This window comes from Paenibacillus pabuli NBRC 13638 (assembly GCF_001514495.1).
GTDB lineage: Bacteria > Bacillota > Bacilli > Paenibacillales > Paenibacillaceae > Paenibacillus > Paenibacillus pabuli.
Map to the genome: position 1 here is coordinate 1 of NZ_BCNM01000024.1, position 115,343 is coordinate 115,343.

Consider the following 115,343-nt stretch of genomic DNA (forward strand, 5'->3'; position numbering starts at 1 on the left):
CAAGTTTCTTTCGAAGCTTATTTCATTCACTTGCCGCACCGTGTTTCTCGTGTTTTCTTGGCCGGATTTAGAATATACCATGTACAGATTTCGAATGCAAGCTTTATTTTCAATAAAGTATAATGTTATTTGTTTCTATACTCTCTTTAATATATAGGTCCCCTATCTAGCTAAACACCTATACAAAATTCTGGTTTACTACATTACGTGCGAATTACCTCCCTCCGCCTTTACTTGTGCTTCTCTACTTTACATTAAGTTAATAAAAAGACCTCTCCATATTGGAAAGGTCCTATTCTTATATATGAACTGAAGATTAACCCATGACTTCCTGGATATGCAGCTGCCTTTGCTGCATCAGATTAATGATTGTTCCCTCTACTGATACCATCGGCCGTGTAGGATGATCCCGATCAGAGAATACGATCTCACCGATTTGATTATTACTGAGCTTCACTCGAATACCATTATGGATCTGTGTGGAACGTTGAATGAATACATTCACGATGGCAGGATCCAATTTGCCAAAAGCCTCACTTTGAATTTGTTCCAACACCAGGTATGGTGACTGTGCCTTGCGATAAATCTTCTCCAGAGTCATCGCATGGAAGATATCTGCAATCGCAACAATCTTGGCATAAATATGTATCTGCGTGCCGCTGAGCTGTAACGGGTATCCCGACCCGTCCACTTTTTCATGATGCTGCAATGCTGCGAGTCTAGCTCCTTCATTGATAGCCTTCGCCTGTTTCAGTACCTGATAGCCATATTTCGTATGCTGACGGATCTCCTCCTGTTCTGAAGCAGTTAACGTTGAGGGTTTATGGAGGATCTGTGGATCCACTTTGTTATTACCGATGTCATGAAACAATCCTGCAAATGCGACCTGCATCCAGTCCTTGGACGGCAAATCCATCCACTGAGCCAACTGATAGGACGTAATCGCACTTAATACGGCATGGTGATACACATAATCATGTTCTTGCATGACTCGTGGACTGAAGGTGAGTACATTATACTGTTTGATATGAGTAAACAACACTTCTAGCTGCGTGCGAATCTCATATACAGGCAATTCAGCTGCCAGAGATGACAGGAACGCGTTTTTAGTTAATGCCACCATCTTTTCATACTCTTCGTACAGGGACGGTAATACCGGTGCTGAGACTGTGCTGCTCCCATTACCTGCCCGCTCTCCGTTCTTCTCATTACCTGCTGCCTGACTTGAGGACGTGGGCAAAGCCTTACCAGTACTGCTTGCCCCTGTTCTCTCTTGCTCAATGTCCACTTGATGAATCATAAAGGCTCGGAGCACTTCCACATCCTTGGGCAAAATGACTTTACCCTTCTGAAACAGAACATTTCCACGAAGCGTTTGCACGTCATTCCCCAGTTTAAGCCCTGGTTTGACTTCAGACAGGGTGATTAATCCCATGTTTATTCCCCTCACTCATCGTTCTTCTATAATGATATCAAGACCATAGTCCCGGTTTTCCACGTTATTTCCCATTATATTACTCAAAAATCAGGCTGTACATCCTAGATTTCAAGGAGAATGGTCCTGGAGCTGTGAAAGTAACAAAGGGCCCCCATATGGGAGCCCTCCAACTTTATTGCAATCATGAAATGATTTTTGTTATAAAAGATAGATCCTATGCATCGGAACCTGAATCATCGCTATCCACTTCAGTATCGGAAACCGCGCCCTCATCCAGAGGTGACCCTGGACCTTCAACGGCTTCTGCACCCTCAAGCAATTCTTCATCGTCTGGTTCTTCCTCATTCTTGTCAATTCGGCTGACTGTAGCTACGGCATCTTCATCACGGATATGAATCAGCTTCACACCTTGCGTGTATCGACCCATAGTGGATATGCCTTCCATACTCATCCGAATTAACGTGCCGCTGGAAGTAATGATCATCAGATCTTCTTCTGTCTTAACCATTTTCAGGCTGACTACCGCACCGTTCTTATCTGTGACGTTAATGGTTTTGATCCCTTTACCGCCACGAGTCTGCATCCGATAATCGCTGACAGGGGTACGTTTACCGTAACCTTTGGCCGTAACAATCAGAACATCCAGTTCTTGATCTACAACGTCCATACCGATTACGACGTCCTGCTCATCCAGCGTGATCCCTTTAACCCCGGTTGCACTCCGTCCCATGGAACGAACATTTCCTTCCGAGAATCGGATGGACATGCCGTGGGCTGTACCCATAATGATCTCTTGCTGTCCGTCTGTCAGCTTAACATCAATAAGAGCATCATCATCACGCAGGGAAATCCCGATCAGACCGCCTTTGCGAATATTCGTGTAATCCTCAAGCGGTGTCTTTTTCACAACCCCTTGACGGGTAGCAAAGAACAGATACTTATCGCTTTCGAATTCCTGAACCGGAATCACGGCATTGACCGATTCACCCTGCTCGATCTGAATCAGGTTGATAATCGGTGTTCCCCGTGCTGTCCGTCCAAGCTCTGGAATCTCATAAGCTTTGAGACGATAGACCTTACCCTTGTCGGTAAAGAACATGAGGTAATTGTGAGAGTTGGTCACAAACAGATGCTCAACAAAGTCGGTATCTTTGGTGTCCATTCCAACAACCCCACGTCCGCCACGCTTCTGACTACGGTATGTGGATACCGGCAGACGTTTCACATAGCCTGTATGGGTAATGGTGATAATAACTTCTTCACGCGGAATCAGATCCTCGTCCAGAATGCTCTCTTCACCTACAGTGATTTCGGTACGACGATCATCGCTGAAGCGATCACGGATTTCTTGCAGCTCCGTGCTGATAATTTCGAGCACCAGGTGCTCATTGGCCAAAATTTCACGATATTCCTTAATTTTGACCATCAGTTCGTTATACTCATTTTCGATGCGCTCGCGTTCCAGACCTGTCAGACGTTGCAGACGCATATCGAGAATAGCTTGAGCCTGATCATGACTGAGGGAGAAACGCTCAATCAAACCTTCTCTGGCTGCATCTGTATTGCTGGATGAACGAATCAACGCAATGATTTCGTCGATATGATCCAGCGCGATACGCAAGCCTTCCAGAATATGTGCGCGTGCTTCGGCTTTTTTCAGTTCGAACTGCGTACGTCTGCGAATAACCTCAATCTGGTGCTGCAAGTAGTGATACAACACTTCACGCAGATTCAGAATCTTAGGTTCTTTATTTACAATCGCGAGCATGTTAATCCCAAAGGTGGACTGCATCGCTGTATGCTTGTACAGATTATTCAGTACTACACCCGGATTCACGTCTCTGCGAAGCTCAATCACAATCCGCATACCGTTACGGTCAGACTCATCACGGAGATCCGTAATGCCATCAATCTTTTTATCACGTACCAGCTCGGCAATTTTCTCAACGAGTCTTGCCTTGTTCACCTGGTAAGGAAGTTCCGTAACGATAATCCGTGCCTTGTTATTGTTTTCTTCGATGTTGGTTTTGGCCCGCATCGTTACTGAACCACGTCCGGTTTGATACGCCTGGCGAATTCCGGAGCGTCCCAAAATATAACCCGATGTTGGGAAGTCTGGTCCATGAATGTAATCCATCAATTCCATGGACGTGATATCCGGATTTTGGATCATAGCCTGTACGCCGTCAATAACCTCTCCCAGGTTATGAGGAGGAATGTTGGTCGCCATACCTACCGCGATTCCACCCACGCCATTAACAAGCAAGTTAGGAAAACGAGCAGGAAGAACGATAGGTTCACTTTCCTCACCATCATAGTTCGGCTGGAAGTCAATCGTATCCTTGTTGATATCTCTAAGCATTTCCATGGCAATCTTGGACAACCGTGCTTCCGTGTAACGCATGGCAGCTGCCATATCGCCATCCACCGATCCAAAGTTACCATGTCCATCTACGTGCATGTAGCGCAGGGAGAAGTCCTGTGCCATCCGTACCATCGTTTCGTATACAGCAGAGTCACCGTGCGGGTGATACTTACCAATAACTTCGCCGACGATTCTGGCTGATTTTTTATGTGGTTTATCGGGTGTCATGCCGAGCTCTGACATTGCGTACAGAATACGCCGGTGAACCGGCTTCAATCCGTCACGCACATCAGGTAAGGCACGGCTCACAATAATGCTCATCGCATAATCCATAAACGATTCACGCATCTCGACGCCAATATCCCGATCTTTAATCTGCGAGTTCATTTCTTCCGCCATGCTGGACCTCCTTCTTGTCCTTCAACAAACATTCCATTCGGTCATTCAAAATCGATTATATGTGAAGAGCCTAACAAGGCTAAAACCGCACAAGGACGCTACTCTTTATTATATTACTTTCACAAAAGGTAAACAATTAAACGTCCGCTGGGCAATAGCCTTTCTTTCGGGAACATCAGGGAGTCTGGGGGTTCGCCCTGCCTTCCTCCCCATTTACACATACAATGCTAGAAAAGCGGCAGATGTACGCGTGTATTCAGGCATAAAGCCGTTCCCGTACTACGATCAAACTACAAATGTGCAACAAAACCGCACAAAACGCCATATTTCTCTATTATACCACTGAAATCATCTCTTGTCCTTTGATTTCTCCGCTCTATCACTCTTAGAAAGCCCCACATAACAGGAAAGGACTGATGGCTCTTGGGCATCCAGCGTGTCTCCAGCAAATGGACCAAGACAGCTGTGTTACAACGCAGCCGTAGTGTGAATGGATATATACCGGTAACAAGACAATATAGCCGCCAAACCCTGGAACGGATGACTGAATTATTCGAGTCAAATTACATCAAGCCGGATCGGGGAACCTATGGCAATGGTGTCATGCGGGTTAAAACCACCCGTATACAACCACTGCCGATGAATTCCGAGGATTCCAATACGGAAGAAACAACATCCGAAAACGCTGACGAACGACTCTCTCCCTCCACAGCTGAAGTTGATGCCGAAGTTCCTGCTGCCGACCCCATAACAACGTATGAGCTTCGATATGGGACAGAGGAGAAATACTTCCATTCCCTTGATGAACTGGATTTGGCACTTCATGAGCATATCCAGAAGCGGGATTATATCATTCAGCAAGGTATTCCCCTGATGAAACATGACGAATTGCCTTTTGACCTCCGGGTATTGACCCAGAAAAATCTACAGCACAACTGGGAAACGACAGGGATCCTGGGGAGAGTTGCCGCGCCGGGCAAAATCATTACAAACATTCATGGCGGCGGACGACTGGCCACCTTTAACGAGTTGGTACGCCCCCATTTTGACCAGAATCAATTCCAGCAATTGCGCAGTGAGCTATATCGCTTAGGTATTCATACAGCGGTACAGTTACAGAAGTCATTTCCAAGACTCAAAGAGATTGGGATCGATATCGCTCTGGATGAAGGCGGAAGGCCATGGATTCTTGAAGTCAACACATTGCCGGGCATATATGCTTTTGGCTTACTCCCTGATAAAGAAACGTACCGGAAGATCAAACGTTATGCGAGAGCTTACGGCAGATTACCATCCAAAAAAGCGAAAACGTCGCGCGCGTCCCATAAAGCCCAAGCCCCTTCTGCCAAAACTCGTGTACGCCGATAGAAGAGACCCAACTGTTCACCTTTAGATTCTCAATTTCATGACCCCGTAATATAAAAAGGCGCCCTCGCAGGCGCCCCTTCCGATATCGTTAGATGTCGAGGTTTTTCACATATTTTGCATTTTCCTGTATAAAGTCACGACGAGGTTCAACATTATCTCCCATCAGGGTGTCGAACATGGCGTCGGCCAACATCGCATCGCTGATCGATACCTGCAACATGGTCCGGCTCTCGGGGTCCATCGTTGTTTCCCACAGCTGTCCGGCATTCATCTCACCGAGACCTTTGTAACGCTGGATATTGAACTTCGCATTTTCGCCGAGAGTTGCAATAATTTCATCGCGTTCCTTCTCGGAGCCAGCATAACGAATCACTTTATTACGCTCAATCTTGAACAATGGCGGTTGGGCAATGTATACATAACCCGCCTCAATGATTTTACGCATGTAGCGATAAAGGAATGTGAGAAGCAATGTCCGAATGTGAGCGCCATCGACGTCGGCATCCGTCATCAGAATAATTTTGTGATAACGCGCTTTGGCAATATCAAAGTCGTCACCAATTCCCGTACCCATTGCGGTAATGATCGCTCTGATCTCCGCATTACCCAAAATCCGGTCAAGACGTGCTTTTTCTACGTTCAGGATCTTACCACGCAGTGGCAAAATCGCTTGGAAATGACGATCTCGTCCTTGCTTCGCTGATCCACCGGCGGAGTCACCTTCGACGATGTACAATTCGCTGATTGAAGCATCCTTGGATGAACAGTCGGCCAATTTACCTGGCAAAGAGCTGACTTCGAGTGCCCCTTTGCGACGCGTCAATTCACGTGCTTTACGAGCTGCTTCACGTGCACGGGCAGCTTGCAGTCCTTTCTCCAGAATGCGACGGGATACGGAAGGATTCTCTTCCAGGAATTCCTGCAGCTTCTCAGCAAACAGGGATTCGACAATTCCGCGCACTTCGCTGTTACCCAGCTTCGTCTTCGTCTGTCCCTCAAATTGCGGTTCAGGGATCTTGACTGAGATGATCGCTGTCAGACCTTCACGTACATCATCCCCGGACAGGTTGCCTGTGCTGTCTTTAATTACGCCCGCTTTGCGCGCATAATCATTGATAATCCGGGTAAGGGCACTTTTGAATCCGGATTCGTGCGTTCCACCCTCATGTGTGTTGATGTTGTTCGCAAAAGAGTAAATATTCTCGGTGTAGCTGTCATTGTATTGCAATGCAACTTCAACCTGAATGTTGTCTCTTGATCCTTCTACATAAATCGGGTTTTCGTGCAGCACTTCACGCTTCTGGTTCAGGAAGGAGACATACTCGATAATACCGCCCTCATACAGGAAAGAGTTGGTTACACCTGTACGTTCATCGGTTAAAGTCATGCCAATTCCCTTATTCAGAAACGCTAGCTCACGAATACGAGTCAGCAAAGTTTCATAGTCATACACTCTTGTTTCCGTGAAAATCTCCGGATCCGGATGGAACGTAACCGTTGTTCCCGTTTCCTCCGTTGTACCGATCGTTTTCAGATCATACTGCGGAGCACCGCGACGGTATTCCTGTTGATACACCTGACCGTCAACCTTAACTGTAACAACAACTTTCTCTGATAGAGCATTGACGACCGATACACCCACACCATGTAGGCCACCGGACACTTTGTACCCGCCACCACCAAATTTACCACCCGCATGCAGAACAGTCATAACGACCTCAAGCGCAGGACGTTTCATTTTGGCATGTTCGCCGACAGGAATCCCCCGCCCATTATCGACTACAGTAACGCTGTTATCTTCATGAATAGTAACTTCGATATGATCACAATAACCTGCAAGCGCTTCGTCAATACTGTTGTCCACTACTTCCCAAACGAGATGATGCAGACCCTTGGCACTGGTGGAACCAATATACATCCCCGGTCGTTTACGTACGGCTTCCAGCCCTTCAAGTACCTGAATTTCATCTGCACCATATGACGGTTGATTCATAGACATGCTTTCACCTACTTCTATAGATTCAATATCGTAAATATGCGTTAACTAAGAATGCATGCTGAAATGGCATCTTCCCTTGATTTCGACATGCAATCTAAATAAAGACAAGCAGCAAAAGGCACAATAACTCGTACCGCAGATGCTAGAGATCAGGAAAAATGTGCGCCCGCTTCTTGAGTGTTGCTGAGGAAATAGGCGAGTAATACACAATGTTTTTGGTCACGACAATGGACTTGGCTTCCTCTTCGCCGATATGTTCCACGGTTTTTTCCTGCTCTGCATACGTGACATACTGCTTGGAGATTTTTGAGGATTTTTCAATCGATATATCAAAAATAGCGACCAATTCGGAAGAACGGATGATCTTCTCACCGCCCAGATGAATGTACATAAGCCCTCACTCCTTAGCGTTCAACCTGACCGGCATGAACGTGATAAATACTGGCATCTTTGAGTTTGTCAACGTTCAGACTCTCGATGCCGGTAGCTGTAATAAAGGTTTGCACCTTGCTCTGGAATGTTTCGATCAGCTGCGTCTGACGAAAAGGATCTAGTTCAGACAGTACATCGTCCAGCAGCAGAACCGGATATTCTCCGATTTCTTCATGAATCAGTTCAATTTCCGCAAGTTTAAGGGACAACGCCGTTGTGCGCTGCTGCCCCTGCGAGCCATACGTTTGTACTTCCCGATCGTTAATGAAAAAGGACAGGTCATCCCGATGCGGCCCACTAAGCGTTGTGCCTCGGCGAATCTCCTGCTCTTTCATTTGTGATAATTTTATCATAAATTGGTCCATTAAGACAGCTTCATCTTCCTCAGCGGCCTCGCTGAAGGAAGGAAGGTAGGCCAGGCGCAGGACTTCTCCGCCTCCGGTGATGCCCTGATGTATCGTTTCGGCCCACTTTTGCAGTTTCTTTATGAATTGTTTCCTTTTTTTGACGATTTTAACACCGTGCTCCACCAGTTGTTCGTTCCAGACCTCAAGCATCGTCTGGGCTGAAGCGCCTTGTCCCCATAATTGCTTGAGCAGATTGTTACGCTGGACGAGCACCTTTTGATATTGCTGCAGGTGATACAGGTAGCCTGGAGCCACCTGTCCGATCTCCATGTCAAGAAACCGGCGGCGGACCCCCGGTGTGCCTTTGACAATTTCGAGATCCTCCGGTGCAAACATCACCACATTAAGTGCTCCGACAAAATCACTCAGCTTGCGCTGTTCCAGTCCGTTGATCTTTGCTTTTTTCCCTTGTTGCGACAAAGATAACTCCAGCTTAACCGAACCGTACTTTTTGTCGACCTCTGCTGCAAGCCTGGCACGCTCTTCTCCAAAACGGATTAATTCCTTGTCGCGGGAAGTACGGTGGCTTTTGGTGAGTGCGAGCACAAAAATGGCTTCTGCAAGATTGGTTTTACCTTGGGCATTTTGCCCGATCAACAGGTTCACAGGACCGAAAGAATCCAGTCTCAGATGTTCATAATTGCGGAATTGTTGCAGATCAATGCTGTTGACAAACACGCGGTACCCTCCCTTTTATCCCGTCCGTCAGGAGGCAGCAGGATCCAACTGGTTTTCTTATTGTGCGACAACTTCGAACGAACCTTCTCCGTCCACCTCAACGATATCCCCAGGGTATAACTTGCGTCCCCGACGTTCCTCAGGCTCTTTATTCACACGTACCAGTCCATCCTGAAGCAGTGCTTTGGCCATACCTCCGGTTGGGATGCAATCGGCCAATTTTAGAAATTGGTCAAGCTTAATATATTCCGTACGAATCGGTACTTGATTCACTATGATCTTCCTTTCGTTAGTTGGTTGTCCGGTAAGGCAATATAACGTACAGGCTGTGACTGTCATCCAGTGGTTTCAGGATAATCGGGCTCATGATGCCAGTAAAAGCGATCATCAGCTGCTCACTTTCCACCACTTTCAGCACATCCAGCATATATTTGGAGTTGAACGAGATTTTCAGTGGTTCACCGTTAAAGTCGGCAGGCTCGATTTCTTCTCTTACTTTACCCAGCTCGGAAGAGCTTGATGAAATTTCGATCGACCCGGAATCCATCGTTTGCATCCGCACAATGTTTGTTTTTTCTTCACGCGACAGCAAATAAGCCCGATCAATGGACTCGCTTAATTTTTTTGTATCCAAAACGAGTTCTGTTTTGTACGAAGTTGGAATAATTCTAGAAGTATCCGGATAAGTTCCGTCCAAAATACGCGAATAAAAGAGAACACGGTCGATTTTGAACAAAACCTGATTGTCAGCAACAACGATATCCACAAGAGTATTTTGATCAGGCACAATTTTGCTAAGTTCGTTCAGCGTTTTACCCGAGATCACCACATTGTTGAAACGAATACCCTCTGCATTATCCAGCATTGCTGAACGAGTAGCAAGACGGTGACGGTCAGTTGCCACAAATTTTAGTTCGTTATCGCCCAAACTCCAAAGGACGCCTGTCAGAATCGGGGTTGTTTCATGTGTGGAAATGGAGAATACGGTTTGTTTGATCATATTTTTCAGCAAATCTCCTGGAATGGAAACCGTTTGGTTTTCTTCGATGCTTGGCAATACAGGGAATTCTTCCGGATCTAGGCCAACGAGCTGAATCTCAGTCGCACCAGCAGAGATAAAGGTGTTGAAGTTCTCTTTAACCTCCATGTGCACTTCCTGTGATGGCAGCTTCTTGATAATCTCGACAAAAAACTTGGCTGGAAGCACAACACTACCTGGTTGTTCCACCTGAACAACACTTTTATCGCCATCTTCAAGTGGAATAAAGGATTGGATGGAAATATCAGTGTCGCTTGCTGTCAACGTTACACCTTGATGATTCACGTCGAATTTGATGCCACTCAAAATTGGAATTGTTGTACGGCTTGAGATGGCTTTGGATACTTGCTGGATGGAATCGTTCAAGTAGTTTTTCATTATGCTGATTTTCATGGTTTCACTCCTAGCTGATTTTTTGGGTGTTTGGGTGTTGAAATGTATTTTTCAAAAGGCCGGAGGCCGAGCTTCGAAATGGCTAATTTGGAGATGATATCTTTTAGATCTTTATAGTAATAATAGTAATAGGGGCACTGAATATGTGGATAAGTGGGTATAAACCCGTAAACCCAAGCCTATCCACATGTGTACACGTTGTGCATAGGCTTGGGACTTGTTCAGGTTGGATTCTTAATTTTTTCGGTTAAGTTGTTGATAACTTTATAGAGATCCTGATCGTTTTTAATCGCCTGGGAGATCTTTTCATGCGCATGTATGACCGTGGTGTGATCTCGGCCTCCAAACGCTTCCCCAATCTTGGGCAGAGAAAAGTCTGTTAGTTCACGCGAGAGATACATGGCAATCTGTCTTGGAAAGGCAACGGCCTTGGTCCGTTTCCGTGCTTTGAAATCTTCAAGCTTAAGGCTGTAATACTCGCCGACCTTTTGTTGGATGTCGTGAATAGTGATCATTTTAGGACGGCTGGAAGGAATAATATCCTTCAATGCTTCAGCTGCCAGATGTGTGGTCACATCTTGATTCGTCAGCGAAGAATAAGCAACGACCCGAATGAGGGCCCCTTCCAGTTCGCGAATATTGGTGTCAATCTGATTTGCGATATACATCATCGCTTCATTCGGAATATCCAGGTTTTCCGCACGTGCTTTTTTACGCAAAATCGCAATCCGTGTCTCCAGATCCGGAGGCTGAATATCCGTAATTAATCCCCATTCAAAACGGGAACGAAGCCGTTCTTCCAGTGTCGGAATTTCCTTCGGCGGTCTGTCGCTGGAGATGATAATCTGTTTCCGTTCCTCATGCAGCGCATTAAACGTATGGAAAAATTCCTCTTGTGTCGATTCTTTTCCAGCTAAGAACTGAATATCATCTATGAGCAGGATATCGACACTACGATATTTGTTGCGGAAACTTTCCCCGCGGTTATCACGGATGGAGTTAATGAACTCATTCGTAAATTTCTCAGACGACAAATAAACGACTTTGCTGCCCGGATCATGCTCCAGTACATAATGTCCGATCGCATGCATCAAGTGAGTTTTGCCGAGACCTACACCCCCATATAGAAACAGAGGATTGTATGCTTTGGCGGGCGCTTCAGCGACCGCCAGCGACGCGGCGTGGGCAAAACGGTTGCCCGGACCAATGACAAATGTATCGAACGTATATTTTGGATTAAGCATGCTGAGTACCGCTTCTTCCTGTACAACCGTAGGCGTTGGTGCCGGCAGTTGAGGGTCCGGTTCAACAGGCTTATTCTCTTCGATGACAAATTTCACATCGACCTGTTTGCCAAGCAGTTCATATACCGTTGATCCAACCAGTTTCGTGTAACGACTCTCCAGCCATTCGACGGCAAACGTGGTAGGGGCGGAAATGACGATCGAACGATCATTCAGCTTGGTCGCTTTGGTTGCTTTGAACCAAGTATCAAAGCTGGGTTTGCTGAGTTTGTTTTGTATGATTGATAAAATTTGCTGCCATAAATCAGAAGTATGGCTGTCCACAGACTGTCACTCCTTTTACATGTTCCAAGTGTGGCTTAAGCCATGATGCAGTGTCGAAATACGAGATATATTGTTGAATTTATCCCCAAACCCCCGCAGGTCGAAAACAAAAAAAGAATGAACAACGGAAAATTGTTCACAACTTTATCCACAGGCTGTTGATAATATTATGGGTCAGATCACATATTCACATCCAAAAGTAATACAATCATAGCAAAAGAAGCCCGGCATTTCAATGTATCGCGTGATTTTATCCACAAATTCAATAACTTGTGTATAATTTTTAATCACAACACAATATATTGTTTATAAATTGTTTAACTTTCGACAAGATGACCCAAAAACCCAAATTATTTTATACACAGGTTATCCGTCAGATTATGCTGAATTGTGTGTAAAAGTATTCTTTGTTTGTGAATAACCTCTCTGTGGATAACCGTGATATGGAAATGCCTGTTTCGGGGATTTACAGGAGAGTGAATCTTCATGCCCGTTTTCCTTGTTCAAAGAGAAGTATTGAGGATACGATAAAATCTAAGGCATAAGAGATTAAGGAGAGTAAACTGAACGTAGAATTTATTCCTAAAAGAGGTAGTATGGATATGAGCTCAAAACGTGGAGATGGATATGTCCCCTTTGCAGGAGTTTAGCGTATACCAAAAAGAGGTTGTTCCTTAAGACCGAAATGGGGGTCTAAGGGAACAACCTCTTTTTGGTGGTTATAGAGGAAGGAATTACTTCATATGGACAGACCATTTACGCTGAAATTCCGCGATGTCTGCATATTCTTCTTCCAATTTTCGCGAGATACGAATAAAGATGGGGAGCAATTCCTGATAGATCGATGCATGTTCTCTAACAGGGGTATGCTTATGTGTTGTACCCACCATAGAGGAAACGGCATGAAGCGACTGAATTCGCCCTGTAGCATAGAGACCAAGCACAACAGCACCCAGGCAGGAACTTTCGAAGCTTTCAGGCACAACGACTTCCTGGTTGAAAATATCCGACATCATCTGACGCCAGAGGGGGGAACGTGCGAAGCCGCCGGTAGCCTGGATGGAGGTAGGCTGCCCAATCTGTTCCTCCATGGCGAGCAGTACGGTGTACAGGTTGAAAATCACCCCTTCCAGTACAGCACGGATCATATGCTCTTTCTGATGGTGGAGGGTCAAACCGAAGAAGGAACCACGAGCATCCGGATTCCACAGAGGGGCGCGTTCGCCCGAAAGGTATGGATGGAAAAGAAGTCCCTCTGAGCCCGGACTGACCCGTTCCGCAATCTTGGTGAGCACGTCGTAGGAATTAATGCCAAGCCGCTTAGCTGTCTCCACTTCAGATGCGGCGAATTCGTCCCGCACCCAGCGGAACAACATTCCGCCATTATTCACAGGCCCGCCGATGACCCAAAGATTTTCGGTGAGAGCATAACAGAACGTTCGGCCTTTTGGATCTGTAATGGGACGGTCTACAACAGTACGTATGGCTCCACTGGTACCGATGGTCGCTGCAACAACACCGGGTTCTATTGCATTTACCCCAAGATTGGACAATACCCCATCACTCGCTCCGATAACGAAGGGAGTAGAGGGGGAGAGAGCCATTTTATCAGCCCAGGTCGTATCCATTCCCTCTATAGTATGTGTGGTCGGAACAAGCTTCGACAGATGGTCTGGAGTAATGCCTGCAAGTTCAAGGGCTTCGGCATCCCAATCCAGTTGTTCCAGATTGAGCAGACCTGTGCAGGAGGCGATGGAATGATCCACCACATACTGACCGAACAAACGGAAGAACAGATATTCTTTAATAGAGATGAATTTGGCTGTGCGCTGAAAAAGCTCCGGCTCATCGTGGCGCAGCCACATTAATTTGGTCAGTGGAGACATGGGATGGATAGGGGTACCTGTTCGCAAATAAATGCGATGTCCAAGCCCATTCTCTTGCAGTTTCTCCGACCAGGCGGCACTCCGGTTGTCAGCCCAAGTGATGCAGCGGGTAAGGGGGCTGCCATCCTGGCTCATAGCGATGACACTATGCATGGCCGAGCTGCAAGAAACGAACATGATTTGTTCCGCGGGTACGCCGCTCTGATCCATGACGCCGCGTACAGAACGAATAGCAGCTTGCACAATTTGTTCCGGATCCTGTTCGGCAACATCGGGAGCCGGAGTGTATAAGGGATACTCCTGAGTTGAAGTACTTACGACTTCACCCTGTTCCGTAAATAGTACGGACTTTGTACTGGTTGTCCCAATATCCATACCAATCATATAGTTGTTCATTCTATATTAACCTTCTTTCCAGTGGACCTTTCAGAATTTTTCCTTCTATATATCAAGTGAAGTTAAACGACTGTACTTAGCAGCAAAATAAAGATCAGTCCAACGACAGACAATAGTGTTTCCATAACGGTCCACGTTTTCAATGTTTGAGAGACGCTCATATTAAAGAATTCCTTGATCATCCAGAAGCCTGCGTCATTCACATGGGACAGCACAAGCGAGCCTGCACCGGTAGCCAGTACAACCAACTCGATATTGGCACCTGGGGTGAGCGCGAGAACTGGAGCCACAATACCCGCTGCTGTTGTCATCGCGACCGTTGCTGAACCCGTAGCAACCCGTATCAGTGCAGCGACAAGCCAGGCAAATAGAATGACGTTAATATTCGCATGTGTGGCCACTTCAGCAATGGCATTCCCTACACCACTATTGATGAGCACCTGCTTGAACGCACCACCTCCGCCAATAATGAGGATGATCGTTGCCGTAGGCGCCAGACATTCACTGGTAAAACGGGAGATGTCATGTTTGTTGAAGCCGCGTGAGAATCCGAGTGAAAAGAGGGCAAACACAACAGAGATCAGCAAGGCTATAATTTCATGTCCGATGAATTCACAGAAAACCGTAAATCCGCTTGTAGCATCTGGGTCCACAATATTGGCGATGGAACCAATGAGCATCAGAATGACTGGCAGCAAGATTGTAAACAGGGTTATTCCGAACCCGGGTAAGCTGTTACTTTTTTTCGTAGCAAATTGTTCAGCCAGCTCCGCTGGCGGCTCGGTATGTATTCGTTTACCGATAAATTTACCGAACAGGGGACCCGCGATAATGGCTGTTGGGATACCTACAATAAGGGAGTACAGGATCGTTTTACCCAAATCGGCGCTGAACGCTTCGATGGCAATCATGGGAGCCGGATGAGGTGGAACCAGACCATGTACTGTAGAGAGACCTGCCAAAATTGGAATACCGATCTGTAGCAGTGACATATTGGTTTTACGCGCAACGGTGAAAATGATCGGAATTAGCAGAATGACGCCGACTTCGAAGAAAACGGGAATACCGACGATAAATCCAACGATCATCATCGCCCAGTGCACACGTTTCACACCAAAACGATCCACAAGCGTAGTAGCAATTCGTTCAGCACCGCCGGATTCGGCCATCATCTTACCGAGCATGGTACCCAGTCCGATAACGATGGCGATCGTTCCGAGTGTACCGCCAAGTCCTCCCGTAATGGAAGTAATGACATCCGCAGGTTTCATGCCTGCAAGTAAACCAAGCATTAATGCTGATAGCAAAAGAGTAATGAAGGGATTCCATTTGTACTTGGAAATTAGTACGATCAGAAATACAATCGCAATCAATGTCCAGATCAGCAATGTTGCATTATGGGTTAATCCAAAAAGAGTGCTCATGAGGTATGCTCCTTTTATGTGATATATAACGCTTACAAGTGAGATAAACATCGGACAGTGAAACGGTGACTTTATGAATCATTTACATGGGGTGAGTGTGGATCACCCTTAATATGCCCAAAAAATGAAACAAAATCGCATTTTGTATACTTGTCGACAAGTTAAGACGCAATCATTCACAATGGATATGATTGCGCAGCCCTAACACTATGGATGAACAACCTAAAGGTGAATGGAAATTCATCATAGCGATGTTAAGAATCAAAGCTTTCATTCAATGTCTTGCCTGAATCCTGGAAATAGGTGCGAACTCCAGTCTGAATCCGTGCTTTGTCACCCGATTCAAGCGCCTCAATCAGCAAACGGTGTTTGTTAATTACAGCGCTTACCTTCTGCTCACCCTGAACAAATACCCTGCGGGTCGTCAGCAGCATGACGGTCATAACGACATAACGAATGCTTCTCCATAGATGTAAAATACGGGCATGCTGGGCAGCTTCGATAATACTCTCGTGAAAAGTCAGATCCTGATAAGCGAATTCGACCGCATCCTGATGACGACCGGCGAGTTCCATCTTGTCCAATACGTTGTGTAGCTGTGTAAGCAATGGTGCTGGAACATTACTTGCGAGTCGCTGCTGTACAAAACTCTCAATTAGAAAACGGACGTCATACAATTCCTCGACATCCTTAATTTTCAATCCCAGAACGACCACGCCCATGCGCTCCAGCCGGATAAGCCCTTCATTCGATAAAGTTCTTAATGCTTCACGTACAGGTGATCGACTGCTGTCAAAATCAGCGGCAATTCGATTTTCTGACAAAATCTCTCCAGGGCGAAGGGTTCCGCTGATGATCCGCAGCCTTAATTCGCAGGCAATCGCTTCCCCGCGGGAAGCTCCCTGAAGCCAGGAAGAAGGAAATAGCATATTGGCTAACGCTCCTATTGTAAGTAATCAGTTCAATACTGATCATATCACAACTATTTTATGGGGTAAGCATTTTGCCCCAATCCGGAGAACAATGGAGACGCCAGAATGCAATCTTCATGTTTAATGTCGTACAATATTGCATTAAAAATGGACTTTTCAAGGAGCTGCAGGGTGAGTTATCTTCCCTTAAGTATACTTGTATACAAGATGTGATTTTTATCCTACACCTTTCTAGAAAACTTGTAAACCATAAGAGTAAAGCGGATACATCAAATTTTAAATTCATGAGACTGTAGCTATATTGCCATCAATATCGAATAAAATTCTTTATCCACATGTGAATAACTTTATATAAGAGTCAAATACGTAAAAAGAGGGTTTTAGAGGGTGTGGATAAATAAAAACTAGGCATTATGATGGTTTAATCAGGCGTTGGGGATAACTTTAGAGAGTCCTAAATAGCGACTCTGGAAGGTTATAAACAAAGACAGGCATGGAGAACTTTCATGGGAGGTTCGAACAGATATCAAAAGGAGGAAGGAGTCGAGAGGCTCAGAGTTGACTTTTCCAGGTGTTCATGGTTAAATATATAAAGGTGTTTTCTGTGAAGATGAAAATGATTCATCACATAAGTATTTCCTTGTAAGGAGGTGCAATACATTGAGACCTACATTCAAACCGAACGTTAGCAAACGTAAAAAAGTTCATGGTTTCCGGAAAAGAATGAGCACGAGCAACGGACGTAAAGTTCTGGCTGCACGTCGCCTTAAAGGCCGTAAAGTCCTGAGTGCTTAATGCATGTGAAGACCACCGAGGTGGTCTTTTTTTTCTTAAATAGGTCATTTCAGACTGGATGCTCGTATAGGTCAGGTCTGAATTGGCTGCGCAAAAGCATCAGTACCCATCTATGCTCAACGAATAAGATGTCTGTTTTTTCGAAAACGTTCCTTATATAAGGATGAATGTCTGCTCGGTCCAAGCAGCCGATCAGCAATCATCCCGGATGAATGTCTGCCCGGTTCAAGCAGCCGATCAGCAATCATCCTGAATGAAGTTGCCGCCAAGACGGTTTATCGTTATTCAAGAAAGCCTATACTAAATCAGTAATGAGGCCTCCGTCAATAATGATGGTGGAGAACAGCAAGGAGAAGCGCCGTGTATAAAAGACTGCGTTTACGAAACCGGGCGGACTTTAGTCGCGTATACCGGTATGGAAAATCGTTTGCCAATCATCAATTTGTGGTGTATGGCTGTCGTCGTAAAGATACAGAACAATTCCGAGTCGGTGTATCCTGTAGCAAGAAAATCGGGAATGCTGTCGTACGCAACCGGATGAGACGCATGATAAAGGAAATTGTACGCCATCATGAGAAAGAGATTGTCACGCAGATGGATCTGATCTTTATCGTCAGAAAAGGTGCATTGGACATGTCCTATAAGGAGATGGAAAAAAGCCTGCTGCATGCGATGCGCAAGGGCTCTCTTTTGAAGTCGGGCAAGCGGTAAGCTTCGGTTTATTTGTCCTCCTAATTATGGTATGATTTACGGTGGAATGGAATGGTTAAGAGAGGGGTTATGAAGTGTCGCGATTGAAGACATCAAAGGGGAAGTGGATTCTCCTCATTGCAGTCATTGCAATGGTCACTGTACTCGCCGGATGTACTCCACAAGGAGCCGGGGTTACTACGGAAGATCTGAAGAATAGTGATTCTTTTTGGCAAGCCAATGTTATCTATTGGTTCTCACTGGCGCTCGATACATTCGCCAACTGGTTTAACGGTGAATATGGACTAGCCGTCCTTGTGATGGTGCTGATTGTACGGACGTTAATCTTGCCGCTGACCATGAAGCAGGTACGCAGCTCCAAGGCGATGCAAGCTATTCAGCCGCAGTTGAAAGAAATTCAAGCCAAGTATAAAGATACACCTGAGAAAGTTCAGCAAGAAACAATGAAGTTGTTTCAGGAGAACAAAGTTAATCCGATGGCGGGTTGTCTACCACTTCTGATTCAGATGCCGATTTACATCGCACTTTATAACTCCATTTACGGAAACTCGAGTCTGAGAACACATGATTTCTTGTGGCTTCAACTCGGAGCGCCGGATCACCTGTTTATTTTGCCCGTGCTGGCTGCCATCACGACATTCGTTCAAACTTGGATGATGATGCGTATGAACCCTGCACAGCAGGTTGGACCGATGCAGTTTATGCTTTGGGTTTACCCTATTTTGATCTTCGTGATGTCTTATCAGTTCCCGGCTGCATTGCCGCTGTACTGGTTCTACAGTAATATCTACACGATTGTGCAAAACTATTTCCTTTACCGGAATAATGATAAAGTCGTGGCCGAGGTCAACGTGAAGCAGAACAGCTCTTCCAAAAATGGAAATGGAGCTAAACGCAAAAACGGTGGCAAGGCAACTGTCTCTGGAAAAGGGTCGAAAGGGGCCAAAAAATCGAAATGACCAAAGTCATTGCGTCAGGAAAAACCGTTGAAGATGCTGTAAACCAAGGATTGGCTGAGCTTGGCGTAAGCCGGGACAAGGTCGAGATACAAGTGTTAGAGCAGCCGTCAAAAGGATTCCTGGGTTTGTTCGGGGTTAAGGCCGCCAAAGTTGAAGTGAAACTTCTACCTGTGCCTGAACCTGTTTCACAGCCGATCAAACCGGCCGCACATATACCTCAGGTTGAATTACCAATTGAGGGTGTGGCAGCTAAAAATCCCTATGAGGAAGCGGCTGCTTTCTTAAAAGAAGTGGCAGCAGGTATGGGACTGGATGTTGAGGTGCATATCAAAAAACAGCGTGACGGACATATCTTCAATATTGCCGGTGAAGACTTGGGCATGATTATTGGTAGACGTGGACAGACGCTGGATGCACTTCAATATTTAACGAACATTGTGGCGAACCGATATTCGGAAAGCTTCGTTCGAATCGTACTGGATGCAGAAAATTTCCGCCAACGTCGACGCAAGACGCTGGAGGATCTGGCTGAACGGTTGGCTGGACAAGCTATTCGCTCCGGTAAAGAAGTTGTATTGGAGCCTATGCCTCCGCTAGAGCGAAAAGTCATTCATGCTAAGCTGCAAAATAACCCGCAGATTAAGACCTACAGTAAGGGCGAGGAGCCTAATCGCCGCGTGGTCATTACGACGAAATAACATGAATTGAAGACGCAATGGCTTCCTGCCCGGTGCAGAAGCCATTGCTTTTTTCGTACAGAAGCATTTTTCCGAATATTTAAATAGTGACTTTAGAGGCGTTTGCCTTGACCCATTTGAAATCAATATGGCGTCCTGAGGGGTGCAATTTTAAAATAGAGCAAGGAGAGAGATAACATGATCAGTGATACGATCACAGCGATATCAACAGCTGTCGGAGAGGCGGGAATCGCAGTAATCCGGGTCAGTGGCCCGGATGCGGTGTCGGAGACGGAGAAGATTTTTCGCAGTAAAACCCCACTAACACAGGCAGCATCCCATACGGTTCATTATGGTCATATTATAGATCCGGGGACTGGTGAGAAGATTGAGGAAGTCTTGGTTACGGTGATGCGGGCACCGCGTTCATTCACTACAGAGGATGTCGTGGAGATTAGTGCACATGGCGGTGTGGTGTCAGTTAAACGTGTCATGGATCTGCTGTTGCAGCTGGATATTCGTCTCGCTGAGCCTGGAGAGTTCACGAAGCGTGCCTTTCTCAATGGACGGATTGATCTGTCCCAGGCGGAAGGGGTCATGGATCTCATTCGTTCCAAATCCGATCGTGCATTCTCGGTTGCACTCAAGCAAGTAGAAGGCAAATTGTCATCCAAATTGCGTGATCTCAGATACACATTGGTCGAGACACTTGCTCATATTGAAGTAAATATCGACTATCCGGAGCATGATGTGGAATCATTGACTTCCGATTTTATTAAAGAAAAGTCCAGTCAGGTCATGACTGAAATCGATAAATTGCTGGTCACGGCAGAGCAAGGAAAGATACTGCGGGAAGGGATTACAACAGCGATCGTTGGACGGCCCAACGTAGGCAAATCCTCTTTGCTCAATACGTTGGCGCAGGATAACCGTGCGATTGTAACAGACATTCCAGGTACAACCCGTGATGTTATTGAAGAATTTGTCACCATTAACAATATACCGCTCAAGCTGCTCGATACAGCAGGTATTCGGGAAACGATGGATGTTGTGGAGAAGATCGGGGTGGAACGCTCGCGTTCTGCTGTGAATGAGGCGGATCTGATATTGATGGTCATCAATGCGGCGGAGCCGCTGCATGAGGGTGAAATTGAATTATTGGAACAAATACGCGGTAGACAATCCATTATTATAATGAATAAAATGGACTTAGTGCCGCAGGCAGACCGTGATGTTCTGCTTCGTTATATTCCGGAAGAGCGGCTCGTTCCAATGTCGGTAAAGGATGATCTGGGCGTGGATCGTTTGGAAGAGGCGATCTCAACGCTGTTCTTCAGCGGCAAGCTGGAGTCGGCCGATCTGACGTATGTCAGCAATGTGCGTCATATCGCTCTGCTCAAAAAAGCGAAACAGTCGCTCATAGATGCCTATGAAGCCGCCGAACAGCTGATCCCCATTGATATGATTCAGATTGATGTCCGTCTGGCATGGGAGCAGTTGGGTGAAATCGTGGGTGATACGGCACATGATGCGTTGATCGATCAGATTTTCTCTCAATTCTGTCTCGGAAAATAACACCGGATAAACATACCGACTCTGAAAAGTAGTATGATAATAAAGTCCATCTGTGGATGGTCAAAGAATCCGCGAAAATGTCTGAAGTGAATAAGACTTGATGGCTTAATATATATCGGAATGCAATCCGGTTGTACATGGAGCGTGTTCAGCTTTTTAAATAATATTAGTTCGCGTGCGTGTATTAAGACGTGCCGCGGCAAAAGGGAGGTAAGTAGAATGGCTTTTGATGGCGGCAGTTATGATGTAATCGTCGTTGGTGCAGGACATGCTGGTGTGGAATCAGCACTGGCTGCAGCCCGTATGGGTTCTAAAACTCTGATGATTACGATCAATCTGGATATGGTGGCCTTCATGCCTTGTAACCCATCTATCGGGGGACCGGCAAAAGGACATGTGGTACGTGAGATTGATGCACTTGGTGGAGAGATGGGACGGAACATTGATAAAACCTTTATTCAGATGCGAATGCTCAACACGGGTAAAGGACCAGCTGTTCATGCACTTCGGGCTCAAGCGGATAAGTTCTCTTACCAGCACACAATGAAAGAAACGATGGAAAATGAGCGTAATCTGACCATGCGTCAAGGGATGGTTGACCGCCTGATCGTTGAGGACGGACAATGCGTGGGTGTGGTTACCCAGACGGGTACGGAGTACCGAGCCAAAGCCATAGTTTTGACAACAGGTACGTACCTGCGCGGTAAAGTTATTATGGGCGAATTGATGTACGAGAGTGGGCCAAATAATCAACAGCCTTCGCTTAAACTGTCGGAGCATCTGCGGGAACTTGGCTTCGAGCTGGTACGATTCAAAACAGGTACGCCTCCACGTGTGCATAAGGATACGATTGATTTTAGCAAAACCGAAATTCAGCCAGGGGATGAAGAGCCGAAGTTCTTTTCTTATGAAACGGAATATTCTAATAATGAGCAGCTGCCTTGCTGGTTGACCTACACATCTGTGGAAACACACCAGATTATTAACGATAATCTTCACCGTGCGCCTATGTTCTCGGGGGTTATTGAAGGTACCGGACCGCGTTATTGCCCATCGATCGAGGATAAAATTGTACGTTTCAGCGATAAGCCGAAGCATCAGATTTTCCTGGAGCCAGAAGGCAAAAACACATCGGAGTACTATGTACAGGGACTGTCAACCAGTCTGCCTGAGGATGTTCAATTGGCTGTTCTGCGTTCAATTCCCGGTATGGAAAAAGTAGAAATGATGCGTAACGGATACGCTATTGAATATGATGCGATGGTACCTACTCAGCTGTGGCCCTCACTGGAAACGAAACGTCTGCCAGGTCTGTTTACAGCAGGGCAGATTAACGGTACTTCCGGATACGAGGAAGCAGCAGGACAAGGCGTGATGGCCGGGATCAACGCAGCCCGTAAAGTACAGGGGAAAGATCCGATTGTACTTGATCGCTCCCAAGGTTACATTGGTGTACTGATTGATGATCTCGTAACCAAAGGTACGAATGAACCTTACCGTCTGCTGACTTCCCGTGCAGAATACCGTTTGTTGCTTCGTCATGATAACGCAGATATGCGTTTGACAGAAATTGGTCATGATATTGGATTGATTACTGAAGAACGTTATGCCAAATTCCTGGATAAAAAGGCAAAAGTTGAGCAGGAAGTGGCGCGACTGAAAGCGGCGAAAGTTCGTCCTGTCGAAGTGAATTCGAAGCTGGAAGAGATCGGCTCTACACCAATTCAGGATGGCAGTACACTTCTTACATTGATGCGTCGTCCGGAAATCGGATATGACTGGATTGAACAGATCTCACCTTCTGAAGTGGAACTGAGTCCAGATATGAAAGAGCAAGTGGAAATCCAAATTAAATATGCGGGTTATATTGAGAAACAATTGATCCACGTGGAACGTTTGCTGAAAATGGAGAAAAAGAAAATTCCGGATACGATTATATATGACGAAATTCATGGCCTTGCTATGGAAGCAAAGCAGAAGCTCGCTAAGATTCGTCCAATTTCGATAGGTCAGGCGTCACGAATTGCTGGGGTCACACCTGCGGATATCTCCATTCTGCTGGTTTACTTGGAGCATTATAACCGTGTAACCGCAGCAAGGGGACAATAATGGACGATATTCAACAGCAGCTACAACGGCGTCTGAAGAAACATGGACTGGAGCTGGATGAACACCAGCTGGAGCAATTTGAATTGTATTTTCAGGAGTTGGTAGCCTGGAATGAAAAGATGAATCTGACCGGGATTACCGAACGTGAACAAGTATATACAAAACATTTCTATGATTCGGTATCGTTGGCTTTTTATACAGATATATCAAAGGTAATTAAGCTTGCAGACATCGGTTCGGGGGCAGGATTCCCTGGACTTCCGCTTAAAATATGTTTTCCGCATATCAAGCTGACCATCGTTGATTCACTGAATAAGCGTATTGGTTTTCTGCAGCATGTTGTGGATACACTCGGTTTAACGGATGTAGAACTGATTCATGGGCGTGCAGAGGAACTTGGGCGCAAGGAAGGTTACCGTGACAGCTACGATCTGGTTACAGCGCGTGCCGTAGCCAAGCTGGCGGTGCTTAACGAGTTCTGTCTGCCATTTGTTCGTAAAGGTGGACTGTTCGCTGCAATGAAGGGCGGAGACCCACGCGAAGAAATGAAGGAGGCCGAGTTCAGCTTCAACCAATTGAAAGGACGGGTAAAGGCAGTCCATCCGTTCCAGCTGCCTGTTGAAGAATCGGAACGCCATATCATTCTGATTCAGAAGTTTGACAGAACACCATTTAAATACCCGCGGAAACCGGGGACACCCTTAAAAACACCTTTAATATAGTCTTGTAGGTTGAATGGTTAACTGGTCAGAGTATGGTGTGCAACATTGTAAGTCGTTTTAAAAGGTAAGCTTATATTTGATCGTTTTATTAATGAAGAATATAGAATAACAGTTAAGAGGATGTTTCACGTGAAACATCCTCTTTTTGTTTTTTAATTTATCATCGTTGTAAAGATAGCCTCTACACCTTCATTACATAGAACTGAGAAAAGAAAGTCCAGAATACATTTTTAAAGAGAAAAAACGATCCATGTGATAGATTATTTCTTGGTACAGCTATACTCCGGTTGAATGGATTGCTGCACCTGGAGAACGAGAGATCAATTAAATAGGGGAAACAGCAAAGCATAAGGTTGTTCTACAACCAATGATGGAGTGGAAATCGGAATTTAAATTGTATCCAACAAGTACAAAAGGTTGCTACTATGAGCAAGTGCTATGTGTAGAGGTGATTCTTATCTTACGGTGTGTGAGCAGTTATATGGCTAATGTTTATGTAGAAAAAGCAGGAAAATTAGAAGAGTTTAAAGAATAGGTAAACATAGGATTATAGAAGAAAAGATGATAGAATAGAAGTATCCGGTTCTGGATTACAGAGATCATAGATTATATGTATAGATAGATTTGAAGTATTATTGTATAGGTTACAGAAGGCGTCTTGGAAGGCACAACTTATTCGAACAACGACAGCATATGAAAGGGTCGCTTATTGAATAAGAAGCACCTGCAACTGTGCGGGAGCTATTACGAAACTAGGTGGTAATATACGGAATGAAAGAACAATTTTCGAAGTTGTTTGGTTTGGCAGAGCGCAATAACGGAGATGAAATTAAACAAATTCCGGTCAATGAAATTGTGAGCAGCCCATATCAACCCCGTACTATTTTTGATGATGATAAAATTGATGAGTTGTTGCAGACGATCAAGACACATGGAGTTATACAACCGATTGTCGTCCGCGTACGAAATGGATCATATGAGATTATCGCTGGGGAACGTCGCTGGCGTGCAGTTCGAAAACTTGGTTTGGATCACATTCCGGCCATTGTACGGGAATTCAACGACTCTCAGGCAGCATCCATCGCATTGATTGAAAATTTGCAGCGTGAGGGACTGACTTCGATTGAAGAAGCTGTCGCTTATCAGAAACTGATTGATTTGCACCAACTTACACAGGAAAGTCTTGCGCAGCGATTGGGTAAAAGTCAGTCAACCATCGCGAACAAAATTCGGTTGTTGCAGCTTCCAGATGGCATTAAGACTGCATTAATGGAACGTAAAATTTCGGAGCGGCATGCCAGAGCTTTACTTTCGCTTGATACGGAAGAGCTGCAAATGAAATTGCTCGGCGAGATTATTGATAAAGAGTTGAATGTTAAACAGACGGAAGCAAGAGTTGCCTTTTACAAGGAAGCTTCGAAGATCAAAAAGTCCAAACGTATCTCCTTCACGAAGGACGTTAGACTTGCACTTAATACGATTCGTCAATCCATTGATATGGTATCGGGCTCCGGTCTAGACATCAAAACCAAGGAAGCGGACCATGAGGACCATTACGAGATCGTTATCCATATCCCAAAACGCAAATAGCTGAAGCTTAAGGCGGCAATGGGCCGCTTTTTCTGTCTATAAAGTGGAGGATGTCTGAACAGCATAGAAGTAGCACCATGAAGAAGTTGATGTTTGAGTGGATGATAGCCACCTGCTTTTGTTAACTGTAGTTCACAACCTACAAGAAAAGACTCCTATTTTATTTGAGGTGAAGTAATTGTCTAAGATTATGGCCGTAGCAAATCAAAAGGGCGGTGTGGGGAAAACGACGACATCTGTTAACTTGGGTGCAGGACTGGCTTCGCTCGGGAAAAGGGTATTGCTTGTCGATATTGACCCCCAGGGGAATACAACCAGTGGAGTCGGGATCAACAAAGCAGATGTGGCCAATTGCATATATGATGTCATCATTAATGAAGTTCCACCTCAGGAAGCGATTGTGGAAACTCAAATTGAAGGCCTTCATATTATACCTGCAACGATTCAGCTTGCCGGAGCCGAGATTGAACTGGTATCCACGATATCACGGGAAGTTCGTCTGAAAAAATCACTCGCCATGGTGAAAAAAAATTATGATTACATACTAATCGATTGTCCACCCTCCCTTGGTATGTTAACGATCAACTCGTTGACAGCTTCCGATTCGGTGATCATTCCGATTCAGTGTGAGTATTATGCACTTGAAGGATTGAGTCAATTGCTCAATACCGTTCGTCTGGTGCAGAAACATCTGAATACCTCCCTGCAGATTGAAGGGGTATTATTGACAATGTTTGATGCGCGTACAAATCTGGGCATCCAGGTGATTGAAGAAGTGAAAAAGTATTTCCAACAGAAGGTGTATCAGACCATTATTCCGCGTAATGTGCGGCTTAGCGAAGCCCCTTCTCATGGTCAGTCTATCATTACGTATGATCCTCGATCCCGAGGGGCTGAAGTGTATTTAGAGCTCGCAAAGGAAGTGATTTCTTATGAGTAAGCGGCTTGGAAAAGGTCTTGATGCCCTCATTCCTTCGCTTTCAATTAATGACGATGATAAAGTCGTAGAAATCCCGATTAGTCAGCTGCGGGCAAATCCTTACCAACCTCGTAAAGTATTTGATGAAGATGCGATACATGAACTAGCTGAGTCAATCCGTCAACATGGTGTTATACAGCCGATTATTGTACGTCCTGTTCTGAGAGGTTATGAGATCATTGCTGGTGAACGGCGTTTCAGAGCTTCCCAATATTGCGGCAATGCAACTGTGCCTGCCGTAGTTCGTAATTTCAGTGATCAGCAGGTTATGGAGATTGCTTTGATCGAGAACTTGCAGCGGGAAAATCTGAATGCGATGGAGGTTGCAGTTGCTTATCAGGGGCTCATGGACCAGTTTGGATTAACCCAAGAAGAGCTCTCTGTAAAAGTGGGCAAATCCCGTTCCCATATCGCTAATTTCCTCCGATTATTATCATTGCCTGAAGAAGTGAAGGATCATGTTTCACGTGGAACATTGTCGATGGGACATGCCCGTGCTATTGTCGGAGTTAAAGATGAAGTCCTTGTTAAACAACTAGCAAAACAAACCATTGATCAGCAGTGGAGTGTTCGTGAACTCGAAGAGGCTGTTCAACAGTTGGATCGTTCCAAATCAGGTGAGGCCAAGGCCAAATCCAAGGTAAAGAAAAAGGATCCATTTATTGATACAGTAGAAGAGTCGTTGCGTGAACGATTTAAAACAACGGTGAAAATTAAGCATAACAAAGATAAAGGGAAAATCGAGCTCAATTACTACAGCAAACAAGATCTGGAGCGACTGTTGGAACTGTTGCAATAGTAGTCAGGATTCCATGATCCATTTACAACATGCGGGGCTTTTTCATGTGATGACATATCGCCTCTGTACCATGGAGAAACGATATGTCATTATTTGTTTTATAAGACCTACCCAGGAAGAACAATCAATTAGGGACAGGGGTGGTTGTGAGGTGGAGGGAGTTATCTATCTGGATCATGCGGCGACATCATGGCCTAAACCACCTGCTGTCGGGGAAGCCATGATAAAGGCTCTGGAGATTGCAGGGGCCAACCCGGGCAGAGGCAGTCATCGAATGGCTGTACAGGCGAGTCGGGTGCTATTTGGTGCTAGAAAGTCGCTATCCACTCTTTTTGGTATTAGTAATGCTAACGACATTGCATTGGGAGCTAATACAACCGAAGCTTTGAATCTGGCTATTCAAGGTTGGTTAAGAGAAGGCGATCATGTTATTGCTACCATGGCTGAACATAATTCAGTAAGGCGACCACTGGAGTACATGCGCAGACTTCGAAATGTGGAGGTTGATTATGTACCTGTTAATGCTGCGGGTGCAATCGATCTGACCCGGTTCGCAAGTATGTTTCGCCCCAATACAAGATTGGTTGTCTGCACGCATAGCTCGAACCTGCTGGGGAGTATTATGCCCATTGGGGAGATTGCACTGTTGTGTCAGAAACATCATGTGCCTTTGCTTGTAGATGCTGCTCAAAGTGCTGGAATTATGCCTGTGAATGTAAGGCATCTCGGTATTGATATGCTGGCCTTTCCAGGTCATAAGGGACTATTGGGGCCACAAGGAACAGGTGGTCTGTATATTGCTCCTGAGCTGGATGTGCAGCCGTTGCTTCATGGAGGAACAGGCAGTCAATCTGAAGCGATTGAGCAGCCGCTGGTTCGTCCTGACCGCTATGAGGCGGGTACGCCGAATACGGTAGGTGTAGCCGGGCTAACAGCTGGAGTCCAGCATGTGCTTGAGCTGAACCCTGAATTGATTTATAAACAGGAGTGGGACTTGACTCAGCATATGATGAATGGTTTATCATCGGTACAGGGAATTCGAATGCTTGGTCCTGAAATTGGACAGCCGCGTACCGGCTTGTTATCCTTTACTGTTGAGGGATATGATTCGGCGCAGCTAGCGTTTCAATTAGATCGGAATTATGGCATTGCTGTGCGCTCCGGTTTCCACTGCACACCTCTTGCCCATGAATCGGCAGGGACAACAGCGAGTGGGGCAGTCAGGGCGAGTGTGGGCTATAATACATCAAAAGAAGATGTAGATGCCTTAATCGAAGCGGTTATTGAATTAACTGCATCAAAAATCATATGAAGCAATCCTAATGAAATATGAATTTCCAATGCTTAAAGAGCATGGTGCAAGAGCGCAAAATGATGATTAATTACAAGGGTTATCTGGTGAATGATAGGTAGGCATGAGAGATCATTTGAACGTGTGATGGCTTAACTGGATGTAATGATCAATGAAGTGGAAGAGGCTTGATGCTACAGACGTTAATCTGAACAAACCAACAGAGGGGTAGTTGCACTACATGGCTGAATTAAATGAGCTGATTCTGGAACAGCTGATATGGATTATTGGCGGCATGGCTTTACTTATGGTGATCTTGCTCATCGTAAGTATCGCTCAGGGCGCAAAGTTACGAAAGTTGAAACGGAAATATGAAGCCATGATGGCTGGCAGCGGAGTGGAAGATCTGGAGTCACTGTTGATCAATCTGAAAATTCAGATGGACAGCATTGAGGACGAACATAAGCTGCAAACAGATCAGTTACAGGCTGTCATGCAGAAGGTGACCCGCATTCAGGGTAAAGTGGGCGTGAAAAGGTACAACGCTTATGGAGAGCTTGGCAGTGACCTGAGTTTCTCGATGGCCATGGTGAACGATAGCCAAGATGGTATGGTGCTAACTGGTATTTATAATCGTGACGGCTCCTATGTATATGCCAAACCTCTAAAGGGGGGAGAGTCCACGTATACACTATCCCCAGAGGAGAAGGAAGCCATTACTCTGGCACAGCAAGCAGAGTAGAGCGTGTGTGCCATTCACGAATGGCCGAGTATAGACTGCTTGATATAATCTCGGACATACGCATAACAAGACTGAGACGTGTATTCTGCAGAACAAAGTATTCCATAAAGCCGCCGACGTTAACGATACCTGTAAGATGGATATCGCCGACCGGCGGTAATTCTTTATTTACACCTGCACCCGGTTTGAGCGGTCCATTCACGACCTGGATGCATCCGACACTCGATGATTGTCCCAGGCAGGCATCAATGCCAATCACATAAGGATTGTGATGGGTGGCTTGTATTTTGTGAAGGGTGTCCTGCAGGTTCATCGCATGTACCGGTTCATCCAGGGTACCGTAGAGATGGAATAGAGGGCTGTCCCACTTGGCAAGCGACGAACCAACGAGCGGGCCGAGGCAGTCTCCGGTAGATCGGTCTGTACCAATGCAGACAACAACTACATTTTGCAGCGAATGGGCTTTATAGAGATGAAACATTAAACGATGAATGATGGCTGAGTGAATACCTGGATCGGTATGTGGAATTTTCAGACTGGTCATGTCTTGAGATGAAAAGGAATGCGAGATGGGATTCATAGGATCTATCCTTTCCCTTGGAATGGTAGTAACAGTATATGGAAGGATAGAACGTTTTATACTTCGTGAGGACAAGCTTTTTCAAAGGGATTGAAAGGAGCAGGACATGGACGAGTGGATAGATGATTGGATGCTGATTGCTTTTGATTCTACCCAGCAGGCACTGCGGGCAGAAATGCTGTTGGAGTTCGCCGAGATAGAGATTGATTTATTCCCTACCCCGAAAGAGATCACAGCGGGCTGTGCTCTATGTATTCAATTTCCGAAAGAAGATCTGGAGAGAGTAAAGCAGATCATTCGTAATGAGTTTGTGGAGATCCGCGGCCTCTATTTCAAAACCGCTGACAGCTATGATAACATACCCATGTAGAGGAGGTTTGATCTATGTTGCCATTTAAGTTGGCTTCAGGGGATGAGGAGACTCCGCAAAAGGTCTTAGAAAGTGCTATAAGCTGGACAGATAAATTATGGAACAAAGTCGCTGATGCAGATATGTGGTTTAATATTCTGTTCAGTTCGATCCGCATTATTATTATTTTCATTATTACGCGTATTGTGATCAAAATTGTATCACGTATTATAGATCGCACGATGGCACGTAAGCAGGAAGGCAAGATTCGGGTCAATCCACGCCGATTTATAACGGTGGGAGAGTTGATGAAAAATGCGACCTCCATAACATGTAATTTCATTATGATCCTGTTACTGTTATCTGAGATCAATGTGAAAGTCGGACCATTGCTGGCGAGTGCAGGAGTACTTGGACTGGCTATTGGTTTTGGTGCGCAGGGATTGGTGAAGGATGTTATTACCGGTTTCTTCATTATATTGGAGGATCAATTTGCAGTAGGCGATGTCATTCAGACAGGCACCTATAAAGGGACGGTTGAAGTCATTGGCCTGAGAACGACCAAGTTGGTTAGTTGGCAGGGTGAGGTGCACATCATTCCTAATGGTACGATAGCAAGTGTAACGAACTTCTCCATGTCGAATTCCCTTGCGGTTGTGGACATTCCCATGAAGGGTGAACAGACCCTGGACGAGTCTGTGCACTTGGTGAAACGGGCGTTGGCTGGAATTGAGGATCGGGATCTGAATATCGTTAAAGTACCAGACGTGCTTGGAATTCAGTCGATGTCTACCTCGGAATATGTGGTTCGCATTGTTGCTGAGTGCCTGCCGAACTCCAGAGCCTCTGTAGAGCGTCAAATTCAGAGTGATGTGAAGAAAGCAATGGAGTATCGTGAAATGAGCAATCAGGCAGCATTAGAGCAAGCAGCAGCTCAGGAGAAGGATGAGGGGGATGGCATAGGTGGAGCGTAAAATTTTTCAGCTTGGGGACATTGTGCAAATGAAAAAGCAGCATCCATGTGGCAGCAATGAGATGGAAATCATCCGGATGGGCATGGATATCCGCATCAAGTGTGTAGGGTGTAAACATAGCGTTCTAATTCCTAGAGCGAAATTCGAAAAAAACATGAAAAAGGTACTTCGCTCGTCAGAGGATTTGGCTGAATCCTAATGCAATAACGGTGTAAATTTTCACTTGTTGTATTGCCTATAACACCGTTTACATGTAGGTAGGGCTTGGGTATTGCGTTCTGTAAATGATCATGCTATAATCATTATTGCTGCGGAAAGGTACCCAAGAGGCCCAAGGGGGCTGACTCGAAATCAGTTAGGCGTGTCACAGCGTGCGTGGGTTCGAATCCCACCCTTTCCGCCACTAATCAATCAGTTTAGTGAAACTATAAATGAATCAACGTGAGTTGAGATCTATATATGAAAGAAGACCTTCCAGTTGGGAGGTCTTTTTATTTGTGATTCATTGTCTAATAAACAGTCGAATTGAAAAAAACAAAGAGCCCCTAAGGGCTCTTCATTCGGCGGTGCATTCGGTTTGTTAGGAAACAATCGGTCGTAACGATCAAGAAACCTGGCGTACGTACTGCTATTGCAATACTCGTGCTTCAGACAAGGCCTTTCACACAACCATCTTGCTTCTTAAATTACGTGATGAATCTCCAACAGTGAATGTTCGGCTTCGTTGTCCAACGGAACCACACCTCTCTCGTGCACCGCCTGATTGTATTATGTGCATTAGTACGTTTTATATACAGCATTTTGAAAAAATTCTTTGCGATTAGTGAACGCGGGCCTTGGTCAGCTTTTTCCACTTGCGATTTTGGTTGCTCGTTTCAGGGAAGCTTTCACCCTTTTGCAGGGTTATCCGTTTCGGATTGTTAATCTCTGTATGAAAGCTTTTCTCGCCAACCTCAGTGTATTCCCCATCGTTTGGAGCTTTGTCTCCTGGTTCAAACTCAGTTTTTTCGCCCATGATAAAACCTCCTTGGCATAATGGATTTCAATGCTGCTTCTGTAGTGTGCTCCATTGGAGTTATGATCATGTGTAATAAGAAGAGGGAACGTTTGCTTGCATTGAGACTGCATTTTTGTTATATTAATATAGTTCGAGTTTGTGCTCGTTCCTTGCTCTCAACCTGGATTGAGGGCCAGAGTCCATAAGGAGGTGAAAATTATGCGCAAATATGAAGTGATGTACATTATTCGTCCTGATGTTGAGCAAGAAGTTGTTCAAGCTACAGTCGATAAATTCCAAGGCATCATCTCCAACGGCGGTGGTGAAGTTACAGCTCACGACGTTATGGGTAAACGCCGTCTTGCGTATGAGATCAAGAAATTCCGTGATGGTGTTTATGTTCTGGTACACTTCACTGCTGAACCAGCAGTTGTTACTGAACTTGAGCGTCTCATGAAGATTTCTGACGAAGTTATTCGTTATCTCATTACAAACGACGTTAAGTCTGCTTAAGACAACTCGTGATCAACGCACCAATACGCTCTGAAGGAGGGGATTACATTGTTGAACCGTGTCATTCTGATCGGCCGGTTAACCCGGGATCCTGAGTTGCGTTATACTCCAGCTGGAGTAGCAGTTACGCAATTTACTTTGGCAGTGGACAGACCGTTTACAAGCCAAGGGGGAGAACGGGAAGCGGATTTCATTCCGGTCGTAACCTGGAGACAGCTTGCTGAGACTTGTGCAAACTATTTGCGCAAAGGACGCCTAGCTGCAGTCGAAGGACGCATTCAAGTACGGAATTACGAGAATAACGAAGGAAAACGTGTATACGTGACCGAAGTCATTGCCGATAACGTCCGTTTCTTGGAGTCAGCTAACCGTGATAATAACGGTGGCGGCGGTGGGCAACCGATGCGTGAAGAGCCTTCTTATGGAGGCGGCGGGCGCGCGAACAATAACAATAATTCGCGTAGCAACAACAATCAGGATCCTTTTTCCGATGACGGAAAACCGATTGATATATCGGATGATGATTTGCCATTTTAACGTGAACCGACACTCTTAGAGTGATTGGCTTAACGATAGGAAAGGACTGAAAAGCATGAGCTTCAAGCAAAGAGAAGGCGGAGACAACGATAAAAGACCGGCTCGCCGTGGCGGCCGTAACAAACGTCGTAAAGTGTGCTTCTTCACAGCTAACAAAATTACTCACATCGATTATAAAGATACGGACTTGCTTCGTAAATTTATCAGCGAACGTGGTAAAATTTTGCCGCGCCGTGTAACAGGTACTAGCGCTAAATATCAACGCATGCTGACGATTGCCATCAAACGCTCCCGTCAAATCGCATTGCTGCCATACACAACTGAGTAGTCTTACTCAGCATGGATACAAAGCAGTCGGCTTATAGCCGGCTGCTTTTTTGCATATATAGATTACATAAAATAAAGGCAACTCCTTAATGGCAGGACGTGAAGCTTGCATGAATGAAGCAATTACCGCTCAAATGATTTATAATAGAATCTACTGTATTGTTGAGTAGTTGGTAGGGTGCGTTCAACGATTATAGATTCCATCATCAGGAGAGAGCATGAATACAACCAAACGTAAAGTAAAAAAGCAACGAAGGAGTAGTCTGCGATTCTGGATTGTAGCTACGTTGCTACTTTCCATTATATATATCTGGCTGCAGCAAAAAGGAGACACCTATGATATATGGCCAGGAAATAACATGCAAGATGTGATGCCAATCACAGGACTTCACCCGGTAGTAGCAGAAAGTGAAAAATTGTTGGTTCGGAAGGCGGCAAGGCAGGGAATAGAGATCGTAGTTACACACGGTTACCGCAGTATAGAGGAACAAGATGCGTTGTATAATCAAGGGCGTTCGAGTGCGGGCAGTATTGTAACCAACGCGCAAGGAGGAGACTCTTATCACAATTACGGACTAGCAATTGATTTTGCATTGCGCACTCCTGAGGGTGATGTGGTCTGGGACATGGATCGGGATGATAACGGGAATGGGCAGGCCGATTGGATGGAAGTTGTTGAGCTTGCGAAAGAATTGGGGTTTACATGGGGCGGGGATTGGGCCAACTTTCCGGATTATCCTCATCTGCAAATGGACTTCGGACTTAGTATAAATGAATTAAAGCGTGGTAAGAGACCTCCAGAATCCCACTGAACATAGGTATTATATATACATCTAATTGTATAAATATTAGAAAAGCCTTGCATTTTGCAGGGCTTTTTTCTTTCTTTTGTAAAATAAATGATAAAAGATTACAATTTGTTCTTTACATAAACGAATAAATAAAACTATACTATAATAACTAGATTTTTCATTACGATACGGTAGCTTATATAAAGCTTAGCTATGTTTGTATAATTTAGTTAGTAAACAAGTTTGCTTCCAGATTGGAATCCACCTCCATAAATCCCTCACACCTAACATTATAATTGTTTATATAACAAATATTAACATTTAGTTTACATGTTATGTAATGTCAATGTAATATATTTAGAAAGTTCAATCTTCTACTGAAATTTATCTGACCCTTAAAAGTACACTTAGGTCCCTAAAATCCCTTGATATTTACCTTTTAAGTATAACTAATATCCATAACTGTATTATTAAAAACATTTATACCAAAAATCTCAAAATAAGCATTGACGTCACCTAAATTTACACGTATGATTACATTAATTATTTGGCTTAATAATCCCGCTAGGAATTATCAACATTAATTGACCATCGGTCTAAATACCAGCACGGAAACCTGATTCTCCTAATGAATTGGTATTTTGTATAAACTTTCGTTCATTATCTTCAAGAACATGGAAATATACAGTGGATGCATTCTTCTACACTTGAATACAGTCTGCAGAAATTATGGGGTTAGGGTGATTGATTTGAATACAGAGCTACTGGAAGTCAGAAATCTAACTACATCATTCAGAATTGAAGATGACTATTATGCGGCAGTTGATCACGTTAACCTTTCGGTTAAGAAAAATGAAGTGTTGGCTATTGTGGGAGAATCAGGATCAGGTAAAAGCGCCTTTGCATTTTCAATTATGGGGTTACATAACAAAGCCAGAATTGACGGTGAGATTCTGTACAAAGGGCAGAATATAGCGAATATTTCGCCTAACAAGTTAAACAAACTCCGCGGTAATGAAATGGGGATGATCTTTCAAGACCCTCTTTCCGCATTAAACCCTCTGATGTTGATCGGTGAGCAGATCGAAGAGACTCTGACATTGCATCAACCCAAGCTATCTTCGAAAGAGAAGAAAGACAAAGTTATTGATTTGCTTAACCAAGTAGGGATTCCGCGTCCCGAACATATATACAAGCAGTATCCTCACGAACTATCGGGTGGTATGAGACAGAGAGTTGTTATCGCGATTGCGATTGCCAATAAACCTGAATTGCTGATTGCTGATGAACCAACGACAGCCCTTGACGTTACGATCCAACTGCAAATTCTGGAGCTTATCCGGGAATTGAAGAATGAGATTAACGCAGGAATTATCCTGATCACGCATGATTTGGGAGTGGTTGCCGAGATGGCTGATCGCGTGGCAGTCATGTATGCAGGTGAAATTGTTGAAATTGCAGATATTTATACTCTAATGACGGATGCCAAACATCCATACACACGTTCTCTACTAAACTCGATTCCTACCATCTCTGAAGAAAAATCGAAGCTTCATGTGATTCAAGGCATTGTTCCTTCACTGAAAAATCTTCCTCGCCAAGGGTGCCGTTTCAAGGCTCGAATTCCATGGATAAGTGATTCGGCTCATGAAGAAAACCCACAGATGCATGAAATTGCGCCAGGTCACTTTGTACGGTGTACCTGTTACCAGCACTTTCATTTCCCTGACCAAGCTGAGGAGGAATAACATAATGGCACTACTCGAGGTAGAAGGACTCAAAATACACTTTCCGATTCGCGGCGGGTTGATCACGCGTGAAATTGGCAACATCAAGGCGGTCGACGATGTGAGCTTCTCCATTGAGCAAGGACAGACCTATGGTCTTGTAGGTGAGTCTGGCTCAGGCAAGACCACGACAGGCAGAGCCATTATCGGTCTGAACCATGTGACGGCCGGGAGAATTCTTTTTAATGGAAGAGATCTGGCTACCGAGAGGCGGAAAGATCGACAGCTGCAACGCGATGTGCAGATGATCTTCCAAGATCCGTACTCTTCTCTTAATCCCAAGAAACGGGTCATCGACATAATTGCTGAACCACTCCGCAATTATGAGCGACTGACGGCTGCGGAAGAGAAACGCCAGGTCAGGGAGCTTCTGGAGAAGGTCGGCCTGAGCCCGGAGTCGATCTATAAGTACCCTCATGAGTTTTCCGGAGGACAGCGACAGCGGATTGGGATTGCTCGTGCGATAGCACTGAAGCCAAAGCTGATCATTGCAGATGAGCCAGTATCCGCACTCGATGTATCTGTACAAGCTCAGGTGCTTAACTTCATGCAGGAAATTCAAAAAGAGTTGAATCTGACCTATCTGTTCATCAGTCACGATCTTGGCATTATTCGTCATATGTGTGATCAGATCGGAATTATGTATAAAGGTCGATATGTGGAGCAGGGCACAACCGATGATATCTTTGAGAATCCACAACATATCTATACCAAGCGTTTAATTGCAGCCATTCCGGATATGGACCCAACCAAGCGTGAGGAAATGATAGCCTTCCGTCAGCAGATTAAGTCCGAGTATGAACAATCATACCGGAATTTCTTTGATGAGGAAGGGCTTGCTTACTCGCTCCAATCCATTTCCGATACTCACCGAGTAGCTCTACCTCAGAAAGGTTGAAGGCCATATGTGGAAAACGATAGTACGCAGAATTATCATTATGATCCCTCAGATCTTTTTGCTTAGCCTGTTGGTCTTTCTGATGGCCAAAGCGATGCCTGGGGATGCACTTACGGGACTGCTTGATCCAAGCATTGACCCAAAAGCGCTGGATGAACAGCGGGAGCGACTCGGGTTAAACAATCCATGGTATGTACAATACTGGGATTGGATCAAAAATGCCGCTGTCGGTGATTTCGGGCAATCCTTCCGTTTCAAGATGCCTGTATCTGATCTGATTGGTCAACGTGTTGCCAATACGTTCTGGCTTGCACTGGCGACACTTGTATTTACTTATCTGATCGCCATTCCACTTGGCATTATCAGCGGACGTTATAACGATACTTGGTCCGATCGCTTAATCACAGGTTACACCTACTTGGGCTTTGCAGCTCCATTGTTTATCTTCGCACTGGTGATGTTGTGGATTTTTGGATTCAATTTTGGCTGGTTCCCAACTGGGGGAAGCGTGGAACCTGGACTTACGCCAGGTACATTCGACTATGTAGCAAGCAAATTTTATCATCTGTTATTACCAGCATTATCGATGGCATTGATTACAACGGTATCTACCGTCCAATATTTGCGTAGTGAAATTATCGATATCAAGCACAAGGAATTCGTTCTTACTGCGAGAGCCAAGGGAGCCTCAGAATCCCGAATCTACAACAGGCATATTTTAAGAAACTCCCTGCTGCCGATCGCCGCATTTTTCGGTTATGAGATTACGGGACTTATTGGCGGTACCATCTTCATTGAAAGCATATTCAGTTATCCGGGTATGGGTCAGTTATTCCTGAATTCGATATCCCTTCGGGATTTCAGTGTGGTGACTGCACTCGTCCTTCTATATGGCATAGCTACAATCCTGGGATCGCTGCTGTCTGACATTATTCTGGGAATTGTTGATCCGCGTATACGGATCAAGTAAGAACTTGAAGATTTCGGGGTGAAAATAAGATGAGCAAGGCCAAAGATGTCGTTATAACTTCACAGAAGGTTGATAAAAGCCCCTCCAGCTTGAGTATCTTGTGGAGGGAGCTTGTCAGAGATAAGGTGGCACTAATCTCGCTCATATTTTTGGGACTGGTCATATTGCTGGTCTACGGTACTTCTTTGATCCTGGATCAAGCAGAAATTGTTAAGGTAGATTTGTTTGCCTTATATGAACCGCCTTCCGCACAATATTGGCTGGGGACAGACTACGGTGGTCGCGATGTATTCGGACAACTGATCATCGGTACACGTAACTCTCTGTCCATCGGTATTATAGTTACACTATTGACTGGTATTATAGGAATCCTGGTTGGCTTGTTATCTGGATACTTCGGTGGAATGATCGATAACCTGTTTATGCGGGTTGTTGACTTCTTCAGTATCCTGCCGATGCTGATGATTGTTATCGCGTTTGTTACTGCAGTACCCAAATATAATATTGTATCTTTCTCGTTAATTATGACCGGATTTCTTTGGATGGGGATTGCGAGGCTGATTCGCTCCAAAGCGTTACAAGAGGGTGAACTGGAATATGTCAAAGCTTCAAAAACATTAGGTTCTTCCCATCTGAAGATCATGCTCTCACAGGTTCTTCCTAATCTTAGCTCCATTATCATCGTAACGATGACGTTAAACCTCGCTGCCAACATTGGCCTCGAATCCGGGTTGTCTTTCCTGGGATTTGGTTTTCCCGAAAGCACACCTAGTCTTGGAACACTCGTAAGCTATGCTCGTAATCCGCAAACATTGGAATCCAGATGGTGGATATGGCTACCCGCATCAGTACTTATTCTGGTATTGATGTTGAGTATAAATAATGTCGGACAGGCCCTGAAGCGTGCGACTGATGCAAGACAAAGAAGAGGTTAAGAAAAGGGAGGAAAGGTTCATGAAAAAGGGATTTTTTTCAAGGGGACTATTTTTCACGATGATGTTGGTCTTCGTACTGGCGCTTGCGGCGTGCTCGGAGAAAGAGGCAGCAACACCAACGCCTTCTACGAACAAAGGGGAGACAAAAACTGAGGAAAAACCTGCTAATGAAGAGGGAGTGTACTCCATCGACGACTTCAAAAATGTAAAAACGAATGAAGGCACTGCAATTGAGGGTGGGTCCATCACATATGGACTGGTATCTGATACTGCGTTTGAAGGAACATTGAATTTTAACTTCTATTCCGGTAATCCGGATGCAATGGTTCTGCAATGGTTTGACGAAGGTTTGCTGACTTGGGATAAAGACTATGTGTATACCAACGATGGTGCAGCAACGTATGAAACATCGGAAGATGGCAAAACGTTTACACTGACTATTCGTGATAATGTCAACTGGCATGATGGCAAGCCGGTAACGGCTGAAGATCTGCAGTTTGCTTATGAAGTTATTGGTAACAAGGCTTACGATGGTCCTCGTTATGATTCCAACTTCACAAGTGTAGTGGGTATGGATGAATATCATGCTGGCAAAGCAAAAACGATCTCTGGAATCAAGGTGCTTAGTGATAAGAAAATTAGCATCACGTACAAGGAGTCTACACCTTCCCTGCTGACAGGTGGCGTATGGACGTATCCGCTGGCTAAGCATATCTTTGGTGATATGGATGTAGCGAAAATGTCTTCTTCCAAAGAAGTACGTGAGAAACCAATCGGTTTTGGTCCATTTAAAGTGGAAACGATCACTCCAGGTGAGTCTGTAACCTTCGTTAAAAACGAAGACTACTGGCGTGGAGCTCCAAAATTGGACAAAGTGACTGTGAAAGTAATCAACCCGACAACGGTTGTTCAAGAACTGAAATCGGGTGGCGTTGACCTTGTGGATGCGTTCCCGACAGATCAATATAAAGATAATGCCAATATGTCCAACGTGGAGTTCCTGGGTGCAATCGATCGTGCTTACACGTACATCGGTTTCAAACTGGGTACATGGGATGAAGCAAATGGAAAAGTAGCAACAAACCCGGATGCAAAAATGGCTGACAAAAACTTGCGTAAAGCGATGTGGATGGCTGTAGATAATGACCAGGTGGGTAAACGTTTCTACAACGGTCTGCGTTGGAATGCAACAACACTGATTCCGCCTTCTCACCCAGAATTCCATGATTCCAACAATCCGGGTGTGACTTACGACCCTGAAGCAGCCAAGAAATTGCTGGATGAAGCAGGTTACAAACTGGATGGTGAATTCCGTACGAAACCGGACGGTTCCCCACTGGAAATCAACTTCGTATCCATGACAGGTGGCGATACAGCTGAACCACTGGCACGTTACTATGTTCAATCATGGGCAGCGATTGGTCTGAAAGTTAACCTTGAAATGGTTGAGTTCAACAATTTCTATGACCGTGTAGGTAACACAGGTAAAGATGATCCGAACATTGATGTGTATCAAGCTGCTTGGGGCGTTGGTATTGACGTAGACCCAGCAGGCCTTTACGGCCGAGATGCACTGTATAACTTCTCCAGATTCTCTAGCGAAGAAAACGACAAATTGCTCGCACAAGGTGTATCTGCTGAAGCGTTTGACGTAGATAAACGTAAGGAAATCTACAACCAATGGCAGCAGTACATGGTTGATGAAGTTCCTGTATTCCCGACATTGTACCGTGCTGTTGTAGCACCGGTGAACAAACGTGTAATGAACTACGCGATTGGTGACGGAACAGGTCTATATCTGAATGACATTCAAGTTAATGCAGATAAACCTGTTGTAGCTGAGTAATAAAAAGCACTTGATAGATCTTTAAGTGCCTTGGTTTCAGAAAAAGGTTACTCTCGATGATGTAGCAACAATAAGGATTGGGGTCCTTTAAGAAGTCGGTTGCTAGTTCTAATGGGAGAAAAGATGCTTCTAGGTATAATAGAAATTATTCATTAATAACATGGATTTCGTACACTCTGGCATGGGGGTATGGAGTCCATGTTTTTTTGGTAACAAAAAAATAAAAAAATTTTAACTTTTTTTATAAAAATTGCAGACAAAATGCCTCTTCGCTTCGTCTATATCAGTAAGAGGTGATTTTCCGATGAAAAGATGGTGGATACGGGCAGGAATGCTGCTGGCTCTACTGGTCATTATATATTTGGGTGTTAAACCGGACATGCTGGTGGGCAAACCGGGAATAAAAGCTGAATCGGCTGTTTTAATGGATATGAACTCTGAACAGATTCTAATCAACTTTAATGGTTCTGAACCCATTGTACCTGCAGGGATCAGCAAATTAATGACAGAACTGCTTGTGATGGAAGCTGTAATCAACGGAGAGGTGCGTTGGGACGATCCTGTTAATATCAGCTTGTATGCGAGCTCGGTAGGTGGCACTCACTTGGCTTTGAGACAAGGAGAACAGTTCACTGTACAGGAATTATTTCAGATTGTGGCCGTTTATTCGGCGAATGATGCTGCGGTTGCGCTGGCTGAACATATCAGTGGGACAGAGCAGACTTTTGCACAAAAGATGAATGCGAAGGCTGTAGAACTAGGATTGTCTGATAAGACGGTATTTACGAACTCAACAGGTTTAAGTGAAAAACTGCTTGGCCCCAATCGTCCAAAGGAAATACAAGGGCAGACCGTTATGACTGCTTTAGATGCATGTAAGCTTGCACGCTATCTGCTCAATAATCACCCCGAAATCTTAAGAGTGTCCAGCCAGATGCAGGTGTCGATGCACCAAAAGGGAATGTATATGAGCAACACCAACTGGATGTTGTCCTCCATTGGTGGCCCATATGCCTATGATGGAAATGATGGATTGAAGACCGGATATGATGAGGACTCCGGCTATCACTTCGTCGGAACAGCTGAGCGAAATGGCAAGCGGCTGATCTCCGTTGTCATGGGTTCGGATAGTCGTGAGGGACGTTTCACAGAGACACGCAAGCTGTTCAATTATGGATTTTCCGGTTCGAAGTAGTCCCTATTTTGAACATTACTTAACGGGTTACGTAAACAGTGGTCTCTAATGGATATTCGAAGCGTTCTACGCTGTTAACCTGAGGTTGATCATGGTAAAATGATTTACGTATAATTCCAAATTATTCAATGATTCACTTAAAGGGGGAAATGATTTGAACGCAATGAGTAAAAAGGTATATGCTCTTACGCTTAGCATGGCGATGTCCATCGCTCTGATTCAACCAGCAGTCCAGGCAGCAGAAGCGGTAAAGCCTACGGCAGCAGTCGCTGAATCCATTGCTTCGAAAGCTACACAGACACTCCAGCAACTGGGATACATAGACGGCATAACAGATGGCATGCAAGATTCACAAACACCAATTACTCGCGCCGAAGCGGCAATCATTCTGCAGCGTGTACTTAAACTGGATGCCCCAGCGTCTCTTACAGGCTTCGCAGATGTTCTGGCCAAAGATGAAGCTGCCCCCGCCATTTACGCGCTGAAGCAAAGTGGACTTATTCAAGGACAGGCCAATGGATATGCACCGGATGCTCCACTTACACGTGCACAGATGGCATCGTTGTTCACCCGCGCATTTGAACTAAAGGATAACGGAATTCAGGTTGTATACAGTGACAAGGAAAAGATTCCGGCTGTGCATGCAGAGGATGCAGTGCGTCTTAAGCAGCATTTTATCATTGAAGGCAGTGCATTTAACGCCAAAAATTCTGTATCCCATGGAGAATTCGCTGATTCGCTATACTTGGCGCTTGGACTTGATGTGAAGTCAGAAGGGGTTACGCCTCTGGAGGATTTCTTCAAACAGCCTGCTCAAGCAGGATTCCAGATGTCCGCGGATGGTAAACATCTGGCTTACATGGAGCCTTGGAACAACCGGATGAATATTGTGGTGAAAGAGAATGGCCAGAACAAGTCAGTTCGTATCACAAGTGAGACAGAGCGCAGTATAGCTACTTTTGTATGGGCAACAAATGATAAACTGTTATATGTTAAAGACGAAGCAGGAGATGAGAACTACCATATTTATGTAACGGATATTGACGGCAAGAACAGCAAGGACCTGACTCCATATCCGAATACTAGAGCGATCCTGATAGACTCCCTGGAGAATATTCCGGATGAAATCTTAGTGGGCATGAATAAACGTGATCCTCGGATCTTTGACGTGTACCGGATTAACATCAAGACAGGTGAGGCGGTGCTTGCTGCAGAGAACCCGGGCAATATCACGGGCTGGCTTACAGACCATGAGGGTAAAATCCGTGTAGCCATATCCAGTGATGGTAATGTTTCTTCTTTGATGTATCGAGAATCAGAAGATAAACCATTCGTAAACTTGATGACCACTGAGCTAGGGGAAACATTTGCGCCAGTGATGTTCACGTATGACAATAAAAACATCTATGCTGTATCCAATCTGGATCGGGATAAAACAGCTATTGTGGAATACAGCCCAGGCAGCAAGAAAGTAACGAAAACGATCTATGAAAATAAAGATGTGGATGTCTCCAATTTTGTACCGTCCAAAGAAAAAGGCACAATCCTCGCAGCGATCTATGAGACGGACAAGATAAACTATGAATACTTCGACAATGATTTCAAAAAATTGATGCAGGATATTCAGGTAAAGGTTCCGGGTAAAGAAGTGAGTATTTCAAACATAAGTGATGAAGGCCAGGTCCTGTTCGTTGCGTATAGCGATAAATCGATGGGTACCTATTACTTCTACGATTCCAAGACGGGTAAGCTGGATAAATTAGCTGATGCGGCTCCTTGGATCGATGAGAGCAAAATGTCGGATGTAAAACCTATTACGTACAAGTCGCGTGACGGCTTAACGCTTCATGGTTATCTGACATTGCCAAACGGTGCTGAAGCTTCCCAATTGCCGCTGGTTGTTGTTCCGCATGGGGGTCCATGGGCTCGCGATTCGTGGGGCTTTAACCCGGAAATCCAATTTCTTGCAAGTCGTGGCTATGCCGTATTACAGGTAAATTTCCGTGGGTCGACCGGATACGGAAAGGCATTCCTGGATGCCGGGAATAAAGAGTGGGGGAAAGCCATGCAAGACGATCTCACAGACGGCGTAAACTGGCTGGTTAAAGAGGGAACAGTTGATCCGAAGCGTGTAGCCATCTATGGTGGGTCATACGGCGGATATGCCGCTCTCGCAGGATTAGCTTTTACACCGGATGTCTATGCTGCAGGCATTAGCTATGTTGGGCCATCTAACCTGTTCACGCTGCTCGATTCACTACCGCCATATTGGGAGTCCGAGCGCAACATGTTCTATGAACGCATGGGTGATCCAGAGAAAGACAAGGAGCTGCTGACAGCTGTCTCACCACTGTTCCATATCGATCAGATGAAAGCTCCATTGTTCGTAGTCCAGGGGGCCAATGATCCGCGTGTCAAACAGGCGGAGTCCGATCAGATTGTGGAGGCTCTGCGCAAACGTGGCGTGGATGTGCCATATATGTTAAAGGCCAATGAAGGACATGGTTTCGCCAATGTGGAGAATCAGCTTGATCTGTACCGTGCAATTGAGAAATTTCTGAATCGGCATCTGATGGAGCAATAGCAGTAGAATCAGAAATGAAAGCCGCCCCGCAGGCTCCAGTGAATCTGTGGGACGGTTTTATTTTATGGAAAAGGGATTAAACAGATGGAGGTAACATATTAATGAATTGACATATGGAATGGATTTGCACTAAAATGACCAGTGAGTCATAATTATTCCATACGGTTTAATATATATGTAACATTTCAGCTCTACGCTGCTAACTGCAATCTGAACGGGGAGGAAACATGTGATGCAAAAACAAATGAAGTGGCCGCTTATCCTATTTGCCGTTGGGGTCTTTATGGCTGCACTGGATAACGGGATTATTACTTCGTCCCTGACGACGTTGAACGCATCGTTTGGGGTGTCACCTACGTGGGGAGCATGGACAATTACGCTCTACACGCTCGGACTGGCAGTGAGTGTACCGATTGCAGGTAAGCTCTCCGACCGCTATGGTCGCAAGAAGCTGTTTCTGATTGAAGTTGCTTTGTTCGGGATTGGATCTTTGCTTGTTGCCCTAAGCACATCGTTTACCTTCTTCCTGATCGCTCGTGTCATTCAAGCATTGGGCGGTGGTGGCATTTTCATTATTGCCAGTTCATATGTACTCAGTAAATTCCCCCCAGAACGGCAGGGCACTGCTCTCGGTCTGCTCGGTGGCATGAACGGTGTAGCTGCGATTCTGGGACCGAACATCGGTGCCTTTATTCTCGACATTACAGGGAATTGGCATTGGTTGTTCCTGATCAATGTGCCCATTGCCATTCTGCTGTTTATTGCAGGTATCCGCTATATTCATGAAGAGCAGGAACTGAGTCGTGCAGCAGTGGACTGGAGTGGCATTACGGTACTGACGCTCGGCGTGCTCAGTCTGATGTATAGCTTCAGCAATCTGGATGGCGTAAATATGCTGCAAAGTCTCGGCTCACCGATGTTCTATGGCTTCTTCCTGGCAGGTGTGGTTATTCTGGTTCTCTTTTACTTTCTTGAAAAAAGACTGGAAGGATCACAACGTGAGCCTGTCGTATCCACACAGCTTCTGGGCATCGCGTCCTTCCGTTGGACGCTGTTAATTGCCTTCTTCTCGGGAGCCATTCTAGCCTCCGTAATCTTCATTCCAGGCTTTGTTGAACAATACCTTGGGGTATCCAACACAGCTTCCGGCTACTGGTTTACACCGCTTGCCCTGGCTTCCGGGATTGGAGCGGGGGGTGGCGGTTATCTTGTCGATCGCAAAGGGCCGATCTGGACATTATCGGTGGCCGGACTGCTATCCGCTATAGGTTTCCTCTTATTCCCGCTATGGGTAGAGCATATTTGGCAGTTTGTAATCGCGAGTGTACTCGTAGGGGTCGGCTTTGGCATGATGCTGGGAGCACCAGTGAATGTGCTGGTTACCGAGCAGGCGGGTGAGAACCATAAAGGCATCGCCGTAGCAACAAGCTCCTTATTTCGCCAGATGGCCATGGCAATTGCACCGACGATTTTCGCTGGATTTCTGGCTCGCTCTTTCTCCAATTTGGGAACCAACATTCAGCATGGTTTGGCGGATCAGGGCATTAAAGTACCGCCTGAGATGCTTCAGCAATATGCCTCCGGCGGCAGTGCGGCATCAGGCAGCGATCTCACCAGTCTAACCGAGGGGCTGTCCCAAATTCCTGATCCGGGGATTCGGGATGTGCTGCTGCAAGCCGTTCACCAAACGACAGGTCAGGGTTACAGTGGACTGTTCTGGTCCGCAGTCATTTTCAGTGTACTCACGCTGGTAGCTGCGCTTATTACAGGACGGCTGCGTCACCAGGAGAAGAGGAGTCTTGTGGAGACCGCCTCACCGAGATAAAATGAATAAATAGTTCATATGAATAGAACAGTGCCCTTTTTTGGCTCCCAAAAGGATACACTGTTCTATTCAATTTAACCGTATTGTAACTTTTCATCATCCAGCAATGATTACAATAGAACGAGCGTGAGCGGTATCCTCTTTCAGATAGAGAAAACTTCAGAGAACACCGTGTCATAAGTCATTCCTAAAGTTTAATATGATATATAGAGGAATGAATAGTAATTCATTTTGACAGTGAAGAAGGAATCGATGGATGACAAGCAGAACTAAAGATAAGAAGAAGAAACGAAGAAAAGGTCTATATATAACACTCGTATCACTCGTAGTTTTGTTAATCGGGGGCTATTTGTTTCGTCAGCAGTTGGCTGTAGCGGCCTTCGATCTGTTTCTCGCAAGTTCGGTAGAAGATCAGTTGTCCCGTTCCTATGTACCTCAGGAGGGCAATAACACGCCTGACCCCGCTGTATATCGTAAAGAACCGTTCTCAGTGTTGTTACTGGGCTCGGACAAACGGGCCTACGAGAAAACGCGTGGTCGCTCAGATACGGTCATCTATGCTGTTGTTCGCCCGAAAGAATCCCGTGTTCTTCTGGTATCCATTCCTCGTGACACCTATGTGCAGATTGTTGGACGAGATGCCAATAAGGATGGTGAGGATGATTATGACAAGCTCGCGCATGCCTACGCCTTTGGTGGGGAGAATATGTCTATCAATACGGTGGAGAAGTTTCTCGATGCGGATGTAGGTTACTATGCAACGATTAACTTTGACGGGATCAAAAAAGTGGTTGATGCGCTTGGCGGGGTGAAGCTGCCCATTGATGAGGACATTGTGAACAAGAACCCGGATCATGTGCAGTTCACGATTGAAGGCGGTAAGCCAATCTACGACGGACAGGAAGCGCTGTATTATGTAAGATACCGTGAGGATAACGATTTTAATCGGACCAAGCGGCAGCAGATTTTCCTGAACGCGATGGCGAATAAAATGCTTAACCTTAACGCCATCGGTAAAATTCCGGAGTTGATTCAGATTATGGGAGATAGCTTCCAGACGGATATGCAGCCTTCCTTTATTATTGATCTGGCCAAACAGGTACTGACTCAGGAGAAACCGCAAATCTCAAGCTTTACCATTCTGGGCGAAGGGATGCGGAAAGATGGAATTTATTACGGCAAGGCAGATGAGAAAGACGTCCAATATGCCAAAGAGCTGATTAATAACTGGATGGATCAATCGACCCCAGCCGGTGAAGTGATGATTCCCGACCGGCAGCTGATCGAGTAACCAATTCCATACAGACGTTATGTTTCAGACAACAATCAGCAGTGCGTTTATTGGCGGGCTGCTGTTTTTTTTACTTTGTAGAAGAAATCATGTCCTTTTGGAACATCTTGCGTTCTGATTCGTACTATGTAAGTTGAGCGAGAAAAGTTGAACGATGAAATTCACAAGGAGGATACGTAAGGGTATGAACATCGCATTTTTTTTGCTGCCCAAACAGGAAGTTACATGTGTAACGTCGGATTCTACTCTGCGGCAGACGTTGGAACGGATGGAATATCATCGGTTTACGGCGGTGCCCATTTTGAATAAGGAAGGCAAATATATCGGCACAGTAACCGAAGGAGACCTGCTGTGGTATATGAAGAACGCCGAGGGAAAGATTACATTTGAAAACGCTTCAAAATTTCTCCTCAAAGACGTTCCTCTTCGACTCGATATCAAGCCGGTATCCATTGACGCTAATATGGAGGATCTGATTAATCTGGCCAAAGTGCAGAACTTTGTGCCGGTCGTTGATGATATGGAGCGTTTCATTGGCATTGTAAGACGGAGTCAGATTATTGAATATTGCGAAGGTATTGTGTCCAGGGAATCCATAAAGGCTAAGTAAGTTGTACAAATTTCATATTTGTTGCCGTATTGCGGATAATCAAAGCCGTCCGGTATCATGTTAAACGTAAGATGAACTCAACAATAGCGAACTTAGATGAATTTTTTACTAATGAAGATATGAATTGTTGTACGGGGTCCCCGCAAAGTACCTAGATGAGTTTCGGAGGATGTCTCCGCCTTTTTGGGGTAATTTTGTGGCCCCCCTTTTTATGCTATAATGGAGAATAAAGCTTTTTCGGGGGAGAGTGACTTTCGCCAATATGCCTAAAGAACTGGATGTAGCCAAACGCGCTAAAGTGATTGAATGGCTGAAAACCGAAGTGCTTGATCAGGTATCCCGATTATTCAAAGCGTTGTGGGAAGGCAGTACAACCCGGATCGGGGACAGTCTCGCCAGCTTGATGATGAGTAGTTACATATTGGGCCGCAGGCTCGGTATTCCTTTCAAGGATTTGGATGCACTGCTTGTTGAGAAATTGAAAAAGCATAAACAAGAAGGTCACCAGCTGGAAGACTGGTACCAGGATATTTCCGCGCTAGAAGATCACATGCGTAAGAGGTGAATTTGTTGAAATTTAGCTTTAAATCAGCTGTCTGGAGCGTTATTTATCTGCTCTTGCTACTTTCGCTGTTAACTCCTTTATCGGTTTTGGCCATATTTTTCATGATGATTCCGGGAGTTATTTTGTTTGCATCTTTATCGGTGAAATCATTTATATGGCATCTCGTCCCTGTGGCGATTATTTTGACTGTGTTGAGTCCGATTTATCTGTTGCTACTGCTTTTGTTCACCCTGCCGGCTATCATTATGGGCAATGCGTACAAGAAAAAGAAATCGGCCCTGTTCGCTTTAATGGCGGGAAGTGGAGCCATGTTGGCTGAATATCTGCTGCTCCTGTTGATTGGAAGTGTGATCTTCCAATTTGATTTGTCGAGTTATATTGATGATGTGGTCAGGTTGACCATTGAACCTCTGACGAATACATCCAACCAGATGGTGAATGGGTTTGTATGGACACCTGAAATGACTCAGGATGTCGCACGGCAGACGCAGCTTATGATTCCATTCGCCTTGGTGGTCACGTCCCTGGTCATGGCTCTAATTACACATCTGATTGCCCGTCCAATTCTGAATGTCATGGGCATTAGTGTACCTAAATTTCCACCTGCCCGTGAATGGCGTATGCCGCGTGCTCTGATCTGGTATTATTTCCTGGCATTATTGTTCGAAGTCATATCCAGACAGAGTGACGGAACGTACTGGACCATGATTGCCATGAATCTGTCGCCTCTGATTAACCTGGGTTTCATGATCCAAGCCATCGGATTCTTTTTCTTTCTCTCGCATGCAAAGAAATGGAATCCGGTTGTACCGTATTTGCTGGCGGCAGCCGTATTCTTTATCGGACCGCTGCGGATTATCGGGATTATCGATCTGGCGTTCCCGCTTCGCGAGGCAATATCGAAACCAAAACGTTAGGGTGATGAGTCATGCCTAAATTTCTCAAGAAACGCTGGCACGGCTACTATACCGTATGGGCGTTCATACTGCTGCTACTGCTTGTTATGTTCGTGACCATCTATAATTGGGAGCTTGGTTTGATTAGTCTGATACTCGCTTCGGCGCTGGGAATCGTCATGATTAAGGCGGAGCTCGCGTTCCGCCGTGAGCTTAACGACTATATTAATGGCCTGTCCATCCGGATTAAACGGATGGAGGGAGAAGCGGTCAGCATGCTCCCATTCGGTATTGTGCTGTATAGCGAAGATCGTACGGTAGAGTGGCACAATCGCTTCGTCGCGGATATGTTCCAAGAGAAGACGATGGTTGGCAATCCGCTGCAAAATTTGTTTCCCAAACTTCCTCAACCGAAAGAGAAGAAGGATGGGTCCAAGGAACCGACCAAGGAACTTCATGATGAATTCCAGTTGGACGACCGGTATTATGGGGTTATTCATAACCCTCAGGAGCGGTATGTATATGTATACGAGATTACGGAGTTAGCCATTCTCCGTGATAGATATGAGAATGAACGTATTGCTCTGGGCATTCTGGTGCTGGACAACCTGGACGAAGCAGCTCAGGGCATGGATGATCAGCAGCGAACGGCGCTGATCGCTCGTGTAACGAGTGAGATTACGTCTTGGGCAAAGCGATATGGAGTATATCTGCGTCGTCTATCCTCCGACCGTTATCTCATGATGTTAAACCATAAGTCTTTGCAGGAGCTGGAGCAAAGTCGGTTCATCATTCTGGATGAAGTCCGGGAGATGACGGCTGATCTTAAGGTTCCGATGACATTAAGTGTTGGACTGGCGTTCGGTTCGGATAGCATCAGTGAAATGGGTGAACTTGCCCAGTCCAGTCTGGATATGGCACTGGGCCGCGGTGGCGATCAGGCTGCCGTGAAGTCGGGCCAGCGGTTATCCTTTTACGGTGGAAAGTCCAATGCGGTGGAGAAACGGACACGGGTGAGAGCCCGGGTTATTGCCCATGCGTTGCGTGATTTGATGCAAGAGAGCGATCGGGTCATTATCATGGGGCACAAGATGCCCGATATGGATGCGATTGGTGCTTCGATCGGGGTATGGAAGGCAGCAAGCTTGTATAACGTGGAGGCACGAATTGTGCTCGATGGACCTAACCCGTCCATTGAACGTCTGATGGAACAGGTGAGCAAGGATGAGAAGTTGTCCAAAGCCTTTGTATCACCGGAACAGGCGACCCAGATGATGACAGAGCATACGCTGCTCGTCGTTGTTGATACACACAAAGCATCCATGACAATGGAGCCAAAACTGGTTCAATCTGCTACACGTGTAGTGGTTGTGGATCACCATCGTCGAGGTGAGGAATTCATCAATGACGCCGTGCTGATCTATCTGGAGCCATATGCTTCCTCGGCAGCGGAACTGGTGACGGAGCTTCTTCAGTATATTCATGACAAGGTGCAATTTACTCCGCTGGAAGCAACGGCGCTATTAGCCGGAATAACAGTGGATACAAAGCATTTTGCACTCCATACAGGTTCGAGAACGTTTGAAGCAGCAGGTTTCCTGCGTCGTAGTGGTGCAGACACCATTATGATCCAGCGGCTGATGAAAGAGGATCTGTCAGAATATATTGCTAAGGCAGAAATCATAAAGCGTGCTAAAATGGTATATGGGAACATTGCGCTGGCGGTCACGGACCCTGGCAGCAAGATTCCACAGATGATGATCGCCCAAGTGGCGGACACATTGCTCAATATGACCGACGTGGTCGCTTCATTTGTCATTAGTGAGCGTCCAGATGGGCTGATTGGCATCAGTGCGAGATCGCTGGGGCGCATGAATGTTCAGGTTGTGATGGAACGACTGGGCGGTGGCGGACATTTGACGAATGCTGCCGTGCAGCTTGAAGGAACGCTTGGAGAGGCGGAAAAACGGCTGACGAACGTACTGGCTGAAATCGAAAAGGAAGAGGGTTTGTTCGAATGAAAGTCATTTTTATAAAAGATATGAAGGGTCAAGGCAAAAAAGGACAAGTGAAGGAAGTGTCTGAAGGTTACGCACAGAACTTCCTCTTGCCACGGGGAATCGCACGTCCGGCAACAGACGGAAACATGAAAACACTGGACAATCAGAAGGCTGCAGAAGATAGACGCAAACAAGAAGAGAAAACCGAAGCAGAAGTGCTTGCGAAGAAACTTGAAGCAGAAGTTACCGAACTGAAAGCAAAATCCGGCGAAGGCGGCCGTTTGTTCGGGGCAATTACGAGCAAACAAATTGCAGAGGCTTTGAGCAAAAAAGGACTGAAAGTGGATAAACGCAAAATTGAACTGGACGAGCCTATTCGCACACTCGGCGTAACGCAAGTCACCGTCAAGGTTCACCCTGAAGTGAAGGCTACCTTGAAGGTACAGGTAACGGAGGAGTAAGATGGGCGGCGAAATGCTATTCGACCGGATTCCCCCACAGAACCTGGAAGCCGAACAGGCTGTGCTGGGTGCAATCCTGTTGCAGGGCGAAGCCCTGATTACAGCGATGGAACGGGTGCAAACCGAGGATTTCTATGATAAACCCCATCAATTAATTTTCGAAGCGATGATCCAGCTTGGCGAGGGAAATCAACCGATTGACCTCGTGACACTGACTTCGCTGCTGAAGGATAAAGGCGAGCTCGAGGACATCGGCGGCGTCAGTTATCTGGCGAAGCTGGCTCATGGTGTTCCGACTGCGGCGAACGTGGATTATTACGCCCAGATTATTGAAGAGAAATCCATGCTGCGTCGCCTGATTCGTACGGCTACCCAGATCGTGAGTGAAGGATACACGGGCGGTGAGGATGTCGCGGCTATGCTTGGAGAGGCAGAGCGGCGTATTCTGGAGATTTCCAACCGACGCTCCAGTAGTGGTTTTATCGCCATTCAGGATGTCCTGATGGAAGTATTCGACCGTGTGGAGACACTGCATCAGAACAGAGGCACCACAACGGGTATTCCATCCGGGTTCATCGATCTGGACAAGATGACCGCTGGATTCCAGCGGAGTGACTTGATCATTGTAGCGGCACGTCCGTCTGTAGGGAAAACGGCCTTCGCGCTGAATATCGCTCAGAACGTAGCTATTCGGGCGCAGGAGACGGTTGCAATATTCAGTCTGGAGATGTCGGCTGCACAGCTCGTACAGCGTATGATCTGTGCAGAGGCCAATCTGGATGCGGGTGTCATGCGTATGGGTGACTTCAAAGGTGATGAAGATTGGCAGAAGCTGACGATGGGCATTGCAGCCTTGAACGAAGCCAATATCTACATCGATGATACGCCGGGGATTACCGTGGCTGACATTCGTGCCAAATGCCGTCGTCTCAAGAAAGAGAAAGGCCTGGGCATGATTCTGATCGACTACCTCCAACTCATTAGTGGACGCGGTAAAGCCGGAGAGAACCGTCAACAAGAGGTCTCCGAGATCTCACGTACACTGAAGCAGATTGGCCGGGAACTTGAAGTTCCGGTTATTGCCTTGTCTCAGCTCAGCCGGGGTGTAGAGCAGCGTCAGGATAAACGTCCGATGATGAGTGACTTGCGGGAATCGGGTTCGATCGAGCAAGATGCCGACATTGTAGCGTTCCTGTACCGGGATGACTACTATAACCAGGAGACCGAGAAGAAGAACATTATCGAGATTATTATCGCCAAACAGCGTAATGGTCCTGTAGGCACGGTGGAACTGGTCTTTCTGAAAAACTTTAATAAATTCGTTAACTATGAGCGGGCACATAATGATGCCTTTGCCATGTAAGGGACAGGCACAGACTGCTTCGATCAGGAAGTGAAATCGTCTGTCCCGGCATGAACCACTAGATCATATGGACTCATAAATACGTTGTGAATACGACATATTGCGTCGAATAAGAAGGCGTATCGTGAAACCGGGGTTAGCTGTCAAGCAAGTTTTGACTGGCTTCGCCGGTTTTTTGCGTTGTAATATGGGGTTAATTCCGAACATTATAGTTTGAGTATATCTAATTGTTCGCCATTTGATTTGACTTTGAAAAAAGGGACTGTTACACTAGTACTGCTGCGTTAAAGCAGCGAAAACCTTCCCTTGGATGTAAACCGAGGGGGATTTTCACTGTCCGTTAGCACGCTTCTCCGCTGGTAATTTCACTTCAAATTCCTGCCGAGATAGAGGACGGACAGACCAATACAAAGGTGCGCAAGGCACCCACGGAGGTATGTACGATGTCAACGGTAGTTGTAGTGGGAACGCAATGGGGAGACGAAGGTAAAGGCAAGATTACGGATTATTTGGCGGAATCCGCAGACGTGGTTGCTCGTTATCAAGGCGGTAACAATGCCGGACACACGATTCTGATCGACAACAAAAAATACAAACTGACGATGATTCCATCGGGTATCTTCTACACCGATAAGGCATGTGTAATTGGTAACGGTATGGTTATCAACCCGAAGGCACTCATCGAAGAAATTAACTATATTCATGACAATGATTTTACGACCAAGAACCTGTCCATCAGTGAACGCGCACACATTATCCTGCCATATCACATGGTACTGGACGCATTGGAAGAAGAGAGCAAAGGCCCGAACAAAATCGGTACAACAGGCAAGGGAATTGGCCCATGTTACATGGACAAATCAGCCCGTATCGGCATTCGTATGGTTGATCTGCTGGATGCAGAAGAGTTCGAACTGAAGCTGCGTCATTTGGTCAAAGAAAAGAACCGGGTCATCGAGCAGGTATATGGCGGCGAGCCTGTAGATGTAGAAGAAATTCTGAAAGATTACCTGGGATATGCAGAAATTCTGCGTCCTTATGTGCGTGATACATCCGTTGTGCTCAACGAATATATCGATGAGGACAAAAAAGTATTGTTCGAAGGCGCACAAGGCGTAATGTTGGATCTTGATCAAGGAACTTATCCATTTGTTACTTCATCCAATCCGTCTGCAGGCGGCGTATGTATCGGTTCTGGCGTTGGCCCAGCTCGTATTCAGCAGGTTATCGGTGTGGCTAAAGCCTATACAACACGTGTAGGAGATGGTCCTTTCCCGACAGAGCTGCATGATGCAGTTGGTGACCAAATTCGTGAGACCGGACATGAGTACGGTACTGTGACTGGACGTCCGCGTCGTGTTGGCTGGTTCGACAGTGTCGTTGTTCGCCATGCTCGTCGTGTCAGCGGTATTACGGGTCTGTCCTTGAACTCCCTGGATGTAATGACAGGTCTGGAAACGGTGAAAATCTGCACAGGATACAAATTCCGCGGCGAGGTTATCACTCACTATCCGGCAAGCCTGAAAATGCTGGCAGAATGTGAGGCAGTATACGAAGAGCTTCCGGGTTGGAGTGAAGATATTACTTCGGCGAAGAAGCTGGAAGACCTGCCTGTGAACACTCAGAACTATGTGAAACGTGTTTCCGAACTGACAGGTATTCCGATTGCAATCTTCTCTGTAGGTCGTAACCGTGAGCAAACGAATCAGGTTCTTCCAATCTACGAATAAACAGTTAGATTAACCTGGCAAAACTAAGTTAAACGTTCTTCCAAATGATATGCCATACAGGCATCATAGAGCCCCAGTTATCGCTTAAATAGCGATGGCTGGGGTTTTTCGCACATCTTCCTGATATATTCCCTGAATTTCCGTCAATACTGATTAACAGTAGACTCATAGACCCTGCATATCGAATGGGGATAGGGGGTCGGAAAACGGAGGGAAAACGGGTATGAAGTTGCTTCAATGGTTCATTAAAGTATTGCTTACCGTGCTGCTGGTCAGTTCATTGACTCTGCTGACGACCGGATTAATTGTTCAGTCATACGTCAAATCGCTGCTGGCGAGTTTCAATATACAGTGGGAGGGCCAACCTCTTGGATTAACAGCCATGTTCCAGGGTGCTATGGGAGGCAAGTCTGGCGAAGAGAAGAAGCCTGGCACAGGTACGTCAGATCAGCCGGCCGGAGCGGAGGAGGAACACGTGCCAGAAGATGCGATATCTGTCATGGGCAATGAGGAAGAACGTGGAGAAACAGGTGCCAATACAGGCAGTGGCTCAGGACAGACTAAGGGCTCAGACGAGAGCCAAGGAGCAGGTACAGGAACAGACTCCTCGGCTACGGGATCGAACTCAGGGGGGAACTCTACCACGGAAACAGGCGTAGACGCTGGGACACATACGGGTACTGATTCTGGGACGGCAACTGGCGATGGTACGGCATCGGGCAACGGAACAGGTACAAATGCCAATGGCACAGCTTCGTCGGGTAACGATGAAATTGTGGTATCTCCGGATGAGATTACTGGGAAGAAGGACCAGCTGCCACTGGAGGAAAAAGAAAAGATTTTCAGCCTGTTGATGAACAAGCTGCCCCAGAAAGAGATGCAGCAGATCTCAGGCGCCATGGAAGGCGGTCTGACCGAACAGGAACTGCGCGATATTGAACAGGTGATCTCCAAATATCTCACTAGTGAGGAATACGACAACCTGATGGAGGTCCTTCAAGCGGAGTGAACCGAGTGACTGCCTGTCTTGAATGGATTTGATTTGATATTAGAGTTGTACGATACGGATGCATGGAAATCATGTCGAGCAATCTAGCAAGGATGCCACTCAGAGTTGACTTGGAAGATAATAGCATAGAAGCATTCCAATAACTTGAAATCCTTCACCAGATATGATCTGGTGGGGATTTTTGAATTTGTATTTTTATGAAAATGAAATCACATTTTAGTGGGTCTTAGAACCTAGTACTAAAAACGAATCAAAAGTACATAGTATACCTGAAGTAGAGGCATAATGGGTAAGAATCCGGACCTGTCATCTTATGGATAATACAGGAAGGGCAAGCGTGACGCGGCTTTGCGCTGTGACGAGTAGAGTTGAAATGAGTGTAAAACCTGTGTTAAAGTATACGGGTGTGATTAAAGGTTAAAATTTTGACACTTTTACACGCATAGCTAAAGTCCTGATTTGCGGACGTACGAATACAAATATCGACAAGCATAGGACAGGCACAATGGGTGTTGTCTTAACAGAAATGCGAACTAAGAAGTGCTGAAAAGGAGAGAATCATGAAAGGTTTCAGAGGCATACGCCAACCGGGCAAGAACCGGGAACACGAACAATCCGGGGAACACCGGACGGCCGAAGACAAAAACAACATGAGCATGTCCAACTTCAGTAGTAACCAAAAGCGCGTTCTGGCTTCGCGCAAATGGATCATTACAGCAGCATGCGGTTTATTCATCGCTGCATCGATCGGATTCGCAGGCAAACAATACGTTGCTGCAAACACCGTCCCGTATTATAAAGTGATGGTCAAAGGAAATGAGATTGGCACCATCACGGATGAAGCGCAATTACAGAAATTATTTGCAGACAAAACCGAAGAATTCCAAAATAAATATCCAGAAGCGGAAATGGTGCTGAACACAGACGGCATCACGACCGAAACGATCAAAGCATACAAGCCCGTTGTGAACAGTGATGAGACACTGGATAAGCTCGGAGACATGCTTACCGCGTATGCCAAGGGTGTAGAGCTCAAGGTAGACGGTGAAGTGATTGGCATTGTGAAGGATCAGGCCACAGCGGACGCGATTCTGGAACAAGTGCAGAACAAATACATATCGGCATCGGCTGTGCGCAGTTCGCTCAAGACGAAGTCGGTATCGGCAAACTCTTCGAAGAAAGCCGATGGGCCGAGTACTACGCTGAAATCCGTGGGCATCAAGGAAGATGTGGCGACAGATGTAGTGAAGGCTGATCCAAACAAAATATGGGATGTGTCCGAGGCGGTTAAAGCTTTAACCGTTGGTAAAGACGCGCCTGTAACTTATGTCGTGCGTGAAGGAGATACGATCTCTTCCATTGCTGCGAAATACGAAATTACGCAAAGCGAGATTCGCAAACATAACCCGGGCATCAAAGAAACGTCGCTGCAAATTGGGGACGAGCTTACACTGACGGTGCCAAAACCAGCCGTTACTGTTAAATCGGTAGAGCAGGTCGTAGAACAGATTGAGATCAAGCCACAAGTGGAAGTACGCAAGAGCGCTGATCTCAAAGCAGGCACAACCAAAGTGGTGCGTCCAGGTCAAAGCGGGCTGAAAAGCATGCAATATCGGATAACGAAAGAAAATGGCGAAGTCATTCAGGAAGAGTGGCTGGGTCAGGAAGTCATTAAGGCAGCCGTTACGGAAGTGGTTCTGAGCGGAACCAAAGTGGTTGGTGAAGGTACAGGCGAGTTCGCTTGGCCGGTATCCAATGCTACGATGAGTAGCAGCTTTGGACAACGCTGGGGTCGCCAGCACAAAGGTGTTGATCTTGTCGGTAACCGGGATGTGAAAGCGTCTGATGAGGGCGTGATTACTTTTGCAGGACAAAAAAGTGGTTATGGCAATGTTATTATTATTAATCATCGTAATGGATACGAAACACTTTATGGGCACTTGAGCAGCATTGGTGTTAAGGTTGGACAAGTTGTCGAAAAAGGTGAGAGCATTGGTGTAATGGGCAATACAGGCCGTTCAACCGGAACACATCTGCATTTCGAAATTATCAAGAACGGAACAGTGGAAAACCCGTTGACATACTTGAACTAGTTATATATTGCAATTCAGGGCAAGGTTGGCACATGATGCTGGCCTTGTTTTTTGCTGCTGTAAAATTTTTTCAGTTTGGGGTGCACATTGACCCTGATCGGGATGTGACGGTGCTTCAGGTATGTTAAACTATAGACTATAGGCAACAAGCCATATGATATGCACTATAGTCTATGAAATCGTGAGAAACACCTTTTTATATAAGATGAATAAGAGAGATAGACCGCTCAGGCGGATCAAGCAGGATACAGGGGTGAAGACAGCCGATGCAGGGGAAGATTTTGGTGGTGGACGATGAACAGCCCATTGCGGACATTCTGAAGTTTAATTTGGAAAAAGAGGGATACGAGGTCATCTGTGCTTTCGATGGCATACGTGCGGTTGAACTGGCATTATCGGAGAAGCCGGATCTGATGCTGCTGGATCTGATGCTGCCAGGTAAGGATGGTATGGATGTGTGCCGCGAGGTGCGTGCCCATCTGGAGATGCCTATCATTATGCTGACTGCAAAAGATGGCGAAATCGACAAGGTACTCGGTCTGGAGCTGGGGGCGGATGATTACGTGACCAAGCCTTTCAGTACGCGCGAGCTGCTCGCCCGGGTGAAAGCGCAGATGCGCAGACGGCAGAAGCCTGCCATCACGGCTGAAGCGCCGGAAGACGAGGAGAAGCAGGTCATGCGTTTATTTGATCTGGCGTTTGATATGGACATGTATACAGCTTACAAAGGCGGCGAACCGCTGGATCTGACCCACCGTGAGTACGAACTTCTCTATTATATGGCCAAACATTCCGGCAAGGTAATGACACGTGAACATCTGCTTCAGGCTGTATGGGGATATGAATATTTCGGGGATGTGCGTACCGTGGATGTTACGATTCGTCGTCTGCGTGAGAAGATTGAGGAGAACCCGAGCAAACCGGAAACGATTCTGACTCGCCGCGGGCTGGGTTATCTCGTGCGCAGTCCCAAAAGCGTGGGGATATAATGGGGCGTTTCTCGCGATTTTCGTTCTTTCGAACGATTCAGGCGAAACTGATTATTATCTATGTACTGCTGATTCTGATTGCGATGCAATTGATCGGCGTTTATTTTGTCAGTGCGATGAAGAACTCCCTGACCAGCAACTTTACGGAGGATTTACAGGCACGTGCTGAGATGCTCTCTGTGCTTGTGGGGGAGACGATGGCTGGCGGAGAAGCTGAGGCTGGCGAGGACAAAACGGAAAACCTGCGTGTATTGGTCAACAATCTGTTCAACATTAACGGCGCCGAGATTCAGGTACTGGATGCCAGTGGCAAAGTACTGACCACTTCGCTAAGTTCCCATTCGGACTATGTTGGGCGCAAAAACACCCAGACCGTTGTCAGCCGTGCACTGCAAGGCATTCGGGACAATGAGGAATATATCGTGGACGAGGATAATGTTCGCAAAAAGGTCGTTGCCAAGCCGGTGCTGTCCGGCGGCAAGATTATCGGCGCGGTCTACATCGCCGCTTCAATGAATGAGTTATATGCCACAATGGAGGGCATTAACAAGATTTTTATCTCCGGCATTTTGATTGCGTTGGTATTAACCGCAGTGCTTGGTGTCATTCTGTCGCATACGATTACGCAGCCGATCAAGGAAGTCACCCGAAGGGCGACGGCGGTCGCGGAAGGCAATTTTGATCAGCAGACGCCTGTGTTCGGAACAGATGAGATTGGGCAGCTCAGTCGGGCATTTAACTATATGACGAGCAGGCTGCGGGATGCACTCTCCCAGAACGAAGAGGAGAAGGAGAAGCTGACCTCCATTCTGACCAATATGAGTGACGGCGTGGTGGCAACGGACGAGTATGGCAAAGTTATTCTGGTGAACCGCCGTGCCAGCAGCATTCTGGGCATGCGTCCGGCGGACATTGAGGGACGACACTTTGCCGTATTGCTCGGCATTGATCCGGAAGATGCGGAAGCCCTTGCGAGTGGCTTCACGGGTTCAACGCTGCTCCAGATTGCGCCAGCAGGACAGGAAGATCCCGTTGTTATCCGTATGACGTTTACACCAGTTCATCGTCGCGAGCTGGGCATTACGGGTACGATCGCTGTGCTTCAAGACGTTACGGAACAGGAAGAACTGGAAGCATCGCGCCGTGAATTTGTGGCGAATGTATCCCATGAGCTGCGTACACCTCTGACCACGATCAAGAGCTACGCGGAAGCGCTGGATGATGGAGCTCTGGAAGATCCGCAGCTCGCTGGGCGATTTGTTGGGGTAATTCAGAATGAGACGGAGCGCATGATTCGATTGGTTACGGATTTGCTGCATCTGTCCAGGCTGGATTCCAAGGAAGCGATGCTGCGCAAACAGCCAACCGACATTATGGAGATGCTGGAGGAAGTATCAGATCGCTTCTCGTTCCAAATGCATCAGAAGGATATTCAGCCGATATTGTCCATTGAAAATGGCATTCCGGCAGTTCCGCTGGATCGGGACCAGATTGATCAGGTGCTTGATAATGTTGTGTCCAATGCGTTGAAGTATACACTGGAGGGCGGCAAGATTACGATTGCAGCCAGACGAAGTGATGCACACACGCTTGCCATTTCGGTGACGGATACAGGGATGGGGATTCCACAGCGGGATCTGGATCGTATTTTTGAACGTTTTTATCGAGTGGACAAGGCTCGTTCCCGAAGTATGGGCGGCACAGGGCTTGGGCTGTCCATTGCCCGGGAAATTGTGAAGGCCCATGATGGCAGTATCTCACTGGAGTCCGAGGTGGACGTGGGAACAACGGTGACATTCACACTGCCGATGCGCGAGGAAGGAGGGGAGCACCTTGAAAGAGCGGATTAAATCCCTGGTGCTTGCTTCCCTTGTCGTGGCCAGTTTGGTGCAGAGCTACTTCCTGATCTATCGTTTGCCCGGTGGGGGCGATTCGATCGTGACCTCAGAGACGAACTATGTAAAGACCGAGAATATGGGCCAGGAACGCAATATTGAAGAGTTAATCTTCCCTGATCAGATGGTTATTCATCTGGGAGAGGATAAACATACGGTGTTTTATCCAGGCAATACATTCTATCAGTTGATCTATTCACGGTTGCAGGGGCGTACGTTTGATGATTTCCAGCGTCGGAGCGTGCAATCGGTCAACTGGAATCAGATTCGCAAGGAGAATCCTGGCTTTGAGCTGTCTTTCAAGGAAGGTATTCCTGTAGCTTTGTTACAGCGTGTAATGAGGCTGGGGACAGACTCTCTCTTCCAGGGAGAGACGATTAACCGGATCTCGATCTATACGGCCAAAAATGAAACCAAGGCTCACGCACTGTTCTTCAGCGCCAAAGGCGATGTGGTCTACGAGGCAACGCAGGCGGATTTGACGGTACAGGACGTGCAGCAGCACGTTGACTTCGGCAGCAGCTGGACGCCTTATACCCTGATGGACGGTGGATATTATATCCCGGCAGAATCGCTGGAAACGATTGAAGCAGACATGCCAACAGGTCAGTTCACCGTCGAGCAGATGCAGCGCAGCCTGTTCTTCGATCCGAGTATGACCCGGAACATTCGGGAAAAGGATGGATCGGAGATCTATACGGACAGCAAACGCAGTCTGCAAGTCAAACAGGAACAGCGCTGGATTAGCTATACCGATCCGGCGGCACCGCCTGCGGGACAGATTGATGCAGCGAAGGATGCGCTGTCGGCGGTTGATTTTGTCAATCAGCATGGTGGCTGGAAAGGTCGTTCCCGCATGATGCTGGATACTACCGACACGAAGACGAAGCTTCAGTTCCAGCAATATTACAGCAGCTTCCCGATTATGGACTCGATGCAGTTTCGGTTCGGTACGATCAGCATGGAGATGCAGCAGGAGACGGTGTCCAGCTATGAACGTTCGCTCGAATATCTGAACGAAGGCGCCGAGACCAAGAAATCGGTTAAACTGCCCGGTGGAGACAAGCTTAAGGCGCTCATCCAGAAGGTAGCGGGCAGCAACCGTAAAGTCATAGACGTGTATCCGGCGTACCGTCCATCCAGCATCGAGGACGGGTTGAAGCTGATTCCCGTATGGGTTATCCGTTTCGGAAACGGGGAGGAAACCACCGTTTCTTGATGGGTTATAGTCATTAAACATAAGGTGGGCTGCACTATCCACTCCGCGGTCAGAACAACTTTCCGATCGCTGTTGTGGGCTGTTTGCAAGGGAGGTTCGCCGGGTCGGAAAGCTAACGAATCTGACAAGCCTTAAATGCCGGATTAGCCTCAAACTCGAAATCTAACGAACATCAGCGACGTTATTCCATCGAAAATGAGTGAAAACGGATGGGAAACCTATAAATAATTGAAATAACTTCTCTCAGATTCGTTAGATTACAAACTTGCGGGAAATGGAGCAAATAAGGCGTGTACAGTTCGTTAGCCGGAAATAACGATATAAGCGTGTCATCTTCATGTTGACGTTCCAAGAGAATGTTACGTAAATACGATGTGTTTCCCAACGCATGGTGCAACGCGGTATGTCAACAGTGATCAGCCACATGTACGTACCTGTGATATTGTTGGTGAAGCGTAATTTTTTGAACAGTCTACAGTGTCAAATGATTAACGCTAACGTTGACATTGGGCAGTATTTTCTGTGAGTTGTTGAGAGTATTTTAGTCAGTTAACTTCTAGGGAGGTGGATGTTTTGGATTGGGGACGGGCGAAAAATGTGTTGATCTATGCCTTCCTGCTGCTCAATCTGGTGCTGGGTTACCAGATCTGGATGGATGCGCGGGAGACGGCCGGAGCCAATCTGGACTTCACTTCCTTGGCGGATAATACACAGCAGGCGATGGAGGAAAAGGGCATTCAGGTATTGGCTCCTATTCCGAATGAGACACCGAAGCTGCCGAAGCTGTCTTATGAGTTTATTGAAGATAACAAGACAGGTATTGAGGTCGACTTGGAAAAGCCTGTGGACAGCAAGCTAATCTTCTCGCAAAGCGAGCTGGAGGATGCGCTGGAGAGCGAGATTCCCCAGATCGGTACGTATCGATTGGATCAGCTGATGGCTGAGGATGGGGCATTCGTGCTTCATCCGTTGGTAGATGGCAAATGGCCGCTCTTCAATGTTAGTCTGGAGCTGTTCTATAGCGACCAGAAAATGACGGGTTACCGTCAGACTCCGGTGAGGATTACGACAGCGGAGGAAAGCGATCAGCAGGTGCTTCCGGCGTCGAAGGCGCTGGGTACGCTGATCGAGAACTTTTTGCCAGATGATGCGATTGTCAAAGATATTCAGCTGGGCTATTACGGCCAGTTGTTCAATTCAGATATGCAGGTGGCGATGCCGGCATGGCGGTTCGTGCTGGAAAGTGGCGAAGTGTTATATGTGCAGGGCATCAGCGGGGATGTATTCAGTCCCAAGACAGACAAACCAGGGGAGTAATGCGTTATGGGGATTTATTTTACCGTGTTATCCAGCGGTTCGACAGGGAATGCCACAGTTATACAGCATGGGGGCACGTCCCTCATGATTGATGCGGGTCTCAGTGCGAAGCGGCTCGAGGCATTGTTCCTGGAACGGGAGATTTCGGGAACAGAGCTGGACGGGATTCTGGTTACACATGAACATTCCGATCACATTAAAGGACTAGGCGCGATGTCTCGGAAATATAATTTACCAATCTATGCAAATACGAATACATGGGCAGCACTGGAGAAGTCGGTTGGGGCGATTCCAGAGGAAAACCGGCGGGTGTTTGAGACGGGTGAAAAGCATGATTTTGGCTCCCTGCGCGTGGAATCCTTCGGGATCTCCCATGATGCAGCGGAACCGGTAGGGTACACGTTCGATGATGGCAGTGAGAAGTTGTCCGTCGCGACCGATCTCGGGTATATGAGCGACAAGGTTCGCGATGCGATCTCGGATTCGGATGTACTCGTCCTGGAGGCGAATCATGATGTCGAATTGCTGCGCATGGGGCGGTATCCATGGAACACCAAGCGCCGCATTCTTAGCGACATTGGGCATTTGTCGAACGAAGCGGCGGGAGCAGCGCTCAGTGAACTGATGAACGGACGCATCAAGCGCACGTATCTGGCACATTTGAGCCGGGATCATAATATGATGGACTTGGCGAAAATGACCGTGCGTGATGCGATGGAGAGCCGTGGTTGCTTTTATCGGGATCATGAGTTCAAGCTCTGTGATACGTATTATGACCGGCCTACGCCATGGGATAGGGTGGGTGAGCCATAAAGCTGTCGAGTTCGGCAGCTTTGCGTTCCACTTCCTCGCGGGTCAGAATGCCTTTGTCGACGAGCAGTTCAATCATGGTGCTTAGGGCAAGTGTATTGCGGTAATGTTCCTCTTTGAGATCGGCCAGCTTGGCCGCCATATGAACTTCATCCATGGCCGTGAGTGTACGCGTGCGATCCATAATGGTATTCCTCCTTCTATGAAGCTTCGAATTGTCTTTTACTATTATTGTAGTCAGGCTTGGTGGAAAACATTCCTCTTTTTGCCGCTATAATTACACGTAAGGGACGTGTATGCTGAACCAGAGGCAGATTTTTGCTGGAGAAGATGAAAAAGTTTCGTAGGAATTGCGAAAAGGGCGCTTAACGAACCGGATTTTGTGGTGATAGATACTATGGACCTTTATTGTTAAGCGCGTTATAGCGGAAATTTCCGTTAATCTTCGTATTTATGCAACTTTTTAAGATTTGGCGTGTTTAGTATATAAGGAGCATTATAATAGAGGCTGGTTTGCGTACGCAAAATGACAGGTCGTAGAATGCGAGAGCATTTCTGATAGAGTTACAGGCAGGATTGGATGTCCGTTCTGCTGTACATAGACGCTTCATTCCGAGTTAGCGGGGATGCAGCGATATGCAAAACATTTTTTTTATACAGGAACGCATGGAAGAATGAGTTTGTATTTACGGTACACGCGTAACGGAGGACACAGAACGAAGCTGGAGAAGCGAAGCGTTCGCTTGAAAGCTTTCTGAAAGAAAGCTGCTTTGGAAGGATACGCTATCACAGGATTTCACCCTTTGGAAAGGGATCGAGGAAATTCGGGGATAACAGCGATCGGAAGCTCGGCTGTGGCCGGAGTGGGGTAACGTAAGGATATAGTCGTTGGCCATGCGACAACGATCAGGCGGCAGTCAGGGTCTTGATGCGTGACAACGAAGGGGAGAGGATCACGATGGGATTGTTTGGAGACGATTTTTATTCAACCAAAGTATCAAGACGCGCCGAACCTGAACAGAAAGGTAAACTTCAGATCATTCGCCCTGGAGGCAGGGGACGTGACCGTTGGAGAAATCCGCGCAGGTCTCGCACGGGCTTTAGCTCCACAGTTAAGGTAGCGGTAATCAGTTCGGTGATCAGTTCCATCGTGACCGTGACGCTGTTCAGCTTTATTACACAGCCTACTGCGTTACCTCTGGCAAATGCTACGGGGAACGGTGGCGGTGGCATGCAGACAGCTCAGTCCGCTGATCCATATGACCGGATTATTCAGGCCGCGGCAGAGGTCCGCCCTTCTGTGGTAAGCATCGTGAATCATAAGACGGGCAGCAGCCTGTCACTGGAGGATTCCGCGCTGGGATCAGGGGTTATTTTCAAGAAGGAAGATGGCAAGGCCTATATTATGACCAATCATCACGTCGTGGAAGGTGCGAGCGATCTGGAGATTGTGACGGTGGACGGAGAAACGCACAAGGCGAAACTGGTCGGTAAAGACCGCGTAAGCGACATTGCGGTATTGTCGGCAGAGGACAAAGGTTTGGGTGCAGCTGCGGAGCTTGGGGATTCCAGCAAGCTTCAGCGAGGCCAGACGGTCCTGGCAATCGGAAACCCTCTTGGACTGGGTGGTACGCTGACATCGGGCATTGTCAGTTACACGGATCGGATCCTGCCGGTATCCATTAACCAGGACGGCGTGTACGATTGGGAACAAAACGTTATCCAGACGGATGCAGCGATTAATGAGGGCAATAGTGGCGGTGCACTGGTCGATCTGAACGGCAAAGTGGTCGGTATCAACACGATGAAGATCTCCGATACAGGTGTGGAAGGCCTCGGCTTTGCAATTCCGATGAACGAAGTGATGAAAACCGTGGATTCCCTGCTGCTGAATGGCAAAGTATCTCGTCCATATCTGGGCGTGTATACTGTCGATCTGAGCAATCCATATGCTCCACTGGATGACGAGCAGCGCAAGGATCTGAAGCTGCCATCCCACGTGGACAGTGGTGTGGTCGTGCTGGAGGCATCCGGCCCGGCATCCGATGCGGGGATGAAGCTGAATGATGTCATTACCGAATTTGATGGGCAAAAAATTACCTCTACACTTGATCTGCGGAAATATCTGTACGATAAGAAGAAGATTGGCGATACACTCGAAGTAACCTTTTATCGGGATGGCAACGCTGAGAAGGTGTCGGTGAAGCTGACGGATAAACCGGAGTAAAGGGAATGGCCTTTATATCGTTTAGCATTGCCATAGAGTAATAAAGGAGAGTCGATCAACTCGTTGATCAGCTCTTTTTTATTGCATGAAAGTTGAATTGCTTTTAAATCTTAGTCATGAGGATACTAGTAGAATTTTGTCGTCTTTCATGATCAGTTAGGACCAGAGCCAAAGGCCCTGTCATGGAGGGTCCCGGTTGTGGTAAACTGTTGGGAATGTGTTGTGGTGTGCGGTTGTGCGAGTAACATCAGTTTGTCGATCTATTTTTTCAATCCGGATTGGAAGGGGTTATTACAATGGTACGGTTGATGAAAATCTTGCTGGGGGGAACAGGTCTGGTATCGGCGCTGTTTCTATTGTCTGCATGTACTTCCGAAGTGTCCTCATCGGGGTCTGCCGATGTTAGTGGTTTACAGGAGCAGATTACAAGCCTGGAGAAAAAGCTTGCGGACCAGAGTGAGAAGACTAGTGAGCAGAACAAGAAGATCGCGGATCTGGAGAAAAAGGTGAACGAACTGAACAGCATTGTGATTGCGGTAGATGGAGCTGATGGGAAAGCTCCTGCTGCCACGGGAAACAACGGGTCGGCTGGGAAAGGTGACGGAATCCTGATTACATTTGCCCAATACGAGAAGCTTGAAGTTGGCATGTCAGTGGAAGATGTCATCGAAATCCTTGGCGGAGAAGGGGAAGCGCTGAGTGAAGCGGAGAACATGGTGGTTTACAACTATAAAGGTACAGCCGGCAATGGTGCCAATGCCGTTATTGCTTTTCAAGGTGGCAAGCTGCTGACGAAGGCTCAGTCAGGGCTCGAATAACTGATATGCCTATGATGAACCCGGCTTCCCCGCCTTGTTTCATAGGTAAGAGAAAGATTGCAACGGTATCAAGCAACGGATGAATAGGAATTTTCATTAATGCGAAAATAGATTTAAAGAAGCATGATCTTTAGGCGCCGGAAGGTGTCAAAAAGGCGTGCTTTTTTGTGTTTATTTTTGCCGCATGCAGAGATTTGGTGGGAGTTGGACGCGATAAATGAGGGATGGGGGTATCTTTTCAGCGGCAGGTGTGATAGAACTGAGAAGTGGCTATCCTGTATAGGAAAAGCGGTTGTGAATCGGGAACATAGCTGGTTACAGAAAGGATGCTTAACGGATGTACGTTGTATGCAAAGAACACGTGGACATTGCCATCGACATGTTTGTTGATGAGTATGAGGACGCTCCAGATATCGTTGATCTGAAGGAGACGGAATTTGCCGACTGGGACCCGCCTGCGAAATGCGCCGAGTGCGAACAAAAGGCCGAGTTTCTAGTCGTCTAGCGTACTGTGTAGGCATCCGCAGCGGGTGTGTCTGTCATGGGTGTACTCGCTCGCCTGCCATCCGGTATGAACATCACAGGCAAGAAGCAAAGAGAGCGTGCCGGAGCGCTCTTTTTGTGTTTTTTGGCGGTTGCCTAGGAGTTGAGAAGAGAGGCTTTAAAGAACCTGAGACTTCTTATGGGGGGAAATGCTGTCTCGTTGAGATCTAACGAATCGCAGGCACGTTATATTCATGAATTGACCTCGAAAGAGATGTGGGAACTTCATTTTGCTTGTAATAGGGTGTCTTAGATTCTTTAAATTTTAATGAAGCTGCAATGGAGCCGGATAAGGTGTATGGAGTTCGTTAGCTTGTGGGAATGAGACAGGATGGCGACGTAAATGTATAGTAAGTAAGGGGACAACTGTAGAAGGTGTTAATTTTAACTGTTGGAACAAACGATGTGCTGAGGCATCGTACGTATAAATTATTTCGCTGGACGATTAGGAGGAATGGATCTTCATGTTGATTCAGATTATTGGCGTGGGCAAACTGAAGGAAAAATATTTGACGCTGGGCATTCAAGAATATGCCAAGCGTCTCGCCCCGTACATCAAGTTTCAGATGATCGAGGTCGCAGACGAAAAGGCGCCCGATACCCTGAGCGAAGCTGAGGTTCGGGCGGTGAAGGAGCGCGAGGGCGAACGCATCCTCGCGCATGTGAAGAGCGAGGCGCATGTTGTCGCGCTCGCGTTGGACGGCCAGCTTTGGAGTTCTGAGGAGCTGGCTATGGAGATCGACAAGCTAGGCACGTATGGGACGAGCCATGTCGTGTTTGTCATCGGAGGAAGCCATGGGCTCTCCGATGAGGTGTTGCGCCGCGCGAAGCAGCGCTTGAGCTTTGGGCGCATGACCCTACCGCACCAGTTGATGCGGCTGGTGCTGGTGGAGCAGATTTATCGTGCGGTGAAGATCAATCGGGGTGAACCGTACCATAAGTAGGGCAAAGTTCAGGTGTATTTACATTTTCCATTTTAAATGCTATCATGCAAACATGACGTTAACGTCATGTTATATCTTGAAAGGAGTGATACATCATGAACCGCATGCGCATTGGAGATTTGACAGAACGAGCAGGGGTAACCCAGCGCACGGTTCGCTATTACGAGAGCATCGGATTGCTTCCTTCAGGCGAGCGCGAAGGCAATGGTCATCATTACTACACGGAAGAAACGGTAGCTCGTCTGCGTAAGATTGATCAGTTGAAGAAGCTTGGCCTAAGTTTGGAGGAAATTCGGGACGTAATTGAGCTTTACTTTACGGATACGAGCGGGGTGCTGCCGAAGCGGAAAGTCCTAGGCATACTGCGCCAACATCTGGACGACACGGATCAAAGGCTTGAAGCGCTCGGGCAGTTCCGCAGCGATTTGCAGTCACATATAGAACGTTTCGAGCGATGGCTCGAGGCCAATGATAGCGATTAATTTTTTTTACTCTAAACATGACGTTAACGTCATGTTTAGCATTCTAAGGAGGTTAAATTCATGAGAGAAAACATTGGATTTATCGGACTCGGACTGCTCGGTGTTCCAGTCGCTTCCAATCTGCTCCAAGCAGGATATGCATTGACCGTATACAACCGCACCCCAGAAAAAGCGGAGCCGCTCGTGGCCCAAGGTGCGCTGCAGGCGGTCCGTCCAGCTGACACCGTGACAACCGGTGGTATCGTCGTCACCTTGGTTTGGGACGATGAAGCATTGGAAGACGTCGTCAAAAGCGAAGATTTCCTAGAACGCCTGGGCATAGGCGGTATTCATGTATCAATGAGTACGGTGTCGCCGGATACGGGCAGGAAGCTGGCGGATCTGCACGCGCGGCATGGCTCCGTCTATGTTGAGGCGCCTATCTTTGGACGGCCGGAGGCAGCCGCTGCCAGGCAATTGTGGATTCCAATAGCGGGTCCCAAGGAAGCAAAGGAGCGGGTCCGGCCGATGCTGGATGCGATGGGAGCTAAGGGGATTTTTGACTTTGGCGAGGAAGCCGGTTCGGCTGTAATCATCAAACTGATCGGTAACTTCCTTATTGTCTCCGCCGCCCGCTCACTGGAAGAAGCACTAGGAATAGCTGAGCGCAGCGGTGTTGATCCTACTGCGGCGGTTAATATGCTTACGAGCACACTGTTTACCGCCCCAATCTATCAAAGCTACGGCAAAATGATTGCCGAAAAGTCAGCATCCGTATCCGAAAGCAAAATTCCGCAGAAGGACGTCGGTCTCTTTCTGGCAGCGGCGCAAAGCGCACAATTCCCGGCTCCGCTTGCCAGCCTGCTGCTTGATATGCTAGAGAACGGAGATCGGAGCAGACCCTAAGGCTGCGGTCGATGTTATTCGTACTCTTGTATAACCGGTATAGCACTGCTATAATGGACGTATGAACACATATGACAAAATATTGGCAGCTGCTCTTAAGGTACTCGAAGAGGAGGGTGGAGCCAAATTTTCGACGCGAGCTGTAACTGCGATCGCGCAGGTTACGGCTCCTACACTCTACCACCATTTTGGAAATGCCGATGGACTTCTAAGTGCAGCTATAGTGGAAGCATTCAAACAGTTATTTGAAAGCAAGATTGCCGCAGTGGAGTCCACCATTCCAGAGATGGCTCTTCGTCAAGGATGGGATGACTATGTCCGCTTCGCGGCAGCCCGTCCTCGGATTTATGCGGCGATGATGGGGCGGTTACTCGAGGGCGCCCATATTGAGGCGGCAGATCATTCGTACCAAGCACTAGTGCAAAATATTCAGGGAGTCGCCGCTGAAGGCAAACTGGCTGTGTCAGCCCAGACTGCGGCAGATCTGGTCTGGGCTTCCGCCAATACGGCCTCTTGGCTCTATGTGACGGCCCAGATTCGTAAGGTACCCCCACCCCAACCCGACGTTGTTGATCTCATTCGGGAAAGCGTAATGCAGATCATTTTGATCCAAAGGCCGGACGCCGATTCAAAATGAGGGATTCAATGACAGAGCCTGGAGACTCCAGGCAAAGCCCCAATTTAAAAGACGCATAAGAAAGATCGCCTATCCTCCTGGACCTCCAGAGGATGGCGATCTTTTTATGTTTGGAGAATGCGAGCATTAGTTCTCTTGGATTTGTGTTGTGTGATAAGGGAAATGTGGTAAGCCGAGAGTATCACGCAGCACCCGCTAAAACGATGTTTCAGACCACAGGGCAACATTTTAGAAAATATATAGCACCGCTATATACAACTTTGTATAGCGGTGCTATAATACCGGTATAGCGGTGCTATATCGTGATCCATGTCTTATCAAAACCAGGAGGGATACTATGTCATTGAAAACTCAAGAACTGGTCGTCGTTACAGGTACGTCCAGCGGTATCGGCAGGGCTACCGCGGAGCATCTCGCCGCTGAAGGATTTCATGTTTTGGCGGGGGTTCGTCGTCAGGAAGACGCCGACAAAATCAGACGCAAAAATATCGAGCCGGTGATCGTCGATGTTACCAATATCGACACACTAAAGGCGCTGGCCGAACGAGTGGAGCAAGATCCGCTTGGTCGCCCTTTGCGCGCCGTGGTCAACAATGCCGGCATTGCCGTTAATGCACCTCTTGAGATGGTTCCGCTCGATGAATTTCGCCGCCAGATCGAAGTCAGCGTGATCGGACAGGTCGCGGTTATTCAGGCGCTTACCCCGGCCTTGCTGAACAGCGGCGGGCGCGTGCTCAATATCGGATCCGTTGGCGGAAAAATCTCAATGCCCGGTTTCGGAATTTATTCGGCTGCAAAGTATGCTATGGAAGCGATCAATGACAGTCTCCGCAGGGAGATGTCCTCGTTTGGGCTCAAGGTAATCATGATCACTCCGGGTGGCGTCAGCACTGGCCTGTCGGAGCACGGGATTACGACAGCGGAGCGGCTGGCCAAGTTGATGACGCCGGACCAGCACCGACGCCATGATCGTCTTTTTGACGCCGTGAAGGCTCAGGCTGAAACGTGGGCAACGGACGGTATCCGCCCTGAGAAAGTGGCAGCAGTAATTTCACGCGCAATCCACGAAAGAAAGCCACGCACCCGCTATACGGTCGGTCGCGATTCGGCACTGCTGACCCGACTGGTCCGTATTCTCCCAGACAAAGTCCTCGACCGGATGCTCCGCAGCCAGATGAAGCTGCAGTAACGGGCAGTTTCACGAATCCTCTTGGACAGAAAGCTAAAATGGGGGAATGAAATATGCCACAAAACAAGTTTGAACATGCCATTATTGTAGGTGGATCTTTAGGTGGTCTAATGATGGGGCTTGCGTTATCTCGTTCTGGTTATACAGTTACCATTCTTGAACGTGCAGATTCATCATTAAGAAATGGTGCTTTTATTCGTTTGCAAACAAAGCCTTATAGTAATAGTGAAATTGAACGAGAATTAAGACACTTGGCATCCAATGGTAACAACAATGTTGAAGCCTGGTCAGCCATTCAAGAACGTTTGCGCAATGCAGTCGCTAAAGAACCTGGTATTACCCTTCAGCACCATACACGAATTGTTAGTGTTGGGCAAAATGAATCATCTGCTTGGGCTACCAGTGAAGAGGAGCAGACCTTTAAAGGTGACTTTTTGATTGGCGCAGATGGATATCGCAGTATTGTCCGCCGCTATTTAAACCCTGACAAACCATTTGCAGATTATGCTGGCTATCTGGTTTGGGTAGGGAAGGTGGACGAAGAACTGCTGCCAAAGAAAGACTGGAAAAAACGGCAACTTTCGAGTGCTTATTTCAACAATAGTGCTGCCGGTACATTGACAACTGCGGTGATGCCAGGTATAGAAGGAGGAACCAATCCTGGCCAGAGATGGATTGGTTTTTGCTGGTTTGATCATTCGCATAATCATTTGCTGTCTGAATTAGGTGTATTAAAGGGCGGGATTGCCCAGCATTCCTTATACGGTGAAGCTATTCCGGATTCGCTACTAGAAGAACTATCACAAACCAGCCAAGCAAATTGGAATAAAGAAGATGATGCAATTTTGCAAATCGCGATTAAGGACCGCAGTTTAATCGGGGCACCTGTTAATGAATACATCCCTAATATATTGTCAAAAGGAAGAATAGCTATGATCGGCGATGCAGCTCATACCATGTCACCAATGACTGGCGCAGGCTTTAATGACTCACTTGATGATACGGTTGCCATTATGGACTCCATTAAACAGTATCCGAATTCGATAACAAAAGCTTTGGGTGAATACCAAACACGGCGTTTAGATGTGGTTCGTCAAGATGTTCTTGCGGGCCAAAACTTTAATCGTTCTTTTGGACGATTATAACAGCATTAAACTAAGCCATTGATACACTGGAATTTCAAGCATAAACGGGGAATTCCCCCATTTGAGAAAGCGGTAAAGCAAAAAATACGAAGTATTTATAAATTAGGAGGAATTAGTATGAACGATACAAAGAACCCTTACGTTACTGTACTCTGGGAGGCGAGAGCTAAGGCAGGGAGAGAAGCCGAGATGAAGGCATTCATGACTGCTGCTGTCACCCCGTCGCGCAACGACCTGGGCAACATTGACTACGAGGCTCACGAGGTAGAAGGCCAGCCTGGCACATTCATCATCTACGAGCGCTGGGAAAACCGGGATGCCCTCAATCGGCACCTGAGCGCCCCCCGGATGCAGGAACTGGTGCCCCAGCTCTTAGAACTGATGGAGGGATCCATTGAGGAAGGGATTCGACTCCTGCAGCCGTTCCGCCCAGCGCAGTAAAACGCAATACCGAGCGGAACTCATTAAGTTCTGCCGGAAAGCGTGAGAGATTTTTTCGTGAGCGGTAAAAGACTTTAGTGGAGGAGGCAAAACGTTGGCAACGATCGATGATTTTGCAGCACTAGATATTCGTGTCGGAACGATTAAGGAAGCGGAGTTTTTTGAAGAAGCAAAGATCCCTGCGATAAAGCTTAAGATTGATTTTGGACCGGATATCGGGATGAAATCCTCAAGTGCACAAATAACTAAGCGTTACAAGGTTGAGGAGATTGTAGGGAAGCAAATTATAGGAATCGTCAATTTCCCTCCTCGGCGCATTGCGGGATTCAAATCGGAGGTATTAGTTTTGGGAGGAGTCCCGGAAAAAGGAGATGTTATTCTATTAAGGCCGGATACTGAAATGCCTAATGGTACTCCTATTGCGTAAAAATAAGGATCTACCGCTCTGCAACGTTTTGTTGAAGTGGCCCTGGCTTACGGCAATTGGCTCAGAACACCCGAGGAAAATGCCTCCATCAGTCTCTCGCTGGGCTAAAACCGCAAAAAGGATCTCCGTGATCTTTACCGTAAGGGGCGCTCAAAGCGTTAACTTCTTGAAGTTATAATCATTCTACACTTCATTCATGCAAATTCAGATCGCACAGCGTATCGCTTCGAAACATTGTTATCATCAATGGAATAATGCTTGGAAATAAAGGGATTTTAAACTTTAAAGCGTTAGCTTTAGGAGGGTAAACATGGATCTTAATTTAGCCAACAAAGTAGCTGTCGTTACCGGAGCAAGTAAAGGAATTGGACTCGCTATCGTTCGAAAATTTATCGAGGAAGGGGCAAGTGTCGTCGCGGTAAGTCGGACATTAACGGAGGAATTGGCTGATCTTGTTGAAAAAAAATCAGTCAAACATCTACCTATTGATGTCAGTATGGAACGCAATACAGTTGAACTTTCTAAAAAACTCGGTGGAGTGTTCGGCAGAGTCGACATTTTAATCAATAGTGTCGGGGCGGTTGACAAGAGGAGAGGAGAAGGCTTTTTGGCTACGCCAAATGAGGAATGGGAACAACTTTATGATTTAAACCTGTTTAGCGTTGTTCGTTTTACTCAAGCAGCATTACCGCATATCCTAAAGAACAATGAGGGTGCAATTGTAAATATCTCTTCAGTAAATGCACAAATGCCCGAATTGTTATTGCCTATTTATGGCACCACCAAAGCGGCACTTAATAATTTGACGAAAATGCTGGCTGGTGAGTTTGGACCTCGTAATATTAGAGTTAACTCGATCTCACCTGGACCGGTAGTAACACCTTTGTGGCAAGACCCTGAAAACGGAATGGCCAAAACAATCGGTTCAGTTGCAGCGATGGCTTCCGAAAAAGTTTTTGAAGAGCTACCTAAAATGGCTGGTATAACATTGGGGAAATTTGCAGAAGCCGAAGATATTGCGAACCTTACAGTTTTCCTTGCTTCGGAGCGAGCTTCAATGATTACCGGAGCAGATTATGTTATTGATGGAAATATGATTAAAACGATTTAAACCGAAATTGTTCGATAAATTAAATTTGAACTTCTAAACTGGGCACTTTATTTACTGATACCTTAATATGTTCTCTCCTTACTAAAGAGTTCGGTCGATGATATTTGGAAAACTAATCGGATGCCAATATGAAACCAGTAATACGTTCTGGTTCACGGACATAGAGGCGGAAGCCGATCAGGGCAGATAATAGCCACATAAAACACATAACTACGCCGTTATAAAGGGCAGTTATGTTCAATGTGCCGAGCCGATACTTTAGTTTAATTTAAAGCAGAAGGATCCGTCGCGGCGGATCCTTCTTACTTCTGCTGCAAGAGTAATCCTGTTGTGTGAGAGAAAGGGGAATCCCCGGTTTCCTCGACTTCTTTTACTCCGTAAACGAACGCTCGTTTGAGATATCATATTTTTGAACGTCCATTCTCATCCTGTTTCCCCACTTCATTAAAAATGGCGCCGATTCATGTCTTTCAACATGAGCGGCAAGCGATTCTTGATCTTCCCACCGCTGAACAGTCAGCATGCGTCCGGCGCGTGAATCCTCCAAAGTAAAGGCATAAAAGAGGCATCCAGTTTCAGTTCGTGTGCTGGAAACGACGTCCCGAACGTCTGCAGTGAACTCATTTACTTCAGAAGGATTTAGATGTACGTAGCCCATAAGTAGAATCATTCATGTTCATCCTTTTTTTATTGAATTAAGTAAGCATGCAAAATTTCCTCAAAGATAATCGCAATTTACAAGGAGTGCGAAAATCTTCGAGCTATCGTCCTTACTCTACCGTGAGTACGATCTTGCCTTGAATGTGCCCACTGGAGGCTCGTTCATGCGCCATGCGAGCATTGGCAAGTGGAAACATGCTGTCGATGGCGACGCGAACCGTCCCATCATTGAGCAAGCCCCCTAATTCCGCCAGTTGTGGGCCATTCGAGCGCACTTGGGTCATTGATACCGTTACGCCCAGCTTTGCGGCCTCCTCGGCATCGGAGAAGCCTAAGAACACTGGGAACAAAGCGCCGCCACGCTTGAGCGTACGCAAGAAACGACTGGTGGTGGGACCGCCGAGGGTATCGAGGACGAGATCAACGTCATTAGCGATGTCCTCGGGAGGGCTCTTGGTATAGTCGATGAATTCGTCGGCACCGAGCTCGCGAAGGAACGACTCATGCTTGCCCGACGCCACCGCGATGACGTGAGCACCCTTCCATTTAGCCAGCTGCACCGCGAAGTGTCCCACGCCGCCAGCGGCACCATTGATGAGCACCGTCTTGCCGTTTAGCGGCAACGGACGATGCATCTCCGGTTGAAGCGGGTTCGGCTCATTGTGTCCTAGTTCGATTAGGAACTGCCATGCGGTGAGGACTGCCATAGGAGCCCCTGCGGCGTGCACATGATCGATACCAGCTGGCTTGATTGCAAGGTCCGAAGCTGGCGCGGCAACATACTCGGCATAAGCAGCGCTCTCCCCAAAGCTAGGAAAGCGAACCATGCCATAAACTTCATCACCGACGGAGAAGCCCTGCACATCCGTGGCTACTGCCTCGACGACACCCGACACGTCGGTTCCCAGGATGATGGGGAAGGGTACCGACGGACGCCACTCAGGAGGAAGATCCTTATACCCCTCGCGCAGGTACCAGTCGGGGGGATTGATGCCCACCGCATGAACGCGGACAAGCACTTCACCTGGTTTCAGCTCGGGAAGCGGCGCCTCCTCGTAACGCAGTACCTCAGGGCCGCCGAATTCATGTAGACGAATTGCTTTCATTGTATCTATGGACATCTTACTTTCTCCTTTCATGCAGATGAGTTATACTTACCAGAGCGGTGCTCCGTTTAAACGGGTCACTGTTCCGTTTACGATTATACGGAGCGATGCTCCGCTTGTCAAGGAGGTCTCTTTATGAGAGCTGATGCTATGAAAAACTATGAGCACATACTCGCAGTTGCGAACGTCGTTATAACCGATCATGGCGTCGATGCATCGCTGCGTGACATCGCTCGCAGAGCCGGTGTCGGGCTAGGCACACTGTATCGTCATTTTCCTACGAGAGAGGCGCTGCTCGAAGCCCTGCTCCGTTCAAGCTTTGACGAGTTTACGGCAAAAGCATGTGAACTTGAAACTGCGAGTTCTCCCGAAGATGCACTCGTGTCGTGGCTGCGCGAGGTCGTTGCATTCACGGGCAACTATCAAGGTGTTGTGGACGTCATGATGGCTGCCAAGGAGGACCCGGAGTCTGCGCTCCACGCTTCATGCGTCACAATGCGCACGGCAGGCACGCGACTTCTGGCTCGTGCTCAGGCTGAGGGTCTGGCACGTACCGACATGGAGGGTGACGATCTGTTCTCGCTAGCTGCTGCGCTTGCTTGGCTCAGCAACCAGCCGTCGTCTGCTCCAAGGTCTGACCATCTCTTCAGTATTATCGCGAGCGCGATCCTGACGAATCGATCGAGAAGCAATTAATGGGCGTAACTAAACTAATGCTGTCCTAATAGGGGACTGTGGCACAATACAAAAGATTGAATCAAGGGATGGGTAACTATAATCTCAGCCACAAACGAAGGCAGCCGGCCACGAAAAACGATCGGCTGTCTCCTTTTAAAGGGCAGGATAGTTCAGAGGTCTTGTTGGTTCTGTGTGTAACCTGCATTGGTGGGAGTATAGATTTCGTTACACCGGTAGCCAGTTATGTTATAGCGAGGAGTTGAGGTATCAGTTAATGAGGGAGATGAATAGAACACTGCGGGTAACTCAAGCAAACCGATATTTCCAGAGCTTTCGATAAAGTACGAATGTATCTTCCTCGAAGGGTCTTCGATCTAAAGCGTGTATTATAGCGGCTTATCCGGCTGCACCCACATATCTCCAGCGGCAAAAGACTCCCAACAGAAAAGTTGGGAGTCTTGTATTATATGCCTCTTGCAATGTTTAGCAAACCTGCTTTGACGAAAGCAGTCTATTGGAATTGCTTGGCCAGAAAACTTGATATTCCCTTATAGATTTGGCTGTGTGATTCCAAAGGAGAAAGGTGTCCAGTTTGGGGAATGACAAGTAGTTCCGCATGAGGTATGCGAGGCAGTAGATCACTTTTCAGCGTTTCCAACCGATCTACCGGGTCAGATTCTCCGGCTAGCACAAGTTTGGGGACATTAATGTTTTTCACTTCTGCAGATATATCCTCAAGCATTGCAGTTTCAGGCCATGCCGCACGAGCTGAGGGAGCTCCTTTTTGCATATCCTCGAGCACCATTTCACGAATATTTCCTTCAAGAGGAAGTAAGGTAATATTACCAAAGGCAATTTCTGCCCCCTCACGATTAGCATAGAAATGAACCATTGCATTTCTTATTTCTTGTGGCATGTCTTGAGGAGTCGGGGGAGATGGTGCAACTAAAATCAGGGCTTCTAAACCAGCGGGGTTACGTGAGGCCAATAACTGTGCAGCCTTACCGCCCATTGAATGACCAATGACCACATAACGCTTCAAACCAAGCTCTTGAATAAGTGCATGTGCATCGTAACGGAGGACGTTAGTTCAGCGATCCAGGGAGCAGTTTGCCGCCCTAGTGGTGAATCTATGAACTTCCTTAAATAAACAAAAAAGAGCCGCGCATCATGCGGCTCTCATTCTGATTTTAACGCCCGCCTGTATTTGAAGCCCAGACAGGAATCCAACTATTAGGATAATTACTATTGGTCAGGGTTGTATTATAGAGAACTAAGTTTCCATCACTTTGCATAATTAGCGTGTCACCCGTTGTATTAGCTGGCAAGCTGTTCCCATGATGACCTGGAATCCATGAGGCGGTATTGGGAGACCAAACGCCTTGCAGTGTAGAAGTATCAATCACCCAAACCCGATCATACCCCCAACCATAGAAATATTCAAATTTACCAGAGACAGGATTGAATCCATAACGATAGCCATATTGGTATACATCTTTAAATGATCCGCCATAGGAGTATATGACCGGCTTACCCAATGATTCAAACTTGAACGAAACAGCCCCACTGTTACTGGTGCCACTACTCCAAAGGGAAGAACCATTCTGATAGATGACAAAATTCCCGTCATTCTGCCAAATGGCTGAAAACCTGCCATCTTGGGAGGTGAGATAGTCGCCCTTTGCCATGCTTCCGCCTATAGTGAGCTTATCTCCAAGATAGCCAGCGGAAGCCGTTGCTGGTACGGCAAAGGCTAAAAGCAGCAAGCAAGCTAAAAAAACTCGAAGAGATTTGGGGAAAAATAGATTATTCATTGGACACACTCCTATATTCCTTAGAATGGTTGAGGCTACATACGAAGTACAATAAACCCTTACAGATATTGCATGTTTCTGTGCAGCGTTCGGTCAGGAGTGGTGAAAGAGCAATCAACACATCCCCAGTAATAATTAAAGGGAAATCAGATATACAATGCTCTCCGGTTCACCTCCTTTAATAGACAAAATTAGTTGCTGGAATGCATAGTATGTAAATGGATATGTGTTGCCTAGAGTTGAGGAAGTTGGAGGTCGGCGGAAGCTTGTTATTTCAGCAGACTATGTAGGTGACCCTTTAGCGAATATTACTTTTTATTCCATTATATCAACTAAAAAGAGAAAATACATTATTTTCTATGGAAATCTATCCGTTCAATAGATGAAGACATAAATGAATACTTTTACTAGTCTCACTCTCGCCTTACGGATGGTAGTTCAGCCTGGCAAACGATTTATTTTTATTTGTAACCACCAGAGCAGAGGCAGCCGTTATATTGATGAACATGTTAGATAAAACCAAAGCGGAATAGCGGTGAACCGAGAAGCATCTCTACCTCTATAGAGCGGAAAGCAAATTTTGGTTGAAAGAATATATCAATCTCCCACTTTTTTTACATAGATTTAATATATTTTACGATATTTATGAATTGGACTATGGTAAAATATTTCAGGATCGAAAATTGGAGAGGGGTTTTGTTAATTCATGTATTGGAAAAAAGTTCTGGGCCAAAGCACAATTCGTGTGGCAACTGCTGCACTATTACTCACCCAACTATTGGGCGCAGCAGGTTCTGTCTCTGCCGCAGGCAATGATGTAGAAGTACACTTGATTGGTATCAATGACTTCCACGGTCAGTTGGATACCACATCGATCGTTAGTGATAAAAAGGCAGGAACGGCTCCAATTCTAGCAACCTACTTAAAAGAAGCTCAAGCAAAATATGAACATTCCCTACTCTTCCATAATGGAGACTCTGTTGGTGCATCTGCTCCAGTCTCATCTCTCGATCGTGATGAGCCTACCATGGAATGGATGAATATGATGGGATTTGATGTAGCTTCTCTAGGCAATCATGAATTCGACCAAGGTATTGGTGCATTAAAAGCTCAAATCTTTGGTGGTCTTGATCCAAAAGAAGGCAAGGTAACTCATGCTGGTGCAAAATTTGATTACGTCAATGCAAACGTTATTGAAACTGCCACTGGCAAAACACTGATTAAGCCCTATGTTATTAAAGAAGTGGGCGGAGTCAAAATCGGATTCATCGGATTAGTGACTAAATCCACACCTGCCAAAGTATCCCCATCTGGGACAGCTGGTGTGCGTTTCTTAAGCGCAGAAGAAGAAGTTGAAGCCGTTAATAAATATGCAAAAGAATTGCAAGATCAAGGTGTAGAAACGATTATCGTCTTGGCACATGATCCAGCATCCACCAAAGAAGGCGTAACCACTGGAGAAGCGGCCGATTTAGCAAAAGCGCTGCCAGCAAATTCCCCTGTTGACGTTATCGTTGCGGGTGACAATCACGCTTTAGCTAACGGTGAAGTGAATGGAAAGTTGATCGTTCAGGCTTATTCATATGGCACGGCATTTGAAGACATTAAGTTGATGATTGACCCAGCTACCGGGGATGTAACCGAAAAAATAGCTACCGTTACTACGACTTTCCAAGAGGGTGTTAAAGAAGACCCGGAATCTTTGGCTATTATTAAAAAATCATTAGACAAGCATCCTGAGCTGACTAAGCCAGTAGGTACAACGGATGGTTCTGTTACCCGTACAGATGCTTATAATAACGAAGCCGCTCTTGGCAACCTCATTGCGGATTCAATGCGTCAAGCAGACTTTGGTGATAAGGCAAGCGCTGCTGACTTTGCATTTATGAATCCAGGTGGTATTCGTGCGGATCTGCCAAAAGGCGATGTGACCTTTGCCGATCTTGCTAAAATCCAACCTTTTGGCAATACTCTAGTGAAACTGGAGTTGACTGGCGAACAAGTTAAAACCTTGTTGCAGCAGCAATGGGGTACCAACGCTGACGGAACACCAAACACCAAAACGCTACAGATCTCTGGCTTGAAATATACTGCAGACTTCAATAAGCCAGTGGCAGAACGTGTTACTAGTCTTAGTCTGGAAGATGGCACACCTATTGATCCTGCAAAAACATATACGGCTGTAGTGAACAACTTTATGGCAGCAGGTGGAGATAACTATAAAGTGCTAGTGGATGCTAAATCATCTCTAGCAGGTCCGATCGATCTGGATGTATTCTACCAGTACATTGTAGATACGTATAAAGGCGGCACTATTCAAGCTAAAACAGCAGGACGTATTACGAATCTGGCTGGAGCACCTACAGAACAAACAGAAACACCTGTAACCACAGAATTTATTTCCCGTGCTGAATTTGTTAGTGCTTTAGTAGACCTGTTGAAACTGAACGAAGTAGCTGCAGCACCTACATTCAAGGATGTTGCTGCTGACGCTGCATATGCAGATGCAATCGCTGAAGCTAGGCATGCGGGATTCATTCAGGGCTTCGGTGGTAACTTCTATCCTGATCGTGAGATTACTCGTGAAGAAGCGGCCACTATTCTTGCTAAGTTGTTGAACGATCAAGCTTCTGATAAAAATGCGGCTACGATCATTGCAGGTTTCGAAGATGGCAAAACTGTTTCTGCCTATGCGGTGAAATCGATGGCAAAATTGATTGACAAAGGTATTCTTAGTGCAGCAGGCAAAAACTCGCTTCAACCGAAACAAGGTCTTTCTACTAACGATGCAAAAGCTTTAATTCAAAAAGCGGTAGCAGCAAAAGCTTCATAATGTAGGACTTATTCAAATCTTATATTAAAACAGGAAAACACATCTGATGTAAAAAATCTCTAAATTCTTCTACGTGGAAAAATAATGATGTCGGATATTCTACCTTCGATGAAGAAAGTAACGGGCGAGTTGGCTAAAGGCAATCATATACTGATTAGTATGTTTATTGATGATAAACACTTTCTAACCAACAGTAAATCATACACAGAACGCTAAAACGCTACTGACATTACGTTGTCAGTAGCGTTTTTGTATATTAGGTGCATGCGAATATCGCAGTGCTTGGAGACAGGGAGACCTTTTTTCAAAATCTTATTACAGAGGTGGAATTTATTTATGAGCAGTATACATTGGGAAGTGGACCCGGATCACAGCTCCGTCGAGTTCTCGGTGACCCATTTAATGATTAATAAAATCAAAGGAGTATTCGAGAATTTCGAAGCGATCCTAAGTTTTGACCCCAACGATGTAACAACCATGGGCATCCAGGCTTCCATAGACGCAAGTAGTATTACAACTCGCCAGCAGCAACGAGATGAACACCTGAGAAGCGAAGACTTCTTTCATGCTGCCAAGTATCCAGCCATTACGTTTCAAAGCACCAGCTGCGTCCTTGCTGGCGAACGGCAATATGAGCTTACAGGCAATCTAACGCTGCATGGAGTAACAAAACCTGTCACCTTTTATACTGTTTTTGAAGGACTTAATCAAGACCCTCGCGGCCGGGAACGAGTGGGATTTCATTCAACAGCCCGTATCGAACGCAATGAGTTTGGCCTGACCTTCAACTCCCCTTTGGAAACGGGTGGGATTGTCGTCGGAAACGAAGTGAGCATTGAGCTTTATATCGAAGCAATCAAAGTAATTTAGAGAGCCTAAAGGCCATCCTTTGTCATGGGGTGGTCTTGATTCAAAATCTTGTCGTTACATATCGCGCGATGATTTGATTGCTACTAATATCTACTATTCCTGCTGACAACCTTCCCGGTCGTTCTCCGCAGCGGCAACAGGGATGCTTACCGTCACTTTCGCTCCGCCGGAGGGAGATACATTGTCCAGGCTTAAACTTCCCCTATGCTCCTGAGCTGCGGATTGGGCAATGTATAGTCCCATCCCGTGATGATGATTGCCGGACTTTCGACTCTGATCGCCCCTGTAAAACTGGTTAGCCGCATCCTTCAGATCGGCTGGGGAGAAGCCATCTCCTGTATCTGTGACTGTAAAATGTACGGCTGAGTCATCACCTCGAATCAGTAAGGCAATACTCCCCTGTGGGGGTGTGTACTCGACTGCATTTGCGATAATGTTGATGATTCCCCGCTGAAGCAGCTCCTGATCTATGAAGAGAAACGGCGGTAGATTCTCCTTCTGGACAGACGTATACAGATTTTTGCCGGCAGAGAGGGCCTTCAAATGCAACTCTAATTCTTCAATAATCGCCGCTACAGGGACAAGGGCTTTCTGGCGAGATGATCTGGACTGCATGCTGGATAGATCAATTACCTCCTGCACGAAGGACTCTATGTCCTCTGCACTGCGGAGGATATATCCGTTGTACTCCCGCTGGAACTCGTTCTGTGCCGTCTCCTGCAAGAGCTCGGCATTTCCGCGGACAACGGTAAGCGGGGTCTTGATATCATGGGCCAGCGCGGAAATTTGTTCTCGGCGGGAACGCTCCAACTCCCACTGTTGTTGGAGTGAAGCATGCAGAGCTTTCTTCATTCGATCCAGCGAGGCCAATACATTGTCGATTTCGGTGATCCCGCTGGGCTTGACTGTGAACTCCAGATTCTCTCGCTGGATGTTCTCTGTCGCTTCCACCAATCCAGCCATTTTCTTCGTGAGCCTTCTGCCGAACTGGGCAGCGAGTAATGCTGCCTGGAGCAGAATGCCGAAGATAAAGAACAAGACCCCCAATAGCTGAGGGTTCGGCAGATAGCTGCGCAGCAGGGAGGATGCATATTGCGGTGTTAGGCTATACCGGAATATCCATACCTCTTGACCACGCTCGGCCATTTTATAGAAATAAAAATCCTGATTATTGCCTTGCTGCGTCATCTCCCAGAGATGTAATGCCTTGTCATGACTCAAATTACCGTTGAGAAGCTCTCCTTTACGGGTGAAGACCGCGTAATCGAGTATTTCCGGGACCATATCAGGTGTTACAGTAGGGCTTGAGTGAAGACGATTCGTGAATGCAGCAATTTCCTTCTCAACATAGTTGGCAGGCAGCACGGCGTTTGAAGCAAGTGACAGTGCGAACAATCCAAGCAATACCCCTAGCAGTAGGATCGTTCCCAAGCTTAGAAATAGAAGATATTGCAGGAAAAAGGTGCGAAGGCGCACGGTTTTAATTCGTTCTACAGTTTCCACTTATATCCGATCCCCCAGATGGTCTCAATGGCGTCGATTCCGCATTTGCTTAGCTTGGCACGGATGTTTTTAACATGTTCCGTAATAGCGCTGCTGTCACTTGCTCCGTCATATCCGAAGACCCCTTCATAAATATGTTCTTTGGAGAATACCTGTCCGCGGCTACGGGCCAGAAACTCGCAAATTTCGTATTCGCTTTTGGTTAGAGGCACCTTGTCTTCTTGGATAAACAGCTCTTTACCGGAGAGGTTGAAGCGCACGTTGTCCAGGTAAAGTACATTCCGCCGCTCCCTGATTTCCCGCCTAAGGTGTGCGTTAATCCGTGCCCGAAGCGCACCGATCCCGAAGGGTTTCATAATATAATCATCTGCTCCTAGTCCTAATCCATACATCAGATCGGTTTCCTGCGTTTTGGCCGTCAAAAAAAGGATCGGGCAATCCACGGCGGCACGGATCTCCCGACAAAGGGTAAAGCCGTCCACCCCCGGCATCATGACATCCAGCAAAATAAGATCATATACCCCAAGGTCAGTCAGACGTACCTGTTTGGGGTCGGAGACGATTGTTACCAGATGCTTATCTGCAATAAGCGCGTTACGGATCAACGACAGAATGGCGGGTTCGTCGTCGACTACCAGTATTTTTGCCATAGTTGTTCCCTCGATTTATAAGTAGTGTCTAATTATCGGTTGATCGTCCTTCCCAGCGCTGGAACCAGGCAGCGCACAGGAGGAAAAGGATTATGGTTCCTGGAATACACACCGTGATTCCAGCATTCAATCCCGATACAGCAGCGGATAACGGGATATCTGAAGCATGAATGGTCCACAGTGAGATGAATCTGACGCCCCATGCGAAGGGAATGTAGGGCCAGATGGCATCACCCAGCCCGGTTAGCATTAAGGCAGCCACCAGACTCCCCGCTATCCCTACCCCGATAGACGTGCCTCTTCCAAAGCGCAGGCTGATCATCAGGTGAAGAAGATAGAGAAATATATGGCTGCCGAACAGAATAACTGCCCCGGCAAGGTAAAAGGCCATTCCCAGTCTGTCCTGATGCAAAATCCGGCCAAATCCGAGTCCAAAAAGGCTGTAGGCAAACGTAACAGCCGCAAAGCCAAACAACAACAGGAGCAGCAGCTTGCTTGTAAAGGCTGCAACTTTACTCGCGGGTATCGCCAGCATACCTTGAAAATGTCCCGCATTGGCTTCCTGTTCAACCGCCATGGAACAGACCAGTCCGATCAGGATAGGAAATGCGCATCCCAGGGACTGCATAAACGCCAGCACCTTATCATTTGCACTCCACGGGGAGTACGAATAGTAAGCTAAGAATACGCTAACCCCGACCAGCGGAGCAAGTAGATGAATGAAGAGAAACGGTGTGCGCCTACTTTTGAGCAGATCCGCTCTTAACAATCTAGGTATGGAATTCATGCTACTTCGCCTCCTGTTTGTGAAACCATAGTGCTGTAAGGAGGGAGAGCACTATGAACCAGGCCACGGAGATCAGGACATCTGGAAAGATCTCGCTCGTGCTTCTCAGCGGGCTACCGGCCGGTACAGGAAGTCCATTCGGCAGGATGGACAGAACAGGGCACATAAGCCTGAACGTAATCGTATAAGGAATGTAATCCCATAGTCCGCCTGTATTGAATGCAACGACGCCAAGGATATTGCCGCACATATTAAGCAGAATAGCGGCGAACAATCCGAGACGCGCAGCCAGGAACAGACACAGCGGAATCTGCCACAGTATAGTAAGGAAGATCAGGAAGCTGCCAGCGGCGCTGTTTACTAGGGGTATGGTTTGGCCAAACAGTATTCCTCCTAACGTAATGCCGATCAGGAATAGGAAAAGTGTCGCCAAGAGCCACTGCATAATTGCGATGATCTTCACAGCCCAAAGTTTCCTTGGGTCAATGGGCAGAGCGAACAGGCCACGGTATTTCATCTTGGCATCCTTTTGTAGAGCAAGTGAACAGGCAAGGGAAAGCGATCCAGGCAAAAGCATCGTGTACCACCAGTTGTAAGCGCCCGTTTGGAATAAACGTCCGCCCATTAGAACAGCGCAAAGGAGTAACGTGAATACAGGGGCGAGCCAGACAAGCTTGGGGATGAAGGTGCGCCGCCATTTCAGACGTTCAGCCTTAATATGACTAAGCATGTAAACCGCCTTCCTTCCGGTTGGCTGCTGCTACCTGCATGAACAAGGTCTCCAGTTCTGGGCCACGAGGGACGCTTCCCTGATAGCCCAGAACTCCGCCAGCGATAATGCCGATCTGATCCGCTACCAATTCAACTTCGGAGAGAATATGACTCGACAGAATAACGGTGATCCCTTGCTTGGGAAAAGAACGAATTAGCTCTCGCAGCTCCTGAATCCCAATCGGATCCAGTCCGTTCGTCGGTTCGTCCAGAATCAGCAGCTTGGGCTGGTTCAAGAGGGCACTTGCAATTCCCAGCCGTTGCTTCATGCCCATGGAAAATTGTCCGGCCCGTTTCTTCCCGGTATGAGCCAAATCAACTATGGCGAGCACCTCCTCGATCCGGGACTGTGGCAGTCCGAGGAGTAGTGTCCGCACTTTGAGATTCTCTCTCGCCGTCAGATTCTCGTACAATGGCGGGGCCTCAATCAGTACGCCTATTCCGTTCAAATCCTTGCGTGTCCATTCATGGTCATGAATGCGAATACGCCCGGAATCGGGCCGCAGCATACCTGAGATCATTTTGAGCGTAGTCGATTTGCCTGCGCCATTTGGACCCAAGAGTCCATAGATTGAGTTAGAAGGTACTTTCAACGATACGTTGTTAACGGCGGGTTGACGCTTGAAGCTTTTGCATAGCTCATGGGTCTCTAAAATAATATCCGACATAGTATATCATCCTTTCTAGTTCCACAGTTTAAAGGGGAATTCTAAGGATTCTGTAAGGATGTTCACGAGGACAAAGAGGGAGTGTGATATATTGGGATTAAATTATTGCATAACCATCGGTCATAAGTGTGTGTATACGGTAGCCTTATAATAATGATCATTCTCCTGGGAGGGATGGAGTTGCAGAAGCGATTTAACGATCTGATGAAGCAGGATGTAAAGCCGTTTCTTTCCGAGCGCGGTTTCGTCAGAAAGGGTTTGAATTTTAACCGAAAAACAGATGGCCTCATCTACATGTTTAATTTTCAAAAATCGGCTGGCAATTCCGCGGACAATGTCATGTTTTATGTGAACTGCGGCATTTATGCAGCCGAGCTTGCACAGATCCAGTCGAAAGGGCTGTTGGTGGAACCTAAGGAAGCGGAATGCCATTTTAGAGCCAGAATCGGTGATCTTGCCGGTGATATGCCGGATCGCTTTGCAATCCATCCTGACACATGTATGAATGAGTTGAGAAATACGCTGCTAGGCGGATTGGACGAAGCCATTCATGTTTATGATACGATGACCAGTGCCAGATCGATTGTGGATTATTACATGTCGGGTCCATACCTGCATCTGAGTGAAGAAAGCTTTCATTTGCTTTTACAGTCCAACGAGATAGCAACGGCCAAACAGTATTTGAAAGATTTGCAGGAAAAGTATGGAGCTGAAAATCGGTGGACGATATTTGAAAATAAGTATAGGGCCATCTTCCATGCATTCGGAGTGGAGTTTGATGCTCTATAGCTGGATGGGTTTCAGCCACCTGTCATGACTTGGTTTTACATATGAGGAGGATTAGCATGAAGTGGGAAGAGGTTTTTACGGTGCACGTGGTGATAGGGGAAACCTTCAATTTGCAGAACGACAGTGGTGACTCGGTCGTCATGATTTCTTTTACAGGTCATGCGACAGGGAAGTATTTTCAGGGGATTGTACTTGGTGGAGCAACGGATACCCAAATCATTGGACAGCATGGGGACAAGCATAGCTTGTCAGCAAGGTACATGCTTCGGGGAACGGATTATACAGGTCAGGACTGCGAACTATACATTGAGAATAATGGGGAGATCCACGAACAGCTGAAAGGTGTGTTGTTCCGTACATCTCCCAGAATCATTACAAACAGCAAGGCTTTGTCTTTTTTAAATGGAGATATGCTGGTCGGGGAAGGGCTGCAAGCCGAGGCTGGAGTGGATATAAAAATTTACAGAGCGGTATGAGCGATTAGTTCGCAAAACACAGAGCAACGACCTTCAAAGGATATCACATGAATAGATTCAGTTTTCTCGTTTACGCCCCTTACTTTCGATGTTATACTCACAATATTCCAAAAGAAATTGTGAAAATATGTCGAATTGAGGCTTAACGGGATGATTATGGATAAAACGAAAGACGGAAAAACGATCATCCTTATTCCATCGCTTGAGCCAGATGAGAGACTTCTGGCCTATGTACGGCAATTGCGAGAATATGGCTTGACCAATATTGTCATTGTGGATGACGGATCTGGTGAAGCGTACCAGCTGATTTTCGAGGAGCTGAGTGAGAAAGGGTGTGTCCTGCTGCGGCATACGGAAAATCTGGGAAAGGGTGCTGCACTCAAGACCGGATTTCAGTATATCGGACAGCAGTTTGATGCATCCTCCTTTGTCGTTACAGCGGATTCTGATGGACAACACGCAGCAGAGGATGTATACCGACTTGCAAAAGAAGCGAGACTTCAACCTGATGCGCTGGTTCTCGGGGTAAGGGACTTCAGCGAGGGAGGCATACCGCCGAAGTCTTTGCTCGGCAATCGGATGACATCCTCTATTTTTGCTGTGCTTTACGGCAAAAAGCTGTCAGATACCCAGACCGGGCTTCGTGCTTTTGGCCCCGGGCTGCTTGCATTTATGCAAGATGTTCGCGGCACCCGGTTTGAATACGAGCTGCAAATGCTGATCTCATGCATTCAGTCGGGCATCCCGATTCATACCATGCCGATTCAAGTCATCTATGAGAATGGAAATGCAGGAACACACTTTAAAGCGGTTAAGGACAGTGCCCGGGTAATGGGTGTGCTGTTCTCCAACTTCCTGCGATTTATTTCCTCTTCGGTTGCGAGTTCTGTTGTCGATCTGGGAATTGCATGGTTTTTGATCGACTTTTTGCGGCCTATGCTGGCTCAGCAGGATTATCTAAGAATTTTGCTCGCAACCGTGATTGCGAGAATTATTTCCATTGTGGTCAACTATGTACTGAACAGGCACTTTGTATTCCGCAAGGAGGATAGCCAGGGCAGTTTATGGCGTTATTTGACGTTGTGCGGATTAATCATCCTGCTGTCCAGTACAGGTGTATATTTGTTCCATACGATTTTCTTCGTGGACGAGAAAATTGCGAAATTCGTCTGTGATGCCTTGCTGTTCCTGCTCAGTTTTCAATTGCAGCGAAGATGGGTATTTGCAGCAAGGAGGAAGCAGCTGTAGTGCAAAACGAAAAAAGGCAACATATTTTCTTTATCATCACCATGATCCTGATGTCGATTTATTTGTTATGGCGGATGTTCTTTACACTGCCATGGGGAGAAGGCGTACTGAACGTCATCTTCGGCATGCTGCTTATTGTGGCTGAGACGGTAACTGTACTGACCACCTTTGAATTGTTCTTTCAAAAGATGCAAAAGGCACGTACACAACTTGACTTTCCTATCGTTCCTCCAGAGTATTATCCGGATGTGGATGTTTTCATTGCCACCCATAACGAACCGGTTGATCTGTTATATAAAACCGTCAATGCCTGTACATTTATGGATTACCCGGACAAGCAAAAGGTCCATATCTATCTATGTGACGATGGCGGAAGACCTGAGGTGGAGGAGCTTGCGAAGCAGTTTGGCGTTGGATATCTGGGGTTCCCCGGCAACAAGCATGCCAAGTCCGGCAACCTGAATAATGCCCTGAGCAAAACCTCTTCCCCACTCATTGCGACCTTTGATGCAGATATGATTCCGCAACATACCTTTTTGATGAAAACCGTCCCGTATTTCCTGCTCTCCACATTTATAGAAGAGAACGGACAATGGCGGCTCCGCCGTGAGGATGAAATGGACAAGAAGTTCAAGCTGGGGCTGGTACAGACCCCTCAGAGCTTCTACAATCCGGATCTATTTCAGTTTAATCTCTACGCAGAGCAAGGGATTCCGAATGAACAGGATTTCTTCTCCAGAGAAGTGAATATCCTGCGTAATGCCTCCAATGCGGTAGCCTATACCGGAAGCAATACGGTCATTTCCCGGCAAGGCATGGAAGAGATCGGCGGTTTTCCGCTGAATACCATTACCGAGGACTTTGAGACAAGCATCCGCTTACAGCAGGAAGGCTATATTACCTATGCGACCCAAGAGGTTCAGGCTGCCGGGCAGACGACAACAACCGTCCCGAGCATGATTAAGCAGCGGATTCGCTGGGCAAGGGGGATTATTCAGAGCCTGCAGAATACGCGTGCTCCCTTATCCGAGAAGCTTCCTTTCTGGACGAGAGTGACGTATTTAAGCAGTTTCTTATACTGGTGGTCCTTCTTTAACCGGTTAATTTTCATTTTGGCGCCTATTTTATTTGCACTATTCGATTTCAAGATTGTAAATACAACCTTCTGGCAAATCCTAATATTCTGGCTTCCATCCTACTTCTTCTACAGCGTATCGATGCGTTATCTGTCCAGCAATATTCGGAATCAGCGCTGGAGTCAGGTGATTGATACCATATTTATGCCTTATCTGATCTGGCCGGTTCTCCTTGAAACACTGGGCATTCGCGAAAAAAAATTCAAGGTTACGAACAAAAGCAGAGCGAGCGGTCGTAAATGGATGTCTGCGCTGTTGTATGCACTTCCGCATATCTTCTTGCTTCTGCTTTCGATTGCGGCTGTGATTCGGTATGTTAACGGCAAGTACGGCATTGCGCTGTTCTTCAGCAGTATCATTATTTTCTGGCTCGTTCACAATATGATTGCGTTGTGCTATGCCCTGTTCTTCATGATTGGCCGTCGTGCGTACCGGGAGACGGAGCGGATTCGGGCGCAAGAGGATGTAACGGTATACGATCAAGCCAGCAATCTGAGCTATCAAGCCAAAACAGTCGATGTATCCGAGAATGGGATTGCCTTTTATGTGCCGTATCCCATCTATTTACCGGAACAGAAGACGATCTCTCTTACTGTGACATCCGAACGGTATGAGGCCAATCTCAAGGCGGTTATCGTCTACGTGAAACAGGACGGAGAAGGCTGGCGTTATTCTGCGACGGTTGAGCCGGTAGATGAGACGGATAACCGTCAATACATGCAAATTATCTATGACCGCAAACACTCGTTACCAGAGCAGATGAATCTGTGGGATACGGCTTACGACGATATGCTGCGAAATGTCAAAAAACGTATCGTTCAGCCTAGATCGGATCAGCGTAAAATGCCGCGGCTTTCCTTGCAGTATCCCGTTACGTTTACCAATGATGCGGGCTGTACGCTGCGCAGCTTCAATTATCGCTTCTTTTCCGCTACGGGTGTTCATGGTGACATGGCGGCAGGAGCAATCGTTACTTTTTATACCCAAAGTAATATTGAAGTCATTTTGCAGCATACAGGGAAAACAACAGCCAATCGTCGCGAAGTGCTTCTCTCGGTGGAGAATATTGACGACATTGTGGAGCACGGTTTGATTGATCAATTGCTGAGTGATTTGACCCATCCACATGCCGAGCGTTTCACCAGAGAGGGTTAGGAGAGATAGAGATGCTGTTTATGCTTCAATTTGTGATGGGAGTTTTATTGATATTCTCCTTTATTGGTTACATGCAGTTTGTTCGAAAGGTACTATCCATACGGTGGGAGTTCATCCCTGTATTTGTGTTTTCCTCCATAGCATGTATTGCCTTTCTTAGCGGTTTGGCAGGGCAGCTCTACTTGGGCAGCCTTGTCCTTCTTATCGTCGGATTACTAATGTATGGAGGAATGGTGTTTCTCGGATTGCGCCGAGGAGCATCCTTGCGCCTTTCTTTCTCTTTATTCCAATTTTCATTTCTGGCCGGGACTTTCATTTTCTTGCTGGTACTCTTCCAGAACCAACTGACGCACTACGATAATTTTTCCCACTGGGCGATTGTCTTGAAGCAGATGCTCAGCACAGATGCTTTTCCGACACCGGATTCAAGCCTGATTGATTTCAAAAATTATCCGTTAGGAACCTCATCGTTTATTTATTATGTCTGTCGCTTCATGGGACATTCACAGTCCGTGATGCTTCTGGCTCAGGGTTTGCTGATCTTTTCCTGTTTTTACGCCATGTTTGGCATCGTTTCCGAGAAGAAACGTTTTCTGCTGTACGCGTTTCTCGGACTCGGGTTATCTACCCTGTCCTTCTTCAACCTTACGATTCGGATTACCAATCTGCTCGTAGATTTCTTGCTCCCTATCTACGCACTGGCCATTCTGGCGGTAGTCTACCAATATCGTCATGATATCAAGCGAGCATATATCATCATGCTCCCGCTTGCAGGCGTGCTAACGGTTATCAAAAGCACAGGCATTATTTTCGCCGCCATCGGCCTGATCTTCCTGGTGTATACATGGTTAACACACAGACCAAAGTCCAGCTGGAGAGCTGCGCTTGCCGTGGTGGGCACCATCTGCGGTACACTGATTCCATACTTTGGCTGGAGCTGGCGTATGGCAACGGTGTTTCAGGGCGTTGATAACAAATTCGATGTGGCTGCTTCCGGGATTCAATCCGGCAAAACGGCAGAGCAGATGCATGAGATTCTGTGGCTGTTCATAAAATCGAGCACGGATATTACGACACGGCCAGTCATCGGTATTGTCATTTTCCAGCTTGTAGCGGTTGCTGCTTCGATCTTTGCCAACGTGGTGCTCAAAAAGAAGTGGAATTTGTGGAAGGCACTGATTGCGCTGGATGTTGTATTGCTGCTGTATTATGCAGGGATTCTGGCGTTGTATCTCTTCTCCATGCCGCTGGATGAGGCCATCAGGCTGGCAGGCTTTGAACGTTATGCGTCGAGTATCGTGGTGCTGTTCGCAGGTGGGTTGGTGCTATGTGCAGCGATTGACCTGGAGCGTTCATTCCACTATCGGATTGGTGAAGTGCCGGATTACCAAGCCTTCAAGACGGTCAAGACGAAGGGCCATTATCAAAAAGGAATTATTGGCTGTATGGCGATTGCGGCGACCATTCTTTTATCGGAATACAACGGGATCGTCTCGATCGCCAGGACCTACGATACGACGCTCCCTTACAAAATTCATGCGGTTACCGGCGATCGGTGGTACAAAGATGGTCAGGAGGACAACAACAGGTATCTGTTTTACGCCTCGGACAGGGACCAGCAGGTCACGAATTATTACATGCAGTATGTCGGAAAGTATTTTTTGTATGCTCCGCATGTAGACGGAATCGTGTTGTTCTATGAGGATAATATGGACAATCTCCTGAGCGGCTACGATTATCTGGTCGTCGTGGAGACGGATCGTAACGCAAAGTGGCTGCTGAAAAAGCACTATGGCATTGACATGCAGGAGGGAATCTACAAAATTACCCGTTCCGGGGAACGAATCATTCTTACGCTGACTTGAGATCATTAGAGTGGATTCTGATTCGGTCAAATTTTTGGTATAATGTAAATAGCCTGGAAATGAAGGGACTGAACTATGCGCAGATATCAATATCTTAAACCTAACTATTAAATCCTAATGGAGGTAAAAGTATTGATTACAGAGTTACACACAGAGCGTTTACAATTGAGAAAAATGAAGATGTCGGATTCTTCGAGCTTGTTCACCATTTGGTCTGATCCCGAGGTTACTACATTTATGAATGTTAGTTGTTTTACTGACGTAGAGCAGGCGAAAGAAATGATCAAACTTCTGGATGATCTCTCTCAAGACCGTAAGGCGATTCGTTTCTCCATAATTAAAAAAGAGTCCAACGAAATTATAGGTTCATGTGGTTATAATTCTTTGGATTTTGACAACTTAAAGGCAGAAATCGGATATGATATTGCTAAATCATCGTGGGGAAGAGGATATGCTTCAGAGGCGGTCTCTACCTTGATAGATCATGCATTCTCATCTTTAAAACTGAATCGAGTCGAAGCAATGGTTGATCCCGAAAATGTGAATTCGATAAAGCTCCTACAAAAGCTCCGTTTCACATTAGAAGGAACGTTTAATGATCTCCATATGTATTCAAGGTCAGTAGATACATGAGTTTTATATAAAATGTAAAGAGGCCGTTCCGTAGCTGGAATGGCCTCTTTGTTAATGTACAGCGATATGGATGAGTCACACGTGTCTCGCAGGCGAGTTATTCAATTAAACTTTTCGTTGCGTTATACATCTGTTTGGCGTACTCATCGACTTCATCTCGGGACATGCGCAAGCGAGCGACAGAAGTACCATATCCAATTTCCTGGTGGCCTTCTTCCAGACCTTTGAAGATTCCATCGGCGAAGTCATCCAACGGTTCTCCATGCGTATGCAAGCCGGCTCCACCCAGATCTGTACTTACTGCAGGAGGAGCAACTTCAATGACCTCTACAGATGTATCCGAAAGCTGGTGTCTCAGACTGATGGTAAAGGAGTGAAGGGCCGCTTTGGTTGCTGAATAGATGGGAGCGATGGCAAACGGTGTGAAGGCCAACCCGGAAGTGACGTTTATAATCGCTGCCTCTTCTTGGGCTGCCAAATATGGAGCGAACAGCATGGAAAGATGAACTGGAGCTTCAATATTGGTTGTAATTTCTTTGTTGAAATAACTCCAATCGTTCTTCCCGTCTGACTTGAGTATATTAAAACGTTGTTGAATGCCGGCATTATTGACCAATACATTTACTTTCGGATAGTTGGCGGTTGCCCAATCAAACAACGCGATGCGATCAGATTCAATACTCAAATCATTTACATACGTAATGAGCTCTGGATGTTTTTCTTTCGCCTGTTGAAGTACATCTGCACGTCGTCCCGTAACAATAACGGTATTTCCGGCTTTTAGGAAACGCTCGGCAAATGCAAATCCGATTCCAGAGCTTCCGCCGGTAATAAGCACTGTATTTCCTGAAAGTTTCATATATGTTCGCTCCTCTTAGTCCTCGTTTTGGTTTCTTTCCTGTATCTGATGGGTGTAACGTGTAATTTTAAAATCAATTCCCTTAAGGGATTCCTGCATGATCGAAATTTCCTCCAGCACCGCTTGCTTGTGTTGTTGCATCATATCAAGCCGTGTTTCGAGCGTTCGATTTCCTTCGATGATCCAATCCATATATTGCTTAATCTGACTAATGGGCATATGCGTGTTCTTTAAACAAACAGCGGTTTCCAGAAGCGCCATCTGGTTTTCTGAAAATAACCGCCGCCCGGCATCATCACGCTCGATTAAGGGCAGAAGCCCTTTTTTCTCATAATAACGTAAGGTTGATTCTGGAATATTTAATTTGGCTGAAGCTTCACTAATGGAACAATACTTCATCTTGGAGACCTCCAAACGGTAGCTTAAGCTGTCGACAGAAATAGCATACGACTTAAACCATAGTTTAAGTCAATAAGATAGATAAATTTAATTTTTGGATGCAGCTAGCTTACGGACAAAGGGAGGCTGAACTCAGTTATAGCTTATAGCTATAGCCTGCTATAGTTCATACATAGAACTTAAATCCGATCGGATATGTTATATTTAATTTAATAATGATATACGGGGAGATTAACATATGAGCATCCAAACCGAACCTAAACAGCGGACCGTCACTCCATTTCGATATGATATTGTGGGCAGTTTCCTGCGCCCAAGTACGTTGAAAGAGGCCAGATTGAAATACCAAAACGGGGAAATCACTTCGGAGCAGCTGCAGGAAGTAGAAAACGCCGAAATCATTAAGCTTGTGCAAAAACAAAAGGAAGTTGGCCTTCAAGCGGTAACCGACGGTGAATTCCGTCGCTCCTGGTGGCACCTGGACTTTTTCTGGGGGTTTGACGGTGTGGATCGAACCATTATCGATCAAGGCTACCAATTTAACGGCGCCCAATCCAGACCCGAAACAGCCCGTCTGACTGGCAAAGTACGTTTCGGAAGCCATCCGTTCGTTTCGCATTATGCATTCCTAAAAGGCATTGCAGGCGATGACGTCGTGGCGCGTCAATCTATCCCAGCTGCGGCACAGTTCCTGTTTGAACTGGACCGGGAGGATAACAAGGAGAGCACACAAGCCATTTACCCGAACCGCCAAGAGCTTCTTGCAGACATTGCGAAAGCGTACAAAGAGGCGATCCTGGCCCTGTATGATGCGGGCTGCCGCAGCGTTCAAATTGACGATTGCACGTGGGGAGCCCTATGCGACCAACAGTTCATTACCTTGATGGAGCAGATCGGCGTGAATGTAGCCGAATACGCAAATGAACTTGCGAAGCTGAACGAAGTAGTGGTATCCGGCTTGCCGAAAGACCTCGTGGTAACGACACATGTATGCCGCGGTAATTATGTATCGACGTATGCGGGAGTAGGCGGAGGTTATGAGCCGATCGCACAAACACTCCTGAGCATTGATAACTATTCAGGTTATTACCTGGAATATGATACGGATCGGGCAGGCGATTTCAAACCGCTTCGTTTTCTGAAGGAAAATCAGCAAGTTGTGCTCGGTCTGTTTTCTTCCAAATTCGGTGAGCTTGAGAGCAAGGAAGATATTCTGAAACGGATCGAAGAAGCACAGCAATACGTTGATCTGGACCGGATTTGCCTAAGCCCGCAGTGCGGATTCGCTTCCACGGAAGAAGGCAACCACTTGACGGAGGAGCAGCAGTGGCAGAAGCTTGCTTTCATTAAAGAAATTGCTGAAGAGCTCTGGAAATAATCCATAAGTTAAAAGCACATTATTAACCGAGAATAGCCGTACGGACAGAGATCCGTACGGCTATTCAACCCTGATGCGAACTCTATTTCCTAATCCGTCATGGGCAATGATGTCTTTGACATTTTTGACAAACTCAGACGTTCACAATCGCGTGTACCTTCTGGTTTAAAGTAGCAAGTCGCTGTCTGCCAACCTCGATGCCGTGTTGAACGGGAGTTGAGGGTTTGCTATAATTCACACAGGACGCAACGAAGAAGGGAGCCCTGTACGATGAAAAAGGCCAAACATACCTGTCCCTCCAATAGCAAGGCATTCGGCTTGGCATTGCAGGCCCTTGTGTTCATGTCTGATAGTCCTAACCGCTATCCAAGTAACAATATCGCCGATCATTTATGCTCAGAAGCAACATTGATTCGCCGAATATTGGCGAAACTCGCTCAGGAGAACATTCTGGAGGTTCGTGAAGGACGCGATGGAGGTTATCGCATGAAGCAGTCGCCGGAATCGGTGACACTGGCCGATATATATCTTTTGCTTCAGACCGAGGCATCGCTGTGTGAAGGAATGCTGGATTCCACAGGCGAACACTCCTTTGGTATGCAGATGCATGACATGTTCAACGATATTACGGTGGAAATTAATCATAGCGTGTTGGAAATCCTGCGAAAATACACCATTGCCGATATGGCCAACAGAATGAGTCCGATCATGGAGAATTGACAACATACCCATCCACATATATACTGTGCTTATATTAGCACAGTTAAGTGGTGTATTTTTTTATCTTTAACTGTGTTAAATATTACACAGTATAGATATGGGAGGCAAAATGGGATGGAGAGCGTAAAACAAGAGCAAAGCTTTATGGAAGTGGTAAAGGAAAGACGGTCTGTACGGCATTACGATCCTACATTCAACATTTCAGAGGAGGAATTGAAAGATATCCTGACTGAAGCAGCCCTTGCACCGTCTGGCGCAAATATGCAGCCATGGAAATTCATTGTCTTTAATGATCAGGCTCTGAAAGAACAATTGCTTCCCATCGCGAACAACCAGCAGCAGGTGGTAGAGGCCTCGGCCGTTATTGCAGTGCTGGGTGATTTGGAGTATATCAAACAGGTGGATTCCGTTTACGACGCTTCTGTGGAGGCAGGTTATATGACTAAGGAAGTTAAGGATTCGTTGGTTACCAATATGAAGGGAATGCTGGGAAGCATGGATCCTCAATATATCAAGGAAGGCGTAATATTTGACTGTGGTCTAATATCGATGCAGTTCATGCTCGCCGCCAAAGCGCGTGGTTATGATACAGTTCCAATGGCTGGTTACGATAAAAATAAATTTATTGAAGCGTTCGATATTCCCGATCGTTATGTTCCAACCATTCTCATTTCCATCGGCAAAGCTTCGCAACCGGGACATCCGACTACTCGACTGCCAATTGATGAGTTGACGTTCTGGAATGGTATCACAAAATAATGGAGGCCTCTCCATCGGGGGAGACACTCCTTATGAGTTAGTTCCCGTTCAGTTCCCGTTCTAGCTAAAAAGAAATGACTAAAGCAAAACATCTTAGGCTGCCATTACGGCAGCCTTTTCGTATATCAGCAAGAACATGGCGACCACGGACAAAGGGCGGGTGGTTGAGGCTGTGATTCCCCCCCCCTTGTATACCGCAATCCCCATTATCCCAAACCTCGGCCCTAATACTATTCCAACTCAAGTTCTTTCACCGTTTCTCCCTCAATCAGCACAGGCTGGTAATAGGTACTGGTGGGCAGATCCTTTTTGCCTTGCAGTTTCTTGATGACCCAATCCGCAGCGTCGCGCCCCATTTGCTCCTGGGGATGGGTTAACGTCGTAAGTTTGATGTTGGCATTCTTGGCGATGTATGAATTGTCCTGGCCGATAATGGATAGCTCGTCCGGAATGGAAATCCCCAGCTTTCTACAGGCATGAACGACCTCCAGCCCCACCTCATCGTTGTAACAGACAAGGGATGTCAGTGCATCCCTGTTTTCGATCAGGAACGCCTCCACATTGGTAGACAGGTCCGGCTTCGATGCCGTATCAAACGAAAGCACCTGCTCGGGGTGGAAACGCAATTTGGCTTCCCCCAGTGCCTTGATATATCCCTTCATCCGGTATTTCCCTTGCAAATCATCCATTTTCGCGATAATACCGATCTGACTATGACCTTTGGCGATCAGTTTCCGGGTAGCTAGATAGCTGGACTGCACGTCATCCAGACAAAAGAAAGGCACCTCCAGCTCTTCATAGAAGGCATTGATCATCGTAAACGGTACATCCTGTTCTTTAAAGGAAAGGTAGTACGCTATGTTGGGGTTGTACAAATTACTCTTGGTGGGTTCGACGATCAGACCATCCACACCGTAAGACAGCATCATCTCAAGCGCCTTTTTCTCTTGTGCAACATCATTGTTGGTGCTGGCTAACAGCAATGAATAATTGTCCTCATTCAAACGGCCTTCGATGCCGCGGATGATGGAGGGGAAGATGTAATCGGAGATATACGTCGTGATGACGCCGATGGTTTTTTTCATCGTGTTCCCGCCGGTTCTGGATCGATACAGATTGCTTACATAGGTTCCGGAACCTTTCTCGCTTCTCAGGAAACCTTCGTTCGATAACTCCAGTATGGCCTTCCGCACCGTCTGGCGGCTTACGTTGTAGCTGTCCTGCAATGCGGATTCGGTAGGGATTTGTTCACCTACGCTATAGGTTCCCGATAGGATATTGCTTTTAATATCATCAATGATGACCTGATACTTTGGCTTCACACAGTCCACTTCTTTCATCGTTACTTATCTATATAAACATCGTCATATTCATAGTTGTACGTACATATTTTATCATGATTCGAATCAAATGGCTATGTAACCGCCTCTTTTACGAAATAAACCGTACAAATTCAGTCACAAACTAGAAATGTGTACTCTACAAAGAAGGCTGTCGAGCTCAGGATTTAGGTCTTTAAATTGTTATATAGTGACTAATGTAAGTATAACTATTATATATTATTGACAAATGTACGTACAAAAAATATACTAAGGCTGTCAGAAAAGGAAAGCGCATTCTTTTCAATGAAGCGAAATATGAATCTATTCTAATCATCTGTAAGCCAATACTATTTTTACTTTTACCTACTGTGGTCAGAGAGGGGACTACGTGATCATGAGTCATGTGGATATGAAAGAAGCGATTACCAAGGGAGCCACTTCACTAGGCATCGAATTTGGATCGACACGGATCAAGGCGGTGTTGATCGACGAACGTTATGAGACCATCGCGTCAGGCAGTTATGAATGGGAGAACCTGCTGAAAGACGGTTACTGGACGTACAACCAGGAGGATATTATCACCGGTCTTCAGACTGCGTATCGTGAAATGAAGCAAGACGTAGAGCGGAAATATGGAATCACGCTGCAAACGGTAGGTTCCATTGGATTCTCCGCCATGATGCATGGATATATCGCATTGGATAGCGCGGGGGAACTGCTTGTCCCGTTCCGGACGTGGCGTAACGCGACTACTGGGGCAGCCGCAAGGGAACTGACGGACCTTCTGCAATTCAATATCCCGGAACGCTGGAGCATTGCCCATTTGTATCAAGCGATCTTGAACGAAGAGGCTCATGTGCCTCGCATCGATCACCTGACAACCCTGGCCGGTTACATACACTGGCTGCTCACGGGCAATAAGGCCATCGGTATCGGCGATGCTTCGGGTATTTTTCCGATCGACGAGTCCACGCATAATTATCACCCGTCCATGATCCAGCAGTTCGATGAGCTGATCGCAGGCAAAGGTTATCCGTGGAAGGTTGAAGACCTTCTGCCCAAGGTGTATCTCGCAGGTGAGAATGCGGGTGAGTTGACTGAAGCGGGAGCCAAGCTTCTCGACCCTTCGAATGATTTGCAGTCAGGCATTCCGCTCTGTCCGCCGGAAGGTGATGCCGGAACGGGCATGGTAGCAACGAATAGTGTGAGAAAACGTACGGGTAACATCTCTGTCGGCACGTCCGTCTTCGCGATGATCGTCTTGGAGAAGGAATTATCCAAAGTTTATCCCGAGATTGATATGGTTACGACGCCTGACGGCAGTCCGGTAGGCATGGTGCATGCCAACAACTGTTCCAGTGACATCAACGCCTGGCTTGGATTATTCCGTGAATTTTCCGAGGCGATGGGATACGAAGTGGATACGGGCAAATTGTTCAGCGTGATGTTCAATAAGGCTTTGGAAGCCGATCCGGATGGCGGCGGTTTGCTGAGCTACGGTTATTACTCGGGCGAAAACATTACGGGCATTGACAAAGGCCGTCCATTGTTCGTCCGCTCACCGGAAAGCAATTTCAATCTGGCGAACTTCATGCGTACGCATCTGTTCACGGCTTTTGGTGCACTCAAGATCGGCATGGACATTCTGACAAAGAACGAGCATGTGGCAATTGACAGCATTTTGGCTCATGGCGGTCTGTTCAAGACTCCTGTTGTCGGACAGCGGATTGTAGCCGCAGCAATGAACGTGCCGGTGTCAGTCATGTCTACAGCGGGTGAAGGCGGCGCATGGGGGATGGCGCTTCTGGCTTCGTACATGATCAACAAGGATCAGCAGGAGAGCCTGGATGTGTTTCTGGAGCAGAAGGTTTTTGGCGATGTGAAGGGTGAGGAAGTTGCACCGGATGCATCGGACGTCAAAGGATTTGAAGCATTTATCGAACGTTACCGGAAGGGCCTCGCAATTGAGCAGGCGGCCGTAGATCATCTGGTAGAGAACGGGAGGGACTAATACATGTTAGAACAATTGAAAGAAGAGGTATTCGAAGCAAACCTTGAATTGCCGAAGCACGGGCTTGTGAAGTTCACATGGGGCAACGTCAGTGCGATGGATCGGGATAGCGGCCTCTTTGTTATCAAACCGAGTGGTGTGAGCTACGATGTGATGAAACCAAGCGACATGGTTGTGGTCGATCTGGACGGGAATGTGGTGGAGGGCGAGATGAGACCTTCCTCGGATACGGCGACTCATGCGGTACTGTACAAACATTTCCCGGAAATCGGTGGCATCGTGCACACACATTCCACCTGGGCGACCATCTGGGCGCAAGCTGGCCTTGACGTACCTGTAATGGGAACGACGCATGCAGACACCTTCTATGGTGCCGTGCCATGTGCCCGTTTCTTGAATCAGGAAGAGATTGATCGGGGCTACGAAGCGGAGACAGGCCATGTCATCATTGAAACGTTCAAGCAGCGTGGTCTGGATGTGATGGCGATCCCGGCAGTTCTGCTTCACGGTCATGCACCGTTCACGTGGGGCAAAGACGCCAAGTCCGCCGTCGTTAACAGCGTTGTGCTGGAGGAAGTGTGCAAAATGAACCTGTATGCGCGGCAATTGAATAACTTTGCCAAAGAACTGCCGCAAGGCATTTTGGATAAACACTATTTGCGGAAACACGGAAAAGACGCGTATTACGGACAAAAGTAATTAGTACTGACCTTATGTAGTGTACTGCAATCGGAGTGGTAAGTGTAAACCCATTTGTTCAACTAAAAAAAGAAAAGAGGATGATTACATGTCAGCAACAGCAGCTAAACAATTTTGGTTTGTCGTAGGATCTCAGCATCTGTACGGGGAAGAGGCACTGGGCGAGGTTAAAGCCAATGCACAGAAAATCACGGATGCCCTTAATGCAAGCGGCGTGCTGCCATACCCGCTCGTATTGCAGGATTTGGCGGTAAGCGCAGATAAAATCACGAGCATCATGAAAGAAGTGAACTACCGTGACGAAGTGGCGGGTGTGATCACTTGGATGCATACGTTCTCGCCTGCAAAAATGTGGATTCGGGGTACGAAATTACTGCAAAAACCGCTTCTTCATCTGGCGACTCAATTCAATGAAAGCATTCCTTGGGCGACGATCGACATGGACTTCATGAACCTGAACCAAGCCGCTCACGGTGACCGCGAATATGGTTTCATCAATGCACGCCTGAGAAAACAAAACAAAATCGTCGTTGGCTACTGGGAGCGTCCAGAAGTGCAGCAGCAGGTTGCGGATTGGATGGACGTAGCTGTAGCCTACAACGAAAGCTTCAACATCAAAGTAGCCCGTTTTGGCGACAACATGCGTAACGTCGGCGTAACCGAAGGGGATAAAGTGGAAGCACAGATTCAATTCGGATGGACTGTTGATTACTTCGGCATTGGCGACCTCGTGCAATACGTGAATGCCGTAACGGAGCAAGAAATCGATGATCTGATCGCTCAGTATGCAGACCTGTACGAATTCGATTATGGCACGAACAGCAAAGAAGCTTGGGAAGCGAGCGTACGTGTACAAGCCAGTTACGAAATTGCGATCAAACGTTTCCTCGACGAGGGTGGATACAGTGCCTTCACGACCAACTTTGAAGATCTGCACGGCATGAAGCAGCTTCCGGGTCTGGCTGTTCAACGCCTGATGGCGCAGGGGTACGGTTTTGCTGGTGAAGGGGACTGGAAAACGGCTGCACTCGACCGCCTGATGAAAATTATGGCCCATAACGAGAACACAGGCTTCATGGAAGATTACACATACGAGATGGCAGCTGGGCAAGAGGCGATCCTTCAATCCCACATGCTTGAAGTAGACCCGACACTCGCCAGTAACAAACCGAAAATCATCGTGTCCCCACTGGGTATTGGCGATCGTGAAGATCCTGCACGTCTCGTATTCGATGGCAAAGCCGGAGAAGGAGTCGTGGTATCCATGGCAGACTTCGGTACACATTACAAATTGTTGATCAACGAAGTATCCGCATTCGAGCCAACCGTTCCAGCGCCTAATCTGCCGGTAGCCCGTGTACTGTGGAGTGTGAAGCCTAACTTCCAGGATGGGGTTAGAGCCTGGATCGAGAATGGCGGCGGTCACCATACCGTAGTTTCCTTGAACCTGACAACAGACCAGATCGTGACCTATGCGAAATTGGTGAACCTGGAGTACGTTGTGATTAAATAGTTTAGTTATTCATGACTCATTCATGAACTCATTCAAATTCTTTCCTTACGGCCGGGGGGTTCCCCGGCCCTTTGTCTTGCCATGAAGCCCATGGTATGCGGCCTGAAACGGTTCTCGCGCGCATTCCAAACAGAGGATAATGTTAGTACCTTCGACTACGTTTTATTTTGCTATAATAGCCCAAAGGAGGTTATCCATTAATCATGCATACCCAAGAAAGTTTCCTGGCCCAACTGCGCCAACTTGGTATTGATGACCAAGGAACGCTGCTCGTTCACTCTTCCATGAAAAGCATGGGGGAAGTTGAAGGTGGCGCGGATACGGTGCTGGATGCATTGACCGAGTATATGAAGGACGGACTGCTTGTGCTGCCAACACATACATGGTCTACGATCAATGCAGACAATCCGATGTTCCACGTGGAATCCTCGCCATGCTGCGTCGGTATTCTGCCTGAGCTATTTCGCAAACGACCAGAGGTTGTACGTTCTTGGCATCCTACGCATTCAGTAGCTGCCCTGGGACGGGATGCCGAAGCCTTTACGAAGGATGATCATCTTTTCGATACGCCATGTGCCAGAGGTTCTGCCTGGGGCAAGCTGCTTGATCGGAAGGCAACCATCCTTTTGGTGGGCGTTGATCTGAGAAGGAACACGTTTATCCACGGTATCGAAGAATGGGTGGACATCCCAGGCAGGTTAACGGATGGGCATGAGATGTTACGCACGGTTTTACCCGATGGAACCGAAATTTCGGTGCCTTCCCGGAGACATTGCGGATTGTCATGGTCAGAGCATTTTTGGAAAGTGGATGACGTTCTTGAACGTAAAGGTGCGATGCGTAAGGGGATGCTTGGCGACGCGGTTGTCCGAGTGTGTGATGCGGCGATGTTGACAGAAGTGATTACGGACATGCTTCAAGCTAATCCAGATTTGTTCTCAGACAATGAGCCTTTGGTTACTGTGCACGAATGAGAAGAGAGCCGTCCGGTGACGGAGGGCTCTATATATGTACCTCCTTGCCTTCTTACGACAGGTAACAGGGTCTTCTGTCCTCCCAGTTTTCATCCCAAACGTTCAAATTCCTTCACAAAAACGCAGAAATTGAGCAAAATTCAATCAGAGGTTGGTTGGATTGCCATTGTATGGGCTACTCACTCCATTAGCGGTGTGATAAGATGTGGTTAATTTAACCTATAGCAGTAATGAAGAGACACCTTTTAAACGTTTTTTTGAAGGTTCATTTAACAATTAAGGAGTATGCTAATCCATTGACATTATAGTTGTCGCATGCAAAAAGGAGAAGATTCGTGAGCCCATTAGTATGGTATGATCTCTTTCTATTCGTCCTATTGTTCGGTGTATACGTATATGTTTTTGCTACGGTTAGAATTACGAACTTACATAAGGTTTACTTTTTGTTTCATGGGTTGATGATGCTCTGGCCATTCTGTCAATTTGCGAGTACGCTCACGGATGATCCTGGCTTGCAGCTGTTCTATGTTACGTTATCTTTTGTCGCGGTTTCCTTGCTCGGGAGCGGTTGGCTGCTATTGACCCTCTTCATTTCCGGATATGCGGAGCGCTTGAATACAAAAGGTGCTTTTCTGCTGTTTGTCCCTGCGGTGATTGGGGCTATAGGTGTGGTCGCCAATCCGTGGAACGAATTCGTCATTCCGCTGGAAGGCGGTTATGTTGAGCGGGCATACGGACCCTGGTTCTGGGTTGTCATGGCTATACTCGTGAGTTACTTTGTAACGTCCCTCTTTATTTTATTCAAAGCATTTTATTCTTCTCGAACGTCCTCCATGATTAAAAAACAGGTGAAAGTTACGCTATGGGGCATATTCGTGCTGGCTGCTTTTGCAACAATCGATGCTCTGCTTAATGTGGTTCTAAGAGCGTATTTACCGTTCATCATTCCCGGACTGACGTCGCTGGGGATTTTCCTGTCTGATCTCTTTTTTGTCTATGTCATTAAAAGATACAATGTGTTCGATCTGGTTTCCATCGCTCATGAGGATGTGATCAATACCATTCCTTACGGCATCCTTGTACTAGATGAGAATGAGATGATTATTGAATTGAACAAAGCCTCCAGATCCTTCATGGATCTGCATGTAGGGGATACTTTTGATATGGAGGCATTTCTGGGTTATGTTCGTGTAGAGGGCAGCCGCCAGAAGTTTATGGATGAATATAAACAGAAAGAGAACATCTTGTCTCAAATTGAAGTGATCGTGGAGCGGGATGATATCCGTCATTATATCCTCCAATCGTCTCCGATTGTGGATTCTTCTCGTAAACCCATGGGTCATATTCTAACGTTCCAGGATGTCTCTCAAGAGCGCTTCTATGTAAAAGAGATGAATCGCCAGAACGTAACGCTACAGGAGCGAAATCAGGCGCTAGACTTGATACGTCAGGAGTTGTCCGAGGCCAATCGCAAATTGGAAGAACTCGCCCTGACGGACAGCCTAACCGACTGTTATAACCGCCGTTATCTGACCCAACATCTGAATCACGAGGTCATTACCAATATTCAATACAAAACGCCGTTCTCACTCATACTCCTGGATATTGATTACTTCAAAGAGATCAATGATCGCTACGGACATGTCATCGGGGATGAAGTACTGCATCGCACGGCTCAGGCCGTCAAAGAATCCATTCGAAGCACCGATATTCTAACCCGATATGGCGGGGAGGAATTTATGATCTACCTTCCGCATACTGAACGCGAGCTGGCCCAACAAATAGCGGAACGTGTGAGATTAGCGGTGGAGTCGAACCTCATTGTGGTGGATCACGAGATCGAGCAGGTGTCCATTACAATCAGCATAGGCATTCTGTCTATTGAGGATTTTGAGTACGAGCATGTACCGGACAATCCGGAGGGGTACTTGATCCAGTTGTTTGCTACGGTAGACAAGGCGTTGTACCAGGCGAAGCAGAATGGGCGTAATCGGATTGAGTTTGCGGAGTTTGAGCAGGTGGTTTTGTAAAGGTGTTGGTTTACCAATAATATTGGAAAGAGAACTTAGTAAAAACTCTTTATAATGTAAAACTAAAATTTTCTTATAAACATATTGACTTTCTAGTGTAATGGACAATCCTGGCTATAGCACTATTGAAGTTTACATCCTATAATTGTAGAAGGGGATAGTAATTAACTTTATCTTAAATGAAAATTTCATGAGAAAGGAGTTGAATATTGTGGCAACTGCAAATCAAATCAAGATGCTAATTGAAGCACATGTCTCAAAGAATGACGATAGATTCAAAACTATAGTTCTGCAATTAGCTGCACATGAAGCAAAATTAGGTCATACTTCATTTGCAAGAGAACTCAGAAGTATTTTAAATTCTAAAATAGATAACGATACTAAATTGATTCAATTTAATAAAGATATCAGTGAATTAATCGATATAACAATTAGTTACAGCAAATTGACAGAGCTAATTGTTACGAATGAAATAAAGGAAAGAATTAATCGTGTGCTAAACGAGTATAGAAAAAGAGATAAATTAAAGAAATTTGGTTTGAACAATAGAAGGAAAATACTATTAGAGGGGCAGCCAGGGACAGGTAAAACTCTTACAGCCTCTATAGTTGCCTGTGAGTTAGGGCTTCCATTGTGTACTATAAAAATGGATAAGTTAATGACAAAATATATGGGGGAGACAGGAACTAAGCTGAGAATAGTATTCGATGCTATTCGGGAAAATCAAGCAGTATATTTGTTTGATGAATTTGATGCGATAGGAACAGATAGAAGCAAAGATAATGATGTTGGAGAAATTAGACGGATTTTAAATTTGTTTTTGCAGTTTATTGAACAGGATAGTTCGGAAAGCTTAATTATAGCAGCAACTAACAATCCCCAGCTTTTAGACCCCGCGTTATTCAGAAGATTTGACGATGTATTGAATTACACGCTACCACATGAAAGCCAAATACCAGATCTAATTTTTAATAGACTTGGACAGTTTGCTCCTATCAATGCTGATATGGATAGTATTTTGACGCTTAGTAAAACTTTAAGTCATGCAGATTTAACAAAGGCTTGTGATGATGCTATTAAAGAAGCGATTATGTCCGATAAAAAGCTAGTAGATGTTGAGCAACTTAAAAAGATGATAAAAGAGAAAATTAGATAAAGAGGGGGAAAGAGACATGGCTAATCAATTTTTCTCGCATTTCTTTCTTAACACAGCGGAAGCTCATAATTATAAAGGAAAAGGTCAGGGTGGTTCAAAGTTTCCTCAAAGAGATAGATTGACACATAGTAGAAAACTACAAAAACAGTTTGAGAATTTGTGGGTTAACACTACCGAATCAGTAAGTTCAGTTGCAACATCCTCAAAAAATGGAGTGTATGCTGAATTTAAAAATTTACCAGGTTACGACATAAAATTTGAAAGTCTCGAAAGTAGAAAAGATGGTATTAAATTATTAAATATTAGGGAGCAAAAAGTAGGGGAAAAAGTTGAAAGGTTAGCAACAGTGTTTATCCCAAAAGATAAACGAAATATATTTTTGAATAAACTACAAAAATATATGACGGAAGATACTAATACTGGAAAGCCAAAAAACGCAGCATTGATTGATGGGATAGAAAATATAAATGAGGCTTTCTTAGAATCCTTCTGGGGAGTAAGTGAGAAGAAATGGATACCCCAGGATGAGAGCGTATGGTGTGAAATTTGGCTTAGTAGTAACAGTGATGATATTTATGAGGAATTTCTACTCTTAGCCAGAGATATTCTTAGATTAGAAATGAAAAATAACTACATCAACTTTCCTGAGCGCAGGGTACTTATGATTAAAGCAAATAGGAAAAATTTACACGAGTTACTAATGGGTAATGGTAATATTGCTGAGATGAGAAGAGCTTCAGAAGCAGTTGCCTTTTTCGTAGATTTAGAAAATAAAGACCAAGTTGAATGGTCATCCAACCTTGTTGAGCGCTTAAACGTAAGTGAGGATACTAACATATTTGTAAGTGTTATTGATACGGGAGTTAATAACGGACATACACTATTAAGTCCATTATTAAATGATAATGATTGTTACAGATATAACACGAGCTGGTCAGTATCAGATGAAGCAGGACATGGTACAATGATGAGTGGTGTAGTTGCGTATGGGGATCTAAAAGAAGCCTTATCAAGTTCAGATAACGTAGAAATATCTCATAGAATTGAATCTTTAAAAATCATACCTGATAATGGTCAGAATCCACCTGAGTTATATGGAGACATTACTAAACAAATAATAAGTAACGCAATTATTAATTACCCCGAAAGACAGAGAATAATTTGTATGGCAGTGACGGCTCCACATTATCAAACAGATGATGGTAGACCATCATCATGGTCTGCCTCTTTAGACGAGTTAACATTTGGCAATCTTGATGAAATACATAAAATTTTTATAGTTTCTGCTGGGAATAACGAGATAAACAAAAAAGAAGACTACCCGGATAGTAATTATACTAGCGTGGTACAGAATCCTGGGCAGTCATGGAATTCATTGACTGTTGGTGCATACACGGACATACATGAGCCTTACGAAAATTATATACCCTTAGCTCCTAAAGGTGGATTATCACCTCACAGTACTACCTCCTTTAGTTGGGATAAGAATAAATGGCCCATTAAGCCTGAGGTAGTATTAGAAGGAGGAAATTTAATAGTTGATTCATTTGGGGCTTGGACAGACAATAATCATAGTCTGTTAACAACATCCCATAGACTACAAAGTGAACAATTTACAACTTTTAATGCTACGAGTGCAGCAACAGCTAAAGCATCATGGATGGCTGCACAAATACAATCTAAATATCCACAAGCTTGGCCAGAGACTATACGAGGATTATTAGTTCACTCTGCTGAATGGACGGATGAGCTGAAAAAGCAATTTTTACTTGGAAATGGAAAAAAACATTATCATGATCTGGCTAGAATGTGTGGCTATGGAGTTCCAGACCTTGATCAGGCATTGTTTTGTTTAAAGAATAATGTGAGTATGGTATTGCAATCTAAAATAAATCCCTTTAAGAAAAATAAATCGTCAATTGCTTTAAATGAAATGCATTTACACAAACTTCCATGGCCCAAAGAGGTTCTTCTATCTCTAGGAGAATTAGATGTAAAGTTGAGAATAACCTTATCCTATTTTATTGAACCTAGCCCTGGTGAAGTAGGCTGGAAAAGTAGATATTCTTATGCCTCTTACGGGTTAAGGTTTGATATGAATGGTTCAGCTACAGAATCACAATTTATAAAGCGTATAAATGAAGCGGCTAGAGATGAGGAAGATGGAAACACTCAATCAAGTAATATAGATTGGACTTTAGGACCAAACACTCGGAATAAAGGTTCTATTCATAGTGACATATGGGAAACTACAGCTTCTGAGCTTGCAACCAGCAATATGATCGGGGTTTATCCGATAAGTGGATGGTGGAGTAAAAGACCTTGGTTGAATTGTTGGGATAAAGAAGTTAGATATACCCTGATTGTAACTCTATCAACTCAGGCATCAGATGTTGATCTGTATACTCCAATAGAGGTAGCTACGAAACTTAACAGCCAGGTTTTAATTAATAATAATTAGAATGTCTATCGAGTGAAATTGGTTGAAAATGCCTTGTGAATGACTTAAAATAGAGTAGCCTATAGCATTAGAGCTTTAGGGAAGTGGATGAGTTCTTGTCAAGGTAATCAGAGTCAGATCTGTATACTTGCCAAATAGTTGATAGGATTGCAATAACTAAAGTTATCATATCTAAATCATCTCCAGTCCACATTGCTATTATCTCAATTATAGTATAACTGTTTAATGAAACGCAGCCTTGGGAAAGGGTTAAAGCTTTAAGGGTCTAACAGCTGCAGTGAAATGGCCCTTAAAGCTCACTCAAAAAATATGAAAAAAGCAAAACTTATAAAATTTGAAGCAAAGCCGTTTCCACATTTTGACAAGCCAATACTGGTATCAAAGACTGTGAATAACAACCTCAAGAATCCCTCTTACATTACCTCCCATAGTTTTTATCCGTTTATACATTACACATTAGTGACAAGGAAATATAACAAAAACAAAGCTAAATTAAGACCTAAAAATAGAGAGATATTTTATGCTGCACATATGGATGGATACATATTTAAATATTATGGAGAAATGCTAAACAATATATATAATAAATTTTGCGAAGAAAAAGGTCTTAATGAAGTTTCTTTAGCCTACAGGAATAATAAAAATGGAAAAAGCAACATACACTTTGCAGCAGAAGTAATACAATTTATAACTAATCAAAAAAAGGCTTTTATATTTGTGTCCGATTTTTCAAGTTACTTTGATAACTTGGATCATGCTTTACTCAAAGAACGATTGATTAGTGTAATTGGAAGAGGGGAGCAATTGTCCACTGATTGGTGGAATGTTTATAAGCATGTTACACGATACAGTTGGGTTGAGAAGTACGATATAGAAAGAGATTTAGGTAAATCAGATCGAAAAAAAGGCTCAAAGGAGCGATATTATACACCACAAGAATTTAGAGAGTTTAGGAAAAGAGTGAAAATATATAAGAATGAAACAAAAAAGGGTATACCACAAGGAACTGCTATAAGTGCAGTTTTAGCAAATATTTATGCGTATGAAATTGACCAAAAGTTGAATCATTTTGCATCAATCAGAGGGGGGATATATAGGAGGTATAGCGATGATATAATTGTTGTTATTCCAATTGATGATAACTCAATTGTTAATAATGAAGACTACGAAACCTATATAAAAAAGGTTGTCGAAGATAATAAGATTGAGATGGGTGCAAACAAAACTTCGTGTATGTATTATTATGATAAAAAAGTTTATCAAGAATTGGATGGAACAGAAAAAGGACTTTTAGATTACCTTGGTTTTGCTTTCGATGGGGTAAATGTATCTTTAAGAGAAAAAAGCTTATACAAATATTACCATAGAGCTTATCGGAAAATTGAGATAATAAATAAAGAGAGTATAAAAAGAGGAAAAAATGTAGGTCGAAAGAAACTTTACTCTTTATATACTCATTTGGGAAGAAATTATAAAGGGTACGGGAATTTTATTTCTTATGCTAAAAAAGCTCATTTTGAGTTTGAGAAGAATAAAAACATTAATAGTCTTATTTATAAGCAAATAAAGCGCCACTGGAACAAAATTCAGAAACGACTAATCAAAGTATGAGTAACTTAGTTTAAGTTTAAATGGGCACCTTAGATGGTGTCCTCTTTAATTTATAACAAGGCATCCTTTATCTCATTTAGTATCCTTCTCAATGCAGTATGCTGCTTAACATTGAGTTGACTAAGTATAACACTATATTCATCAATAGCTTCACGTCTTGAGTGAACAAAATCACTCTTATGATTAGTTGAATCTGAATCATAGAATAAATCATTTGCAGGAGTGTTCAAACCTTTAAGAATCTTTTCAAGTGTATCAATTGAAAAATTCCTTTCTCCTCGTTCAACAGACCCAATATATGCATCATCCAATCCCGAAAGTTCAGCGAGTTGTTGTTGAGTCAGAGGCCCTTTACTTTTCGAATTGCTCTTATCCGTTCTCCTACCGTATTTCGTAATTTTGTCATAATAACCACCTCTCCTAAAGGTTAGGAGAGTATCGATGTATTTAGCAGAGACATAAAGGCGGTAAAATGTATTGAAAAAACTTCGTATAAGTACTATATTTATTTTATTGTACTACTTCTTTGGAGTTTCTAAAAGAAAAAAATATCATGCCTTTCTATATAATCTTAAAGGCTTGATTAGATAGTAGACTCCTATACCTATATAAAAGGAGGATTATCTTTGCGGAAATCTTTCCTAAAATCACTCAAACCGGACATTATTGTTGAAATGTTGGACATGGCTGTGGCTTTTGAAAATTGGAACAAGGTGATAGAGAGGGCGGACATGTTGTATCAATGTGTACAGTGCATCCAGGAAGAGCGACAGGAGCATCAAGCGAGGGGTTTGCCTTTACCGTATATCCATACCGATCGGCCTTTGGTCTATTATTACGGGTTCAGTCACATGATGCGAGGGATGGCTCACCAGAAGATGGGACAGGTGGATCAGGCGCGGTCATGTATCGACCAGTATGCAGAGCTGGGGTGGATGGAGGAATTGGATGAGGCGGGTGTGCAGGTGGTGCAGGAGTTCAGATATAAAGCACAGGTGAATCGATATGCGCTGGAGATTGAAGCGGGGCATGCAGAGATGCTGGAGCAGTATGTGAATTTTCTGCTAGAGCATCCGGAGGAATGTATAGCAGGTCTGAGAACGATTGTGGAGGCGGCGGTCCGGTATCGTTGGCAGATTGATCGAGTTTTACATATGTTTGCGAGTCTGGCTCAGGGCGTTGGCACAGAAATAGATTCTTCAAACAACGGTGATATGTACCATTACTGTTACCACCGGGCTTTATACGAACAATGGATGGGAAGGCAAAAGAAAGCGGTGGAGTTCATTTTACAGGCACTCAGGTTAGCGGATGAGCTTGAGATGAGTAGGTATTTTAAAAAATGTGCGGCACTATTAGAATCGTTGCGGGAAGATGCGACGGAGGAGCAGATTGGGCGGTATCGGGCGTTTTTGGAGGAGATGGGTTGATTTTAGCGGTTGGTCAAAGATAGCTATGCCTCGGAGCAGAAACTCATTTGGAATAAATTGCAGTTTGGGATTAAAAGAAATATAATGGTGATGGGTTAATAACCCATACTAAACTACGGTAAGTTCCGTAGGCTAAAAGAGCAGCGTTATAAGGAGAATGGCTCACTTTAGCACTGAGTCCATTAAAAATCGCCCCTCGGGGGAGCGAAAAGAAATTTATTATGAATCTAAAAGAAAATCAATTGGAATTAAAAAAGAAAATTAATCGGAGTTAAAAAAGAAAAATTTGTGGATACTTCTATCTGCGAAAGATGAAGTAGGTAATTATGTTCTGCCTAGTCTCGGTACGTACCTCACGGAGGTAACGTGTGAGAAAAAAGAGAAAGAACAAAGGTAGGTTGCGTGATCTTGTAGAGCAATAAACTCATTGGGGTGGCGGTTGGAGTAACAGCAGGAACACTGATTATTCTGATCCAAAGACTCTTGCAATAAGCGCACAAA

At 46.0% G+C, this 115,343-nt stretch carries 102 protein-coding genes, 1 tRNA gene and 2 pseudogenes; 78 read left to right on the forward strand and 27 right to left on the reverse strand.

Annotated features, from left to right (window positions below; all coding sequences use genetic code 11):
- Positions 1-316 precede the first annotated feature (316 nt).
- Together PPA03S_RS26290 and gyrA are read right to left on the reverse strand one after the other, a co-directional pair.
- On the reverse strand, positions 317-1,435 hold the full coding sequence (locus tag PPA03S_RS26290) for an HD-GYP domain-containing protein (protein WP_062327651.1): 1,119 nt from the start codon (positions 1,433-1,435) through the stop codon (positions 317-319).
- 217 nt (positions 1,436-1,652) lie between these two features.
- The gene (gene gyrA, locus PPA03S_RS26295) at positions 1,653-4,202 is read right to left on the reverse strand and encodes a DNA gyrase subunit A (RefSeq protein WP_062327654.1); all 2,550 of its coding nucleotides are present in this window, start codon (positions 4,200-4,202) and stop codon (positions 1,653-1,655) included.
- Between the two features lie 423 nt (positions 4,203-4,625).
- Between gyrA and PPA03S_RS26300 the strand changes: the two genes are divergently transcribed.
- Positions 4,626-5,570 carry a YheC/YheD family protein gene (locus PPA03S_RS26300; protein ID WP_062327657.1) on the forward strand — a complete coding sequence of 315 codons (945 nt, stop codon included), beginning with the start codon at positions 4,626-4,628 and terminating at the stop codon, positions 5,568-5,570.
- Positions 5,571-5,658: 88 nt separating this feature from the next.
- Here PPA03S_RS26300 and gyrB read toward each other — a convergent pair whose 3' ends face one another.
- From gyrB to PPA03S_RS26345, 9 genes are all read right to left on the reverse strand, one after another.
- The gene (gyrB, locus tag PPA03S_RS26305; protein WP_062327658.1) at positions 5,659-7,569 is read right to left on the reverse strand and encodes a DNA topoisomerase (ATP-hydrolyzing) subunit B; all 1,911 of its coding nucleotides are present in this window, start codon (positions 7,567-7,569) and stop codon (positions 5,659-5,661) included.
- A gap of 142 nt (positions 7,570-7,711) precedes the next feature.
- The gene (gene remB / locus PPA03S_RS26310; protein WP_056697587.1) at positions 7,712-7,960 is read right to left on the reverse strand and encodes an extracellular matrix regulator RemB; all 249 of its coding nucleotides are present in this window, start codon (positions 7,958-7,960) and stop codon (positions 7,712-7,714) included.
- Positions 7,961-7,973: 13 nt separating this feature from the next.
- Entirely contained in the window at positions 7,974-9,086 is a 1,113-nt protein-coding gene (gene recF / locus PPA03S_RS26315; protein ID WP_062327661.1) for a DNA replication/repair protein RecF, read from the reverse strand.
- A 57-nt stretch (positions 9,087-9,143) separates the two neighbouring features.
- Entirely contained in the window at positions 9,144-9,359 is a 216-nt protein-coding gene (yaaA, locus tag PPA03S_RS26320) for a S4 domain-containing protein YaaA (protein ID WP_062327663.1), read from the reverse strand.
- A gap of 16 nt (positions 9,360-9,375) precedes the next feature.
- Entirely contained in the window at positions 9,376-10,518 is a 1,143-nt protein-coding gene (dnaN, locus tag PPA03S_RS26325) for a DNA polymerase III subunit beta (RefSeq protein ID WP_062327666.1), read from the reverse strand.
- Positions 10,519-10,739: 221 nt separating this feature from the next.
- Positions 10,740-12,086, reverse strand: a complete 1,347-nt coding sequence (dnaA, locus tag PPA03S_RS26330) for a chromosomal replication initiator protein DnaA (RefSeq protein WP_062327668.1) — start codon at positions 12,084-12,086, stop codon at positions 10,740-10,742.
- Between the two features lie 734 nt (positions 12,087-12,820).
- A complete protein-coding gene (gene gntK, locus PPA03S_RS26335; protein WP_062327671.1) occupies positions 12,821-14,368 on the reverse strand; it encodes a gluconokinase in 1,548 nt (515 codons plus the stop codon).
- 62 nt (positions 14,369-14,430) lie between these two features.
- Entirely contained in the window at positions 14,431-15,792 is a 1,362-nt protein-coding gene (locus PPA03S_RS26340) for a GntP family permease (protein ID WP_062327673.1), read from the reverse strand.
- 254 nt (positions 15,793-16,046) lie between these two features.
- A complete protein-coding gene (locus PPA03S_RS26345; RefSeq protein ID WP_062327676.1) occupies positions 16,047-16,721 on the reverse strand; it encodes a GntR family transcriptional regulator in 675 nt (224 codons plus the stop codon).
- Between the two features lie 663 nt (positions 16,722-17,384).
- On the opposite strand from PPA03S_RS26345, the gene rpmH reads away from it, so the two are divergent.
- The 12 genes from rpmH to PPA03S_RS26410 all read left to right on the forward strand — a co-directional run bounded on the left by rpmH (position 17,385) and on the right by PPA03S_RS26410 (position 29,673).
- Positions 17,385-17,519: a 50S ribosomal protein L34 gene (rpmH, locus tag PPA03S_RS26355; RefSeq protein WP_024629517.1), complete on the forward strand. Its 135-nt coding sequence runs from the start codon at positions 17,385-17,387 to the stop codon at positions 17,517-17,519.
- Between the two features lie 360 nt (positions 17,520-17,879).
- Positions 17,880-18,230, forward strand: a complete 351-nt coding sequence (gene rnpA / locus PPA03S_RS26360; protein ID WP_053781949.1) for a ribonuclease P protein component — start codon at positions 17,880-17,882, stop codon at positions 18,228-18,230.
- Between the two features lie 74 nt (positions 18,231-18,304).
- Positions 18,305-19,189, forward strand: coding sequence for a YidC/Oxa1 family membrane protein insertase (locus PPA03S_RS26365; protein ID WP_062327681.1), 885 nt, complete (start codon positions 18,305-18,307; stop codon positions 19,187-19,189).
- On the forward strand, positions 19,186-19,887 hold the full coding sequence (gene jag, locus PPA03S_RS26370) for an RNA-binding cell elongation regulator Jag/EloR (protein WP_062327684.1): 702 nt from the start codon (positions 19,186-19,188) through the stop codon (positions 19,885-19,887). The genes PPA03S_RS26365 and jag overlap by 4 nt, the downstream gene beginning before the upstream one ends.
- A 177-nt stretch (positions 19,888-20,064) precedes the next feature.
- Positions 20,065-21,441 carry a tRNA uridine-5-carboxymethylaminomethyl(34) synthesis GTPase MnmE gene (gene mnmE, locus PPA03S_RS26375; RefSeq protein WP_062327686.1) on the forward strand — a complete coding sequence of 459 codons (1,377 nt, stop codon included), beginning with the start codon at positions 20,065-20,067 and terminating at the stop codon, positions 21,439-21,441.
- 219 nt (positions 21,442-21,660) lie between these two features.
- Positions 21,661-23,550: a tRNA uridine-5-carboxymethylaminomethyl(34) synthesis enzyme MnmG gene (gene mnmG / locus PPA03S_RS26380; RefSeq protein WP_062327689.1), complete on the forward strand. Its 1,890-nt coding sequence runs from the start codon at positions 21,661-21,663 to the stop codon at positions 23,548-23,550.
- The gene (gene rsmG / locus PPA03S_RS26385) at positions 23,550-24,272 is read left to right on the forward strand and encodes a 16S rRNA (guanine(527)-N(7))-methyltransferase RsmG (protein WP_062327691.1); all 723 of its coding nucleotides are present in this window, start codon (positions 23,550-23,552) and stop codon (positions 24,270-24,272) included. Before mnmG ends, rsmG begins: the two co-directional genes overlap by 1 nt.
- 771 nt (positions 24,273-25,043) lie before the next feature.
- The gene (gene noc, locus PPA03S_RS26390) at positions 25,044-25,862 is read left to right on the forward strand and encodes a nucleoid occlusion protein (RefSeq protein WP_062327693.1); all 819 of its coding nucleotides are present in this window, start codon (positions 25,044-25,046) and stop codon (positions 25,860-25,862) included.
- Positions 25,863-26,040: 178 nt separating this feature from the next.
- Positions 26,041-26,802 (forward strand): ParA family protein, encoded by a 762-nt coding sequence (locus PPA03S_RS26395; RefSeq protein WP_024629525.1) that lies wholly within the window; start codon positions 26,041-26,043, stop codon positions 26,800-26,802.
- Positions 26,795-27,640 carry a ParB/RepB/Spo0J family partition protein gene (locus PPA03S_RS26400; RefSeq protein WP_062327695.1) on the forward strand — a complete coding sequence of 282 codons (846 nt, stop codon included), beginning with the start codon at positions 26,795-26,797 and terminating at the stop codon, positions 27,638-27,640. The genes PPA03S_RS26395 and PPA03S_RS26400 overlap by 8 nt, the downstream gene beginning before the upstream one ends.
- Positions 27,641-27,791: 151 nt before the next feature.
- Positions 27,792-28,952, forward strand: a complete 1,161-nt coding sequence (locus PPA03S_RS26405; RefSeq protein ID WP_062327697.1) for an aminotransferase class V-fold PLP-dependent enzyme — start codon at positions 27,792-27,794, stop codon at positions 28,950-28,952.
- A 220-nt stretch (positions 28,953-29,172) separates the two neighbouring features.
- Positions 29,173-29,673: a DUF4446 family protein gene (locus tag PPA03S_RS26410; protein ID WP_062327699.1), complete on the forward strand. Its 501-nt coding sequence runs from the start codon at positions 29,173-29,175 to the stop codon at positions 29,671-29,673.
- On the opposite strand, the gene yyaC is transcribed toward PPA03S_RS26410, so the two are convergent.
- Positions 29,648-30,253 (reverse strand): spore protease YyaC, encoded by a 606-nt coding sequence (gene yyaC / locus PPA03S_RS26415; RefSeq protein ID WP_062327701.1) that lies wholly within the window; start codon positions 30,251-30,253, stop codon positions 29,648-29,650. The genes PPA03S_RS26410 and yyaC overlap by 26 nt on opposite strands.
- A 106-nt stretch (positions 30,254-30,359) precedes the next feature.
- Between yyaC and PPA03S_RS26420 the strand changes: the two genes are divergently transcribed.
- The 4 genes from PPA03S_RS26420 (at position 30,360) to PPA03S_RS26435 (ending at position 31,979) form a co-directional block, all read left to right on the forward strand.
- Positions 30,360-30,623, forward strand: coding sequence for a putative Se/S carrier protein (locus PPA03S_RS26420; protein WP_029880815.1), 264 nt, complete (start codon positions 30,360-30,362; stop codon positions 30,621-30,623).
- 14 nt (positions 30,624-30,637) lie between these two features.
- The gene (locus tag PPA03S_RS26425; protein ID WP_062327703.1) at positions 30,638-31,576 is read left to right on the forward strand and encodes a mechanosensitive ion channel family protein; all 939 of its coding nucleotides are present in this window, start codon (positions 30,638-30,640) and stop codon (positions 31,574-31,576) included.
- Positions 31,566-31,775, forward strand: a complete 210-nt coding sequence (locus PPA03S_RS26430) for a DUF951 domain-containing protein (protein WP_062327706.1) — start codon at positions 31,566-31,568, stop codon at positions 31,773-31,775. Before PPA03S_RS26425 ends, PPA03S_RS26430 begins: the two co-directional genes overlap by 11 nt.
- 113 nt (positions 31,776-31,888) lie before the next feature.
- Positions 31,889-31,979: transfer RNA gene (locus tag PPA03S_RS26435), tRNA-Ser, on the forward strand.
- A 417-nt stretch (positions 31,980-32,396) separates the two neighbouring features.
- Here PPA03S_RS26435 and PPA03S_RS26440 read toward each other — a convergent pair.
- On the reverse strand, positions 32,397-32,591 hold the full coding sequence (locus tag PPA03S_RS26440; protein WP_062327709.1) for a YjzC family protein: 195 nt from the start codon (positions 32,589-32,591) through the stop codon (positions 32,397-32,399).
- A 201-nt stretch (positions 32,592-32,792) separates the two neighbouring features.
- Between PPA03S_RS26440 and rpsF the strand changes: the two genes are divergently transcribed.
- From rpsF to PPA03S_RS26575, 27 genes are all read left to right on the forward strand, one after another.
- A complete protein-coding gene (gene rpsF, locus PPA03S_RS26445) occupies positions 32,793-33,086 on the forward strand; it encodes a 30S ribosomal protein S6 (RefSeq protein WP_024629534.1) in 294 nt (97 codons plus the stop codon).
- Positions 33,087-33,134: 48 nt separating this feature from the next.
- Positions 33,135-33,623 carry a single-stranded DNA-binding protein gene (gene ssb, locus PPA03S_RS26450; protein WP_062327712.1) on the forward strand — a complete coding sequence of 163 codons (489 nt, stop codon included), beginning with the start codon at positions 33,135-33,137 and terminating at the stop codon, positions 33,621-33,623.
- A gap of 55 nt (positions 33,624-33,678) precedes the next feature.
- A complete protein-coding gene (rpsR, locus tag PPA03S_RS26455; protein WP_062327715.1) occupies positions 33,679-33,951 on the forward strand; it encodes a 30S ribosomal protein S18 in 273 nt (90 codons plus the stop codon).
- Between the two features lie 217 nt (positions 33,952-34,168).
- Positions 34,169-34,762, forward strand: coding sequence for a M15 family metallopeptidase (locus tag PPA03S_RS26460; protein WP_062327718.1), 594 nt, complete (start codon positions 34,169-34,171; stop codon positions 34,760-34,762).
- Positions 34,763-35,490: 728 nt separating this feature from the next.
- On the forward strand, positions 35,491-36,489 hold the full coding sequence (locus PPA03S_RS26465) for an ABC transporter ATP-binding protein (RefSeq protein ID WP_062327910.1): 999 nt from the start codon (positions 35,491-35,493) through the stop codon (positions 36,487-36,489).
- Positions 36,490-36,493: 4 nt separating this feature from the next.
- Positions 36,494-37,426 carry an ABC transporter ATP-binding protein gene (locus PPA03S_RS26470; protein ID WP_062327720.1) on the forward strand — a complete coding sequence of 311 codons (933 nt, stop codon included), beginning with the start codon at positions 36,494-36,496 and terminating at the stop codon, positions 37,424-37,426.
- A gap of 7 nt (positions 37,427-37,433) precedes the next feature.
- Positions 37,434-38,396: an oligopeptide ABC transporter permease gene (gene opp4B / locus PPA03S_RS26475; RefSeq protein ID WP_062327723.1), complete on the forward strand. Its 963-nt coding sequence runs from the start codon at positions 37,434-37,436 to the stop codon at positions 38,394-38,396.
- A 29-nt stretch (positions 38,397-38,425) separates the two neighbouring features.
- Complete coding sequence (locus PPA03S_RS26480) at positions 38,426-39,331, forward strand: ABC transporter permease (RefSeq protein WP_062327725.1); 906 nt, start codon at positions 38,426-38,428, stop codon at positions 39,329-39,331.
- Positions 39,332-39,350: 19 nt separating this feature from the next.
- Complete coding sequence (locus PPA03S_RS26485) at positions 39,351-41,177, forward strand: oligopeptide ABC transporter substrate-binding protein (RefSeq protein ID WP_062327727.1); 1,827 nt, start codon at positions 39,351-39,353, stop codon at positions 41,175-41,177.
- 304 nt (positions 41,178-41,481) lie between these two features.
- Positions 41,482-42,372 (forward strand): D-alanyl-D-alanine carboxypeptidase family protein, encoded by an 891-nt coding sequence (locus PPA03S_RS26490; protein WP_062327728.1) that lies wholly within the window; start codon positions 41,482-41,484, stop codon positions 42,370-42,372.
- Positions 42,373-42,535: 163 nt separating this feature from the next.
- Positions 42,536-44,956, forward strand: coding sequence for a S9 family peptidase (locus PPA03S_RS26495; protein ID WP_245683741.1), 2,421 nt, complete (start codon positions 42,536-42,538; stop codon positions 44,954-44,956).
- Positions 44,957-45,188: 232 nt separating this feature from the next.
- On the forward strand, positions 45,189-46,781 hold the full coding sequence (locus PPA03S_RS26500) for an MFS transporter (protein WP_062327733.1): 1,593 nt from the start codon (positions 45,189-45,191) through the stop codon (positions 46,779-46,781).
- Positions 46,782-47,037: 256 nt separating this feature from the next.
- Positions 47,038-48,072, forward strand: a complete 1,035-nt coding sequence (locus PPA03S_RS26505) for an LCP family protein (protein WP_062327735.1) — start codon at positions 47,038-47,040, stop codon at positions 48,070-48,072.
- A 184-nt stretch (positions 48,073-48,256) separates the two neighbouring features.
- Entirely contained in the window at positions 48,257-48,682 is a 426-nt protein-coding gene (locus tag PPA03S_RS26510; protein ID WP_062327737.1) for a CBS domain-containing protein, read from the forward strand.
- 262 nt (positions 48,683-48,944) lie between these two features.
- Positions 48,945-49,247 (forward strand): MazG-like family protein, encoded by a 303-nt coding sequence (locus PPA03S_RS26515; protein WP_024629547.1) that lies wholly within the window; start codon positions 48,945-48,947, stop codon positions 49,245-49,247.
- On the forward strand, positions 49,244-50,164 hold the full coding sequence (locus PPA03S_RS26520) for a DUF2232 domain-containing protein (protein ID WP_245683739.1): 921 nt from the start codon (positions 49,244-49,246) through the stop codon (positions 50,162-50,164). The genes PPA03S_RS26515 and PPA03S_RS26520 overlap by 4 nt, the downstream gene beginning before the upstream one ends.
- Positions 50,165-50,175: 11 nt before the next feature.
- Positions 50,176-52,164 carry a DHH family phosphoesterase gene (locus tag PPA03S_RS26525; RefSeq protein ID WP_062327741.1) on the forward strand — a complete coding sequence of 663 codons (1,989 nt, stop codon included), beginning with the start codon at positions 50,176-50,178 and terminating at the stop codon, positions 52,162-52,164.
- On the forward strand, positions 52,161-52,604 hold the full coding sequence (rplI, locus tag PPA03S_RS26530; protein WP_062327743.1) for a 50S ribosomal protein L9: 444 nt from the start codon (positions 52,161-52,163) through the stop codon (positions 52,602-52,604). Before PPA03S_RS26525 ends, rplI begins: the two co-directional genes overlap by 4 nt.
- Before the next feature lies 1 nt (position 52,605).
- Positions 52,606-53,967 carry a replicative DNA helicase gene (dnaB, locus tag PPA03S_RS26535; protein WP_062327745.1) on the forward strand — a complete coding sequence of 454 codons (1,362 nt, stop codon included), beginning with the start codon at positions 52,606-52,608 and terminating at the stop codon, positions 53,965-53,967.
- Between the two features lie 443 nt (positions 53,968-54,410).
- Positions 54,411-55,697, forward strand: a complete 1,287-nt coding sequence (locus PPA03S_RS26540) for an adenylosuccinate synthase (RefSeq protein WP_062327748.1) — start codon at positions 54,411-54,413, stop codon at positions 55,695-55,697.
- Positions 55,698-55,920: 223 nt separating this feature from the next.
- A complete protein-coding gene (locus PPA03S_RS26545; RefSeq protein WP_062327751.1) occupies positions 55,921-56,706 on the forward strand; it encodes a dermokine domain-containing protein in 786 nt (261 codons plus the stop codon).
- Between the two features lie 560 nt (positions 56,707-57,266).
- Positions 57,267-58,799, forward strand: coding sequence for a peptidoglycan DD-metalloendopeptidase family protein (locus PPA03S_RS26550; protein ID WP_062327754.1), 1,533 nt, complete (start codon positions 57,267-57,269; stop codon positions 58,797-58,799).
- Between the two features lie 266 nt (positions 58,800-59,065).
- On the forward strand, positions 59,066-59,788 hold the full coding sequence (gene yycF / locus PPA03S_RS26555) for a response regulator YycF (RefSeq protein WP_062327757.1): 723 nt from the start codon (positions 59,066-59,068) through the stop codon (positions 59,786-59,788).
- Positions 59,788-61,638 (forward strand): cell wall metabolism sensor histidine kinase WalK, encoded by a 1,851-nt coding sequence (gene walK / locus PPA03S_RS26560; protein ID WP_062327761.1) that lies wholly within the window; start codon positions 59,788-59,790, stop codon positions 61,636-61,638. The genes yycF and walK overlap by 1 nt, the downstream gene beginning before the upstream one ends.
- Positions 61,622-62,902 (forward strand): YycH family regulatory protein, encoded by a 1,281-nt coding sequence (locus tag PPA03S_RS26565; protein WP_062327764.1) that lies wholly within the window; start codon positions 61,622-61,624, stop codon positions 62,900-62,902. The genes walK and PPA03S_RS26565 overlap by 17 nt, the downstream gene beginning before the upstream one ends.
- 573 nt (positions 62,903-63,475) lie before the next feature.
- Positions 63,476-64,219 carry a two-component system regulatory protein YycI gene (gene yycI, locus PPA03S_RS26570; RefSeq protein WP_062327766.1) on the forward strand — a complete coding sequence of 248 codons (744 nt, stop codon included), beginning with the start codon at positions 63,476-63,478 and terminating at the stop codon, positions 64,217-64,219.
- A gap of 6 nt (positions 64,220-64,225) precedes the next feature.
- Positions 64,226-65,032, forward strand: a complete 807-nt coding sequence (locus tag PPA03S_RS26575) for an MBL fold metallo-hydrolase (protein ID WP_062327768.1) — start codon at positions 64,226-64,228, stop codon at positions 65,030-65,032.
- On the opposite strand, the gene PPA03S_RS26580 is transcribed toward PPA03S_RS26575, so the two are convergent.
- Complete coding sequence (locus tag PPA03S_RS26580; protein ID WP_062327771.1) at positions 65,001-65,213, reverse strand: hypothetical protein; 213 nt, start codon at positions 65,211-65,213, stop codon at positions 65,001-65,003. The two genes, PPA03S_RS26575 and PPA03S_RS26580, sit on opposite strands and share 32 nt — an antisense overlap.
- Before the next feature lie 774 nt (positions 65,214-65,987).
- Here PPA03S_RS26580 and PPA03S_RS26585 point away from each other — a divergent pair.
- From PPA03S_RS26585 to PPA03S_RS26635, 12 genes are all read left to right on the forward strand, one after another.
- The gene (locus PPA03S_RS26585) at positions 65,988-67,256 is read left to right on the forward strand and encodes a S1C family serine protease (RefSeq protein ID WP_062327773.1); all 1,269 of its coding nucleotides are present in this window, start codon (positions 65,988-65,990) and stop codon (positions 67,254-67,256) included.
- Positions 67,257-67,552: 296 nt separating this feature from the next.
- Entirely contained in the window at positions 67,553-68,074 is a 522-nt protein-coding gene (locus PPA03S_RS34080) for a hypothetical protein (RefSeq protein WP_245683740.1), read from the forward strand.
- A 337-nt stretch (positions 68,075-68,411) separates the two neighbouring features.
- Positions 68,412-68,579: a CxxH/CxxC protein gene (locus PPA03S_RS32075; RefSeq protein ID WP_068964251.1), complete on the forward strand. Its 168-nt coding sequence runs from the start codon at positions 68,412-68,414 to the stop codon at positions 68,577-68,579.
- Positions 68,580-69,081: 502 nt separating this feature from the next.
- On the forward strand, positions 69,082-69,561 hold the full coding sequence (gene rlmH, locus PPA03S_RS26595) for a 23S rRNA (pseudouridine(1915)-N(3))-methyltransferase RlmH (RefSeq protein ID WP_062327777.1): 480 nt from the start codon (positions 69,082-69,084) through the stop codon (positions 69,559-69,561).
- 95 nt (positions 69,562-69,656) lie between these two features.
- On the forward strand, positions 69,657-70,043 hold the full coding sequence (locus PPA03S_RS26600; RefSeq protein ID WP_062327780.1) for a MerR family transcriptional regulator: 387 nt from the start codon (positions 69,657-69,659) through the stop codon (positions 70,041-70,043).
- A 60-nt stretch (positions 70,044-70,103) separates the two neighbouring features.
- Positions 70,104-70,928 carry an NAD(P)-dependent oxidoreductase gene (locus PPA03S_RS26605; RefSeq protein WP_062327783.1) on the forward strand — a complete coding sequence of 275 codons (825 nt, stop codon included), beginning with the start codon at positions 70,104-70,106 and terminating at the stop codon, positions 70,926-70,928.
- A 61-nt stretch (positions 70,929-70,989) separates the two neighbouring features.
- Positions 70,990-71,565, forward strand: a complete 576-nt coding sequence (locus PPA03S_RS26610; protein ID WP_062327786.1) for a TetR/AcrR family transcriptional regulator — start codon at positions 70,990-70,992, stop codon at positions 71,563-71,565.
- 337 nt (positions 71,566-71,902) lie between these two features.
- A complete protein-coding gene (locus PPA03S_RS26615; RefSeq protein ID WP_062327789.1) occupies positions 71,903-72,754 on the forward strand; it encodes an SDR family oxidoreductase in 852 nt (283 codons plus the stop codon).
- A gap of 53 nt (positions 72,755-72,807) precedes the next feature.
- On the forward strand, positions 72,808-73,899 hold the full coding sequence (locus PPA03S_RS26620; protein ID WP_062327791.1) for an FAD-dependent monooxygenase: 1,092 nt from the start codon (positions 72,808-72,810) through the stop codon (positions 73,897-73,899).
- 117 nt (positions 73,900-74,016) lie between these two features.
- Positions 74,017-74,340: a putative quinol monooxygenase gene (locus tag PPA03S_RS26625; protein WP_062327794.1), complete on the forward strand. Its 324-nt coding sequence runs from the start codon at positions 74,017-74,019 to the stop codon at positions 74,338-74,340.
- A 94-nt stretch (positions 74,341-74,434) separates the two neighbouring features.
- Complete coding sequence (gene csaA, locus PPA03S_RS26630; protein WP_062327796.1) at positions 74,435-74,767, forward strand: chaperone CsaA; 333 nt, start codon at positions 74,435-74,437, stop codon at positions 74,765-74,767.
- Positions 74,768-75,077: 310 nt separating this feature from the next.
- A complete protein-coding gene (locus tag PPA03S_RS26635) occupies positions 75,078-75,878 on the forward strand; it encodes an SDR family NAD(P)-dependent oxidoreductase (RefSeq protein WP_062327799.1) in 801 nt (266 codons plus the stop codon).
- A 370-nt stretch (positions 75,879-76,248) separates the two neighbouring features.
- Here PPA03S_RS26635 and PPA03S_RS26640 read toward each other — a convergent pair whose 3' ends face one another.
- On the reverse strand, positions 76,249-76,548 hold the full coding sequence (locus tag PPA03S_RS26640; protein WP_062327801.1) for a putative quinol monooxygenase: 300 nt from the start codon (positions 76,546-76,548) through the stop codon (positions 76,249-76,251).
- A 100-nt stretch (positions 76,549-76,648) separates the two neighbouring features.
- Entirely contained in the window at positions 76,649-77,659 is a 1,011-nt protein-coding gene (locus tag PPA03S_RS26645; RefSeq protein ID WP_062327804.1) for an NADP-dependent oxidoreductase, read from the reverse strand.
- Between the two features lie 120 nt (positions 77,660-77,779).
- Between PPA03S_RS26645 and PPA03S_RS26650 the strand changes: the two genes are divergently transcribed.
- Complete coding sequence (locus PPA03S_RS26650) at positions 77,780-78,340, forward strand: TetR/AcrR family transcriptional regulator (RefSeq protein WP_062327812.1); 561 nt, start codon at positions 77,780-77,782, stop codon at positions 78,338-78,340.
- Positions 78,341-78,833: 493 nt separating this feature from the next.
- On the opposite strand, the pseudogene PPA03S_RS26655 reads toward PPA03S_RS26650, so the two are convergent.
- Both PPA03S_RS26655 and PPA03S_RS26660 read right to left on the reverse strand, forming a co-directional pair.
- Positions 78,834-79,391, reverse strand: a pseudogene (locus PPA03S_RS26655) (alpha/beta fold hydrolase); the annotation flags it as partial.
- Positions 79,392-79,512: 121 nt separating this feature from the next.
- Positions 79,513-80,136, reverse strand: a complete 624-nt coding sequence (locus tag PPA03S_RS26660) for a hypothetical protein (RefSeq protein ID WP_062327814.1) — start codon at positions 80,134-80,136, stop codon at positions 79,513-79,515.
- 706 nt (positions 80,137-80,842) lie between these two features.
- On the opposite strand from PPA03S_RS26660, the gene PPA03S_RS26665 reads away from it, so the two are divergent.
- The 3 genes and pseudogenes from PPA03S_RS26665 (at position 80,843) to PPA03S_RS26670 (ending at position 83,839) form a co-directional block, all read left to right on the forward strand.
- Positions 80,843-82,969, forward strand: coding sequence for a bifunctional metallophosphatase/5'-nucleotidase (locus PPA03S_RS26665; protein WP_062327815.1), 2,127 nt, complete (start codon positions 80,843-80,845; stop codon positions 82,967-82,969).
- 75 nt (positions 82,970-83,044) lie between these two features.
- Positions 83,045-83,155: pseudogene (locus PPA03S_RS34085) on the forward strand (VOC family protein); the annotation flags it as partial.
- A 150-nt stretch (positions 83,156-83,305) separates the two neighbouring features.
- Positions 83,306-83,839, forward strand: coding sequence for a YceI family protein (locus PPA03S_RS26670; protein WP_062327818.1), 534 nt, complete (start codon positions 83,306-83,308; stop codon positions 83,837-83,839).
- Between the two features lie 93 nt (positions 83,840-83,932).
- Here PPA03S_RS26670 and PPA03S_RS26675 read toward each other — a convergent pair whose 3' ends face one another.
- The 5 genes from PPA03S_RS26675 to PPA03S_RS26695 are packed head-to-tail and all read right to left on the reverse strand — an operon-like array spanning position 83,933 to position 88,218.
- Positions 83,933-85,342: a HAMP domain-containing sensor histidine kinase gene (locus PPA03S_RS26675; protein WP_062327822.1), complete on the reverse strand. Its 1,410-nt coding sequence runs from the start codon at positions 85,340-85,342 to the stop codon at positions 83,933-83,935.
- Positions 85,330-85,992, reverse strand: coding sequence for a response regulator transcription factor (locus tag PPA03S_RS26680; RefSeq protein ID WP_062327823.1), 663 nt, complete (start codon positions 85,990-85,992; stop codon positions 85,330-85,332). The genes PPA03S_RS26675 and PPA03S_RS26680 overlap by 13 nt, the downstream gene beginning before the upstream one ends.
- A gap of 28 nt (positions 85,993-86,020) precedes the next feature.
- Positions 86,021-86,779, reverse strand: a complete 759-nt coding sequence (locus tag PPA03S_RS26685; protein ID WP_062327826.1) for a lantibiotic immunity ABC transporter MutG family permease subunit — start codon at positions 86,777-86,779, stop codon at positions 86,021-86,023.
- A 1-nt stretch (position 86,780) separates the two neighbouring features.
- Entirely contained in the window at positions 86,781-87,509 is a 729-nt protein-coding gene (locus PPA03S_RS26690; RefSeq protein ID WP_062327829.1) for a lantibiotic immunity ABC transporter MutE/EpiE family permease subunit, read from the reverse strand.
- The gene (locus PPA03S_RS26695) at positions 87,502-88,218 is read right to left on the reverse strand and encodes a lantibiotic protection ABC transporter ATP-binding protein (protein ID WP_062327832.1); all 717 of its coding nucleotides are present in this window, start codon (positions 88,216-88,218) and stop codon (positions 87,502-87,504) included. The genes PPA03S_RS26690 and PPA03S_RS26695 overlap by 8 nt, the downstream gene beginning before the upstream one ends.
- Before the next feature lie 174 nt (positions 88,219-88,392).
- Between PPA03S_RS26695 and PPA03S_RS26700 the strand changes: the two genes are divergently transcribed.
- The 6 genes from PPA03S_RS26700 (at position 88,393) to PPA03S_RS26725 (ending at position 95,520) form a co-directional block, all read left to right on the forward strand.
- A complete protein-coding gene (locus tag PPA03S_RS26700; protein ID WP_062327835.1) occupies positions 88,393-89,007 on the forward strand; it encodes a DUF4304 domain-containing protein in 615 nt (204 codons plus the stop codon).
- Between the two features lie 56 nt (positions 89,008-89,063).
- Positions 89,064-89,483, forward strand: coding sequence for a DUF3237 family protein (locus PPA03S_RS26705; RefSeq protein WP_062327836.1), 420 nt, complete (start codon positions 89,064-89,066; stop codon positions 89,481-89,483).
- A gap of 156 nt (positions 89,484-89,639) precedes the next feature.
- Positions 89,640-90,731, forward strand: coding sequence for a bifunctional glycosyltransferase family 2/GtrA family protein (locus tag PPA03S_RS26710; protein ID WP_068964253.1), 1,092 nt, complete (start codon positions 89,640-89,642; stop codon positions 90,729-90,731).
- Positions 90,731-93,022 (forward strand): glycosyltransferase family 2 protein, encoded by a 2,292-nt coding sequence (locus PPA03S_RS26715; protein ID WP_062327841.1) that lies wholly within the window; start codon positions 90,731-90,733, stop codon positions 93,020-93,022. Before PPA03S_RS26710 ends, PPA03S_RS26715 begins: the two co-directional genes overlap by 1 nt.
- Before the next feature lie 11 nt (positions 93,023-93,033).
- Complete coding sequence (locus tag PPA03S_RS26720) at positions 93,034-94,887, forward strand: hypothetical protein (RefSeq protein WP_062327844.1); 1,854 nt, start codon at positions 93,034-93,036, stop codon at positions 94,885-94,887.
- Positions 94,888-95,019: 132 nt separating this feature from the next.
- Entirely contained in the window at positions 95,020-95,520 is a 501-nt protein-coding gene (locus PPA03S_RS26725) for a GNAT family N-acetyltransferase (RefSeq protein ID WP_062327848.1), read from the forward strand.
- A gap of 97 nt (positions 95,521-95,617) precedes the next feature.
- On the opposite strand, the gene PPA03S_RS26730 is transcribed toward PPA03S_RS26725, so the two are convergent.
- Both PPA03S_RS26730 and PPA03S_RS26735 read right to left on the reverse strand, forming a co-directional pair.
- On the reverse strand, positions 95,618-96,379 hold the full coding sequence (locus PPA03S_RS26730; protein ID WP_062327851.1) for an SDR family oxidoreductase: 762 nt from the start codon (positions 96,377-96,379) through the stop codon (positions 95,618-95,620).
- A 15-nt stretch (positions 96,380-96,394) separates the two neighbouring features.
- Complete coding sequence (locus PPA03S_RS26735) at positions 96,395-96,778, reverse strand: MerR family transcriptional regulator (protein ID WP_062327854.1); 384 nt, start codon at positions 96,776-96,778, stop codon at positions 96,395-96,397.
- Between the two features lie 238 nt (positions 96,779-97,016).
- Between PPA03S_RS26735 and PPA03S_RS26740 the strand changes: the two genes are divergently transcribed.
- From PPA03S_RS26740 to PPA03S_RS26750, 3 genes are all read left to right on the forward strand, one after another.
- A complete protein-coding gene (locus PPA03S_RS26740) occupies positions 97,017-98,156 on the forward strand; it encodes a 5-methyltetrahydropteroyltriglutamate--homocysteine S-methyltransferase (RefSeq protein ID WP_062327857.1) in 1,140 nt (379 codons plus the stop codon).
- A 270-nt stretch (positions 98,157-98,426) separates the two neighbouring features.
- Positions 98,427-98,876, forward strand: a complete 450-nt coding sequence (locus tag PPA03S_RS26745) for an RrF2 family transcriptional regulator (RefSeq protein WP_062327860.1) — start codon at positions 98,427-98,429, stop codon at positions 98,874-98,876.
- A 114-nt stretch (positions 98,877-98,990) separates the two neighbouring features.
- On the forward strand, positions 98,991-99,635 hold the full coding sequence (locus tag PPA03S_RS26750) for a nitroreductase family protein (protein WP_062327863.1): 645 nt from the start codon (positions 98,991-98,993) through the stop codon (positions 99,633-99,635).
- Between the two features lie 230 nt (positions 99,636-99,865).
- On the opposite strand, the gene PPA03S_RS26755 is transcribed toward PPA03S_RS26750, so the two are convergent.
- Entirely contained in the window at positions 99,866-100,957 is a 1,092-nt protein-coding gene (locus tag PPA03S_RS26755) for a GntR family transcriptional regulator (RefSeq protein ID WP_062327920.1), read from the reverse strand.
- Between the two features lie 394 nt (positions 100,958-101,351).
- Between PPA03S_RS26755 and PPA03S_RS26760 the strand changes: the two genes are divergently transcribed.
- The 8 genes from PPA03S_RS26760 (at position 101,352) to PPA03S_RS26795 (ending at position 113,412) form a co-directional block, all read left to right on the forward strand.
- Positions 101,352-102,968: a xylulokinase gene (locus PPA03S_RS26760; protein ID WP_062327866.1), complete on the forward strand. Its 1,617-nt coding sequence runs from the start codon at positions 101,352-101,354 to the stop codon at positions 102,966-102,968.
- 3 nt (positions 102,969-102,971) lie between these two features.
- Positions 102,972-103,667: an L-ribulose-5-phosphate 4-epimerase gene (locus PPA03S_RS26765; protein WP_062327869.1), complete on the forward strand. Its 696-nt coding sequence runs from the start codon at positions 102,972-102,974 to the stop codon at positions 103,665-103,667.
- 88 nt (positions 103,668-103,755) lie between these two features.
- Positions 103,756-105,180: an L-arabinose isomerase gene (gene araA, locus PPA03S_RS26770; RefSeq protein ID WP_062327871.1), complete on the forward strand. Its 1,425-nt coding sequence runs from the start codon at positions 103,756-103,758 to the stop codon at positions 105,178-105,180.
- 203 nt (positions 105,181-105,383) lie between these two features.
- Complete coding sequence (locus tag PPA03S_RS26775) at positions 105,384-106,154, forward strand: AAC(3) family N-acetyltransferase (RefSeq protein ID WP_062327874.1); 771 nt, start codon at positions 105,384-105,386, stop codon at positions 106,152-106,154.
- Between the two features lie 335 nt (positions 106,155-106,489).
- The gene (locus tag PPA03S_RS26780; protein WP_062327878.1) at positions 106,490-108,184 is read left to right on the forward strand and encodes a histidine kinase N-terminal 7TM domain-containing diguanylate cyclase; all 1,695 of its coding nucleotides are present in this window, start codon (positions 106,490-106,492) and stop codon (positions 108,182-108,184) included.
- A gap of 211 nt (positions 108,185-108,395) precedes the next feature.
- The gene (locus tag PPA03S_RS26785) at positions 108,396-109,340 is read left to right on the forward strand and encodes an AAA family ATPase (protein ID WP_062327881.1); all 945 of its coding nucleotides are present in this window, start codon (positions 108,396-108,398) and stop codon (positions 109,338-109,340) included.
- Positions 109,341-109,356: 16 nt separating this feature from the next.
- The gene (locus PPA03S_RS26790) at positions 109,357-111,801 is read left to right on the forward strand and encodes a S8 family peptidase (RefSeq protein ID WP_062327884.1); all 2,445 of its coding nucleotides are present in this window, start codon (positions 109,357-109,359) and stop codon (positions 111,799-111,801) included.
- A 309-nt stretch (positions 111,802-112,110) separates the two neighbouring features.
- Complete coding sequence (locus tag PPA03S_RS26795; protein WP_068964255.1) at positions 112,111-113,412, forward strand: reverse transcriptase domain-containing protein; 1,302 nt, start codon at positions 112,111-112,113, stop codon at positions 113,410-113,412.
- Between the two features lie 50 nt (positions 113,413-113,462).
- Here PPA03S_RS26795 and PPA03S_RS32560 read toward each other — a convergent pair whose 3' ends face one another.
- Positions 113,463-113,723 carry a helix-turn-helix domain-containing protein gene (locus tag PPA03S_RS32560; RefSeq protein ID WP_369691094.1) on the reverse strand — a complete coding sequence of 87 codons (261 nt, stop codon included), beginning with the start codon at positions 113,721-113,723 and terminating at the stop codon, positions 113,463-113,465.
- A 315-nt stretch (positions 113,724-114,038) separates the two neighbouring features.
- Here PPA03S_RS32560 and PPA03S_RS26800 point away from each other — a divergent pair, with 315 nt between their 5' ends.
- A complete protein-coding gene (locus PPA03S_RS26800; RefSeq protein ID WP_082704328.1) occupies positions 114,039-114,842 on the forward strand; it encodes a DNA-binding protein in 804 nt (267 codons plus the stop codon).
- The last annotated feature ends 501 nt before the right edge of the window (positions 114,843-115,343 follow it).

Bases quoted from the DNA above. Each gene is read 5' to 3' on its own strand.
- PPA03S_RS26290 (WP_062327651.1), bottom strand. From the start codon at position 1,435: ATGGGATTAATCACCCTGTCTGAAGTCAAACCAGGGCTTAAACTGGGG.
- gyrA (WP_062327654.1), bottom strand. From the start codon at position 4,202: ATGGCGGAAGAAATGAACTCGCAGATTAAAGATCGGGATATTGGCGTC.
- gyrB (WP_062327658.1), bottom strand. From the start codon at position 7,569: ATGTCTATGAATCAACCGTCATATGGTGCAGATGAAATTCAGGTACTT.
- remB (WP_056697587.1), bottom strand. From the start codon at position 7,960: ATGTACATTCATCTGGGCGGTGAGAAGATCATCCGTTCTTCCGAATTG.
- dnaN (WP_062327666.1), bottom strand. From the start codon at position 10,518: ATGAAAATCAGCATAATGAAAAACTACTTGAACGATTCCATCCAGCAA.
- gntK (WP_062327671.1), bottom strand. From the start codon at position 14,368: ATGAACAACTATATGATTGGTATGGATATTGGGACAACCAGTACAAAG.
- PPA03S_RS26340 (WP_062327673.1), bottom strand. From the start codon at position 15,792: ATGAGCACTCTTTTTGGATTAACCCATAATGCAACATTGCTGATCTGG.
- PPA03S_RS26345 (WP_062327676.1), bottom strand. From the start codon at position 16,721: ATGCTATTTCCTTCTTCCTGGCTTCAGGGAGCTTCCCGCGGGGAAGCG.
- jag (WP_062327684.1), top strand. From the start codon at position 19,186: ATGACCAAAGTCATTGCGTCAGGAAAAACCGTTGAAGATGCTGTAAAC.
- mnmE (WP_062327686.1), top strand. From the start codon at position 20,065: ATGATCAGTGATACGATCACAGCGATATCAACAGCTGTCGGAGAGGCG.
- mnmG (WP_062327689.1), top strand. From the start codon at position 21,661: ATGGCTTTTGATGGCGGCAGTTATGATGTAATCGTCGTTGGTGCAGGA.
- rsmG (WP_062327691.1), top strand. From the start codon at position 23,550: ATGGACGATATTCAACAGCAGCTACAACGGCGTCTGAAGAAACATGGA.
- noc (WP_062327693.1), top strand. From the start codon at position 25,044: ATGAAAGAACAATTTTCGAAGTTGTTTGGTTTGGCAGAGCGCAATAAC.
- PPA03S_RS26400 (WP_062327695.1), top strand. From the start codon at position 26,795: ATGAGTAAGCGGCTTGGAAAAGGTCTTGATGCCCTCATTCCTTCGCTT.
- PPA03S_RS26410 (WP_062327699.1), top strand. From the start codon at position 29,173: ATGGCTGAATTAAATGAGCTGATTCTGGAACAGCTGATATGGATTATT.
- yyaC (WP_062327701.1), bottom strand. From the start codon at position 30,253: ATGAATCCCATCTCGCATTCCTTTTCATCTCAAGACATGACCAGTCTG.
- PPA03S_RS26420 (WP_029880815.1), top strand. From the start codon at position 30,360: ATGGACGAGTGGATAGATGATTGGATGCTGATTGCTTTTGATTCTACC.
- PPA03S_RS26425 (WP_062327703.1), top strand. From the start codon at position 30,638: ATGTTGCCATTTAAGTTGGCTTCAGGGGATGAGGAGACTCCGCAAAAG.
- PPA03S_RS26440 (WP_062327709.1), bottom strand. From the start codon at position 32,591: ATGGGCGAAAAAACTGAGTTTGAACCAGGAGACAAAGCTCCAAACGAT.
- rpsF (WP_024629534.1), top strand. From the start codon at position 32,793: ATGCGCAAATATGAAGTGATGTACATTATTCGTCCTGATGTTGAGCAA.
- rpsR (WP_062327715.1), top strand. From the start codon at position 33,679: ATGAGCTTCAAGCAAAGAGAAGGCGGAGACAACGATAAAAGACCGGCT.
- PPA03S_RS26460 (WP_062327718.1), top strand. From the start codon at position 34,169: ATGAATACAACCAAACGTAAAGTAAAAAAGCAACGAAGGAGTAGTCTG.
- PPA03S_RS26470 (WP_062327720.1), top strand. From the start codon at position 36,494: ATGGCACTACTCGAGGTAGAAGGACTCAAAATACACTTTCCGATTCGC.
- opp4B (WP_062327723.1), top strand. From the start codon at position 37,434: ATGTGGAAAACGATAGTACGCAGAATTATCATTATGATCCCTCAGATC.
- PPA03S_RS26480 (WP_062327725.1), top strand. From the start codon at position 38,426: ATGAGCAAGGCCAAAGATGTCGTTATAACTTCACAGAAGGTTGATAAA.
- PPA03S_RS26485 (WP_062327727.1), top strand. From the start codon at position 39,351: ATGAAAAAGGGATTTTTTTCAAGGGGACTATTTTTCACGATGATGTTG.
- PPA03S_RS26490 (WP_062327728.1), top strand. From the start codon at position 41,482: ATGAAAAGATGGTGGATACGGGCAGGAATGCTGCTGGCTCTACTGGTC.
- PPA03S_RS26495 (WP_245683741.1), top strand. From the start codon at position 42,536: ATGAGTAAAAAGGTATATGCTCTTACGCTTAGCATGGCGATGTCCATC.
- PPA03S_RS26500 (WP_062327733.1), top strand. From the start codon at position 45,189: ATGCAAAAACAAATGAAGTGGCCGCTTATCCTATTTGCCGTTGGGGTC.
- PPA03S_RS26505 (WP_062327735.1), top strand. From the start codon at position 47,038: ATGACAAGCAGAACTAAAGATAAGAAGAAGAAACGAAGAAAAGGTCTA.
- PPA03S_RS26510 (WP_062327737.1), top strand. From the start codon at position 48,257: ATGAACATCGCATTTTTTTTGCTGCCCAAACAGGAAGTTACATGTGTA.
- PPA03S_RS26515 (WP_024629547.1), top strand. From the start codon at position 48,945: ATGCCTAAAGAACTGGATGTAGCCAAACGCGCTAAAGTGATTGAATGG.
- PPA03S_RS26525 (WP_062327741.1), top strand. From the start codon at position 50,176: ATGCCTAAATTTCTCAAGAAACGCTGGCACGGCTACTATACCGTATGG.
- rplI (WP_062327743.1), top strand. From the start codon at position 52,161: ATGAAAGTCATTTTTATAAAAGATATGAAGGGTCAAGGCAAAAAAGGA.
- dnaB (WP_062327745.1), top strand. From the start codon at position 52,606: ATGGGCGGCGAAATGCTATTCGACCGGATTCCCCCACAGAACCTGGAA.
- PPA03S_RS26540 (WP_062327748.1), top strand. From the start codon at position 54,411: ATGTCAACGGTAGTTGTAGTGGGAACGCAATGGGGAGACGAAGGTAAA.
- PPA03S_RS26545 (WP_062327751.1), top strand. From the start codon at position 55,921: ATGAAGTTGCTTCAATGGTTCATTAAAGTATTGCTTACCGTGCTGCTG.
- PPA03S_RS26550 (WP_062327754.1), top strand. From the start codon at position 57,267: ATGAAAGGTTTCAGAGGCATACGCCAACCGGGCAAGAACCGGGAACAC.
- yycF (WP_062327757.1), top strand. From the start codon at position 59,066: ATGCAGGGGAAGATTTTGGTGGTGGACGATGAACAGCCCATTGCGGAC.
- walK (WP_062327761.1), top strand. From the start codon at position 59,788: ATGGGGCGTTTCTCGCGATTTTCGTTCTTTCGAACGATTCAGGCGAAA.
- PPA03S_RS26575 (WP_062327768.1), top strand. From the start codon at position 64,226: ATGGGGATTTATTTTACCGTGTTATCCAGCGGTTCGACAGGGAATGCC.
- PPA03S_RS26580 (WP_062327771.1), bottom strand. From the start codon at position 65,213: ATGGATCGCACGCGTACACTCACGGCCATGGATGAAGTTCATATGGCG.
- PPA03S_RS26585 (WP_062327773.1), top strand. From the start codon at position 65,988: ATGGGATTGTTTGGAGACGATTTTTATTCAACCAAAGTATCAAGACGC.
- PPA03S_RS34080 (WP_245683740.1), top strand. From the start codon at position 67,553: ATGGTACGGTTGATGAAAATCTTGCTGGGGGGAACAGGTCTGGTATCG.
- PPA03S_RS32075 (WP_068964251.1), top strand. From the start codon at position 68,412: ATGTACGTTGTATGCAAAGAACACGTGGACATTGCCATCGACATGTTT.
- rlmH (WP_062327777.1), top strand. From the start codon at position 69,082: ATGTTGATTCAGATTATTGGCGTGGGCAAACTGAAGGAAAAATATTTG.
- PPA03S_RS26600 (WP_062327780.1), top strand. From the start codon at position 69,657: ATGAACCGCATGCGCATTGGAGATTTGACAGAACGAGCAGGGGTAACC.
- PPA03S_RS26605 (WP_062327783.1), top strand. From the start codon at position 70,104: ATGAGAGAAAACATTGGATTTATCGGACTCGGACTGCTCGGTGTTCCA.
- PPA03S_RS26610 (WP_062327786.1), top strand. From the start codon at position 70,990: ATGAACACATATGACAAAATATTGGCAGCTGCTCTTAAGGTACTCGAA.
- PPA03S_RS26615 (WP_062327789.1), top strand. From the start codon at position 71,903: ATGTCATTGAAAACTCAAGAACTGGTCGTCGTTACAGGTACGTCCAGC.
- PPA03S_RS26620 (WP_062327791.1), top strand. From the start codon at position 72,808: ATGCCACAAAACAAGTTTGAACATGCCATTATTGTAGGTGGATCTTTA.
- PPA03S_RS26625 (WP_062327794.1), top strand. From the start codon at position 74,017: ATGAACGATACAAAGAACCCTTACGTTACTGTACTCTGGGAGGCGAGA.
- PPA03S_RS26635 (WP_062327799.1), top strand. From the start codon at position 75,078: ATGGATCTTAATTTAGCCAACAAAGTAGCTGTCGTTACCGGAGCAAGT.
- PPA03S_RS26640 (WP_062327801.1), bottom strand. From the start codon at position 76,548: ATGATTCTACTTATGGGCTACGTACATCTAAATCCTTCTGAAGTAAAT.
- PPA03S_RS26645 (WP_062327804.1), bottom strand. From the start codon at position 77,659: ATGTCCATAGATACAATGAAAGCAATTCGTCTACATGAATTCGGCGGC.
- PPA03S_RS26650 (WP_062327812.1), top strand. From the start codon at position 77,780: ATGAGAGCTGATGCTATGAAAAACTATGAGCACATACTCGCAGTTGCG.
- PPA03S_RS26660 (WP_062327814.1), bottom strand. From the start codon at position 80,136: ATGAATAATCTATTTTTCCCCAAATCTCTTCGAGTTTTTTTAGCTTGC.
- PPA03S_RS26665 (WP_062327815.1), top strand. From the start codon at position 80,843: ATGTATTGGAAAAAAGTTCTGGGCCAAAGCACAATTCGTGTGGCAACT.
- PPA03S_RS26670 (WP_062327818.1), top strand. From the start codon at position 83,306: ATGAGCAGTATACATTGGGAAGTGGACCCGGATCACAGCTCCGTCGAG.
- PPA03S_RS26680 (WP_062327823.1), bottom strand. From the start codon at position 85,992: ATGGCAAAAATACTGGTAGTCGACGACGAACCCGCCATTCTGTCGTTG.
- PPA03S_RS26685 (WP_062327826.1), bottom strand. From the start codon at position 86,779: ATGAATTCCATACCTAGATTGTTAAGAGCGGATCTGCTCAAAAGTAGG.
- PPA03S_RS26690 (WP_062327829.1), bottom strand. From the start codon at position 87,509: ATGCTTAGTCATATTAAGGCTGAACGTCTGAAATGGCGGCGCACCTTC.
- PPA03S_RS26695 (WP_062327832.1), bottom strand. From the start codon at position 88,218: ATGTCGGATATTATTTTAGAGACCCATGAGCTATGCAAAAGCTTCAAG.
- PPA03S_RS26700 (WP_062327835.1), top strand. From the start codon at position 88,393: ATGGAGTTGCAGAAGCGATTTAACGATCTGATGAAGCAGGATGTAAAG.
- PPA03S_RS26705 (WP_062327836.1), top strand. From the start codon at position 89,064: ATGAAGTGGGAAGAGGTTTTTACGGTGCACGTGGTGATAGGGGAAACC.
- PPA03S_RS26710 (WP_068964253.1), top strand. From the start codon at position 89,640: ATGGATAAAACGAAAGACGGAAAAACGATCATCCTTATTCCATCGCTT.
- PPA03S_RS26720 (WP_062327844.1), top strand. From the start codon at position 93,034: ATGCTGTTTATGCTTCAATTTGTGATGGGAGTTTTATTGATATTCTCC.
- PPA03S_RS26730 (WP_062327851.1), bottom strand. From the start codon at position 96,379: ATGAAACTTTCAGGAAATACAGTGCTTATTACCGGCGGAAGCTCTGGA.
- PPA03S_RS26735 (WP_062327854.1), bottom strand. From the start codon at position 96,778: ATGAAGTATTGTTCCATTAGTGAAGCTTCAGCCAAATTAAATATTCCA.
- PPA03S_RS26740 (WP_062327857.1), top strand. From the start codon at position 97,017: ATGAGCATCCAAACCGAACCTAAACAGCGGACCGTCACTCCATTTCGA.
- PPA03S_RS26745 (WP_062327860.1), top strand. From the start codon at position 98,427: ATGAAAAAGGCCAAACATACCTGTCCCTCCAATAGCAAGGCATTCGGC.
- PPA03S_RS26750 (WP_062327863.1), top strand. From the start codon at position 98,991: ATGGAGAGCGTAAAACAAGAGCAAAGCTTTATGGAAGTGGTAAAGGAA.
- PPA03S_RS26760 (WP_062327866.1), top strand. From the start codon at position 101,352: ATGAGTCATGTGGATATGAAAGAAGCGATTACCAAGGGAGCCACTTCA.
- PPA03S_RS26765 (WP_062327869.1), top strand. From the start codon at position 102,972: ATGTTAGAACAATTGAAAGAAGAGGTATTCGAAGCAAACCTTGAATTG.
- araA (WP_062327871.1), top strand. From the start codon at position 103,756: ATGTCAGCAACAGCAGCTAAACAATTTTGGTTTGTCGTAGGATCTCAG.
- PPA03S_RS26775 (WP_062327874.1), top strand. From the start codon at position 105,384: ATGCATACCCAAGAAAGTTTCCTGGCCCAACTGCGCCAACTTGGTATT.
- PPA03S_RS26790 (WP_062327884.1), top strand. From the start codon at position 109,357: ATGGCTAATCAATTTTTCTCGCATTTCTTTCTTAACACAGCGGAAGCT.
- PPA03S_RS26795 (WP_068964255.1), top strand. From the start codon at position 112,111: ATGAAAAAAGCAAAACTTATAAAATTTGAAGCAAAGCCGTTTCCACAT.